Raw genomic sequence first — 115,343 nt, 5'->3', positions numbered from 1 at the left:
TGCATTTGTTTTATTCTTTAACATATTGAACTTGAATACAATGGCCACTCCGTTTGTTTCTATGTATTCAAGTTTAACTGGTGCTTTCTTAAATATTTTGAAAGCTGCTTTGATTTTATTATTTGCTTGGATTTTAGCAACTGTCATAAAAAAAGTAATTCAAATGGCTGGCTCGAAGCTTCAACTGAATAAATATGTTGGAAAAACGGGCGTTGATCCGGAAAAAGTAGATCAAGCTAAGTGGACGGATACAGCAGCGAATGTAGCGTACTATTTAATCTTTTTATTATTTATTCCCGCAGTATTAAATGCATTAGGAATTGATGGATTAAGTGGACCATTCGAAGGGATGCTTGCTAGTTTCTTTAACTTTATTCCTAAATTAGTATCAGCAGCTATTGTTTTTGTTATTGGTTGGTTTATTGCAAAACTAGTTCGTAATTTAATAGAGAAGTTTTTGCAGTCAGCTGGGGCAGACCGATTAGCAGATAAATTGAAGATTTCTTCCTTTATAGAAGGGACGAGTGTGTCGAAAGTTGTTGGGATTGTAGCTTTTGTTTTAATTATGATTCCAGTATCTATTACTTCCCTAGAGATTTTAGATTTAGAAGGGATTTCTGCACCTGCCATTGCTATGTTGAATAATGTGCTGGCAATGTTACCGAAGATTTTTGTAGCAATCGTGTTGGTATTAGTAGGGATAGTCGTTGCAAAATGGGTGAAAGATGTTGTTGTTTCATTGCTTGAAAAAATCGGAGTGAATTCAGTATTTGGTAAGATGGGATTCAAATCGGGTAATGGTACGGCACCAACTTTTTCTACTTTGTTAGGAACAATTGTGCAAGTTGTGATTATTTTATTGTTTGTAGTGGAAGCACTACAGTTGTTGGAGCTACACTTTATGGTGACACTCGCAACTGGGATTTTTGCTTATCTACCGTCTGTGTTTGCGGCAATGGTAATTTTAGCCGTAGGATTTTGGTTAGCAAATATGGTAGAAAAATTGGTCGGTAGTTTGATGACCCATTCTTCAGGAACACCACATTTCTTGCGTTACGTGGCTAAATATGCAATTTTGGCATTCGCATTCTTTATGGCATTAGACCAGTTAGGAATAGCAGCTTCTATCATTAATTCAGCGTTTATCCTCATTCTAGGCGGATTAGCATTAGCGTTTGGCTTGGCATTTGGATTGGGAGGACGAGAGCACGCAGCTCGCTATTTGAGTAAGATGGAAAAAAGTTTAGAAGAAGCAGAAGTATCGAAGGAAAAGTATAAAGCGGAAAAAGAATCCATAAAAGATTCCGTTAAGAAGAATGTTCAAGGATCGCAAGCGGAGCAAACCGTAAGTGAGGCAAGTGGCTATTTAGATGAATCTCCAGATACAGGATATAATATACCATCTACCGATGATCTACATCCTTATGAAGATTTACCGCCGAGTGACGAACGGATAGATAAATAAAAACTAATCGAAATGCCCTGGTGTAGCTATGCCGGGGCGTTTTTTTGATACTTTTGGAAACTATAAAACTAATTACTAGTGGCTAGTTTTCTACGAGCGTCTCTACATTCAGACTCCATCGCCTTGCTCCTGCGCAAAGCTCGTAGCAGAAAATTGTGCTTGATTAGGGAAGACATAGGCGTTTGTACTTTTCTTAACATTATTTTGGCTAAAAGCTAGTAGTAACACAGATATAAAAAATAACCGCAATCAAAGGGAAATTTTTTCTCTTCATCTGTTTTCCACTCTAGTATTAAATGAAAATACTATTAGTGATAGCCAAAAAGGATAGAAATAAGGAAAAGTCACTCGTACATTTCATTAGTAACAATCTATTATTACAAATACCTATATTTTTTTCGAAGCAGTATAAAAATTAAACGAAATTCGGATAGATATTTTTAAAATTACAAGCGTATAGTACAAAGTAAGTAATTTCATTCAAAATTTAAACTTTGTTTAAAAAAGTATTTACATTTAGAAATAGAGTAGTATGATGTATTTAAATATTGAATTTTCTGAAAAGAAAATTAATGGAGGGCGGAAAATGAAAGCATCTTTTATTACGGTTGAGCATGAGCTATTTCGGAAGTCTTTACGGAAGATGTTAGATAAAGAAGCGTATCCTTTTTTTGATGAATGGGAAGCAAAACGGGAAATTCCAAAGGATTTTTGGTTGAAGATGGGTGCGAACGGATTTTTATGTCCTTGGGTTGATGAAGTGTATGGAGGGCTTGGGCTAGATTTTTCGTATTCGATGATCTTGATTGAGGAGTTAGAAAGAGTTGGACAGGGCTTAGCAAGTGGGGCGAGCTTGCACTCTGATATTGTGAGCCCTTACATATCAAACCTTGGTACGGAAGTGCAGAAGCAAAAGTGGCTTCCAGGCTGTGTAAGTGGGGACTTGATAACTGCGATTGGCATGACCGAACCCGGTGCTGGATCGGATCTAGCTGGTGTGAAAACGACTGCCCGTAAAGATGGGGACTTTTATATTTTGAATGGTGAGAAGACATTCATCACAAATGGTCTGTTGGCAGATATTGTCATTGTCGTTTGTAAAACGGATTCAAATGTGCAGCCGGCGCATCGAGGGATTAGTTTGCTCGTTGTGGAGAAAGGAATGGAAGGCTTTTCTTATGGGAAGAAACTTAACAAAATTGGCATGCATAGTGGCGATACGGGGGAATTAATATTCGAAGATGTGAAAGTACCTGTAGCAAACTTACTTGGGGAAGAAGGAAAAGGGTTTTACTATCTTATGCAAAATTTACAGCAGGAGCGTTTAATCGTCGCGATTCAGTGTCAAATTGAAGCAGAAGAAATGCTTCGAATAACAATCGACTATGTAAAAAATAGGAAAGCATTCGGTCAATCCATTAGCAAATTTCAAAATACGCAATTCAAAATAGCGGAAATGGCAACCGAAATAGATATCGGTCGAACATATGTAAATCAGTTGACTGCTCGCCATATTGCGAATGAAGACATTGTAAAAGAAGTATCCATGGCAAAATGGTGGATTAGTGAAATGGCTAAACGAGTGGCGGCGGAGTGTTTGCAGCTGCACGGTGGCTATGGGTATATGGAAGAATACGAGATAGCAAGAAGATATCGTGATATTCCAGTTGCGAGCATTTACGCTGGTTCAACCGAAATTATGAAAACAATTATTGCGAAAAAGCTGGATTTATAAATGAAAGGAGGAATCTTATGAAGCTCTCAGAGAGAAAACTGCAAAAGAAAAAGCATGAAATTATTTTATCTGCAGTTAAAATCGTGAACCAAAAAGGGTATCAAGGTGCAACGATGGAGGAAATTGCTGCAGAGCTTCTAATGACGAAAGGTTCTCTCTATTATTATTTTAAAAATAAAGAAGATCTCATTTTTCAATGTCACGAAATGGTGTTGGGGCAAGCAATTAATAAATTACAAGATTATATTAATGAAGATATATCTAATGAACAGAAACTACGCAAGATGATTGCTAGTCATATCCGATATGCTATTGAAGAAAAAGAAACATTCAATATGATAATAAAGCCTGACGAAACATTTTCAAAGGACCAACTCAGTCCAATTTTAAATAAGCGAAATGAATATGCATCCTGGTTTGACCAAGTAATCCAAAAAGGGATTGCGGAAGGAGACTTTAGAATAAAAGAACCAAAAATTGCAAGAATGATTTTACTAGGTTCCATGAATTGGATACAGCAATGGTACAAAGTAAATGGGGACAAGACAATAGAGGACATACAAGCGATTTATGCAGATTATTTGATAAAAGTTGTGAAGTAAATGACATCATCTAAAACATTGCTTTGTTATATTTTACTGTTGATTTTTACTAATTTAATTGATTGATTGAAGTGGAAAACGTCCGCCTGTAACCGAAATCAGCGGTATATATGAATAGAATCAAAACAAAGGGGATTTGATATATGTTCGTTACGGAAAAATTGGCACTCCATGCAAAAGAGCAACCTAATCATTTTATTACCCAGTTTAATGGAAGAAAAACATCGTATTCCGCATTTTACGAGCAAGCCAAAAGATTAGCGGGTTATTTTCAAGCAAAGGGTTACGGGCAAGAAGATATTATTGCAGTTTACTTGAATAACTCAGATTATTTCCTAGTTTGTTATTATGCGTGTCAGCTCGGTGGATTTAGTGTAATGCCTGTAAATACGAAGCTCGCTGCTCCTGAAGTGGAGTATATATTTACCCATTCAGAAGCGAAGGCAATCATTTATGGAGCAGACATGGAGCCAATTTTGAACGAAATCCCGGACACATTTGCAAAATTTCAAGATACGCTTGTAGTTGGAGAAAACCGAGGCTTAATAGAGGTGCTAGAGGATGCATCTATTACTTACGCTGAAGTAAGCGAGCGTGAAGAGCGGACGAGTGTTGTTTTTTATACTTCCGGTACGACAGGTAAACCAAAAGGCGTTATGTTAACAGCAAATAATGTGAGAGCAGCTGCACAAATTTGGGGAGAAGCAATGGAACTAAACTCCAATGATCGCATGCAAATTGTAGCTCCATTATTTCACTGTGCGGCAAGTCATGTTTTTAGTATTCCTGTCATTTATGCTGGTGGGACGATTATTATCGAGGAAGGATTTTCTCCTGAGCGAGCTTTAAATACGATGGAACAAGAAGATATTACGATATTCTTTGGTGTGCCTGCGATGTACAGTATTTTATTGAACACACCAAAAATGCAAAATTTACAGTTACCTAATCTTCGACTGTTTACTTATGGAGCGGCTCCAATGCCATATGAATTAGTTCGCAAAGTGAAAGCATTATATCCAGATGTGAAAGTTCAAAATTTATATGGACAAACAGAAAATTCCCCAGCCGCTACGACGCTCAAAGATCATCATGCATTAGAAAAGATTGGCTCAGTAGGAGAACCACTTCCACAAACAAAAGTACAAGTAGTAGATGAATTTGGAGAGCCACTTCCAGTTGGGCAAGTAGGGGAAATAGTTACGAAAGGTCCACAAGTAATGAAAGGTTATTTGAAAAATGAGGAGGCGACAAGAAGTACGATTCAAAACGGCTGGCTATATACAGGCGACTTAGGCAGATTTGATGAGGCTGGTCTACTTTATATCGTGGACCGCAAAAAAGATATGATCAATCGAGCAGGAGAAAATGTGTACCCAGTAGAAGTAGAAGAAGTGTTGTACCAGATTCCAGAACTTTTAGAAGCAGCAGTAGTTGGAATTCCACATACCGTTTACGGAGAAGTTCCAAAAGCTTTTGTAGTTTTAAAAGAAGGACAAATGTTAACAGAAGAGGCTGTTATATCTTTCTGTTCAAAACGATTAGCAAACTATAAATTACCGGAAGAAGTCGTATTTATCGATGCCCTTCCAAGAAATGCAAGCGGAAAAGTACTAAAAATAGCTCTTCGAAAAGAGTAAGGGGGAAAAGAAATGTGTTCAGTTTATATTGTAGATGGTGCTAGAACGGCTTTTACTAGTTTTGGAGGTTCTTTTGCACAAGTAAAAGCAGATGATCTAGGTGCTGCAACAGCAGTGGAAGCATTGAAACGCGCAAAAGTGGATGCTACTCAAGTGGATCATGTCATTTATGGAAATGTGATCCATTCTAGTACAAATGCTTCGTTTTTATCTAGGCATATTGGTTTGAAAGCAGGTGTACCGATGGAGGTCCCTGCGTATAATGTGAACCGCTTATGTGGTTCTGGATCACAGTCAATCGTTTCTGCTGCGCAATTGATTTTATTGAACGAAGCAGAAATTGTGTTAGCTGGTGGAGCAGAAAATATGTCGATGGCTCCATACTCCAATTTCAACGCGCGGTTCAGTGCTTCCAAACTGGGCTCCGTTGCGTATGAAGATATGGTGCTTTCAACGCTTACAGATGAATATGTAGGTAGTGGCATGGGGATGACCGCAGAAAAACTAGCGGAACAATATGAAATATCTCGCGAGGAGCAAGATGAATTTGCACTGCTTAGTCAGAAACGGGCAGGTGCGGCACGTGAAAATGGTGTTTTTGCGAAAGAAATTGTCGCTGTAGAAGTTCCAACTCGAAAAGGAACGGTACTTGTATCACAGGATGAACATATAAAGGCAGATGTAACAGCTGAAAAATTGGCCACATTAAGACCTTCCTTTAAAAAAGATGGAACAGTGACACCTGGTAATGCAAGCGGGATAAATGACGGTGCCGCTTCTGTCATTGTTGCTAGTGAAAAAGCAGTAATAGAAAATGGTTTAAAGCCGATTGCTAAAATCGTTTCTTGGGGTGTAGCTGGAGTTGACCCATCTATTATGGGGATTGGGCCAGTGCCAGCCATTCGACAAGCGTTGGAAAAAGCGGACCTTCGATTAGAGGATATAGATTTGATTGAAGTGAATGAAGCATTTGCTTCTCAATATTTATCCGTTGAAAAAGAATTAGGACTAGATCGTGACAAGACAAATGTCAATGGCGGTGCAATTGCTCTAGGTCATCCAGTTGGGGCAAGTGGAACGCGGATTCTTCTTTCATTAGCATATGAATTGAAAAATAGAGGATTGAAATACGGAGTTGCAAGTTTATGTATCGGCGGCGGGCAAGGGATTGCAGTTGTAATTGAGCGAGTATAAGGGAATACATCTCACTTTAATAGTCTTAACTTTCCGTCACTTTCGGAAGGTGGGCTTAAATGGATATTCAGCAAGTAAAACTTTTTGGCAGAGATGGGATAAAAGTATTTGTAAACCGACCAAAAACAATTATACAAATTCTTTCTAATAGATTAAAAGAATTTGGTCAGAAGGATGCAATCATAACATACCAACTCTTAAAAGAATCTTTTCCAAATGCTAGTTTGCATAAGGCATATGGAGCTACCGAAACAACGTCCCTTGCATATCAAGATTATCAATGGTGAGGCTATAGAGTGTGAACTTGGAGAGCCAGGAGAAATTTATATAAAAGGTCCAATGGTAATCAAGGAATATTGGGATAATTCAGAGGTAAACCAAGCAAGTTTTACAGATGGATATTGGCATTCAGGGGACATAGGAATGATGGATACAGAAGGATTTGTTTACATCCGAGACAGAAAAAAAGACATGATCATTAGAGTGGGAGAGAAAATATTTTCAATTGAAGTGGAAGATGTGTTAAAAAATCATCCAGATTTCTAGAAGCAGCAGTGGTTGGTGAAACAGATCCAACAATATATGGCGAAAGGGTAAAAGCTTTTATAGTCGGTCCTAATTTCAATGTAGATGATTTTACTGAACTTAAGCAGCACTACTTAAACTTTCTAGCAAAATTCAAAGTACCTGAAAAGATTGAAGTTCTAGAAAACTTGCCAAGGAATACTTCAGGAAAAATTTTGAAATACATTAAAAACAATAAGGGGAAGATGAAATGCTTAAAGAGTTATCACCTAATGCAGAACAATTGAAAGTAAAGTTACTAAACTTCATGGAGGAATATGTGTATCCAAATGAAAAGGTGTATGAGGATCAATTGAATGAAGCAGAAAGTCGATGGCTCATTCCTCCTATTATTGAAGAATTAAAAGCAAGAGCAAAAGATGAAAACTTATGGAATTTGTTTTTAGATGATACGAAATATGGGCAAGGGCTTTCCAATTATGAGTACGCACAATTATGCGAAATAATGGGTAGGTCTTTAATTGCACCAGAAGTATTCAATTGTAATCCACCTGACACGGGAAATATGGAAGTTTTCATTAAATATGGAACGGAAGAGCAAAAGAAACAGTGGCTAGAACCTCTTCTTAGTGGAGAAATAAGATCTTGCTTTTCTATGACTGAAATAGGTGTAGCTTCATCGGATGCTACGAATATTGAAGGGAGCATTGTCCGCGATGGTGATGAGTATGTAATAAACGCCAAAAAATGGTGGACCTCTGGTGCACTAGATCCCCGCTGTAAAGTAGCAATTGTGATGGGGAAAACCGATCCAAATGCAGAAAAACATAAACAGCAATCGATGATTCTTGTTCCATTTGATACTCCGGGAGTGGAAGTAAAAAGACATTTACCTGTTTTTGGCTATGATCATGCCCCACATGGTCATGCGGAAGTGCATTATAACAATGTTCGAGTACCCGTTTCCAATATACTCCTAGGAGAAGGTAGAGGATTTGAAATTGCGCAAGGTAGACTTGGACCGGGACGAATTCACCATTGTATGCGTGCGATTGGCGCAGCTGAAAGGGCAATAGACCTTTTGTGTAAGCGCGCTAATGAAAGAGTGGCATTCGGTTCTAAGTTAGCTGACAAAGATGTGATTAGAGAAATTATTGCGGAAAGTAGAATTGAAATAGAGCAAGCAAGATTACTTACATTGCATGCTGCCCATAAGATTGATATAGAGGGCGCCAAGGCGGCAAGGAAAGAAATTGCTATGATAAAAATTGTTGCTCCTAGAGTATCTCTAAATGTAATTGATCGTGCGATTCAATTATTTGGTGGAGCAGGGGTTACGGAAGATTTCCCGCTTGCAGCACATTGGGCAAATGCAAGAACACTCCGTATAGTTGACGGTCCTGATCAAGTTCATCTTCGAGATATCGGAAAATTTGAGTTGCGAGAGCAATCGAAGAAAGAATTGGTGGTAGTAACTGAATGAGAGCCTGGACTATTACACAAATTGGTGAACAACAAGATGCGTTGAAGTTAGCAGATATTCAAAAACCACATCCTAAAGCGGATGAAGCACTAATTCATGTGAAAGGCAGCCGCACTAAATTTTTTTGATATTTTGCAATGCCAAGGAAAGTATCAGGAAAAACCTGAATTACCTTTTGTACCTGGAGGGGGCAGCCGTAATATTAATATAAATCCCCGTTATTCTAGCAATCATTCAAACACTCAACGTCGACATTCTCTGGTTAGGTGTCTTTGTTGCAGTTATTTGTACTATTGCCTTACTCACTCCGCCAGTTGGTTTAAGCGTATATGCAGTAGCTAGTGTTAGTGGTATTAGTTCAGGGGCTAGTCCCGAAGAATTATTGTAGAGGGATAGCAAACTATAATGAAATCGAAGGAACTGATTGAGTTGAGGAAAGTACATGTTATTACCCAGAAAGAAGCAGTTAACGAGCTAAAACTAGAAGGTTGCACTACTGTTGTTATCGACGTATTTTTAGCAACTTCCACAATAGCATTTTTATTGGAAAACCAATACGAAGCTGTTTATGCCGTAAAGGATAGTGAAAGTGCATTAGCAGTTGCCGCGAATCTACCTGGTCCATATGTATTAATGGGGGAAACGAAAGGGCATTCGATTAATGGATTTATTTATCCAGATCCTTGTTTAATAGAAGTAGCTAACAAAAATGAGGTAGCTATTATTTGTTCAACAAATGGAACAAGAGCTATTGAAAAAGCGGTAAATGCTAAAAAGTTATATATTTCTTCTATAATAAATGGTCATGTAATTGCTGAGCGCATACATGACCAGGAAGATGATTCATCTATCGTGTTAATTTGTTCTGGAAATGATGATCGTTTTTCGATGGAGGATTTTGTAGGCGCGGGTCATATTATTGACCATCTCATGCAAACAGGAAAGTATATACTCTCTGATTCTTCTAAAATTGCGAGAGAAACATATAAAAGTTCAATGGCTAACGGCTTTCAAAATTTACTAGAAAGTGAAACGGCAGAATTGCTTCGTTCGTTTCATTTTCCTGAATCGATGGAATATGTTATTAAGCATTTTGAAAAAGTAAATGTGCTTCCGGTTTTGGAAGGGAATAAAATTGTAAATGAGAGAAGGAAGGTTAGAGGATAATGAGCATATTAAACGAAGGAATAGAAAAAATGCAAGAATACATTAATTGGGAAAAATTAGAGCGATATTTGCGCAGTAGTATAAGCAATCTTCCTAACGGCAAGATGGAAGTTCAAAAGTTTTCCGAAGGCTATTCCAATTTAACTTACTTGCTTCGTATAGACGAATGGGAAGGGGTACTAAGACGACCTCCTTTTGGTAAAGTACCTCCAAAAGCCCATGATATGGAAAGAGAGTATAGGATGCTTGAAAAAGTAAACCCTGTATTTTCATTTGCTCCTAAGCCTTATGTATTTCATGAGGATCAAGATATTATGAATAAGCATTTTTATGTAATGGAGAAAAAACAAGGTGTTGTAATTGATGATAAACTGCCGGAAGACTATGGAAGTTCTGAAAGTGCAGGGCCATTAATTTCTAAAAACATAATTGAAACACTCGTTCAACTTCAATCGATTGACTATAAAAAAGCAGGCTTAGAGAATATGGGGAAACCAGAAGGTTTTATGGAACGGCAAGTAACTGGATGGATCAAGCGTTACGAGCTTTCCAAAACAGAGGATATCAGGTATTTACAAGAATTACAAGATTGGTTAGTTACAAAACTTCCGAAAAAGTCAGAAACAACTATCGTTCATAATGATTTTAAATTAAATAATATGGTACTGGACGCAAAACATCCTGGAAAAATGGTTGGGGTGTTAGATTGGGAACTTTCTACTATCGGAGATCCATTAAGTGACTTAGGATCGACAGTTGCTTACTGGGGACAGGCAGAGGACTTGGATATGGGGATTAATATTATTACGAATCAGAGTGGATTTTACAGCAGACGTGAATTTATTGAAACGTATGCAAAACTTAGCGGTAGAGATGTTTCAGAAATTTCATACTATGTAACATTTGGATTTTACAAGTTAGCGGTAATCCTACAACAAATACATTATCGGTGGAAGAACGGTAGTATAAAGGATGAACGTTTCGGTACGTTAAACGATGCAGTAAAAAACTTAGTTGAGATGGCTAATCTTACACGTTCCAATCAACTTCTATAAGTAGGTGAAAGTATTGTCTTGCACTGCTACGGATGGGGCTTTTCCAAGTCCGCTTTCATGCAATCTTTTATCCAGTTATGGAACTAATAATAATCGGTAGATGGACAGAAGAAAATAACTCAGATAATGCTAAAAGTGAGATGGAAATGAAGGATGTAAACGGTGAATCAAAACTTAAAGAATACTACGAATTAAAATAAGTATAACCATATTTACTCAATATACCAGTTGCTAAGTATACGAGGAGGAAAAACAAGTATGTTAACTAAGTTAAAACTACCAGTTATTGTAGCACCAATGTTTTTAGTATCTAGTACAGAATCAGTTATTGCCTCATGTCGTAATGGAGTTGTTGGTTCGATTCCACTACTCAATGCACGGACCGAAGAAAAATGCGAGGAAATGTTAGCGGATTTAAAGGCAGCTCTTCCAACTGAACCGTGGGCAGTAAATTTCATTGCGCATAAAACGAATAAGCGCCATGAATCCGATTTGGATTTAATACGCAAATATGAACCTCCTGTAGTAATTGTTTCTTTAGGGCATCCTGGAACGGTAACAGAGGTTGTACATGGCTATGGTGGGTTAGTATTTTCGGATGTGATCACGGTAAAACATGCGAAAAAAGCTGCAGAAGCTGGTGTAGATGGGCTTATATTAGTATGTGCAGGTGCAGGTGGGCATGCTGGAACGTTGAATCCATTTGCATTTATAGATGCTGTTCGGGAATTTTGGGATGGTTATATCATTTTAGCAGGTGGTATTTCAAGCGGGAAAGATATATTAGCAGCTCAAATTATGGGAGCAGATTTTGCTTATATGGGAACTAAATTTATACCAGCAGAAGAAAGTGTAGCATTTCCAGAATATAAGGAAATGCTTGTCGATTCATCAATTGCCGATATTATTTATACGGACTCTTTTAGCGGGGTAAATGCGAATTATTTAGTTCCAAGTTTGCTTAAAAATAATATCGATCCAACAAGCCTAAAGCCACGCGATATGGTGGACCTGTCTCATATGGTAGATGCAAAAGCTTGGCGAGATATATGGTCAGCAGGTCACGGCGTAACAACGGTTAAATCAATTGATAGTACAGCAGTAATCATTGATCGTCTTGTAAAAGAGTATGAAGAAGCGAAGAAGACGAAGAAGATTGTAACGGTTCATGCCTGAAACGTTACTTACGTCAATTGACCAGGGAGTAATATCTATTACTTTACATTGTCCATGTTTGAGAAAATTGTCGAAATTTCCCGGGAAATAGCGAAGCGGAACGGATGTAAAGGAATGCTTTCATTTAGTAACGAAAAAAGACCATCTAAGCTCTAAATGATAGTTCACGATTCAATTGTGCAAGCGCATTGGAAAATTGGGTTCAAGGGAGTAGAGAAGATGAAAATAGGGGTTCTAGGTTCTGGTACGATGGGAAATGGGATTGCGCAAGTGATGGCAGATGCCGGTCACGAGGTCGTGTTATGCGATGTGAATGCGGAAGCGCTAGTACGAGCAGAACAATCCATTACTACAAATTTAGAAAGAGTGTACAAAAAGCAAGGCAAGGATTTACACGAAATTGAAAAGGTGTTTAGGAGAATTACGTTTACGACTGAGCTACCAGTATTAAGGGATTCCGATGTTGTGGTTGAGGCAATCATTGAAAATATGGAAGTAAAGAAAAAAGTGTTTGCAGAGCTAGGCGCGTTGTTGAATGAAAAAGCAATTATTGCATCTAATACATCTGGACTGAGCATAACAGAACTTGCTTCTGCAGCTGGACGACCAGCAAAAGTAATCGGTATGCATTTCTTTAACCCGGTTCCTGTTATGAAACTAGTGGAAATTGTCCGAGGATCCGATACTTCGGATGAAACCTATGAGGTTGTATCTAGTTTAGTAGAGTCAATTGGGAAAGAAAGTATTTCTATTGTGGACGCACCGTTATTCGTGGTGAACCGGATTTTAGTTCCATTAATTAATGAAGCAATTTTCGTCCTTGGTGAAGGGATTGCATCAGTAGAAGATATCGATAAAGGGATGATGCTCGGCGCAAATCATCCAATCGGTCCACTGGCACTCGCTGATTTAATAGGACTCGACACTATGTTGTTCGTAGCCGAAACATTATTTGAGGAAACTGGCGATTCTAAATATAGAGTACCACCCCTATTACGAAAAAAAGTACGAGCTGGGCATTTAGGTAGAAAAAGTGGACGAGGATTTTATGATTATGAATAAGAAGCAAGGAGAAAAGGATTTCACTTTTCTCCTTGCTTTTTAAATATTTTCTGAATTCATAAAACATATGGTATGCGGATATCTTTTTTCCAAGATGATTAGGGTACCACTTTTTAGCTATACTTTGAGAATTGATTGCTCTCGACTCGACAATTGATTGGTTACTTTCAGTTGATTTGGTCGCTCTATAGATTGAATTGATTGCTTTCGCAATAGTATTGGTTGCATTCAATGACCAGTCTGTTGCTCTAAGCCATTTACTGGATACATATAATATTGGGATTTATCGCGGTGGTCTTGTTAATTCCCAAGCTCTGCTAAGCTTAGATACTGATTAGTCAACAAGTCCCTTTGATTGCAGCGAAAGGCGGCGACTCCGGCGGGATGAGTGAGACAGATGAGACATCACAACGTACGCGTAGCGTCGGTGATGGCTCATCGCTCACCCCGCGGAAAGCGTCCGCCTGAAGCGGAAATCATAGAGTACACTTAATCGAGCTTTTAATACGCATGTTACTTCATATGAGATTAACTCTTTTACTACGGGCTTGCGCAGGAGCGAGGGAAGCGGCTGAAGCCATGCCGGCGGAAAGCGTCCACATGCAGCGAAAATCCTAGCGGACACTTCTTGTTGCTCTCTTTTTTTCTAAAATGCAAACCATCTTTAGTTGGCAGCATCGAAAAACTAGTGCCACTTTAATACCATAGAATTAAGTATTGTTACATCGAGATAATTATTGATAATTCTGATAAAAATGATCTAAAAGTACTAGGTTTAATTTATGATTATGAATTTTTGCTATTTAGAAGAATATTTCAGAAAACGATATAAAAAAAGTGTCAAATAGTATTCATTATTAAAATGATGTGACATAAGTCCTTGTGTGCATGGAACTAAGGAATTTTTATTGTAAATTTTGTAACTTTGACGTCCGCAACATGTAGTGTTATTTATTATATTAAGGAAAACTTAGGAATTTATTTTTCATATATATCCAATTATTTTGCTTCTGAAATAAACCTTTTTAATTATTTTTAAATATTGAATATTTCGGGTTTATAACTCTATTAAGTTGGGAATAGAATCCTTGGACTATAGAAGCATTATTTCCTAATTTACTGAAAAAAGTGGAAGTATCTGTGTTGGTGAGTTGCTAAACGATGAAGCATTACACAAATCTTTAATTGCTTCCCAGTACAGTTATTTTATAAATGACAAAATTAAAAGATAAGGGAGATGTATGGAATGTCAGGAATTATTCGCGTAACACCAGCAGAACTAGATGCAATGGCTTCTCGCTACAACCATGAGTCAGGGGAGGTTGGATCCCAAATCGGTCGTTTAGACGGAATGATTGGTGAATTGCAATCAATGTGGGAAGGGTCTTCAAGTGCAGCATTCGCTGAACAATACGAGAGACTTAAACCTCATTTTAACGAAATGCGTGAACTATTAAGTGAAGTGGGAATTCAATTAAGCCGTGCAGGTCAAGCATTACAAGATGCGGATCAACAAATCGCGAGTCAAATCCGCGGATAACGCTTCCAACTTGGAAGAAGAAAAGAGTAGAGCGTCGTTCCACAAAGGAAGGCGCTTTTTCCTTCATAGGGGTGAAATTATGTATATAGAAATTACGGTAGACTTGTCCAATTACGAGGGTGATGTAATGGATCTTAGACTATCCGATTATTATACGATGAAAAAAATGATCGATATAGCGTTGCAAGCAAATGCAATTTCCACAACTCCACGGGAAGGTCATTGGGTGCGCGTAGTAAACAAAGATAAATTATTTCCAGGTCATTTAACACTTGCGCATTGCGGAATTACGACTGGTGATCGAATCGAAATTATTTGAAGGAGTTAAGAAGATGGCCACTAATTCACATACATATTTAAAAAATCGGATAGGTGCAGAAATAAATGAAGAAGAAAGTAAAACAACATTTGTCTTCCAAAAAGAACGGGTCGGCTTTAAACGAACGGAAGAAATAATTTTTCTAAAAGAAGTGAGCCCGAAAATTTCGAAGGACATTACGATAACGGATGATGAACTAATCATTCAAGCAATGATTCCGACCTCCTTAAAGCGATTTAGCGACATGCATTTAGAAGATGAAAAATCGAGATGGATGTTTGCTTATCAACTCGTGGAAAAGGTTTATGCTCATCCTTATCCTCGCTTAAATTTAATCGTTTGTCCGGAAAACATTGTATATAGCAGAGGGATGGATCCCTCCTTTTTGTATTACGGTGTGATGGGAAGCTTGCCGCCATATGAGACGAATGAGGAGCAAGTTTGGTTAGAAACAAAAGCTGTCGTTGCTGCTGCAATAGACGCCTCGTTTACGTTCGAGGAGTATTTGAAATACTCGGAGATTCTTGAGTTAAAAGAAATTGGTGCAAAACTAATGTCGATGACGGATAGTGAGTCCTTACTCGATTTTATCGGTCAGCAATTGGAGCAATTGGAAATAAAGGAACAGGCAAATGTAAAACTCCCACGAAAAAAATGGAAGATAACGAAATGGCTTTCTATAGGGCTTGGAGTGCTAATTATTCCTGCAATCATATTTACTATTATTTATTTCATACACGAAAAGCCAAAGCACGAAGCATATACGCTCAGCCATGAATACTTTTTGGGACAGAATTACAGCCAAGTTGTTACACAATTAAGTCCATATAGTGTGAAAGCTATGCCGTACGTTGTGTTGTACGAACTAGCTTACGCTTCCGTTACGAATGAACGATTAGATGAAGAACAGAAGGAAAATGTATTGTCTAATATCACATTACAGACGGATGCGAATTATTTAATGTATTGGATTTATATTAATCGCGGTGAAGCAGAAAATGCTGTGGACCTAGCTAGATCAATGGAAGACGGCGAGCTTATTACGTACGGTCTATTGAAACGACGCGAGGAAGTTAAAGCAGATCAGAAACTATCAGGTGAAGAGATGCAAACACTTTTAGATGAGATTGATAGAGAAGTAGAAGAATATGAAAAACTGATGGAGCAAGAAGAAGAAACAGAAAAAAAGAAAAGACAAGCGAAAATGAACAGATAGAAAGTAGGTGTTTGCATTGCTGCAATTATGGCTGTTTTACCGCGAATATTATCAGCGAATAAGTTTGGAGGAAAATGGATTTATTCCCCTTACAATCGGTCCAAAAGTAGAAAATGACGTCACGATTCAAACGTATCCATTTATAAATGGACATATAACAGTAAAAAAAGAAGACAATAGTCTCTCCGTATACAGTGGAAACGAGTATGTAGGTAAATTAACAGATGAAGAAGGTTTAAGAATTGATCAAGAAGATAAGATTCTCCATTTATATGCTTCTTCGACACCTATCACATCCAAGACTTACTTTATAGACTATGAACAAGAAGTTTCTTTTGACTGTCAACTAGAGACTGCCACATTCAGACGGAAAAATGTTCAATTCCAACATGTAGAGTCTGGTCATTTTTCACTAAACAAAATAGCAAGCGGATGGATTATTAAAAAAGAATTCGGCTGTCCTTTGTTTGTGAATGGAAAACGATGTGAAACGAACGAAATTCTTCATACTGGTGATATTATCCAGTGGGCATTCATGGAAATGACACTAATCGAGCGAGATCAGTTGAAAGTGACAACATCTAATGTATATGAAACGAGCCTTTCTGAAATCGAAGTGCAAAAATCGGAAATATTCCATATGTATCCGGATTATAGACGTACGCCACGTATGATTTATGACTTGCCTGAAGACAAGGTGTCGATATCGTTCCCTTCACAAGAAAGTGATGATAATGGACGTGGATTATTGTTAACTATCGCACTTCCACTTGTCATGCTTGTTGTCCTAGGACTCGTTGCTTACTTCATACCAAGAGGAAGCTTCATCATCATTTCTATTGCGATGTTCTTAGCTGTTTTAGTAATGTCGACCGTTCAATTTTTCAAAGATCGAAAGAAACGAAAGTTAAATGCAGAAAAAAGACTTCGCGTATATACGGCTTACTTAGAAAATATGCGGCAGGAACTATATGAACTATCGGAAAAACAGAAACGTGTTTTAGCCTATCATTTCCCTCCTTTTGAAGAAATGAAACAAATGACGAAAGTACTTTCTGGGAGGATTTGGGAACGTACATTGGAAAGTCATGACTTTTTAGAATTTCGACTCGGTACAGGTACTATTCCCTCTAGCTATGAGGTTAAACTATCATCTGGAGATATGGCGAATAGAGAAATAGATGATTTGCTAGAACAAGCACAGCGAATGGAAGCTGTCTATAAAGAAATTCCGAATGCACCAATCACAACTAATCTCTCGGAAGGGATATTAGGTCTAATCGGAAAAGAATCGGTTATTAAACGAGAATTGCATCAGCTAATCGGTCAACTAGCGTTTTCGCATAGTTATCATGACACGAGATTTATTTATATTTTTAACCACAAGGAATACGAAAGATTTGAATGGATGAAGTGGTTGCCGCATTTCAAGCTTCCGCATATGCATGCAAGAGGGCTAATCCATAACGAAGAAACGCGGGACCAGTTACTTTCTTCTTTATATGAACTCATTCGTGAGCGGGATGCAGATGAAATGAAAGGAAAAGTGAAGTTCGCGCCTCATCTTATTTTTATCATTTCTGATTATTCATTACTTGCTGAGCACGTTATTTTAGAGTACTTAGAAAGCAAAAACACGAAAGAGCTTGGAATTTCTGTTATTTTTGCGGAATCGGCACAAGAGCGTATGACGGAAAATGTCCATACACTTGTTCGCTATGTAAATGAACAAGAGGGAGACATTCTAATCGATGCTGGAAAAGCAGTAGATATTCCATTTCGCTTAGATGCATACGATCAATCGACAAATGAACGCTTTGCTCGCATGTTAAGAACGTTGAATCATCAAATCGGTATAAAAAATTCCATTCCTGATTCCGTTAGTTTTTTAGAAATGTTCGGAGTCAGAGATGTAGCAGATGTTCCGATTAGTAACAATTGGACAATGAACGAATCAGCCAAATCATTAGCTGTACCAATCGGTTTTAAAGGAAAAGATGAGCTCGTTCGGTTGAATTTACATGAAAAAGCGCATGGTCCTCACGGGTTACTGGCTGGTACTACCGGATCTGGTAAAAGTGAGTTTTTACAGACGTATATTTTATCGCTGGCCGTACATTTCCATCCGCATGAAGTGGCTTTTCTTTTAATCGATTATAAAGGTGGGGGGATGGCACAGCCTTTTAAACAAATCCCGCATCTTCTTGGCACAATCACGAATATTGAAGGAAGTAAAAACTTTAGTATGCGTGCTCTCGCTTCTATTAATAGTGAATTGAAAAGAAGGCAGCGTCTATTTGATCAGTATACGGTCACACATATTGATGACTATACCACCTTATATAAAGCAGGTAAGGCAGTGGAGCCACTACCACATTTATTTCTTATTTCCGATGAATTTGCGGAGTTGAAAAGCGAGGAACCGGAATTTATTCGTGAACTGGTAAGTACTGCACGAATTGGTCGAAGCCTGGGTGTGCATCTGATTTTAGCAACACAAAAACCCGGAGGCATTATCGATGACCAAATCTGGAGTAATGCTCGTTTCCGTGTGGCGTTGAAAGTACAGGATGCATCGGATAGTAAAGAAATATTAAAAAACAGTGATGCCGCATCCATTACGGTAACTGGTCGAGGGTACTTACAAGTTGGGAACAACGAAGTGTATGAATTATTCCAGTCTGCATGGAGTGGAGCAGCCTATATGGAGGAAGTATTGGAAGGCGAAGATGATGTGGCAATTGTTACAGATCTCGGTCTCTATCCGCTTTCTGGTATCGCAACAAATGGGAAGAAAAAATCAAGCGGTTTAACAGAAATAGAAGCTGTCACAGCTAAGATTGCAGAAACGACAGCAAAGCTAAACATCCGAAAACTAGCTAGTCCATGGTTGCCACCACTCGCACTTCGAATGGAAAAACATTTAGCGAATGTTTCCTTACAAAAAGGGGTTCCAATTGGCATGATGGATGAACCAGAGAAACAAAGTCAAACGCAAGTGAACTACGACTGGACGAAAGATGGAAATCTAGGGGTATTCGGTTCTTCCGGATATGGTAAATCGTATACATTACTTACGGCCATCCTTGGAATAGCGGAGCAATTAGCACCGAGTGAAGCAAACTTCTATATTTTAGATTATGGCAATGGGTCGTTACTTCCGTTAAAGCAACTTCCACAAACAGCTGATTATTTCACAATAGATGAAGAACTAAAGCGTGAAAAACTCATCAAACGAATAAAAGAAGAAATTGCAAAAAGAAAGATCGCTTTCCAACAAACAGAAGTTAGCAATATCCATATGTATAACAAATTGTCCGAACAGAAACTACCATTTATCTATTTAGTAGTTGATAACTATGATATTGTCCGTGAAGAAATGGAAGAATTGGAATCGCAACTTATTCAATTCGGAAGAGATGGTCAATCACTTGGTATTTATTTGTTCATAGCAGCAACAAGGGTTCAATCTGTTAGACAATCGCTCATGAATAACTTAAAAACGAAGGTTGTCCACTACTTATTGGATGCAACTGAAGCCTTTACAGTTATTGGGCGTGTTCCTTTTAACTTAGAACCTTTTCCAGGTCGAGCGATATTGAAAAAAGAAGACGCCTATTTCACGCAAATTTACCTTCCGGGTAAAGGAGCAGACGATTTTGAAGTATTGGAATTGATGAAAAGGAATATTCAAGCACTACAGGATAAATATCGTGATGAAGTACTTCCAAGTCCGATTGCGATGTTGCCACTAGAGTTAACTGATATTCATTTTGCAAATTATTTGGAACCTGTAACAAGAGATGGAGTCGTTCCAATAGGATTAGATGAAGAAACTGTACGTCCAATGTCCATCGATTTTAAGAAAAATCGTCATTGCCTACTAGTCGGGCAAGTACAAAGAGGAAAAACGAATACATTAAGGTGGATGCTCACTACATTAATGGAACAGCAAACAGGATTTATAACCATCTTTGACTCCTTTGATCGAGGTTTATCCATGTTCTCGGATGTTTCGGCAATTGAATATTTAGAAACAAAAGAAAGCTTGGTTGAATGGATTTCGCGTGCAGAGCAGTATTATGCAGATGTGGAAAAAACGTATGTAGAAAAATTGCAACAAGGAAATGCCAAGGTGGAAGTAGTTCTTTCTTATTTTGTGATCGATGGATATACAAGATTTTTGCAAGTCGCTGATATCGGTATTCAAGATCGTCTTTCAAAAATGATGAAAAACTATGCTCACTTAGGATTTAATGTCATTGTTTCTGGAAACAATGCAGAAATTACAAAGGGCTATGACGCATTCACGAATGAACTAAAACTCATTCGTCAAGCAATCCTTTATACGAAAAAATCAGAACAAACATTATACACATTAGCTTATGAGCGAAAAGAAGCGGAATTACCACTTGGATTTGCACACTATATGTTAAATGGGAATACGACGAAAGTACAACTCCCATTATGCAAGATGGAGAGGAAGATTTTGCAATGAAATCAGATAAGCATATGAAATGGTTGAAATTAACCGCTGGAATTTTAGTTATATTAGCAGTCCCTATTTTGTTTTTTCAACTGATGGGTGTTAACTTACTAGATTTGAATAATACGAACAAACGAGTGATTGCCATCGTTAACGAAGATAGAGGGCTATCGAAGGATGAAGAAAATGTTGAGATGGGAAAAGAGGTAGTTTCCATTTTGGCAGAGAAATCGCCGTATGAATGGAAAGTGATGGGGCGTGGAGCTGCAGAGAATGGATTAAAATCCCATCAATATGAGGCAATCGTATATATTCCTTCCAACTTCTCAGAAAATATAATGTCTTACGATGAACAAAATCCGAAAAAAGCGACCTTTTCTTATCAAGTGCAGCGTCAAAAAACGGGCATAAAAAAGGAGCGTGTGCTAAACGAGATTGAACTAGCTACAAATCGAGTAAACGATAAAGTTTCCACGCTTTACTGGAGTTATATTGCCCAGGAAATGAATCATATTAAAAAAGAATTTGCGAATATTTTAGGGAAAGAAACGGAATTTTTAAGTACGATGTCGGCTTATTATAAGCCTGAATCGGAGACGCTTGCGGATCAAATGAATAGACAGAAAGAACAAATGGATTCTCTACTTTCTACCATAGGTACAGCAAGCGATGGACATAGTTCACGCATTGAAAATGCAGAATCATTTGGTCAGCAAATGAACGGATTCGTCACATATGTTCAGCAATACAGAGAATTTCAAGATACTCAAAAACAGATTTTACAACAAGTACAAGATAGTAGTTTAGCTAAAATTCAAGCTGCTGCTGCGATGCAAGCCGAACAGTATAACAAATCCGTTCAAATGCTCGAAGACAACCAAGAAACACTAAACGAAGAAATTGAAAAAGTAAACGAAATAATAGATACAAACAAAGAGAAACTGAACTCCTTATCTGAATTACGTCAAAATGAAGTGGACCGCCAATTGTCCGACTTACTAATCGTACAAGGAACTGCGATCGATCGATACAATAACACCATTTTAGCTAATTTGGAAAAAGGGATTGAAACAGGAAAGAACGGTCCCGCTGTATTAGGTGTAACGAATATTGGAACAGATCAGCAACAGCTCATGTCAACGAAGGAAGAAATGAATCGTAAAGTAGTTAGTAAAGAAGCTCTTATACTTCCTGCATTAGAAGAAGAACGAGCAAAAGTGGCGGATATGTTAACTGCGCTTTCTGCTATGAAAGAAAGAGTAGCCGCAGCAGATCCGGAATCTGGATTTATCGGTGAACTTGAACAACTCGAAGAAGAATTAGCTACGATCAATACCGGTATTTCTGCAAAAGAATCCATTTGGAATCAGACAAAAGAAGAAGGAAAAAATGACTACTCACAAGCAGCGGCCGAATATACAAATCTACTAGAAAACTACAATTCTATAGCTAGAGAATATGAATCGGTGCAACAAATATTAAACTCCTATCCAGTTGATACAGCAAGGATTGGTGCGGAGATCAAGCAAAAAGAAGAGACCTTATTAAGGCATCCTCATTTATCAACGGATCAGCAGTCAAGATTAGAAGCATTATTTGCAAAAGGTGCTACTAGTACAGATACTAGTGCTCTTCTTTCCTATTATGCAACGCTGAAACAATTTGAATTTACGCTTAGTGAGGGAGGGCAAACTGCAAATAAGGACGCCATGTTAGAAGATGAAATTTTAACAGCTTTATTGAAAAACGTGGTGGATTTGAATGAGGAAGAGCTTGCAGGCTGGACTTCTGTAAGTGAAAGCATTCCAGAAACAGAACTTGGCCTAACGGATTTGAATACAACGTTTGCAGCAATTATGTCCGGTTACCAAGAAACGGTGGAGGAACAGCATACATCGTTACTGTCGGATTTAAATGCCATTGATGAACAAGCAAATATGCTACTTCAACAAATTCAAACACCGTCAATGATGATCGGATCGAGTGAACCTATGTCAACAGCTTCCGAAGGGGAAGTTATGTCAGGTCAACAAAATGTAAGTAACCAGCTAGTTTCATTAAGCGGAATGATGCAATCTTTATCTCAAAAACAGAGTAGTTTGGTCAATTATGCAAATGATTTATCCGCAAAAGCTGGCGACATCAAGAATACTTCCAATGAATTTAGTAATAAATGGGAAACTAATGTCGATGCTATGGCAGCATTTGACGAGGATATTAAAGGATTCCTTGCAAACACGTATGTTGATGGTCAAGAAAATGGATATGCCTTCAATCACTTTGTCAATCCATTAGATGTAAAAGGGGAAGCGGAACTTTCAGAAGAAGCGCAGAAAGTGCCTCCGGTCATTCTATTTATTATTTTACTTATTAGTAGTCTCTTGATCGGCTATTTCACGTATCAAATGAAAGAAGGTCCAATCGGATTACGTTTAGGTCTTACTGCAATTTTGTCTTTACTCGCTGGGCTCATCATTAGTTTATACAGTATTAATATGTATATATTGAATGACGACCGGGCAGTAGAATGGACTATTTTCACGATTCTCTTATTGCTTGCAAGTGCAGGGATTATTCGTACTGCGCTTGAGTTTGGTCAATCAGCGGGATGGATAGCAAGTGTTGTACTAATGTGTGTATATATTATTCCACTATTAATACTTGCGGTGCCAGATATTCCACTTCCAGATATGTTATCAACGGTTTATATGTCTATTAAATATGAACCAGAGACGAGCTTCTTATGGGGAGCAATCATAACAGGCGCAATCGCAATTATTATGCTAACCGTTTCGTACTTTAAACAGACGAATAGACCGGTAGTGCAGGCAGAGGAAGCATATGAAAACTAATAGGATGATGTTACTTGTTTTACTAGCAATCATCTTTTTATTTGTAGACACACAAGTTGTCCTGGCAGCGGAAGATAAAACGATTGATGAGCTTGAACCAGTGATATATGAAAAGCTAAAATTCAAAAAGAACACAGATTATCTGCATGATGAAAAGAAAACAGAGATAAAGAACACGATCCCGGAAAAGCAGTTTAATATTTACTTTGATGGGAGAAAAAAGCTTCCAAATAGAAGCGACACTTCTTTTCTATTTCAAACGTCCATTAGAGGGGAAAAGAGTACGGTCGCTGCAAAATCTTCCGAACTCAATCTCTTTATGGACAAAAGTAAGGGAGAGAAGCAGTTGCCTGATAGCCAGTTTAATAGTTACGAAACAGCTTCTAATAATACGCGCACGATGATTTTCCTAGCAATTATTGTCATCGGCCTTATTGCTTTATTTATCGTCGTTTTACCGAAATTAGTTCAACCATCTGAAACTTCTATTAACAAAGGATAAGAGAGGAGAATACATTTGCTTGGATATTATTACGCACTGTTGCACAAGAAGCAAGAAGAACTAAGACGACTAATCGAATGCCAAGGGTCACTCTCAGAAAAACAGGGACAATTCAATGAAAACGAACATAAGTGTTTAGAGCCGGAACTAACTACAACGACATGGCTTGGTACTCTAGCAACCAGTTTTGATGACATACGGGAAGCAGGAATTCATGCTTCCTATTTAGAAATAACTGGTGCTCAGTTTTCTGCTGTATTTAGTGCCATTTCAAATAAAATCACGTCACTGTTAGCAGAAATTGAATCAATCAAACAAACGATTGCCAATTTATTGGCTGAAGAAGCTAGACAAAGGGCAGAGGCTTCTAAATAATGTGGGGGGAGAATCTTTATGTCAACTGAAGTGAAAATCGTATATGCTGATGTGGAAATGCAACTTGGGGAAATGACAAGTGCAACAGAATCGCTTAATCCAAAAGCAGAGCCGCCAATTACAGGAAATACAATGGATGTTGTAACTAAATTGACGGAGCTTACAACGAAACTGGAGCAACTACTGACGAAATATCAAACCGTTTTAAACACAAATATACAGACCACAACAAGTTCTGTTGAATTTATGAATGAAACTGATCAAAAAATTTCAACCGCTATGGATAGTACAATTGCCGGACCGCAGAAGGTGGCTCCATGAAAATATTAGATGTCAGCCCGTTTCACGATGGCTTACAGCGAAATGTAAACATGCTCACCCGTATTGAAGGAAAAATGAAGGCTATACAAACTGCAACCCTTGGACTTGCATCGATGGAAGATTCTTTAAAAGGAACAGGTGGAAATGCTATCCGAGCATTTTATAATGATTGTCATTTGCCTTTCTTACAGTTTTTCTTCACGTTCAAAACCGCATTCGATAGCACCCTTACCCAAATGGGTGCTGAACTCGATGCTTTAGAGCCAGATCGGAATGGTTTTATTCGCCAAAGTTTTTTAGAAGGCGAGGTAGAAGAAGGACTTACGGAAATCTCTCAAGTAACTAGTAATCTAACAGATGAAACAAATGGCATTATGGATCAAGTTTCAGATATCGTTGCACTTCCTCATTTGGATGATAGTGGTGTGCAAGACGGAGTCAGTAATGCTAGGAAAAAGCGAGATAATACGGTTACCGATTTAAATGAGTTTGACTCAACTCAAACTAATGCATTAATGCAAATTGAATCAGATCTACTTACGTTGGAACTGTGGTTACTGGAAGTTGAAGGCATGATGAATGACGGCTTAACAGATATTGACTTCCCGGCAGACCGGTGGGGAGAGTATTCGGAAAGCCATCCGCTACAAACACAGTTAGATACCCGTTTAGGGGATACGGAAACGGTGGATGCAGAAGGGGAAAAAGAGGTGACAGGAGAAGTTTCATCCGCTAATCCTACCGTCATGATGTTGAAGGACGCAGTAGGAAATGCGAAAAGAGTGACTACAGGACTTACCGGTGGAATATCCGCATTTGGTATGTATGTAGCGGGGAAAGACGGAGGTATTACTACTTCTAGAGTATTTGATCCAAAAACCGGTAAGTATTCGTATCGAATCAATGCAACTGGTAATGCTTTAAAGAATTTGAGAGTAGATCTAGGCTCGAAAGCATTTAAAGAATTAATGAAAAATGTGCCAAAAGGAAATAGAAAATGGTCTCCAAAGCATTATGAGATTGCAGCAAACAACAAAGTTACGCTTAAATATGGAACGAAGAAACCAGGGCTGAGCGGTTGGTCCGGAACTGGGGATGAAGCATTAAAAAAACATCCTTCACTTGCTTACTATAATGATCAAGCTACCAATATGCAAAAAGCAAAAACAGTCGGAAGTGCCACACTGAAAGGTACAGGAAAGTCATTTACAGATCTTGTGGACGTAAAAGGGATGGTAACAAAAGGTCCTCTTAACGGGATCAGTAAAGGGTTAGGACCTATAGGGGCAGGACTAAGCTATTACGGTAATTATACGACTGCTAAAGATGCAGGGCTAAGCGATGGGGAGGCTGCAGGAAGAGCTACCGTAGATACAGCGATTGATGTTGCGGTTGGAGGAGCAGTTCAAGCAGGATTTACCGCTACCTTTACAGTTGCTATCCCAATACCAGGTGTCGGAACAGCAGTAGGGGTTGGACTTGGTATACTTGCCAATGTTGCGTTAAACACCAAATTTGGAGAAGAAGATAAATCGGTAATGGATCATGTAAAAGGATGGTTCCATTAACAAAGAAAGAAGAGTGGTTTTTAGTGAAGCTTAAGGAAGAAGATTTTGAAGTGCTAAGAGGTCCAATAGATTCCGGTAGACAAAGTCCAGCGAATCTGGCCTTTGTTCTAATTCTGGGTATATTTTTACAAGCATTGCTCTTTGCACTTGAGTATTATATGGCCGCTGATTCTACTATTTATCCATATAAGGATGAAATAGTTACAATACATTTTTGGATAACTGTTGTACTAATTGCGTTGTCTTTGATCTATGCCATTCCAGCGGTTTATAAAAGAAGTGAGAAAGTGCAGTATTTAATCTCCATCATAGTTACTCAAAATATGTCTTCAATTCCATTTCTAATAATGGCATTATTTTTAATTGGAAAAGATGGGGAAGGAATGATTGCTAGTCCTGATTCCCTACTTAGTTTCACCTATATTGTTTTATTGATTGGGTTCTTAGTTTTTTTAGCAACTTTTATCCGTTTTTATATATTGTTGAAGAATGGTCATTATCGTAAAGGCTCGAAAAAAGGAGAAATGAGAGGTAGATTTGAAACAACTTCTTATATACCATCTTCAATTATTGCGGGGGTAGGGATTGTGTTCATTATTCAATACATTGTTCGAAACTCCGCAATTAATGATCTGAACGTGATTATTCTTATTGTTGGCGGTATTCTCGCATTTTTTGTTATGCTTTTTATCCTTCCAGAACAACTTGTTATTTTGTATTGTAAATATCGATATAAAAGCTTTAATTTTAATGAGCGCAGTTATATTAACAAGCGGCAGTACAATTAAAGTGGAGGGTACCTTTCTATGTTTGGAAAACTAAACGAAGAAGATTTTGAAGTATTGAGAGGACCCTTTGAATCTGGTAGACAAAGCCCGGGAGCTTTGTCGGGCATTCTAATACTATCTATATTTTTGCAGGCATTCCTATTTGCATTAGAATATTTTGCGGTAGGTCGTCACACAGTTTATCCATACAAGGATCAAATTCTTTTATTCCACTTTATATTTACAGGATTACTTAGCATATTGTCACTTATCTATGCAATTCCTATAGTATATAAAAATAGTGAAAAGATGCAGTATTTGTTATCTATTTTAGTATCACAAAATTTATTTTCTATTCCTTTATTTATCTGTGCAATGTTTTTAGTTGGCAATGATGGGTATGGAGAAAAGCCGAGCCCAGAATCTCTATTAAATTTCACATATATAACTCTTGGGATAGGTTTATCAATCTTTATTGTTACTTCCATACGTTTTTATATTCTTTTGCGAAAGGGACATTACCGTAAAGGGTCTAAAAAAGATGTATTGAGAAGCAAATTTGAGACAACTTCCTACATTCCAGCGGCAACTTTGGGTGGTATAGGTATCGTTTTTATAATCCAATATATTGCTAGGAACTCAGCAATAGCTGATTTAAATGGGATGGTTTTTATTGTAATTGCGATTTTTATATTTTTTGTTATGCTATTTATTTTGCCAGAGCAACTTGTCATTTTATATTGTAAGTTTCGATTTAAGAGCTTTAACTTTAATGAGCGTGGTTATTTGAATAAGTAGGAAACAATTTGAGAAAGGGTGAATGAAGATGGGAATTGAAATGGCCTCGTTAGTTTTTGAGAATGTGTTGACGTATGAAGTGGAGCAGAAAAAAGCAGATTGGCAAGATAGTATTTATATGTTGGAAGACTTTACGTTAAATAAGGATGTCTATCGAAATGGACCGATAAGTTTTTCGTTTGTGGAAAGTTCGACAGATGAAAAATCAGGTCGTTTTACATATTATTTGCCTATAAGTAGTCCGGTTGTACTCTCGGACGAGGGGGATTTTTCATTTAAAGAAGTCTTTGTGTTGGAAAGGGCTTTATTAATGCGACAAGCGGATCAAGAATTGGATTTTTATGCCGCTTATGAAAAAGTAAAATCGTATGCGAATGCTAGAGGGATAAAACTGGATGATACGTATTATTGTGTGTTATTGGAAGTGTATGGAGATTATATAATTGATTTGTATGTGCCAGTAATAGGGCAGGGTGATGAGGAATGATTGTTGAAAACCATCAAATTGCATATCGGAATGTGGCATCGAAATTATATAACTTTTTGCCAGAGGAGATTGATATCGCGTTAAATGACTTTGATGAAATATTAACCGGACATGGGTATCATCCAACTGGAGCGATATTTTTTTCGATAATTAGTGATCCAACTGCAGAAGTGATGACAGCCCAACTATTCCTTCCAATTGCGGAAAGCCATTTTTCATTTCCAAAGGAAGAAGAAGTAAATTTTAGTAGCTATTTTATTGTCGATAAATTAGTCATGACGAGAATTACAGAAGAATATGAAGTGCAATCGCAAGTTAAGTATTGGGAGCTGTTTGCTTATTTAAAAGAGCATAATATGACTCAAAAAACTCCTGTATTCGTTCAGTTCAAGAAAACACGATCCAAACGAACCTATGCCGAAATGAGTCTAGGAGTATTGTAATTAACTAAAAGATTATTAAGGATATATGGAAAGCAATATTTACAGAAGTGTTACTAGTGCTAAGAGCGAGTATCACTTCTGTCATATTTGGTTAATATAGTTAGGAGAGAGAAACCCAATAGAAAAGAAAAACGTAGACAGGATTGCAATGTCTTATTTAAGATTACAAACTCCTAAAGAAAATAGATCAAATATAATTTGTTTCTTCCTAATATTATTATATCTGATTGGCTTAATTCCCATCATAGGGGTTCCCTTTTCGTTATCTTATTTTATAGCTGCTATTATACCGGTCGGAATTATTCAACTTTGGGCACTCATCTATTTAATCGCCCCTTATAAGTATGAGAAATCTTATTATTTATTTTTTGGAATCTATGGTGTAGTGAATACGTATATTTATTTTTTGGCGATTCAAAAAATGATGTATATAAATATGGGAGCACAAGGTAGTGGATCTTTCATTATCGGTGTCTTCTTTTTTATTGCTTTATTGGTAGGGATGAACTTACTAAATTGGAAAGCACTATATTCGGGAACGTATTATAAATTACAGCAAAAAAGCACGATTCCTGTGAGTTGGATGGCTATTGGAGGAGCAGGTTATATATTGGGACAGCTGATTTTATCTTTTATATATACTGATTCTGCTGTTTTTATAGTGCTTATTGTTTGTATTTCTTTATTATCCCTCCTGACAGCTTATTTTTCTATTTATATTCATCGCTACTATTATATGAGTAAGAATATGAACCTTGTGAGGCAAGTGTATCCCGAGTTTGGGATGCCAATGAGTGAACGGTACAGAAAGAAGAAAAAAAATAAAAAAACTACATAAATCAACCGAATAATATACGACATATCCGATAAAAATAGGAGAACAATCAAACGTAGTATATAATGAAGAGATGTGACAGTAATGAAGAGTTGTACAAAAAAAGGAGTTTGGATTAGTTGAGTAAAAAGATAGTGAATAATGAGTTGCCGGAGAATTATGAGGAATTAAAAAAAGCAGCAAACCGTACGTCTAATTGGAGAGCACGTTATGATGCTGTCGAGGAATTAGGAAAGTACAATACTAGTCAAGTGATCGACATTATGAAATCTAGATTAGCAAATGACCCAGTATATAAAATTCAGGAAGCTGCATATCGTATTCTTCTTGAGTTTGGAGAAGAAGCAGCGATGCCTGCGCGTAAAAAGTTTGAAGTGATTAAAGGCGCTAATAAAGTCTTTGTTCGCGTGAAAAAGAGTTTACCGGCTGATCATACATTTGAAGAGTTTGCAACCAAGTTGAAGAGAATGCGTATTGATGTGTATGATGCATATGAAGGTGAAAAAGGATCCGAATTTAAAACATGGCTTGAAAACGAATGGGCTAATTTAAAGTAGTATTAAGGATAGGATTCACTAAATATATGTAAAAAGAGGGCAACTGTCGAATAGACGGTTGCTCTCTTTTTTGTATTGTTCTAGGAATTTATCGAATTGGTGTTGTTTTTAAAACAATCTCCTAATAATAGGATACTACTTTTTTATTCAGCGCATAATAGAAATAATATGCCCCAGTAGTTATCGTCACAACGAAATACTTCACCATATAGGGATACTGCGTCGTAAGGAAGTTACCGTAAGGATTTCCGCTGCAGGGCGGACGCTTTCCGCCGGGTGAGCGATGAACCATCGCCGACGCTAGCGCGTTCGCCTGCGATGTTTCATCTGTCTCACTCATCCGGCAGGAGTCGCCGCCCTTTCGCTCCAATCCATAAAAATTGCTTGCTAATCAGCGTCACTGCTCTCAATTCAATCTAATTTACAGAAAGTGAAAATTCAATATCAAAATAGTTGAATAAGCTGTAAACATGACAAAGCCTATCTCAAAAGCGACAAATTGACTGCTGAACACGACTAAACCAATCTAACTAATTGTTTTGATGTGCTTTCTCTCTATATGGTCTTATATTTCTATTTATAGGTATCCCAGTAAATAACTAAGAGCAATCAATCAATTATAGAAAACAACCAGTTCTATTCGGAAAGCAACCAACTCTTAAAATAGACAATTCCACTTGGAGTGAGACGACGTTGAATATGAGGGGTTGTTCTAATAAATGGTTGCATGAAATTTACTTTATCCGTTACCGTTACTAGATCTTAGTCTTATGGAAATATTATTACCGGTCTCGATTACTTTACTTATTAGAAATGTAAGACGTTCTTCTGTTAGGTTGAAGCTGACAACGCCTATGCTTATGGCACCGATGATTTGTCCAATGCTGTCTTTTATAGAAACAGCGACAGAAGATGTGCCTTCTGTTCTTTCAGAGTGACTAATTGCGTAGCCTTGCTTTGTAATTTGGTTGAGTGATTGTAGAAAACCAGGAATTTTGTCCTCAGGTAAAAGCTGCGACAGAATACTTTCAGATTGAGATTTAGGCATAGCTGCAAGCATTGATTTATTGGCAGCACCGATATGCATTGGAATACGCATTCCAAGTTGGTCGTAAATTCGAATTGGATTATTTTCGCTATCAATTCTTTCGACAATCATCGCTTCTGTTCCAACAGGTTTACTTAAATAGACACTCTCTCCTACTTCTCTAGACAAGCTTTCCAGTTCGGGTCTGATTTTACTGACGTAGTCTATTGTATCGTACACTTGTAAACCATACTCTAACCAAACCACGCCAAGGCGGTACAATTTAGAGTGTTCATCTTGCTCGACCATGCTTTGTTTAATCATTGCTTGTAATAATCTGTGCATGGTACTGAGTGGAAGCTCGCATTGTTTGGAAAGCACAGAAATACTTACTCCTTTTTCATTTGCATGCGATGCTAAAACTTTTGCAACGGTCATAGCACGTGTAATGGATTGCATGTAAATCACCCACCAATTTTTATATTATTCTAAAATAATAAGTTTCAAATATTCAAAATACATTGACATCATATCATGAAACACATATATTTTAAATATAATATTTCCGTTTATCAGAAACGTTTTCCGATATGCGGAAAAGGGGGAAAAGAAATGACTTATAACTCATCTATGTATAAAAAATTAGAGCGAGTAATTGTAAAACATCCGAACGAAGCTTTTGTTAGTCAAAAACACTTATCCGATCAATGGAAAACTTACAATTATCTACAAGAACCTAATTTTGAAGAAGCAGTCCGTGAATATAAAATATTCATCGAAATTTTGGACAAGCATGTACCTCAAATCGATTATCTTCCAGCAACAGACAAAGTAGGTTTAGATTCTATTTACGCGCATGACCCAGTGAAATTTACACCAGCTGGTGCCATCATTTTAAAATCAGGTAAAAAATTAAGACAGCCAGAAGCAGCTGTTTATAAAGAGTTTCTACAAGAAAAAGAGATACCTATTATCGGGGAGTTAACTGGTGAGGCAGTATCGGACGGTGGAGATATCGTTTGGTTAGATGATAAAACGCTAGTAGTTGGTCGTGGGTATCGTACAAACGACGAAGCAATTCGCCAATTGAAAGAAATAACGGCACCATACGTAGAGGAGTTCATCGTTGTGCAACTTCCGCATGATCAAGGAGAAGCGGAATGCTTACATTTGATGTCTTTCATTAGCATGGTTGATAAAGACTTGGCGGTGGTGCATTCACCATTAATGCCAGTATTTTTCCGTCAGTTATTGATAGAGCGCGGTATTCAATTAGTGGAAGTACCAAAAGCAGAATACGATAATCTTGGATGTAATGTTCTAGCACTTGCACCGCGTGTTTGTGTCATAGTCGAGGGCAATGAATCGACGAAACAACAATTGCTTGATGCAGGAGCTACAGTTTATGAATACAAAGGACGCGAAATCAGTGTTCTAGGTACTGGTGGTCCAACATGTCTGACAAGTCCAGTTATTAGAAATTAAGGAGGAAAAAAAATGAGTAAATTTCAAAAGGTAATCGCAAAAACACCCGGTAAAAGCTATGTAGAAGGATTAACTACATCGGATCTTGGAAAACCGGATTATGATAAATTACTAGTTCAGCATAAAGCTTATGTGGAAGCTTTGAAAAAATGTGGAGTAGAAGTAACACTTCTTTCTGCGAGTGAAGAATTTCCAGATTCAACGTTTGTGGAAGATGCTGCAGTACTAACATCTGAATTTGCAGTTGTAACGAATCCTGGTGCGGAATCTCGTAATGGCGAAATCGTTGAAATTGAAAGTGTTCTAAAAGATTTTTATAAGAAGTTCCATTATATTAAATCACCTGGCACCCTAGATGGTGGGGATATTTTACAAGCCGACAATAAATTTTATATCGGAATTTCTGAACGTACGAATGAAGAAGGGGCACGGCAGTTAAAAGAAATTCTAGAAAGCGAAGGATTTGAAGCAACAATCATCCCTCTACAAAAGTTCTTTCATTTGAAAACTGGTATTGCTTATTTAGGTAATAATAAAATGGTTGTTGCAGGTGAATTTATTGATCATCCAGCGTTTGATTCCTATGACAAAATCGTTATTACCGATGAAGATGAATACTCAGCAAACTGTATTCGTGTGAATGATTATGTAATTATTCCAGAAGGGTTCAGCGAAACGAAACGCAAAATCAACGAAGCAGGCTACGAAACAATCGAACTTGATATGTCTGAAGTTCAAAAGCAAGACGGCGGTCTAAGTTGCCTATCATTGAGATTCTAAAAATTATTACGGGTGCCAGGCACCCGTAATAACAAAATAAGAACAGGGGATCTGGTTTAGTTAAATAATTGCAATAGAGGGGAATATTATGTCTAATATTGGAGATTCATCTCAACAAAATTTATTAAATCGCTCGATGAAAAGCCGCCATTTATTTATGCTATCTCTTGGTGGAGTAATTGGGACGGGTTTGTTTTTAAATGCTGGTTATACGATTAATCAAGCAGGTCCCGGGGGAGCAATGCTTGGGTACTTGATTGGCGGTTTGATTTTGTATATGGTTATGGTTTGCCTAGGGGAGCTTGCTGTTTATATGCCGGTAACGGGTTCTTTCCAAACGTATGCTACGCGCTTTATTAGTCCATCTGCGGGATTTTCACTTGGATGGATGTATTTTGTAGGCTCGGCTGCTACAGCTGGAGTCGAGTTTACTGCAGCTGGAATACTTATGCAGCATTGGTTCCCAGATGTACCAATCTGGATATGGTGTGCAATATTCATGGTATTATTATTTGCTTTGAATGCGCTTACAACGAGAGCGTTTGCTGAGGCAGAATTTTGGTTTGCAGGTATTAAGGTTGTTGCGGTAGTCCTGTTTATCATCATTGGTGCTGCAGCAATTTTTGGGATTATCCCATTGGAAGAAAGAGCAACGCCTTTAGCAACGAATTTAGCACCGTCTGGGTTGTTCCCAGCTGGGATTGCAATTGTTTTTGTGACGATGATGAACGTTATATTCTCATACCAAGGATCTGAACTAGTTGGTATTGCAGCCGGTGAAACAGAAAACCCACAAAAGAATATTCCGAAAGCTATTCGAACAATTATTATTAGAATCGTCGTGTTTTATATTGCTTCCATTATCGTATTATCTGCTATTTTCCCAGCATCTGAACTAGGACTACTTGAAAGTCCGTTTGTTACTTTAATGAATTTAGCTGGAATTCCGTACGCAGGTAGTATTATGAACTTTGTTATTTTAACTGCAATTTTGTCCGTAGGGAATTCATGTTTGTATGCATCCACTCGTTTATTGTGGTCTATGGCAAGAGAAGGGATGGCACCGAGAGTATTCGGCCGTCTTTCGAAACGAAAAATACCACTGACAGCATTACTATTCACGATGGCTTTCTCCTTATTGTCTTTATTGACAAGCGTAATGGAAGCGGACACGGTATTCGTATTATTAATGTCCATTGCAGGGATTTCTGTTACTATCTCTTGGATGGGAATTGCGGCATCTCAATTAATGTTCCGCCGACGTTATTTAAAAAATGGTGGAAAATTGGAGGATTTAGGATATAAAGTACGATTTTATCCATTTGTTCCAATATTCTGTATCGCGTTTTGTTTATTAATATTAGTATTTTTAGCGTTTGACCCTACGCAGCGAGTAGGTCTTTATTATGGTGTAGGTTTTTTCATCGCTTGTATGCTATTCTATAAATTGAGATTAGAGAAAAAGCATCAAAAAGAAGCTTTAGTAAATACTAAAGTCGTTCAAGAAAATTGAAAACACTAGTTTCTGAATATTAGCAATCAATTTTCGCAGGCATTAGTAATAAAGGAGAAATATAGAATGAGTCAGTTATTATGGAGTACACCAGAAACGCTTCGGGCATTGTTATGTGAACTGGTTAGTTGGGATAGTATTACGCTAACAGAAGGGGAAACTACTTTTGCTCCGAAAGTGTTGGATAAGCTAAGAGAATTGGAGTATTTTCAAGATCACCCGAGTTATCTGCAGTTGCATGATGCAGGACTTGGAAGACATGTAGTTACAGCATTATACAAACATCCAGAAGCGGTTGAAACAGTTGTTTTAATCAGCCACTTTGATACGGTTCAAACGGAAGAGTACGGATCTTTACAACCACTTGCGTATTTTCCAGAGGAGCTTACGAAAAAGCTAATGGAAAATCCAGATGATTTGCCAGAATCGGCACGTATTGATCTGGAAACGGGTAAGTATTTGTTTGGTCGAGGTACGATGGACATGAAAATGGGACTTGCACTTCATATGCAATTGCTTGAAAAAGCGAGTCGTGAAGAGTGGCCGATCAATCTTGTTTTGACTACTGTTCCCGATGAGGAAGTGAATTCTGCTGGAATGCGAGCGGCTGTTCCACAATTAGTTCGTATTCGGGAGGAGTTTGGATTGACGTATAAGCTATTTTTAAATAGTGAACCGTCATTCTCTCAAAAACCGTTGGATATTGCAGAGTATATTTATTCTGGAACAATCGGTAAAATAATGCCTGCAGCTTTGTTTTACGGAAAAGAGACGCATGTTGGAGAGCCAATGAAAGGGATGACGGCGAACTATATCGCGTCCTATTTAACGCAGCGAATGGAGTGGAATCCATTATTCCGTGAGACGGATCTTGGGGAAAGTACACCGCTTCCTGTTTCGTTACAGCAAAAAGATTTGAAGATGTCTTATTCTACCCAAACACCATATCGTGCCGTGGCACTTTACAATGTCTTTATGTTGAAACGAACAGCTTCAGAAGTAATGGATTTGTTCGAACAAGTGGCAAATGAAGCGATGGGTGCTTTAAACGAAAGCTACCAAATGATTTGTGCGCGTGAGCAAGTGAGTGGTGTTGGAGAAGTGAAAGTGCTTCGCTATGAACAGCTTTTAGCACACGCTTCGAAAAAATTAGGTACGGATGAAGTAGAACGCTTGAAGAATGAAGCGCTCCAAAATGATGAATGGGATGACCGTGAAAAGTCACTTCGCATTGTGGATAATCTAATGATTCAATGCCAGGAGTTGGCACCTGCGACGGTACTATTATTTGCACCACCGTACTATCCAGCTGTTAATACTTCCGATCATCCGATAGTGAAGGAAGCAGTAGAGCTAATGAAAAAATCTGCGCAATCATTTGACAATAAAATCGATCAAATCCACTACTTTAATGGTATTTGTGATTTAAGCTATGTGAACTATGATGATTCTGGCAATGGTTGGACAGCGTTTGAAAGTAATACACCGGTATGGGGAGACACATATAGTATTCCCTTTGAAGATATGGCGCAGCTTAAAGGGCCAGTGTTGAATGTAGGTCCATTTGGTAAAGATGCACACCAAAGAACAGAGCGTCTGCATGTAGATAGCGCATTCGTCGAAATGCCAGTCATGTTGGAAACGTTAGTGAAAAGTTTGTATTAAGAAAAAAAGTGACTCCGGAATTGAATCGGAGTCATTTTTTTTGTATTTTGCTTTGTCGTTTTCGTAACCGAGTATGTCGCGTTCGGAGTTGGTTTTGTTGTTTTCGTAATGTTGTTTGTCGTGTTCACAGCATGTTTTGTCTCAGTAAGGAATATATTGGAGAATTAAATATTTAGAGTTTGTACTTTGCCTGACAAAGTGCTTCTTATTTGATTTGGTCTCGGTGCTCGTAGAGTGCTTCTTGCTTTCAATCGCAGTTTTGACTGCTTAGGGTTATTTTTCCAATAATAGGGTACATATACTATTAAGAGTCGTATAATTGTAACATTTTATGTATATTTATTACTAACGCATTATGTTTATGTTGAATGTTTTTAGAAGATTCGAGATAATAGATAAAAGAATGAATATGTTAGGGGCAAAATATATGGATTTATTAAGGGAACAGGAACAAAAAAGTAGAGCAAATGATTATGTGCATGAAGTATATGAGTTAGTAAAGAAGCGTAATCCTGGAGAGAAAGAGTTTTTACAGGCAACACGTGAAATTTTTGATTCACTTCGTCCTGTTTTTTTAAAGCATCCAGAGTTTATGCAAAATGGTATTTTGGAGCGTATTACAGAGCCGGACCGAGTGATTTCGTTTCGCGTTGCTTGGGAAGATGATACGGGGAAGGTGCATGTAAACCGTGGTTTCCGTGTGCAGTTTAATAATAGTATAGGACCGTATAAAGGCGGGATTCGATTCCATCCGACTGTAAATAGCAGTATTATGAAGTTTTTGGCATTTGAACAGACATTCAAAAATGCATTGACCGGTATGCCAATAGGTGGTGGTAAAGGTGGCTCTGATTTTGATCCGAAAGGTAAGTCATCACGTGAAATTATGCGTTTTACCCAAAGCTTTATAACAGAGCTAAGCAAATATATTGGAGCAGATATGGACGTACCAGCGGGAGATATTGGCGTTGGAAAACGAGAAATTGGCTATATGTTTGGGCAATATAATCGCATTAAAGGTGGTTTTGAAGCAGGTGTTTTCACAGGTAAAGACCCAAATCATGGCGGGAGCTTAGGGCGAAAAGAAGCGACTGGATATGGTTGTGTTTATTTTGTGGAAGAAATGCTGAAAGGTAAAGGCGATAGTTTCGCTGGAAAAAAAGTGATTGTTTCCGGTTCGGGAAATGTCGCAACTTATGCGATGGAGAAAGCAATTGAGCTAGGTGCAACTGTACTAGCATGCAGTGATTCTAGTGGCTACATTTATGATCCGAAAGGAATAAATGTAGAAACGGTTAAGCAATTGAAAGAATTTGACAATAAAAGAATTCAAGAATATACAAAGTTTCATAATCACGCGGTATATTATGAAGGATGTACAAATATATGGTCGGTTGCTTGCGATATCGCTTTACCTTGCGCAACGCAAAATGAATTAGAAGAAGCAGATGCAGCATTGCTTGTTGCAAATGGTGTAAAAGCAGTGGGAGAAGGCGCTAATATGCCTTGTACAGAAGATGCGGTGCATGCTTTCCAAGCGAATGGTGTTTTGTTTGCACCAGGGAAAGCAGCTAATGCTGGGGGTGTGGCGGTTTCTGCAATGGAAATGTCGCAAAATAGCATGCGTTTGTCTTGGACTGTGGAAGAAGTGGATGAAAAGCTACAAGTAGTAATGAAGAATATTTATAAAAGCTGTTTTGATGCGGCTGCAGATTACGGATCACCTGGTAATTTCGTAGTTGGTGCAAATATTGCAGGATTTTTAAAAGTAGCAGATGCGATGGTAGCTCATGGTATTCATTGATAGATGGAGTAATAGAAGAAAGCTCGCTTCCTAAATGGAAGCGAGCTTTTTTATGTTATCCAGACCCCCGCGGATATCATCATAGTAGTGTCTATTCCACTAGGGCTAATCCCGGACGGTTTTGTAGTATAAATTTATACATAAAAACAATGACTAAGGGTATTACGCAAACTAGAAATAATGCGTCATAAGGGATTTACTGCTATGATTTCCGCTGCAGGGCGGACGCTTTCTCATCAATGGAACTTACTTACTTACTTACTTACTAATCAGCATCAGTGCGCGAAATCCAGTAAATGGTTGAACGAGACAAAATACACTGTGAACGCGACAAACTAAACTTCGAACACGACAAAGCCTATCTCGAAAGCGACAAACTGACCACTGAACACGACAAACTTTCTCCTAGTAAAAACTACACTTATCATGAGAGAGCATTTCCTAATTTTTTTTTTAATCAATGCGAAATCGGCTCCTTGCCCTATTTGCCTGCCGGAGCAGAGATAGGCGCTTCCGCTTTTAATCTTATAATTTAAACTTGCCTACAATTTGTTGAAGCTCTTGTGCCATATGGCTTGTTTCGTTTGAGCGGCTAGCTACCTCGTCGATAGAAGCTGTCGTTTGTTCGGTCGCTGCTGAAATAGATGTTGTTACTTCTTCTATTTCGCGAATAGATTCTGTTAGTTGATGAATAAGTTTTACCACTTGTATAGAGTCTTCCGCCTCGCTTGTTGCTTTACTTGAAATCGTAGAAATTTCCTCTACCGTTTTAGCCACTTCAGTTGAAATATCACTTAATGATTGAGACGTTTGTAACACTGTGGTAGAACCTGTTTCAATCAGTTTTGTACTTTCTTCTGTAGAAGTTACAACCGATAAAATGCTTGCCGTAATATCTTGAACAATGATTTCGACTTGGTTTACTTCGCTATTTGATTGTTCGGCAAGTTTTCGAACTTCTTCTGCAACAACAGCAAAGCCTTTTCCATGTTCCCCTGCACGAGCTGCTTCAATTGATGCGTTTAGTGCTAGTAAATTAGTTTGAGCGGCAATTGCAGCAATGGAGCCGGTAATATGTTGAATTTTCTTCGTTGCTTCATTTAATCGTTGAATCGTTTCACCTGTTTCAATAGAAGCTTTTCTTATTTTGTCCATATCGCGACTAATTTCAGTTGCGCGAGTTAAGCCTTCTTCTGCTGTCGCCATCGTAGTTTTCGAATTCTGAACGCTCGTATCAGCCGTTATTTTAGAGTCTTGAAGATTTTCCGCAAGCGTTTGTAATATAGTGGATGATTTTTCGGCTGTTAATGTGCCATCCGATACGGATGCAGCAGTTTCGCTCATATTCGTTGCGACTTGATGTACAGCATCTTTCATTTCATGTAAAGAAGCCGCTGTTTCTTCTGCATTTTGTGTTAGTTGGGTAGAAGTCGTTTGCACGGTGCCAATAATCTCACGAAAGTTACCTGCGAGTCTATTAAGTGTTTTACTTAAATCTCCAATTTCATCTTTGCTCGTAAAGTTCGTATCTTTAACAGATAGATTGCCTTCTGCGATTTGACCCGCATGAGCAATAAGTACCGAAAGCGGTTTTGTTTTTCTTCTAATCAAAAATAGCGTAACGATCGAAGCAAGAATCATTGGGATTAAACTAATAAGTATTCCTTTACTCACCACATCCCATGTTCGATCTCCTACAATAGAAGCATCGAAATCTATTACGCTAATCGCGATAATTTTACCAGATGGGTCATGGTTTTCATAAATCGGTGCATACCCAGAAAGACGCTTCATCCCCCCGAATTCATAGGGTTTTGAGTAAGTTGGGTGCCCCATTTCAAGTAACATATCCGTTGCTTCTTTATCTATATGAAACTGATCCCCAGCCTTGTAACCATCTGCTTTCAAATGATCGTCCATTGCTAATAGTTTTCCATCTAGATCAATAATATATTGCGTTTCAAAAATATCCTTGTGAGCAGTAGTCCAGTTAAGTTGCTTACCAACCGCATTTACAGCGGCGGTATCTCCATCTAATATTTTGATCATATCTCCGGGATTGATCAAACCAGTTGTAATATTTGCGCATCCATAAGCCTCGATACCGGCTGCTTTATATAATTCGTCATAAGCGGTCTTATATGTAGCGACTGAAGTGATTAACAGCATTGCGACGATTATTCCAATAATAATCGAGCCTAAATGTACTGTTAGTGTATTTTTCATAATACTATTCTCCTCTGTTCTTAGGTAATTCCTAATCGTTTGTTTATACTATTTATACCATAGGAACAGGTAGAAAAGATATATACCATTTGAATGTTTTGCAACGAATAATTGACTATTACAAATAACAAATCGAGAATCTATTAGAAGATTACTGTAATACTTTTGTAATACAACTGTAAACTCACTTTAGTTTATATCATGTTAGTATGGGTATAGAGAAATTTGCAAATACTAGTTTAGTAGAATTTTTAGTAGAATTTTTCAATAACATCTTTTGGAGGAACATAAGTTTTGACTTCTTTGTTTAAAAAAATCATCGCAATCTTTAGTTTGACTGTAGTTTTAGCCGCGGGAACATTTGCAGGAAATACAGAAGCAGCAAGCGCTGTAGCATCCAATGAAATAGTATCAAGCGCGAAGAATTTAATAGGAATTAAATATCGTTATGGTGGAACAACGAAAGCAGGATTTGATTGTTCAGGATTTATCGGATATATTTACAAAAACAATGGTGTAAACCTACCGAGAACAGCAGCAGGAATGTACAGCACAGGGGAATCGGTGAAAAAAGCAAATTTAGCTGTGGGAGACTTAGTTTTCTTCAATACATCAGGTAAAGGCGTTTCTCACGTTGGTATGTACATAGGTAGTGGAAAATTCATTCATGCTTCGACATCTAAAGGTGTAAAAATTGATAAATTAAATGACCCATATTACTGGGGTAATAAATACGTAGGCGCTAAAAAAGTTGCTGACGTAACAGTAGCTAAAAAATAACTATATTAATAAAACCGTTTCAGCAAAAAGCTGAAACGGTTTTTAACTGTTATGAAAGTTTCGATCCGTCATCCACAATGCGATTTGTAAAACAATGGCGTCTTGAAATAAACTTGGATTATATCCAGTTAAGTTATGAATCTTTTTAAGACGGTAAGTAAGTGTATGACGATGAATTTCTAACGTCTCCGCACAAATTGCTAGTTGTTGATTGCAGTTAAAATAAGATTGTAAGGTGAGGAGTAGCTTTACATCTAATGCACCTAATACCCGATTGGTAAAATGCTGGGCTTCTTGTGAGTCTCGCTTTTTTAATAGTGAATACAGTTCCGCTTCTTCAAAAAAAATAATTGAATGTTTGCGCGGTCCATATTCAAGCGCGATTCTTGCCGTTTGATAAGAATAATGGACTTGATCAAGTGAATGGACGACTTGTCCTACCGAGATTGGGAAGGCATTGTATTTCTTAAGTATGTTAGCGAGCTGTTTTACTTTTTGCTGAAATGCTTTTTCGTCTAATCCGGAAGTAAGGATGAAGTGTTCGTTTAATTGATAATGTCCGACTAAAATAGAATCTTGATGGAAATAATGTTCGATTCCTTGAAGTATTGTTTGATATGATTTAGATTCTGGATTGAGTTCTATCATCATCGTATGAAAAGGGGCTTTGTTTTGGAACCCTATTTTGTTTATTCGTTCGAAAATGACTTTTTGTAAAGGCTGCCCACTCATCAATTCTTCAAAAACCATCTCTTGCATTTTTCTTTCCCACTCGCGTTCCGAGGCGATCAACGCTTGGTAAACCATCATTTCTGTTGTCAGCTGAACAAGTGTCGCTATTTCTTCAATCTCTTTTGGATCACCCGTAATTCCAATGACTCCAACTAATTCTTGTTGAAAAAATATCGGCAAATTAATACCCGGTTTCGTTCTTGGAAATAAGTGATTATTTTCCTCTGTAATTAGCAACGGCTTTCTCGTTTCTGCTACGATAACAGCCCCTTCATGAATACTATCTACACGTAAGCGGTCCCCAGAAGCTAAAATCATTCCATTCGTTTGAATGACGTTAATATTTCGATGTAGCCTAAGCATCGTTTGTTCAACGATCTGATTGGCAAGCTGTTTTGATATCATAGTACCTCCGTCAAGTATAAAAAACATCCTGTTATAATACAGGCACTTTATACTTTAAGTATAATGTAAAAATTATAATTATCAATATAATTATGTGTAAGCACTTAACTAAAATGAGGTGATTGAATGAAAATCGTTGTTAGTCCTGATTCTTTTAAAGGTTCATTAACTGCAATGGAAGCGGCACGTGAAATAGCTGCAGGTATAAAGGAAGTAAACCCAATGATTGAAACTGTATTACTCCCTGTAGCAGATGGTGGAGAAGGTACCTTGGAACCGCTAATATTGGCGACAAATGGACATACGGTTCAAGTAGATGTGCATGATCCTATTGGAAGACCTATCCAAGTAGAATACGGAGTACTAGGAGATGGGGAAACATGTGTGATCGAGATGGCGAAAGCATCTGGTTTAACTTTACTGAAGGATGATGAAAGGAATCCACTCATTGCGTCGACATTTGGTACCGGAGAGTTAATATTGCACGCACTCGATAATGGGTTCAAAAAGTTCGTCGTTGGTATCGGAGGGAGTGCGACGAATGATGGTGGAACAGGAATGTTACGGGCGCTAGGTATGAAATTTCTAGATCAATTTGGTGATGAATTACCAGAAGGTGCAGATGCATTAGCTAAGTTACATAAAGTGGATGTTACAAACTTTGATAAAAGAGTTCGAGAATCGCAATTTATCATTGCTTGCGATGTAGACAATCCATTCATTGGTCCGAATGGGGCAACGGCTATTTTTGGCCCACAAAAAGGGGTTACTCCTGAATTAGTAGACGTACTTGATCAAAATTTGCTTCATTTAGCAAATAAAATCGAGGAAGTGACTGGCATTGCACTCCACCAAAAGCCGAGTGCTGGCGCAGCAGGAGGATTAGGTGGAGCATTTCTTGCTTTTTTCCCAGTGTCATTAAAACCAGGAATCGAAGTAGTCATAGAAGCAATCAATTTTAAAGCGCAAATCGTGGATGCTGATTTCATCATTACTGGGGAAGGGAAATCAGATATTCAAACACTTTCTGGTAAAGCCCCTATTGGTATCGCGAATGTCGGAAAAGAAATGGGAGTTCCAGTCATTTTACTTTCAGGATTTATAGAAGAGGAAAGTAGACCACAACTAGCTTCTTACTTTTATAAGTTATCAAGTGTTGTGGGCGATACAGTATCTAAAAAAGAATCTATCGAACAAGCAGACTATTATTTGCGTTTAAGAACGAAAGAAGTTATGCAATCCATTTTATAAGAGGGGTGTAGTAAATGTTGTTTTTTGTGATTTTAGTAGGTGTCCTTTTAGTAGTATTATTGACTGCGGTGTTCAAATTACATCCGTTTTTAGCACTTTTAATTAGTGCGTTTTTTGTAGGTATTGCATCTGGTATGCCTTTACTTACAGTAGTTGAAAATGTGAATACTGGGTTTGGAGCCCTGATGACAAGTATCGGTATTGTCATCGTTGCTGGTACAATTATCGGAGTTATTTTAGAGAAATCCGGTGCGGCTTATCGTATGGCGGAAGTGGTGCTTCGTGTTTTAGGAGACAAGCGACCACAGCTAGCGATGTCGATTATTGGTTATATCGTATCCATTCCAGTATTTTGTGATTCAGGATTTATCATATTATCGAGTTTAAAAAAATCATTGGCAAAACGAGCAAAAGTGAAAGTTGCTTCTATGGCGATTGCATTATCGACTGGTTTATATGCGACACATACATTAGTTCCGCCTACACCAGGTCCTATTGCAGCGGCGGGGAACATCGGAGCTACGGACTATTTGGGTACAATTATTTTAGTTGGTTTGTTCGTAGCCATACCAGCAGTGATTGTTGGGTATATTTGGGCTGTTAAAGTAGGTACAAAAATTGACGTGGAAGCGGATCACGAAGAAGCACTTGATTATGATGAAGTAATCAAATCCTTCGGTAAAATGCCATCAACATTTAAAGCGTTCCTACCAATCGTATTACCGATTGTACTAATCGCGATTGGATCAGTAGCGGCACTTACGGGAAGTGACTCGGGATTCACCCATTTCCTACAATTTTTAGGAGCACCGACAGTAGCGCTATTATTTGGGGTCTTTGCAGCATTCTTATTATTACCAGAGATAAATGAAACGACTTTGTCCGGATGGATTGGTGAGGCGTTGAAAGAAGCAGCACCGATTTTATTAATAACTGGTGCAGGTGGTGCATTTGGTACAGTTATTAAAAATTCAGGGGTTGCAGATCAATTGCAACAAATGGACTTAGGAGCTTTAGCAAACGGTGCTTGGTTCTTACTAGTGCCTTTCTTAATTGCAGCAGCACTTAAAACAGCGCAAGGTTCGTCTACAGCGGCTCTTGTTATTACATCGTCGCTAATTGCACCGATGCTCCCAACATTAGGTATTGAAGGTGCTTTACCACTTGCGTTAGTTGTTATGGCGGTCGGAGCAGGGGCGATGGCAGTGAGCCATGTAAATGACAGCTATTTCTGGGTAGTTACACAGTTCAGCGGCATGAAAGTAACAGACGCGTACAAAGCACAAACAATGGCTACCTTACTACAAGGTGTCACAACAATCATCGTAACGATGATTATCTGGCTAATCTTAGTTTGACATGATTACATAAAAACGATAAAACCCCCACCAAAAGCAGTTATGCTTTTGATGGGGGTTTGCTTTTAGTTGAAATACAACATATCGTCTCGGTAGTTTTGTTTTAAGTCTGATTCTAAGAAATTTAAGTAGCGAACTAGTAGTTGAGAAGCTTTTCCTCTTGTCAGTACTTCATTAGGATTGATACGATTTTTTTTATCTGGATCGATTAATCCTAATTCACTTGCTACGTAAATGCTGTCTTTTGCTTCTTTTGGTATTTTGTTATCGTCAATGAATTTTGTTGTATATCCTGGAGTAGGAGCACGTCCTTCTAAACCAAGGGAACGAACGATGATCGTAACAGCTTGTGCGCGTGTGATGGAATCTTTTGCGCCAAACTTTTCTTTATTTACTGGGCTTACAATCCCTTTATTTAACGCGCTTTCAATATATACATAGTTAGGATCTTTTACATCTAAGTCTTCAAATAATGCTTTTTTCGTTGATTTTTTCTTCGTTGGTTTTTCTTCCAGTACACGTAAATCTACTGCTTTTGCAACCCCAACTGTGAATAAATCTTTTTTCATTGCTGCATCAGGTGAAAAGAAGTTACTAGATTCATCGAAGATACCTAAAGAATATAGTTTTTCGATATTTGGTTTGGACCAATGCTTTGCAATGTCACGGAATTTCGGTACGATCAGTCGCTCAACTTTCGGTGTTTTTTCTTTGTTTAAATAAATCGTTCCTGATCCAGCATAATAAGGGATATTATACTCGTATTCAGAAACTATATTAGAAGAACTAATAACTGCATGGCCTCCTACAAAGCTTGAAAGAGAAGGAGTATGTTGTTCATATTCCAATACTCTCGATTTACTATCAGAAACTTTACTAGTTACAAATGCAGTTCCTTCCGGAGCTTCAATTTCATAATCGATAAACTGAGTGTCCGTAGAGCCCCAGAAGTTTTTGTATCCTACATTGCGTCCGTCCATATAGACAGTAATTTTCTTTGTTTCGGTTTTTTTATCTATTTTTTCGCTTTTAATATAAATTTTTCGAGCGATCACATTTCCAGAGTAATAGTCAGTAGCTGGTCGGTTATCAATAACAGATCCTTGTGAAAACTGATAATCGTCTAATGTATACGTTGTTTTATCTGCCATAGTTACCTTTTCTGTATAGCTTTTTACTTTTGTATTGGACGTTGTTTGACCTTTTGTTTCATAGTTTTTTAAGTCAGATACATATACAACATTACGTGTTAATTTATCTCCATAGTCACTTGTTAACGTAAATTTATAAGTAGTTGTTAGCTGATTCTTGTTCTCTTTTTCGGTAACAGTTGCTTTTCCAGTAAATTTAATGGGATAGCCGGTTAAGAAAAAAACTTCTTCGTACTCATATTCATCGAGTACACCACCGTTGAAATCTGGAACCTTCGCACTTGCCGTTGGGATTAATAATGTGAACCCTAATACAACAGTTAACATTAAAACTACTAATCTTTTCATGTTTTTACTAGACATTTGAATTTTCTTTACCTCATTTCCATAGATTAATCGACTAAAATCATACGAGCTTGAGTGTACGAATCATGGATAATAAATAGTCGATCATTTTCTTCTAAATCACTTTTTGTAATAACTTTTCCTTCTTTAATGAATGTTGTCCACCTTGTATCCATGTAATAAATTGGTGTAGTCTCGACCCAGTTACCTGTTTGCCATTGGCTGACATCTTTTACCTCAATCGAATTCCAATACCAATAACCATTATATCGTCCTACTGAAATGGACGATGCTGGACTACTCGATCCTACAATTCTTGCAGCAACAATATGATTATTCTTTACATAGAAATAAGCATATTTACTTGTACTATTAGTGAAATCTGTTGTCCCATAATTAGCATCTTCTACAACAACGGTATCGTTGCTAAAACTTAAATTACTGTAGCCTAACCCGTACCAATAATTATTAGAAAGTCGATTTGCATTCGTCAAAGTAAGTTGGTATGATCCTACACTATTAATTTGACCAAAATACACTTCATGATTCGATAAATTAGCACTTTGGAAGCCATCATTTGTCACGTGAATGACATTTGCATATTGATGGGTTGTAGCGCCGTTTGTAATAACATAAGCATTACCGCTTTGTGAAAGTGCACTAGCATCCACTAAACGACCATTGCGAATAATGATTGTTCCGTTGTGATAGGCAATATTACCAGTACTTGATAATCTAATTTTTTGATTAGATGTGTCTACTGAATTTAGACCCTCATGTAGATTTCTTTCATTTGTATGTTTAATAATCATTTTTTGTACAACTTCTTGGCCCATTTGCTCAATAGTTACATAATACACTTCATTATTTATATACTTTCGGATTTGACTTTCATCTATTTTTTTATTGCCAACATAGATTGGTGTCTTTGCAGTAAAGGGTTTTGAACTAATGGATCCGGAGCCATTTCGCCAATCCCAGTTGCGAAACACTTTTTCGTTTTTTACGACGAGTTTTTTCTTTTTCGTATCTATTTGTTGGATAGTTCCTTTATATAGGTGCTCCACCTTGATACCTTCTGCGATTATTTCAATAGTAGAAAGTGTAGTGGAATTGTGTTCAGCAAGGGTTAATTTTACCCGATCCCCTTCATATAAAACGCTTAAATCGACTAATTTATTGTCTTTAAAAACTTGTGTTTGCGCATCCAAATAGTAGTTGACTGAATTTCTGTCTTTCGAATTAATGGCAATAAATTTACCATTTTTATCAATCGTATTAACTGTCCCAGTTAGACTATTAGAAATAGCATTTGAGTCACTACCTTGTGCTATATCGAAAAATCCATTTAGTTCTTTCACATTGCGTAGCTCAACTGTTGCTTCGACCCACATCCCTTCTTTAAATCCTCCAATTGAGGTCGGTGTGGAATTGATGAAAAGAGAAGCGTATGAATCAATGTTCAATGTAATTGTTTTCCCTTTATCATTAATAAGGGTGATTTTGGAAAGTTGCTTTTCGGTTGTTTTTTTATCCAAAACGACTTCTTCATACGTGACATCGACAAACATTCCACTTACCAATGTGGATGCTTGTACTTGAAGGGAAGGGGAGAAGCAGCTAACAAATAAGATCGAAAGTGTAAGTATGTATGTAGCAAATTTAAACAATTATGACGCCTCCTATCTAAATAGTATTTTGTCCTATACATTGTTTATCGGTTAAACGTCATGATTTGTTACACATCTGTTAATTTCATTAAGAAAAAATGACCATAGCATTCTTCTTAAATTCTTTCGTCGAAATGATAGATGAAGTTAAAGTTAAGAGGAATGATATAATAAAATAACTAATACTGTATAAACAGTTTACGATTATGGTTAGGGAAAATCATTCATATGGTTGGAGTATATACTCTGACTATTATTCAAAAAATCCGGGGGTCACTGGTACTATGGAAGGGGGGGATAGACAAGATGATTTCTTTAAGAAATGTTCAAACTACAGATTTAGAACAGTTATTGTTTATTGAGAATGAAGGCTTTTCAATAGAAGAAGCTGCCACAAAAAGAGCATTTGTGGAGAGGATTCAGTTGATAGCTGATACTTTTATTGTGGCAGAAAAAGAAGGGGTAATCATGGGTTACATTAATGGCCCTATTATTAATCAACCATACATAACCGATAATCTTTTTAAGGAAATCAAAGAGAACCCGAAAAGTGGAGGATATCAAAGTGTTTTAGGATTAGCAGTGTCTAAAAGGGCTAGAAATCAAGGAATTGCCAAGATGTTAATGGAGAAAATGGAAGAGCTTGTAGAAGAGAATGAAAGAGAAGGAATTACTTTAACATGTAAACAGGAATTAGTTTCTTTTTATGAAAAATTAGGATTTGTTAACCATGGCGTGTCTGAATCAAAACATGGTGGCGTAAGCTGGTATAACTTGGTCAAATTAAAAGAGGGGATAAATTGACTTTTTTACCCGATAATGAATAATTTAAGGGCTACATAGTAATAAATGATAATCAACACATATGGAATTGTTACTTAATAAGTAGAGGTTTCACTGTATTTTTTGTGGGTTGGAGCGGAAAGCGTCCGCCCAGCAGCGGAAATCCTAGCGGAAACTAATATTGCACATCATCTAATAATGGTCAAATAAGAACTATTAAAAATATTTTGCGAAAAGGTATTTATAATTTTCTTAAAAGTAGTATAATTGCATATAATATATCGTAAGCATAAGAAACTACAGTTTACTAATAATTATATTGATAGGGGAAATACATAGTGAATAGTCTTAAGATTCAAATTACACAAAATGAAAATAAAAATGAAAAAACACCATCAGATCAACTAGTTTTCGGTACGAAATTTACTGACCATATGTTTATTGCTGATTATACAGAAGGCCAAGGTTGGCATGATCATCGAATCGTCCCTTATCAACCTATTACTCTAGATCCATCTGCTAGTATTTTGCATTATGGTCAAACTGTTTTTGAAGGGATGAAAGCGTACTTATCGGAAGATGGAATTGTTCGCTTATTCCGTCCTGAAGAAAATATGAAACGTATGAATAATTCGTGCGATCGTCTTAGCATGCCAAAAATTGATGAGGAATTTGCGCTAGAAGCATTGAAGCAACTAATTGAGTTAGATAAAGAATGGATTCCGGCTGAGCCAGGTACATCCCTTTATATTCGCCCGTTTATGATTGCAACAGAGGCGCATTTAGGTGTTTCTGCATCTAAAACATATAGTTTCATCATTATTATGTCACCAGTTGGTTCTTATTATAAAGAAGGAATTCACCCTGTGAAAATTCTTGTAGAGAACGAATATGTTCGTGCTGTTGCGGGTGGAACAGGAACTGCGAAAACTGCAGGAAACTATGCGTCCAGCTTAAAAGCACAAGAAGTTGCAGATCGTGAAGGATATTCTCAAGTGCTTTGGTTAGACGGTATTGAACGAAAATATATTGAAGAAGTCGGCAGCATGAATGTATTTTTCAAAATTGATGGAGAAGTCGTAACACCGGCTTTAAATGGAAGCATTTTAGATGGCATTACACGCAAATCCATCGTTGCATTGTTAAAACATTGGGGCGTGCCGGTAACTGAGCGTAAAGTTTCTATGGAAGAAATTCGCGAGGCTTATTTAAATGGTAAGTTAGACGAAGCTTTTGGAACTGGAACGGCAGCGGTTATTTCTCCAATCGGTGAAATGCGCTGGAAGGGCGAACTGTTTTATGTGAACAACGGTGAAACTGGAGAACTTTCGAAAAAATTGTATAATGCCTTAACTGGAATCCAAAAAGGTACAGTTGAAGATCCATTTGGCTGGGTTGTCGAAGTTAAATAATGGCTTTGTTCTGTTGATTTCCATTGCTGGTTGACGCTTCCGCAATATCAGGGGAAAGTTTCATAACCAACAGTTATAGCCAAAATATTATATAGTAAATTGTCGCTCTTCCATATGGGGGAGCGGCGATTTTTTGCTAAGGATATATGGAACGGGGGATATTAGGTGAAACCACTTATTGGGATTTGTGCAAATTACTTATCCAACGATGCTGCTGGTATGGCAGCAGGTATTGGGGCAAAAAATCAAGAATGGCAAATGCTTGCAGATGATTATATTGTTGCGATTGAGCGAGCAGGCGGTGTACCAGTAATTTTACCAATAACAGAGGATATCGATACGTTAACGCCTCTTTTACAAAAATTAGATGGTATTTTGTTTTCAGGTGGATCGGATATAGATCCCAATTACTACGGGGAATATCCCAAATTCGGTGTAGGCTTAATCGAACCAAAGCGTGATTTCCATGAAGTGAAGCTTGCTCAAAAAGTTTTATTCGAAATGAATGTACCGGTGCTTGGTATATGTCGGGGTATGCAGTTGCTTACTGTTGCAACGGGGGGGACATTATATCAAGATCTTCAATCTCAAAAACCAGATGGTATTAATCACTCTGTACCGAAAGCAATTCGACATCACGCATTCCATCCAGTAAAGATAGAGAAAGATTCGCTGCTTTATGAAATCTACCAAACTGCTGAACTTGGCGTGAATAGTTTCCATCATCAAGCAGTGAAAAAAATGGGACAAGGCTTTAAAGCAACGATGTTGGCCCCAGACGGTATTATTGAAGGGATGGAATTGGAAACGAGTGACCGTTTTGTAGTAGCAGTTCAATGGCATCCAGAAATGATGGAAAATCAAGTATCCGCAATTCGTCCAATTTTTAATGCTTTTGTAGAACAATGCAAAGTAGCAAGCCATAGCCTTACGCTTATTAGTAGTGATGAAACAATTGCTTAAAAGGTTTACTTGACTCAGCAAATAAAAACTCCTGATAAGAGGAACTCTGGCTAAGATCGCCGCGTCCTGCTCCTGCGCGAAGCTCGTCGCAAAAGTTCTATGCTCCTCCGCAATGCTCGTCGCAAAAGTTCTATGCTCCTCCGTAATGCTCGTCGCAAAAGAATGCAGTTCAAAATCTGGACGCGATTACGTCGAGGCGTAATTGATTGAATCCTTTCTTATGTCAAAATAAGAGGGGATTTTTCTTCTTCCATACGAAAGTTTTCACAATAAGCACTATAACTCTCTGCTACTATTTCAGGATATTGTTCGATGATAGAAGGCAATAACTGCGTATTTATAAAACTAGGTTGGGACTTGGATTGATTGACATAATATTGGTATGAACTATGTGGATAGACTTCCATCTTATTTACAAGGGCGTTAGTCGTTCGTAAAGGATTTTGGTGAATATAACTACTCACATTCAATAAGCTAATAGGGTCGGTCACCATATTTGCATAAAAACGTGTTTCATAAAGCTGATCAAAAAAATTATACTTTCGCTTGAAATAGTCAGAATAGCGTTTGTTAATAATGGTCATTACATTAGAAAGCGGAACTTCCGGTGAACGTATGAGTAAGTGATAGTGATTATTCATCATACAATAAGCAATAATTGTAAATGGATACTTTTCGTGCGTATATTGCATTGCCTGAAAAAATAAGGCAAAGTCTGCTTTATTTATAAAAATATTTTGTCGGTTATTTCCGCGCATCGTCACATGGTAAAAAATCTCCGGCTGCCAAACTCTTCTCATGCTACCCATTAAACTACCCCCCACCTTTGTTGAGTACACCATACAACAAAATAAATAAAACAACAATTTTCACAATTCACCTTTTTCCGCGATAATTTCATTCTTGAACTCAAAAAAGCTCCTAAACTCTATTTCCCTCCCCAAAAACCCATCAAAATTATATTTTGTAACAGGGGGAGATGTAGTTGTGTGATAAAATAATGGGAAAGAAAGTGAGGGGTTTTCGATGAAAGAGCATGTACTGATTATTGAAGATGAGGAAAATATCGCGCGTGTTCTACAGCTAGAGCTAGAATTCGAAGGGTATGCTGTCGAAATCGCTCATACAGGTACAGATGGATTGATCAAATATCGCGAGAAGGTTTGGGATCTTGTATTACTCGATTTGATGCTACCGGGGTTGAATGGATTAGATGTGCTCCGACGAATCCGAGCAACAAAAACCGATACTCCCGTCATATTATTAACTGCTAAAAGTGATCTAGAGGATAAAGTAACTGGTTTAGATTTAGGTGCAAATGATTATGTGACGAAGCCATTTGAAATTGAGGAGCTTCTTGCACGTGTACGCTCGGCTATTCGTGTATCTAAGTCTTCAGCAGTTCATTCGCAACATAATGAGAATGTGCATATATTCCATTCACTTCTATTAAACGAGCAAACTCGTGAAATAACTAATGATGGGGAGTCTATTAATTTGACGCCGCGTGAATATGATCTTTTACTTTATTTGATGAAACATCCAAACCAGGTGCTGACAAGAGAACAATTATTAGATGCAGTGTGGGGGTTTGATTATTATGGAGATACAAATGTGGTCGACGTGTACATACGGTATGTACGTAAAAAATTAGAAGAAAAAGGGAAGTCCTCTCTTATTCAAACAGTACGAGGTGTCGGGTACGTACTTAAGGAAGAAAAGCGATGAAGCTTAAAACAAAGATACATCTTTTTTCCACCGTTCTTACACTTGTTATTTTAAGTATGATGAATGTTGGCATTTACATATTATTTGAAAAAATGGCTTTTGATACAGAATACAAGCAGCTTAACATTGAAGTGGATGAGCTGATTGCTGCGCTAAGTAAAGTAAATAAAGAAGCAGACGCCGCAACTATTTTACGGACATATATTCCTACAAATGGTGGTATTCGTGTTATCGGTGGCGACGAGCAATTGAAGCTGTTCGTGCAAACGATTGATGGAGTCAATGACTATTATCCGAACTTTAAAGAAGGAGAAAGGTATTCGATCGGGGCTTTTCAAGGAACCCCAATATTAACTGTTAGTAAACCAGTCATTTGGGTAGATGGGGAAGTCGCGGAAGTTCAGACGATGAAAATTTTAGTAGATGTAGAAAAGAATTTAGACTTTCTTCGTCTCATTCTACTAAGCGTTATGTTAGTCGGCATGCTACTCATGACTGCTTCTAGTGTTACATTAGGTAAAATAATTACGAATCCTATAAAAAAGCTAATAAACACTATGTCGCAAAGTAGATTATCAGGAACATATGAAAAAATCGTCGTTTCTCCAAATGGTAAAGATGAAATGGCACAAATGGGCATTGCGTTTAACGAAATGATGGGGCAATTAGAGCAAAACTATAAAAAACAGGAACAATTTGTCTCTGACGCTTCTCATGAATTAAAAACACCACTCACTGTCATTGAAAGCTATGCAAAATTATTAACAAGACATGGCTTTAACAATACCGCAATCGCCGAAGAGTCCGTACAAGCTATTGTGAACGAAACGGCCAGAATGAAAGAAATGATTGAGCAAATGTTATTGCTTGCTAAAAGTAATGAACAAAATAAACGGCATCTTGAAAAAATAGATGTATTTAACTTAGTAGAAACTACATTGCAATCAATGCGTACAGCATATGATCGGAAGTTTCTATTAAACGGGCAAGGACCTATTTATGCTAATACAGATGTAGAACAATTAAGACAATTGCTTTTCATCATTTTAGATAACGCAAGGAAATATAGTGAAAAAGAAATTAAAACGACCGTTTTGGAAGATGAAAAGGGTATAACTATTTCTATTTTAGATTATGGAAACGGCATACCGAAAAAAGATTTAGAGCATATTTTTGACCGTTTTTATCGAGTGGATGAAGCTCGAAACCGAAAAACAGGCGGAACAGGGCTTGGAATGGCTATAGCTAAAGATATTGCAATGCGACTTACGGCAGAGTTAAAGATTGAAAGCGCAGTTGGGTTTGGTACCACGATTCATATTTTTATCCCTAATACTTAAATTCTCACCGATTTCTAATGTTTGTATTTTATGATAGGTTTGAGGGGGGAAAGCGTGAATGAAATTTTTCAAACTAAAAAGATTTCTATCGATTATTACAGTGATTGTAGCCGGTTGTGTGATTGTTTTTATATTAACAATTACCCGGATTAATGATCAGTCGATATCGGAAAATGAAGTCCGCACCCAACTTGAGCAGACATATGATGCAGAAGTAGCTATTGTGAATAAAAATGAATCTGTTTATGACGCACTCATTACTAAAAATGGAATTGTATATACAGTAGAAATGGATGCACTCACAGGTGAAGTTAATTCGCTTAAACAATCGGATGAATACATCATTCAAACAGAAAGTGAAGTTGCAGAAGGACCAATTGAATTGATCCCAGAGAAGTCTTCTCAAATGGATGGACAAGCGAACCTAGAAAAAAAGACGGAAGAGCAAGAAGAAACGAAATTAGAAACAGGACAGGCAAAAGCTCCAACCCAAATTATTATTACTGAAAAAAAGACAGTTGGTAATAAGATTGTGGATATAGCAGGAACGCCAAAACCAAGTGAAAGTACTACGGCTAAACCCATCATATCTGCAACTTCTAAAATCGAAGAAAAGGTAGAAGAAGATAAGCCTAATAAAGAAATTAGCAAGGATTCGTTGAAAGTGGAGACGAGCAAACAAGAAGAGCCAAAAGTAGAAACACCAAAAGAAGAGACTGCGAAAACAGAAGAAAAAATAGAAGCGGTAAAACTAGTGCCGGCAAAGACGACGGAATCTGCTAAGACAGAAGAACAAACGTCGGAGGAAAAGCAAGTACAAGCACAAGTACAAGTTTCCCAAACAAATACAGTACAGTCAGAAGCTAAAAAGCCAGAAGCAGAAACAAAAACGGAAACTGTTACAACTGTATTGATCTCGGAAGAACAGGCGATTAAAATAGCCCAGCAGCAACAGAAAGGTACAGTTGAAAGTAGCTCGTTTGTGAAGACCAATGAGGGTGGCTACTATTTAATTGTGATGAAAGCAACAATTTCTGAGAATGACAGCAAAGAAAGTGCAAAAGAAAAGAAAACAAAAGCAACGATTCAAGTACATGCGATTTCTGGAAAAGTACTTTCTATCACATGGCAATAAAATCTCTCATCAAATTCTAATAAAACTCTACGAGTATTCTCATTTAGTTCGTTTAATATGAAGGTAACAAATAAATAGTCTTTAAAGTTGATGAACGAGTTTGAAGGAAGCGAGTTCACCCAACTAAGCATAACAGGGGAAATTTCTAGTCAGCAACAAAGCGATAAAACGAAGCGAAAATGAAGTATCAAGTTTACGGCGATTTCAATATAGTCCTTGAGCGATAACAAGGACCTAAACACCTCATTCTACCATTCCCCGTAGAATGAGGTGTTTTTTATATGACAGAAATGAAGCTACAAAAAACTGTGTTGCTGATAGGTGTCGGCAACACAGTTTTTGTTTAAGAAAGAATATAATTTTCCGTTCCTCGTGCTTGGCTCCGAAGATCAATTTCGGGTGCTCAAGTGCCCGTCAATCCAATAATAGATGCTAACTATTTTTGGTGATATACCCTTTTACAAGAGGAAACTTGCAGAAATGCTCCTCTTAAAGATTTTTGCTAACTGGTTCTGTCTACTTTACGTATACAAACCATTGTTTTTTCCTATCGTTCAAAGTGCCATATTTAAATAATCAATTGTATACCAGTGACTTTAACACTCAAAAGTATATACTTTATTATTTTTTAGTAGTCCCCTCTTTGATTGTAGTGGAAAGCGTCCTCCTGTAACGGAAATCAACAGTATTATGGAATAGATCTTTCTCTCCTAAATAGCTGAAATAAAGTATTTATTACCGAGAAAAGAGAGGTTGGTCGTGACTTCACAGTCACAACTAACCTCTCTAAAAATCAAATGGTAATAATAATTTAAGTGCGCTTGCGCTTTTGATATTATCTCTTGCTTTTATTGCTCTTTGTTAATCTTCCAAGCGCGAATGCAGCCGCACCGATTCCGATCAATGTGTTTGTTTTTTTATTGAATACTTGTTTTACGACAAGATTCATATTTTGTGGTCGTTCTGCTAGGCGACGCATGAAGTAGCCGTACCAGTCGCTACCAAACGGAACATATGTACAGAAGTTATAGCCTTCATTGGCAAGTTGTTGTTGCATATCTGTACGGAATCCGTATAGCATTTGGAATTCGAATTTGTCATTTGGAATATTATTATCGTGTATAAATTGTTTAATATGGTTAATCACATTATGATCATGTGTGGCAATTGATGTGAACTTACCATTCAATAAATGCCATTCGATTAATTCTACGTAGTTTTCATCTATTTCTTCTTTCGTTTGGTACGCATATTCCACTGGTTCTTTATAAGCACCTTTTACTATACGTAGGCGGAAGTTTTTATACTTTTGAATATCTTCCACTGCGCGGTAGAAGTAAGCTTGAATTACCGTTCCAATATTATCGTACTCTTTAGATAATTCGTCCAAAATATCGAAGGATGGTTGTAAGTGTTTATGTGATTCCATATCGATATTAATGAATGTACCGTATTTATTAGCCGTAGCTGTAATTTCTTTTAAGTTCTCTAATGCAAAATTATAATCTATATCTAATCCAAGTTGTGATGGTTTCAATGAAATATGAGCATCTACTTGATGTTCTTCAATTGCTTCAATTACAGCAATAATTTGTGCTTTTGCCTCTAAAGCTTCTTCTTTTTCAAAAACAAATTCACCTAAATTATCTACTGTACAAGAGATTCCAAGTGCATTAAGTTTTTTAATGCTTTCTATCGTTTCTTCAATATTTGTTCCAGCAACAACATGCTGTGCACCCATTTTTAAACCATATTTTTTTGCTGCCCCGTTTAAAGTTTGATTTTCTGACAATGCGATAAAAATATCTTTTAACATAGTGATGCTCCCATCTTTCGTATAATAGTTAATTATATCACAAAGGGAACAATGTAAGCATATACAAGGGAAAAAATTGTCATAATGACGTTTGCTTTTTGGGGGATAAATATCGGTAATTTTCAACTAGATTTACATATTCTTCACTAAATTTATCAGAATTTTAACTTGCAGTATATTGGTAACTGAGGTACTTTAGGAGTAGTGGGTAATTATGAATCTATTGATCTAATTAATTATTCAACCATCACTCAGGAGGTAAGTTATGAAAAATAGTAAGTTCAAGAAGTCAGCTGTTGCTGCGATCATTGCGACATCATTATTTTCCGCGACAAATGTCTCATTTGCAAATAGTTCTCTACAGGAAGTAGTAGACAACGCAAGAAAAGACATTAAAAAAGCTTCATATTCTTATGTAGTTCCTGCACAATCTGGAAAATTAGCTACTAGTGCTGAATTATATTCTGTACTAAATACTGCTAAAGCAAATTATCAAAAAGCGAAAGATGCAATTAACAAATCTGATGCAAAAAATAAAAACACTTTACTTAAAAATTTAGATGAGTTGTATCATGAACGAGTAACAAAAGGGTTAATTCCTTATATAGATGCATACAACTATGCTGATAAATATTTAGATCCGATCATGAAAGAACTAGAAAAGGCAGAAGCAAATAAAGATTGGGCAGCGATTGAAAAAGCATATCACAAACTGTCAACCCAACTAAAATCAAGAACTGCTATTTTATATCGCTTTACAGGGAAGGCATCTCGTGACCTATTATTAGAACAATATAAAAATCCTGCAAATCAAAAAAGAGATGCCCTAGCAGTTCCAGTAACTATTTACATGAATGCGAATAAAGCGGCTGCACTTTATGCGGAAGGTAAAAAAGAAGAAGCAATGGCGATTGTAACTGCTACATTACCTCTTGTAGAGAAACTTCCAAGTGAGTCAGAATTGCCTGCTCTTAAAGAACTTAAAACTTATTTAGAGAACTTATATGCTAATTCGACAGATGTGGATTTCTCACTATCTTTAATGCATATAAATGATACACATGCAAAAGTGGATATGGCTCCTAAAAGAGTAACTGCAGTTAAAGAAGTGCGTGCAAAAAATCCATCAGCACTATTAATAGATGCAGGTGATGTCTTCACTGGTACTTTATTCTTTAATGAATATAAAGGACAAGCAGACTTAGAGTTTATGAACTTAATGAAATATGATGCGATGACATTCGGTAACCATGAATTCGATCTAGGTTCATCTCCAGAAGGTCACCAAGCACTAAAAGAATTTATCCAAAAGTCGAACTTCCCATTTGTCAGTGCAAACGTAGATTTTTCTCAAGATACAAATTTACAAGGTTTGTTTAATGTGAAAGTATCTTCAGATCCAAAAAACGGGCAAATTTATAGTGGAATAATTAAAGAAGTTAATGGCCAAAAAGTGGGTCTTTTCGGATTAACTACAGCTGAAACTGCTGGTCTTTCAAGTCCTGGAAAAGTTACTTTTACAGACTATATTAAAGCAGCGCAAACGATGGTAGATGAGTTTGAAAAACAAGGCGTTAACAAAGTGGTTGCAGTAACTCATATTGGTTATGACGATAATCCAGCCGTTGATAACGATTTAACTTTAGCAGCAGCAGTTAACGGAATTGACGTAATCGTAGGTGGTCACAGCCATACGAAATTAGAAAAGCCAACAGTTGTCAATAAAGATAAAAATGGCAAAGAAAAAGACGCTACTATAATCGTTCAAGCGGAAACGAACAGTAGTTTTTTAGGAACATTAAATGTAGATTTTGATAAAGAAGGAAAAGTAGTAGGGCATGAGGGTGAATTAATCGCACTGGCAGATAAAAAAGAAGACGCTGAAGCAGCGGAAATTTTGAAAAAGTACTCTGCTAAAGTAGAAGAGGTTTCTGCGAAAGAAATAGGAGTAGTAGCTACTGCTGAACTAGAAAACCCACGTACAAGTGGGGATGATACAAAACCAAGCGTTCGTAAAAACGAAACGGTATTAGGTAACATCATTACAGATGGCATGTTAGCAAAAGCTAAAAAGGTTAATAGTAAAGTAATAATGGCACTTCAAAATGGTGGAGGAATCCGTTCTAATATTGATGCTGGTCCAATCACGGTAGGAGAAGTTCTCACTGTTCTTCCATACAATAACACACTAGCAACAATGGAAGTCACAGGAGCAGAATTGAAAGCTGCTTTTGAAATCAGCTTCAAATCGTATCCGGGTGAAAATGGCGGATTCTTACATGTATCTGGAGCGAAAGTAGAGTTCGATTCTTCTAAGCCATCAGGACAACGAGTAGTATCTATTAAATATAAAGCAGCAGACGGTTCATATGTTGATATTAAAGATGATGAAAAATATGTAGTAGCAACAAACGCATTTACTGCTAAAGGTGGAGACAGCTATGATGTCTTTGCAAAAGCTTATGCAGAAGGTCGCGTAACAGATCTTGGTCTTTCCGATTGGGAAAACTTCCAAGAACAACTGCAATCATTGAACACAATAAACAATGAAACTGAAGGCAGAATTGTAGATGTGAAAAAGAAATAAATATTAAAAGGTCCTTTCTCTATTTTCATAGTGAAAGGGCCTTTTTAAAAGAATATATAATATAATTGATTTACGTTACAGGCGGACGCTTTCCGCGGGGGGAACGATGAGCTATCACTGTGGCTCCGCTTTTCGTTTTGATGGGTTTCAATAAACCTCTCTACTATTTTTAAACCAAGATACAATAATCGCCGCTATTAGCAAGATCCCTAAATAGCCGGTTACAGGATATATCGTTCCGATTAGATAGACAAACCCTAAAGAGCTAGCGAAAAACGCCAAAGCACCAGAAAAAATAGTAAATGCATAAAACGAAGTCTTACCTGGTTTTACAATACGAGCAGAAAATGCATACAGCATCGCAACTGCTGTGTTATAAATCATTCCAATAAGAATAACAGCCATAAAAAAACCGATAATAGGGTGCATATTATTTGCTAATGTTACCATTGGCATCGATGTATTTTTAATCGCGTCCAATTGCGTTAGCATCGAAATATTAATGAGTAAAATTAGTAGCCCCAGCCCGAGTCCCCCTATAATTCCGCCCCAACCAGCTACTTTTTGATTTTTTACGGTCCCTGCAATCACTGTTATCATCGCTACTCCTGCAGCAATATTGTAGGAAACGTACAATAATGCGCCAACGCCCCAATGAGAAACAGGGGGATTCGTTGCGGCACTCGCCGTTTTAAAATCTACACTTGGATCAAAATGAATCACTGAATAGGATGCAATGATGAGAACAATTACTAATAGAAATGGAGTGATTGCACCAATTAAACCAATTACTTTTTGGACATTTAACGTTACAGTGATAATCGTAATAATTGCCATTATTAAACTACCAATAAAAGCAGATAATCCAAACTGCTCCTCAAAAACAACTCCTGCTCCAGCAAACATAATTATCGTAATACCAAACAACAAACATGTAATGATGATATCGATAACAAACCCTAAATACGGACCACAAATATGATAAATGGCTTTTTCGTGGGAAGTCGTTTGTAAACGACTTCCAAGTTGTGTTAAATTCATCCCAAGAAACGCGAATAGAATAGCTGCAAGTATTGAACCTGCAATACCTAGATAGCCGTAACTCGTGAAAAATAACAATATTTCTTGACCTGATACAAAGCCTGCTCCAACGGTAATTCCGATAAAAGCGGATCCGATTTGAAGGCTTTTTTTCATAAACTGGGCTCCTTTTGTTTTTAATACATTTGCATACACTAAGCTTTAAAGTGAATTTTCTCTACTGTATAACGATCCATGACTTCAAAATTTGGTTCGTAGCCAATCCCATATCCTGTAGGGACAGTTATAAATCCATCTTCAGCTACAACTTCAGGTGTAATAACATCTTCTTCCCAGTAACGAGAGGAACTTGCTGTATCTCCTGGAAGTGTAAAATTCGGTAATGTTGTTAAAGCCACGTTATGTGCACGTCCAATCCCAGCCTCTAACATTCCACCACACCAAACAGGTATTCCTTTCTCCATACAGTAATCGTGAATTTTTTTCGATTCAGTTAAACCACCAACACGTCCAATTTTCACATTAATAATTTGTGTACTACCAAGTTCAATAGCCTTTCTTGCATCCTCAAACGAAGTGATGCTTTCATCTAAACAAACAGGTGTCTTTATAGCTTTTTGCAATTTCGCATGATCGACAATATCGTCTGAAGCAAGTGGTTGCTCGATCATCATTAAATTAAATTCATCTAATTGTTTCAATAAACCGATATCATTTAGAGTATACGCTGAATTTGCATCGGCCATGAGTGGAACAGTTGGAAAAGCTTCGCGAAGGGAGCGAATTACTTCTACATCATAGCCAGGTTTAATTTTTACTTTCATTCGCTTATATCCTTCTGCTATATAACCGCGTACTACTTCGATCAATTGTTCTTTGCTTTGTTGAATGCCGATACTAATGCCTACTTCAATTTTTTCAGCTGTACCACCTAAAGCTTCTGCAAGCGTTAATTTCTTGCGTTTTGCATATAAATCCCAAATAGCACCTTCTACTGCTGCTTTTGCCATATTATTTTTGCGAAGAGGAGAAAATATTTCGCTCACTTTATCTGGATGGTGAATTTCTTTATTTAACAGGAGCGGTATTAAAAAATCTCGGATGATATGTAAATTAGTTTCAAATGTTTCTTCCGTGTACCAAGGAGAGTGAAATGCAGTAGATTCGCCCCAACCTGTATTTCCGAGTTCATCTGTTACTTCTAATAAGAGAAACTCTTTATCCTGGAAAGTCCCAAAACTTGTTGCAAAAGGGGATTTCATGGTCATTTTCATTTTGCGGATATTTACTTCTTTAATTAGCATGTTAGTTCTCCTTTTTTTGGAAAGTATTCATAATTGTCCGGGCTAGAATTTCAATGCCAGTGAAAATACACTCCTGATTAAACGTCATATTTGGATGATGTAATCCAGGGGTTAGATCGCAACCTAGACCAAGCATCGTCGCCTTGATGGAAGGTCTTTTCAAAGTATAAAAATGAAAATCTTCCCCACCCGGTGTAACGATTGGAGGCACATAATAATTTTGGCCAATCGTATCGATGATTGACACTTTCATCAATTCTACCGCTGAATCATCCACTTCCGCAGCAACAATTTCCGTCTCAATATGAAAATCAATCGTGATATTATTTAGTATAGCAACAGATTGGATAGCATGTTCCACTTTGGCAATCAACTCATTCATCACTGTATTGGATTGTGCCCGAATATCGATACTAAATTCAGCGTTTCCGGGAATGATATTGGCAGATTCTCCGCCGGCTTTGAATTTTGTCAGCTTTGCAGAATACGACATCAATGGATCTAGATAAATAGCTTGTATTGCTTGCACAATTTGCGCACCGACCTCAATTGCATTTACCCCGAGATGTGGCCTTGCACCATGTGCTTCCACTCCATGTATTTTTCCGCTTATTAGTTTTGCAGCACCATGCAAAATCCCAGGAGCAGCAAAACCATTTCGAATCTCTTGAATTGGACGGAGATGAACACCATATAAATAGTCAATATCATCGACTAGTCCTTTATCAATATAAGAAAGAGCGCCTGTACCTTTTTCTTCTGCTGGTTGGAATAATACTTTTAATGTCCCTTGTTTTGGAACACCTAATTTTTTCAATAAAAGAAGTGTACCGACAGCTATCGTCATATGTGCATCATGTCCACAAGAATGGCTGGCCTTAAACTCTCCGTCCACTTCTTGCCAAAGTGCATCCATATCCGTTCGCAGACCTACACAAGGTTTCCCACTACCGATAGTTACTACTAACCCAGTGGAATCATCAAACGTAGTCACTTGAAATCCTTCTTGAATAAGAAAATCTTTTAAGTAAGAAGTCGTTTGGAATTCCTTCCAACTAATTTCGGGATTGGCATGTAAATGTTGAAATACTGCTTCTACAGCAGGTTTTATATTTAATAATGCTTGTTTCATAATGGATTCTTTCCTTCCTCAAATAGAAAATGACTCGGAATAATACATTACAATACGCATGAGTAGATGCAAGCACCCGTGTCACTTATTCCTATAATATATGACTGTTGATTTTTTATAAGCCCGGCTATTTCAATAGCTCCTGCAAAGTGCCATTACTTGGATTCACTAATTCTAATTTTTGCACCAAGTTCTGCTAAATGCAATCTATTATAGTGGAACATAAAAAAAGCGCTGGACGGAGACACACTTGTAAAAAGTTATCCATATGCAGTAAGTTTATAATTATAAGCAATAAAAAATCCCCACATTTAGTGGGGCAAGGTATTAGTGGTTATTGTTTTCTAGTGTATTTTGTTTATCTTCCTTGTCTTCCTCTAAGTTGTAGACTGGACCTCCTTCACCAATCATATTTAGGGAAGCAATGACATCCCAATTTTTTCGCATAGCCATTTCTTCTGGATCGATCGGATTTGAATACATGACACTCTCCTCCTTAAATATTTTACTACTAGTATATTAATGGTCCGAGGTAATGTATGATGGAATGCTACTATTATGAAACAAATCTGAACGTACCGAGCAACGGATACGATTATTCGAGCATAAATGGCGGGTATTAGCACATACTCGTAGTACTAAGTAAAAAAATGGCGAACTTAACAAATCAAGTCTCTATCGCACATAAATGCCAGGTAAAACCATAAATGTATGTGTAGTCGGAATACGATAAAATCAAAATTTAATTTTGACCATATAAAAACGTTCTAAATACAATTATGAACAAGTATTTCATTTGAAAAATATATTGTCTTATTTTATGTTGAATTCCGTCAATTGAAATAATTAAAAAGTATATTACAATAAAAATAAATGAAAGGAGATGAAAAAACTGTCAGCAGAACATTTCGTAAATGTTATGAATCACAGTATACAAAGAGTAGAGAAATCAGTAGAACAGATGGAGCGGCATACAACGATTACAAAAACAGAACAGCTTCAATTGATGCAAGCAGTAATGGAATTGGCAGATAGAATTAAATTAATCGAAACACATGTCAACACGATTAACAAATAGAGAAGGAGTAGAAGGCGTGCATTTCTACTGAATAAAATAACTAATCGAAAGAGGTCTTTATAGACTTCTTTTAGGTTGACGACAAAAGTATTATTAAAAACGGTTATGAATAATAATAATAATAAATCTTCCTAGAGAGGTTGCTTTATACAATCCAATTAAAAGTAAAGATAGCGAATATCTATAAGGAAGTATTTATAAGGCAAGGACCACTACGAAGACTCCTGTGGGAACAGCTTGAGCTGAAGACCCCGCAGGAACGCTTGAGGAAGGAAGGCTAAGAACGCCGCATCCTGCGGCAAAGCCTTCATGACCAACATCGTGTTGGCCCGAGGCTGAAGCCAAGCCCACGGAAAGCGAAGTGGTGGTCCTTGCCGAATTTGATATACAACTCTATGCACTCAAAATGGTTTGTCTACAGTCTGAAAGAGGTCTTTATAGACTTCTTTTATTTTTGAAGGCATTAATTAATTGACATACGCACGAAAATACTGTAAATTACCAAATGGACGAACAATTTTGTTTTTCCTGAAACTATTATTCGTGTTTTGGAGTGAGAATATGGAAAACGTATTTGATTATGAGGATATTCAACTAATTCCGGCAAAATGTATTGTAAATAGCCGATCAGAATGTGATACAACTGTAACTCTAGGGGGGCATACTTTTAAATTGCCTGTAGTACCTGCTAATATGCAAACAATTATTGATGAAAAAATTGCAAATTACTTAGCTGAAAATGGTTACTTCTATATTATGCATCGTTTTGAACCAGAAAAGCGTATTGCATTTACAAGAGATATGCAATCGCGCGGATTGATCGCATCAATTAGTGTTGGTGTGAAAGAGGAAGAATACGGGTTTATTGAACAATTAGCAGCCGAGCAACTAATTCCAGAGTTCATTACCATCGATATTGCACATGGTCATTCAAATGCAGTAATCGCAATGGTTCAACATATTAAAAAGCATTTGCCACAAAGTTTTGTTATTGCGGGAAATGTGGGAACTCCTGAAGCGGTAAGAGAACTAGAAAACGCCGGCGCTGACGCTACAAAAGTAGGGATTGGACCAGGTAAAGTATGTATTACGAAGATTAAAACTGGATTTGGAACAGGTGGATGGCAGTTAGCTGCACTACGTTGGTGTGCAAAAGCTGCTAGTAAGCCAATTATTGCAGATGGAGGAATCCGTACACATGGGGATATCGCTAAATCTGTGCGTTTTGGGGCATCGATGGTCATGATCGGTTCCTTGTTTGCAGGGCATGAGGAATCTCCAGGACATACAATTGAAAAAGATGGAAAATGTTATAAAGAATACTTCGGTTCCGCTTCTGAATTTCAAAAAGGGGAAAAGAAAAACGTAGAAGGGAAGAAAATGTTCGTCGAGCACAAAGGAGCGTTACAAGACACGCTTACTGAAATGGAACAAGATCTTCAATCTTCTATTTCCTACGCAGGTGGAAATAAACTAGAAGCAATTCGAAATGTAGACTATGTTATCGTGAAAAATTCCATTTTTAACGGAGATAAAGTATATTAAGAAAAGGCACAAGATGGAGGGTGGGATCATTTTTCTCACTCTTCTTTTAGTTTCGACAGCTATAGTTACTATTTTTTATTAGTGAATGATACAATAATATTGTCATTCATGCTTGAATGAATATTTTTATAATAAAGAGGAGTGTGTCAAATGGCTATAGATGTGTATCTAAATTTTAATGGAAATTGTCGCGAGGCTGCAGAGTTTTATGCAGAAGTTTTTAAAACAGAAAAACCAGAGATTATGACTTTCGGTGAGGCACCTCAACATCCAGATTACACTTTACCAGAGGAAGCAAAAGATTTAGTTATGCACACCCGACTAAACATTAACGGGAGTAATGTTATGTTTTCTGATACATTCCCTGGTTATCCTTTTACCCTTGGAAATAATATTAGTTTAGCGTTTGTTAGTAAAAATGAAGAGGAAATTCGTTCTACTTTTGATGCGCTGAAAGAAGGCGGGACAGTAGCAATGGAGTTGCAAGAAACTTTTTGGAGCAAATGCTACGGATCACTAAAGGACAAGTTCGGTATCGAATGGCAATTTAGCCACGAAGACAAAGAATTAAAACAATAAAGAAGTAAAAAAAGGCTGTTCAACAAAATATGTTGGACAGCCTTTAATGTTGCGAGTAACAGATCAAACGTTGCGAGTATATCCCAAAACATTGCGAGTAGCGGAAAAGTTGCGCGTACGAGTAATAATGTTGCTCAACCGCTCACTAATGTTGCGAATAATAGGTCAAACGTTGCGAGTATATCCTAAAACATTGCGAGTAGCGGAAAAGTTGCGCATACGAGCTATGATGTTGCGCAACCGCTCACTAATGTTGCGAATAACAGGTCAAACGTTGCGAGTATATCCCAAAACATTGCGAGTAGCTGAAAAGTTGCGCATACGAGCTATGATGTTGCGCAACCGTCCACTATGGTTGTGAATAATTAATCCAATGTTGCGAGTATGTACTTCAAACATTACCTACGTCAGTTTCACCAGATTAATAAAACATTTTCCCAGGATTTAATATTCCCTTTGGATCCATTAAGGTTTTCATGGATTTCATTAATTCAACCGCTTCTCCGTGCTCGGTAACTTGATATTTCATTTTTCCTAATCCAACTCCGTGCTCACCTGTACATGTGCCGCCTAGTTTAATCGCCTTTAGCGCAATTTGTTCATTTGTATATTCTGCTTTATTTACTTCCACTGGATCATTCGGATCATACATAACAAGTGTATGGAAATTACCATCGCCTACATGACCAAATACACCGCCTATAAGCCCGCTTTCTTCTAATAGTTCACGCCCGAAAACAACCATTTCTGCTAATTTCGAAATAGGGACACATGAATCCGAACCCGTCGATACTTTTCCTTTTATATGCTTAAATGCATAAGCCATTTCGTGCCGTGCTTTCCATAAATCTGCACGTTCTTTCGATGAATTCGCGCGCTCCCAGTTATTGCAACCTAACTCTTTCATTAGTTCTTCTACTACAGTAGCTTCCTCTTCCACAATGTTTGGAGCACCTGCAAATTCAAAAAACAGAGAGTGTTCTTCTGGGAATGAATAATTTCCATATTCATTTACTTGTTTAATACTTTCCGCATCCACAAGTTCCATGCGTATTACTTGAATACCGCTTGATAAAACAACTTGCGCCGCTTCTGCGCATTCTCCAGGAGTTTGAAACGTACATCTCGCTGCTAGTACTTTCTCAGGAATGCCATGTAATTTTACTGTAATTTTCGTAATGACGCCAAGTGTTCCTTCTGATCCTGTGAAGAGCCCGTTCAAATGGTAGCCAGAAGAAGATTTTTTCGCTTTAGAACCAGTATGTATAACATTCCCATTTGCTAGTACAACTTCCAAATCTAGTACTTGATCACGCATCGATCCATAGCGTACTGCTGTTGTCCCGCTCGCATTTGTTGCAACCATTCCACCAATAGATGCATCGGCACCAGGGTCGATAGGGAAGTACAGCCCATGTCTATTAACATATTCATTTAATTGAAGACGAGTTATTCCAGGTTCCACAGTAATCATTAAATCTTCTGGTGAAAATTCAATTACTTTATTCATGCGGTCGAAGTTTAAAGAAATTCCTTTATTAATAGGGATCGATTGACCTTCTAGACCAGACCCTGCTCCAAATGGAGTAACGGCGACTTCCTTTTCATTTGCTAATTGAAGCACCTTCACTACATCTTCTACATTTTCAGGGAAAACTACGAAATCTGGTTCCACAAAAAGATGTGATGATTCATCACGGCTATGACGGTATAGCTCCGATTCACTTTTACTTATTTTATTTTCTCCAAGTTGTTCTAAGAACGTTATCCATAGACTATTATTCACTACTATTCTCCTAACTAATTCATTATTAAAAATATTAGCATTATAAATGCTTTAACTATACAGTATACTAAGCTAAAAGCAAAGGTGAAAGGAAGATAAACAATGGGGTTACGTTTAAATCCGTATGCAGAAAGTTTGAAAACACCAGGAACTAGACAGTTTTCTAATCAACTCGTTCATTACCCAAATGCGATCAATTTAACAATCGGTCAGCCGGACTTTCCTACGCCTAATTCAGTGAAGGAAGCTGGAATACGAGCAATCGAGCAGAACTTAACTGGCTACTCTCATAATGCAGGATTACTCGAACTTCGAGAAGCAGTCAATGGCTTTTTCTCCAATAAATATGGATTTACTTATGATCCACAAAGTGAAATCGTCATTACAAATGGTGCGAGTGAAGCGATTGATGCAGTTTTTCGAACCATTTTAGAAGCGGGAGACGAAGTCATTTTGCCTGCGCCCAATTATTCCGGTTATGTGCCCGTTATTGAATTATGTGGTGCAAAGGTTGTCTATTTAGATACGACAGAAACAAATTTTCAGCCATCCACGGAAAAACTAAGAGAACTCATTACGGAAAAAACGAAAGCTGTATTTTTTAATAATCCTTCCAATCCAACAGGCGTCGTTCTAAATAAAGATACGATGGATTATTTAGTCAAGGTAATTGCTGATCTAGATATTTATGTACTAACAGATGAAATATATAGTGAGAATTCTTTTGCCGGAAAGCATTTATCCTTCGCGTCGTATAAAGAAATAAGAGATAAATTATTTTATATTCATGGTTTGTCTAAGTCTCATTCTATGACAGGATGGCGTATTGGATTTTTAATGGGGCCAGCAAAAGTCATGCAACATGTCGTAAAAGTTCATGCGTTTAATACAATATGTGCTTCTCTCCCAGCGCAATATGCTGCTATTGAAGCATTAACGAATGCAAAAGATACTCCTGAAGAAATGAATGTGGAATATATGAAGAGAAGGGACTTCGTTTATAGTCGACTAACTGAAATAGGATTATCTGTTGAAAAACCAAATGGTGCATTTTATATTTTTCCTTCTATAGAAGCATTTGGTATGAGCTCATTTGATTTTGCTACAAAACTATTACAAGAAGGTGGGCTTGCAGTAGTTCCAGGAAGCGCGTTTACACCTTATGGGGAAGGATATATTCGGATTTCCTATGCATATGGAATGCCAGTGCTCGTGGAAGGTTTAAATAGATTAGAAAAGTTTATACAGTCACTTTAAATAGAAACAGGCACTAGACAGCTTAGTTTAGTGCCTGTTTTTGATTTGATTTAGTCGTGTTGGAGGTACGGTTTTATTATCCTTAATTATCCATATTACATATTATTCGATTTCCGGATATTCTTTATAGTTCTTTGTCATGCTGTAAATCAAATTTCGTTGGTACAAAAGAATGATTATATATATGAATGAATATAATAGTAATGCTAAGCTGTGTAAAATTACTTATATTAAATCCTCAAAAGTGCCTAACCCACCCTTTGTAGAGGAAAAGACTACTCAAATATGCTAATATAGGAGGATAAATGAATAAGAAGCTCGCAGGAGGAAATCCAATTGACTGTTACAAAAAAGGCCTTCTCACTAAACTTTTCCTTATTATCAAAGTTTATAAATGAAGAAGATAAAAATAAATATACAAATATAATTAGTCTGATACATGAAGGAATGCATTCACAAACAAGTAAAGACCGCGATGCATTAGGGTGGTTAGAACTAGCTATTAAACAAGATAAAAATGAGATTGACCAAATACTTACGGTTGCCAATGAAATACGAACCAAATCTGCCGTCTTGATAGTAATAGGAATTGGTGGTTCCTATTTAGGTGCTAAAGCAGTTCAAGATGCCTTATCACCTTATTTCTCTAAAAAATCGGGTGAAACAGAAGTAATTTATGCAGGGCAGAATATGAGTGGAGCTTACATAAATCAATTGCTTCAATATGTAAACGACCGTGAAGTGTATGTAAATGTCATTTCTAAATCCGGAACTACGCTGGAACCAGCAATTTCGTTCCGTGTAATTAAGTCATATATGGAAGAACGCTATGGCAATGAAATGAAAAATCGGATTATATTAACAACTGATCTTGAGAACGGCTTATTAAGAAAGCTTGCCCAGGAAGAGGGATATAGAAGTTTTGAAGTTCCAGCCGATGTAGGTGGACGCTTTTCAGTATTAACTCCAGTTGGACTATTTCCATTGGCTGTAGGTGGAATTGATATTCAAGCGTTATTAGATGGTGCCAAGCAAGCAACGAATGATTTAATGTTTTCAAATTACAAAGAAAACGAAGCTTACGAATATGCATTATCAAGATATTTACTAGAGAAACAAGGTTACATTATCGAAATAATGGCTTCTTTTGAACCTTCTTTACGTAATGTATTTGAATGGTGGAAGCAATTATTTGGAGAAAGTGAAGGGAAAGATGAAAAAGGAATTTTCCCTGTTTCTGTTACGTATACAACGGATTTACACTCTATAGGACAATATATTCAAGCGGGGAAACGTCAAATTTTCGAAACGATCCTTCATGTTCGCAATCAACAAGAGGATTGCACGATTCAGGTTGTGGACAATAATTTTGATCAGTTAAATTTCCTAGAGGATAAAACTTTCCATGATATTAACACAATCGCGAAAAATAGTTCAATATTGGCGCATTATGATGGCGGGGTCCCTGTTATCCAAGTGGAGATTGATAAACTAGATGAATATCACCTAGGTTATTTACTCTACTTCTTCGAAAAAGCATGCGCAATGAGTGCCTATTTATCAGAAGTGAATCCATTCGACCAACCAGGAGTAGAGTCTTATAAAAATAATATTTTTGCACTACTTAACAAGCCTGGGTATGAGTCATTGAAGGATGAATTGGAAGAAAGACTTACCGAGATTTTTGATTGATTGTGATATAAACTAAAAAAAGGTCAGTACGATGGAGATTCTCCTTTGTACTGACCTTTTCTAAAGAAAAATAATGACGTGCTTTTTAGGGGTAATGCATCTTAATGGAATTACCGCAAGGGCAGTTGATTTCCGCTCCAGGCGGACGCTTTCCGCGGGCATGGCTTCAATCTCCTCAGGCCAACACGACGTTGGTCACAAAGGCGTTGCCACACGAGGTGGCGTTCTTAGCCTTTGTTCCTTTGCCTGCTCCTGCGGGGCTTTCAGCTCATGCACCTGCCGCTTCGCTTTCGGTGCAGAAAACATCTGCTATTCCCGCTGGAGTCGCCGCCTTCCGCTTCAATCAATGGAACTAGCTGATTAATCAGCATTTAAGATTAACAGAGTCCTACTATTATGTAGCTCACAAATCATATGTTGCGCTCTATTTCAATTATGCATAATGCAATATCAGTAATGGGTGTCTTAGATCAATTTAGCCTTTTCTATAAGAAGTGGGTTGCTACCAAGAGTAATTTGGTTGTTCGAGTAACATTTTTATACCTGCAACATTATGATACAATTTCGCAATTTATAAAATAGCTAATTAGTAAATACTATTTCATGGCAAGTGAAGGCATTTCTTTGAAAAAGTCTGTTGCACTCAGCGGTTGTGTTGTCGCATTGGCGATACTATATAAGATTGAATTTAGAGCAGTGACGATGATTCGCTTGCAAATTCTGTGAGATTGGAGTGGAAGGGCGGCGACTCCTGCGGGATCAAGTGAGACAGATGAGACTTCATAACGTACGCGAAGCGGCGATGAAGGCTCATCGCTCACCCCGCGGAAAGCGTCCGCCCTGCAGCGGAAATCCTAGCGGAAACTAATTATTCCACATTATTACTAACCTATCCATTTATCTTGACCATTTATTACACAAATACCGGATTTATAAACGGGAAACCTACAATTATTGAATAACAAAAAAGAGCAGGAAGTGAAAAATCACTTCCCGCCCTAATTATGCTAGAAACTACTGTTCCTCTTTAACACCGTTCACTTGCAAATTATACCGAATCACATCTCTAAAGAATGTATGAAGCATTTCTTGGAATAAATGAAGCGCATCGAAGGAGTATAAGCGATATGGATCTTCTTGACCATATCCACGAATGCTAATACCTTCTCTTAAATGATGCAGATTATCTAAATGACCAATCCACAATCGATCTAGCGTCTCTGTATAATACGATTGAATATTTCTCCAATCTTCGCTATCACTACTTGTCATATTGACCAGCTCAAAAGCTTTCTCATAAACAGCCTCTAACGCTTCCTTCAACTGCCCTTTATTTTCAGCATCTAAAGAAGTAAACAAATCATCCTCATAAGAAGTTAGCATCGAGATAATTTTAATCTCATCCATTATTTCATTCAAAATACTAGATTCATGCACATCATTTACATTTGACTCTGCAAGCTCATCGATTAAATGATTTAGACGTTCATGCATTGCATCAATGATAAGCATTTGCATATTTTCTACTTTTAACGCTTTTTCACGGTAGTTATACATAACGCGTTGTTGATCATTATTAATATCATCTAATTTCAACATATGAGAGCGGCTAGAGAAGTGCATGCCCTCGATAACACTTTGCACATTATATACAAACTTGGTTGGATTAGATGAAATAATTAAACCAGAATCATCCGTTTTCAACTTATTTTTGTATTTAGCGAATTGCTCTTCATCGTAATAGTGGAATAGCTCGTCCTCTAATGAAATGATAAATTGCGAACTACCTGGATCACCTTGACGACCACCGCGACCACGAAGCTGCATGTCAATTCGAGCACTACTATGAAGTTCCGTACCAATTATATGAAGACCGCCAAGTTCAGCAACGCCTTCACCTAAATTGATATCTGTTCCTCGCCCAGCCATATTCGTTGCAAGCATGATTTTATTCATCTGACCGGCTTGAGAGATTAGATCTGCTTCATCTTCAACTGTTTTAGCATTAAGTACGGAATGTTCAATTTCAAGGTCATTTAAATAGGAAGAAAGTTTTTCGGATTGTTCGATCGAAGTTGTTCCGATTAAAACAGGACGGCCGATCTCATGAAACTTTTGCGTTTCTTCCACAATTTTTTTTATTTTGTCTTCATACGTTAAATAGACAAGCGTTTCCATATCAACACGTTTGTTTGGTTTGTTCGTTGGTATTTCCGTTACTCGTAAGTTGTACGTTTCCCAAAACTCATCACGAGAAGGAACGGCACTACCTGTCATTCCAGATACATGTTTGTACAGTCTGAAATAATGTTGAATCATAATAGAAGCTTGTGTATTATTTTCTTCTTTAATAGAAACTTTTTCTTTAGCTTCGATTGCTTGATGAAGTCCATCGCTAAATGTACGACCTTCCATAATACGTCCTGTATATGGATCTACAATCATAATCTTGTCGTCTTTTACAATATAGTCCACGTCTTTACGCATCACTACTTTTGCTCGAAGTGTTTGCATTGCAATATGCATAAATTCACGATGCTCTCGGTCATATACATTATCAATGCCAAATGCTTCTTCTAGGCGATCTGCACCATTATCCAACAAGACTATTTGTTTCGTCTCCGGATAATAATTGTAATCTTCTTCATCTTTGAACGAGCTAATAACAAGTTGCATAATCGGGAACAAATTCAAACTTGCATTGGATTTTCCTGCAATGATTAAAGGTGTTCTCGCTTCGTCAATCAGTATGCTATCTACTTCATCGATTAACGCATAAAACAGTGGTCGTTGCACAAGCTGGTCTTCGCTTTGCACCATATGGTCTCTTAAATAATCGAAGCCAAACTCCGTTCCAGTACCATATGTAATGTCACAGTTATAGGCAGCTTGTTTTTCATCATTTTCTAATCCGGAAATATTTAAACCGACTGTTAAGCCTAAAAACTCAAATAGTGGCTTCATTTGCTCAAAATCTCGACTTGCCAAATATTCATTCGCTGTAATAATATGCGTTCCTTTACCGTGTAGAGCCATCACATACGCAGGTAGTGTTGCAACTAATGTTTTACCTTCTCCTGTTTGCATTTGGGCAATTTGAGATTGTGTTAATACTGCGCCACCCATTAACTGTGCGTCATAGTGTCGCATCCCTAACACACGTTTGGAAGCTTCTCGAACGACAGCAAATGCTTCTAACATAATTTCTTCTGGTGTTGCTCCGTTATTTAGTTGTTCACGAAAATTAGTTGTATATGTTTGAAGCTCTATATCTGTTTTATTTGTAAATGAATCTTCCAAGGCATTAATCTTAGATACTATTTTTTTAAGTTGCTTTAACTCAATGACTTCACCAGAAATCATTTTCTTAATAGAATGTAACATATTCATTCTCCCTACTTTTAAATTCCACGCCCTATTATACCACGAAACAAACAGGCTAGCATTTTCAAGCTAGACTAAAATCGACAGGAATTTTATTCCTGCCAATTTTAGTCTAGCTCCCGCAGATGTCATAGATTTTTATCAAGCAGAATCGATAAAAATCTGGTCACCAAACAAGCTAGCGCAAGTTTGATATACGAATATTTCAATTATATTACAACTATAAGTTTTAAATGTTACCAAATGATGTTAATGTTAAAATATAGAATGAAAGGGGTTTTATTATGAGAAAAATTTATATTCCAGTGATGGCTGCCATGTTAGCTACACCTTTAAATAGTGTGGCAAGTGCAGAAGAATTACCAAAAACAAACACAGCTGTAGAAGAGTTAGTCGTAGAGCCGGTAGGAACTGGGGAAGAAGTAATTGAAGTAGAAGGTAGCGTTGAAGAATGGTTGGAAGACGCAATCGAGGAAAAGCCAGAGGAAGAAGTTATCCAGGAAGGGTATGAAAACTTAGGTCCGATGATTTTCAAATCATCTGCTATTGAATCGAAAATTGCCGCAAATGACAATGGAGAATATTTCATTTATTACATCATGCATGGAGCTCCAGCGGCATTAGTTGTAGTAGATTATCAAACAAAGGAAATCGTACATACATTTACGTTAGAAGATTCGAAAAGTGCATGGGGTCTTGATGTGGATGAAAATGGGAAACTTTGGATAGGTGGATCTGTGTCAAGTGTTTTATACAGCTATGACCCAAACACAGAAGTTTTTGAAAATCATGGTCCTATTTTTTCGAACAAAAGCGATACTTCTATTCAAGATTTAATCGTCTCTGGAAATAAAGTATATGCTGGATCAGCATACGGTGGTTCACTTGTAGCATTTGACACGGAAACGAAAGGAATAGAAGAGTTCGGTCAAATCCGTAAAAGAAAAGATTTTGTTAAAGCAATCGTTGCCGATGAGGAAAAAGATGAAATTTACGTATCGGTTGGTTCCTCTATGGATTTATTAGTGAAAAAGCCTGGTACGAAAAATTTCACATCCTTTTTACCGGCAAAATATATGTCTGAAAAATATGCACAAGATTTAGTGTTGACGGATGATTATGTCGTTGCAAGATTGTACCCTTCTACTGTAGCAGTAGTATTTGATCGAAAGACGTTGGAAATTGTGGATGAGTTTAAATTGAACTCCAAAACTGTCTCTGCGTTATCACCAGATGGACAATCGTTATACTATACAAAAGCACAACAACTGATTCGCTATGACTTCGAAACAAAAGCGCATACAGAGCTTGGTTTATATTTACCAAAAGGGACAGAAGCGATTAATCTGGACTTTATCGTAAAAGGAGGACCGAAAAAAACTGAAGTTGAGCAGGTTGACTTTGAAGCCCTATTCGAAAAAGCATTCCGTGAAAAGGCAATGAAAGAAAGTCAATCACAAGAAGCTCCAACAGTGGAAGCACCGATTATCGGGGAGCAACCAACTACTGAGGAGCCAATTATCGAAGAACCAATCGTAGAAGAACCAACAGAATTTCTTTTATCTGGAATGGTAGATAATTTAGGTCAAATATTCGAATACAATCCACAAACGGGCGAAATGCAGTATCATAACTTTGAATTACCAGAACAACCGGTAGAACTATATACGCTAACTTCGAGCGAAGATGGGAAGAAAATATTTGCTAATGGATATATGTCCGGTGGTCTTGGTGTGTATGACGTTGCAACTGGGAACAAAGAATTATACCGAAATATTAGTCAAATAGAGGACATGTTCCATATAAACAATACACTGTATATCGGTGCGTACCCACTTGCTAGATTACTAGTTTATGATCGCTCTCTTCCATGGGATACTGGAAACCCAAAAGAAGTTATTCGTATGAATGAATACGGACAAGAAAGAACAACTGCAGTAACACCTTATAATAAAGGAAAAGAAATTGTATTTGGAACATTACCAGATGCGAGTGTCGGCGGCGGTGCGCTAGCGTTCTATAATACAGAAAACGAAAAAATGGAAATATACGAAAACTATATTTATAACCAAAGTATCGTGTCATTAGTTAGTAGAGGGACGCAAATTTTTGGGGGAACATCGATTCATGCGAACCAGCAAGCAAACCCAAGGGGAGCAAGATTATTCTATTTTAATAGAAATAACCCAGAAGATAAAAAATATATTCACCTACCATTTGATTCAAGTATGATTACTAGTTTAATAGTAGATAAAGATAATAATGTTTGGGGAATGGCCGATGGAACGCTATTTGTCTATAAAGATGAGTGGACAGATGTTCGTTCAGTTGAATTATTGGAGTTAATCTCCGGAAGATTCCGTAACGCACAAATTGTAGAAGGGCCAGATGGCTATATTTACGGAAGTGTGGAAGGAAAACTATTTAGAGTAACAAAAGATACACTAAAAGTAGAGTGGTTGAAAGATAAAGGGGTTTATGGACTCGTAAATGATGTCAATGGAAACCTTTATTATTACGATGGAAGTAATTTATGGAAATACACAATTGAAAAAAATAGAAAGCAACAACAAAAAGAGCAAAAGTAATTGCTCAAGGAAATGAAGGAGAATGTAACTAAATGAAACAAAAATTGCTATACCTTTTTATCGTTATTGCAATTGTCACTGGCGCTCTATTTCAACCAAATCAGGCGGAAGCTGCAGCTACTAAAGTTTATTGGGATGGTATATTAATGGTTCCCGGTCAAGTTGGGAAAATTAAAGTAGTCAAACCAATCAACTTATGGAAACGTACGGATGCAGGATTAGTATTCGAAAGAATATTAAAACCAGGTGAGCAATACCGTGTCTATCGATATGATAATTTATACGGTGGTCAATATGGTCTTGGTGGAGGCATGTACATTACGAAAATGGCAGGCTATGTCGAGTATAAGACACCTTCCAAAGCAAAACTAAAAGAATTAGCAAATGCCCAAGGTACAACTGTACCAAGTGGAAATAATTCTTCTCAGTTATTTCCAACTGAAGCTACACCAGCTTTAACTGGTGGTAAAGTATTGAGTCAGGCGGTTACACAACTTGCTCCTGGTATTCGTAAAAAATATTTCGATATAGACGGTGCAATCGGTTCTCAAAATGTGTTTGTAATTGAGTATGATGGGAAAACTTCTAATATCGGACTAAAAACAGAGCTTGCAAAAGATCAATTAGTAGGATTAGAAACAACATCCTCTCAAGCAAATAGTGTGGAACAAAGTGATTCATATCATGTAGTTGCTGGAGTGAACGCGGATTACTTCGACAAACAAGGACAACCAATCGATTTAATGATGATGGACGGATCAATTGTTTCTACATCACAAACGCCGCTAAGTGAATTAGCTGTGTTAGGCGTTAAAGCAGATGGCAAATCCATTATTGGTGCACCTCAGGTAGCGATGAATGTTTCAGTAAATGGGCAGCAATCCTACGCTATTAACTCTGTCAATCGCAAACGGTTAGCGAACCATCTTGTCATATATACAAGAGATTTCAATGCAACAACGGGTACAAATGAACTCGGTACAGAAGTACGTGTGAAAATAGATTCAGGAAAACTAAACGGCTCCGAAACACTAGTCGGCACAGTTTTAGAAAATGTTACAGGTGCTGGAAACGCGAAGTTAAACAAAGGAGAAATTATTTTATCCGGACATAACTTTGCAAGTGAGTTTCTACAAACGGTTCAAGTAGGAGACCAAATTGCAATTTCTACAGCATTTACTCCTGCTGAGTGGAATGATGTACGTGAATCTGTCAGTGGTCGTTATCATTTAGTGAAAAATGGTACGTTACAAACGATTAAAGTTGCTGGGGTAGCACCTCGAACTGCAGTAGGTATTAAAAAAGATGGCAGTATCTTCACAACAGTTATTGATGGGAGATCTACTGAAAGTAAAGGATTAACATTGCAAAATACGGCGAAACTAATGAAAGATTTAGGGGCAGTCTACGCAATGACATTCGATGGTGGAGGATCTTCTACAGTAGTTACGAGAGAATTAGGGGATAATAAAGTAACGGTACAAAACAAGCCTTCTGATGGAAATGAGCGTTCGGTATCCAATTCTTTATTATTTATTAGTCAATATAAAACAGGTGCACTTGCAACAATAGCACCCGCTTCAAATGTATTAGAAGTATTCGAAGGGGAAACGTACACGGATTTATCCGTTCCAGTTAAAGGGATTGATCAGTATATGAATCCGGTAACTGTATCAGGAAATGGAAAAGTAACTTCTTCTATTTTAACGAATAAAGACGGTAAGCAAGTAGTTAATGCGAAACCAGGTACGTATGCAGGTGTAGTAACTTATGATGGAAAAACAGCAAATATCCAACTAAAAGTAACTAATGGTGCACCTACTATATTAGAATCGTTTAATAAGGGTATCCTTAACTATGAAGCTACTAGTGATCGAGTAAAATCTGTTTCTGTTCAATCAGTTACAAATGATCGTGATGGATCAAAAGCTATTAAACTAGTGTATGACTTCACGGGTACAACAGGTACTTCAGGTGCATATGTAAATGCTAAAACGAAGTTAACAATTAGTACTCCAGCTAAAAAAATCGGTATGTGGGTAAAAGGTGATGGAAAAGGAAACTGGCTCAGAACACAACTAATAGACGCATCCGGTAAATCAGTTCAACTAGATTTAGATAAAAATGTGAACTGGACAGATTGGAGATTCGTTACAGCGGAAGTTCCAGCAGGACTAGCTTATCCACTTAAAATGGATTTACCAATACGCTATATGCAAACAGAAGATACAAACAAATCGAATGGTGAAATAATCATCGATGATATTCAAGCGATTTATAAAGATTAAAAAAGATAAGCTAAGGCATTACTTTTTTTGGGCAGTAATATTACGCCTTTACGCTAAATTGATATTTTGCGTAAAGGCTATTTATATCTTGGCAATAATGGATTATAGCAATCTATATTAAGCTTATGTCTAATATTGTAGCGAGTAATAACAGAAATGTTGTGCATAATTCTTACAGTAGAATTCCGCAACGGGATAGCGAGCGGTAAGCATCGGAAAACAATTTTCACTAAGTTTGTTCTTCTGCTCCCAAACTCCTACTATGTGAGGGTTAAAAAGTATTAGAAGTTGCGAACCTTTTTGATGTGTGATAACGTAATCAGTATTGATTTTGCTAACTGTGGAGGGAAGTACATGAATTCGGAAGAAAAAAATAATGAGAATGCTTCACCTAGTTCATCGATGGAAGAAAATGCTCCAAAAGTAATAGGGTATTATAAACGCCAAGCGTGGGCTGTAAAAGTATTCGATAAAATTGACCAAGCTCCTATCGTTGAAGATGGTGAAAATGTAGTGCTAGCTTCTTCTGTTATCCAATCAAGTAATGATCTATTTTTCCCGGCTTTTATTCGCATTAATACGAAAGAAAACGGAAAAGTTGCAGGAGCATACTTGATTATTGAAGAAGACGATAGTTTTCAGCTATTACCATTAGAAAGAGCATTAGAAGAATTACAAATGGAAGAACTGGTTCCTTTTAAATACCGTACTCTCGAAAAAATCGAGGGCGATGAGTATCAAACTAATTGGCCAGAGTTTTCATAAGTAGTTAACAAGCTGCGCATCAAAAGACTGACTTTTGCCTATAATAAGGCGAAAAGTCAGTCTTTTTTTTCTTTATAATATATTTGTTTACAAGTCTATTTTTATAGTATAATGAGTAATCGATGAAACTTTCATGTTGCTAATACGTCTACTGATTAGAGAAAATTAATAGTCAATGAAAATATAAAAAACAAGGGTGATATTTTTGGACATAAAATTACTTCTTGCTTTTATCATATCTATGGTAACGGCAATTGCTGTTACTCCACTTGTAATAAAATTTGCACATAAGATCGGAGCAGTAGATAAACCAAATAAACGAAAAGTGCATCAGAAAGTGATGCCTCGACTTGGTGGTCTAGCAATTTTTATAGCAGTAGCAGTTGGTTACTTTGTTGCAGGTCTATATGAAGCAAAAATTACCGGAATAATGGTTGGTGCATTGATCATCATTGTTTTGGGAATCATAGATGATAAATATGAAATATCCGCGAAATTTAAGCTTTTAGGTCAGATTTTAGCTGCATGTGCAGTAATGGGAAGCGGCCTAACAGTGGATGTATTAAATATTCCTTTCATCGGAGTATTTGATCTTGGGATATTCTCTTACGTTGTCACGTTATTTTGGATTTTAGCCATTACGAATGCGATTAACTTAATTGATGGGCTGGACGGTTTATCCGCTGGTATTTCATCTATCGTATTTGCAAGTATTGCTTTTTTAGCGTTTTCAGCTGACAAAATGTTAATACTAACTCTGTCGTTAATATTACTTGGTAGTACACTTGGATTTCTTTTTCATAATTTTTACCCTGCGAAAATTTTCATGGGGGACACAGGATCCATGTTCTTAGGTTATTCGATTGCCATTTTATCATTATTAGGTTTGTACAAAAGTGTTACGTTATTTAGCTTTGTCGTACCAATTATGATATTAGGTGTTCCAATATTTGATACATCGTTTGCGATTATACGCAGACTTGTAAATAGAAAACCAATATCTGCTGCTGATAAATCCCATTTACATCATCGATTGTTAGCGCTTGGATTATCGCATCGAGATACTGTGTTGGTTATATATGGATTTGGTTTAATATTTAGTATTGCAGCAATCACTTTCGAAACACTTACGTTAAGATGGGCTATTTTCATCTTAGTCTTCATATTAATCGCATTTGAAATTGTTGCAGAAAAAATAGGTCTCGTAAATGACGAGTATCGACCAATTTTATCCGTATTCCGTAAAGTTGTAGGGTATAAGCGCAATTAGCGCTTTACATATTAAAATTCATTGATAGGTCGGTGTAAACGAATGAAAGTACCAATGTTAGATTTATCTGAGCAATACGCATCATTAAAAAGTGAAGTATTAGAAGCCTTAGATGGCGTTATGAGTAGCTCACAATTTATCCTAGGGGATAATGTGAAAAAATTAGAAGCAGATCTTGCTAAGTATAGTCATGTTGCCCATGGTATTGGTTGTGGAAATGGGAGTGACGCGATTCATATAGCTCTACAAGCAGCGGGAATCAGTGCTGGAGATGAAGTAATTACTACACCATTTACGTTTTTTGCTACAGGTGGAGCAATTGTAAGAGCTGGAGCAAAACCAGTATATGCAGACATAGATCCAATTTCATTCAATTTAGATCCAGAGGAAATTGAAAAGCATATAACGGAAAGAACAAAGGCAATTATTCCTGTACATCTTTATGGACAAATGGCTGATATGGTTCGCATTCGCGAAATCGCGGATAAGCATAACTTAGTTGTAGTAGAAGATGCTGCCCAAGCAATTGGTGCAAAACAAGGAGAATATACAGTTGGTGAATTAGGAGATGCAGCAACATATAGTTTCTTCCCAACGAAAAACCTTGGCGCATATGGTGACGGTGGAATGGTCGTAACAAACAATGACGATCTTGCAGAAAAAAGTCGTGTAATTCGTGTTCACGGAAGTAAGCCAAAGTATTACCATAGCGTACTTGGTTATAACAGCCGTTTAGATGAAATACAAGCTGCAGTATTAAATGTAAAATTCCCTCATTTAGATAAATGGAGTGAACAACGTAAGCAACATGCAGATTACTATACGGCTTTATTAAACGAAAAAGTAGCAGACCATGTTAAAACACCAGTTATTGTAGAAGGTTTCCATCATGTGTTCCATCAATATACAATTTTGACTGAACGTCGTGATGAATTACAAGCGTTTCTTAAAGAAAACGGTGTATCTACAATGATTTATTACCCACTACCATTGCATCTTCAACCTATTTTTGAAAACTTAGGGTATAAAGAAGGCGATTTCCCTAAAGCGGAAAAAGCTGCAAAAGAAGCACTTTCTTTACCAATGTTCCCAGAGCTAAAAGAAGAACAACAACAATATGTTGTAGAGAAAATTGCGGAATTTTTTGCAGGAAAATAATGTGATGATCAATTAGTAGAGGGAGACGTATTTTTACGTTTCCCTCTACTGGCTGTTAAAGCTATTTAACTTCATTCAGCACCTGTTTACTAGGGAGCTGAACAAAAAGAAACGAAAAGTAGCCATTCGATTAAGTAAGAGCAAACCCCGGCTGAATAAAGTTAAAGCCTCCGGCGGATGCCACAGATTTTTAAAGGAATTTATCGAGCATGCTCGATAAAAATCTGGGCACAAATACGCCAAGGCGAATTTGATAGGAGAAGTGAAATGACGGAAAATAAGACGTATCGATTATATGATTCATTAGAATTTTTTTGGAAAAAGAAGATTTGGTTTATTATTATCCCAGTAATTGTTGCATTACTTGGATATGTAGGTTCGATGTTCATTCCTAAGGATGGAGAGTATGTAGGGAAAAGTACAGTATTTACTGGATCTGTGAAATTGGAAGCATTGACGAACCCTGAACATATTATGGCGCAATACGGTGAACATTTTACCGGCAAAGCAGAAGTATTTGTTCCAACAAGAAGTTATATTAAAGCAGAAGTTTATGGAGATACTGAAGAACAAGTAACAAAAGAACTGACATTATTCGACGAGAATTTGATGGAAGGTTTAATGGCGCAAAACGATAAAGTAATTGATGGAACTCAAAGATATGCTTTAGCGCAATCAGCGAGAATTAAAACATTACAACAAGGTATTGAACAGTATAAACAAGCATTAGACGACACAGATAACGTAACAGTAATAAACAACTATACTGTGTTACTTAGCGATGCAGAGCTGAACCTAACTAATGCATTGGCAACGGAACAACGTGTGCGCAATGATATTATCTCATACGAAAAACCTGCACTTGCGAATGCATATGTAGTGAAAACAAAATCCTATGGGCTTGAAGGAGCAATAGCTGGATTTATTCTTGGAATTTTATTTACGATCTTTATTTTATCTTTATGGAAATACATTTTAGAAGCAAGAGGGAGTAAACGAGCATGATTCAATTTGCAATTGTAGGTATGGGTTTCATCGCAGATAAGCATATAGCTGCTATTCGCAATACAGAAGGCGCAAATTTATTTGCTATTTGTGATACAAACCCAGAACGACTAGTAATAGATGATGAAAATGTGTTAAAGTATACAGATTTAGAAAAAATGCTAACAGAAAATCCACAAATTGATGTAGTAAATATTTGTGTTCCTTCTGGTTTGCATGCAAACTTAACGAAAATTGTAGCGAAGTATAAAAGACATATTATTACAGAAAAACCGATGGCACTAAATTCCGCTGATGCGAAAGAAATGATGGAAGTAGCAGAAGAACAAGGGATTAAACTTGCGATCGTTCATCCAAACCGCTATCGTCCAGCAATTATGGAAGTACGCGAACTGATGGATGCAGGGAAGTTCGGTAAGCTAAGCCACGCGAATGCAACTGTTCGTTGGAATAGAGGACAAGAATACTACGACCAAGCACCATGGAGAGGCACGAAAAAGTTTGATGGCGGCGTATTGATGAATCAAGCAATACATAATTTAGACTTGCTTCTTTGGTTTATGGGACCAGTAAAATCGGTACAAGGAATGGTAGCAACAAGATTCCGTGATATTGAAACGGAAGATGTTGCAACTGCATTAATCGAATTTGAAAGTGGAGCACTTGGTGTAGTAGAAGCTGCAACTACCATTTATCCACAAAACTTAGAAGAATCCCTGTCTATTTTCGGGGAAACAGCTAGTGTAAAAGTTAGCGGAAAAAATGCATTATTCATCGAAACATGGGATGTAGAAGGCTATGCGGAAGATGAAGTACAAGCATTAAAAGCAAAAATACAAAATGAGCCTTGGGGTAAAAAAGGGCATGACTGTATTATTGAAGATATGGTGGCAGCGATTAACGAAAACCGCGAACCAGCTGTTAGCGGGTTAGACGGCTACAACCCAGTTCGTCTAATCGAAGCAATTATCGAATCATCGGAAACAGGAAAACGTATTATATTTTCGTAATTAAAGGCTATTTTGATGTAATTGTTGATTTAGATACATTTCTTACTTGATTGTAGTGGAAGGCGGCGACTCCAGCGGAGGCCAACAGGATGTTGGTCACGAAGGCGTTGCCACACGATGTGGCGCACTTAGCCTTCGTTCCTCTAGTGAGACAGATGAGACATCACAACGGACGCGAAGCTACGGTGATGGCTCATCGCTCACCCCGCGGAAAGCGTCCGCCTGTAACGGAAATCAACCATTAAAATTTTACAGAGCTTAATTAAAAAGGAGAGACAATAATGTCTACACACTATGAAGAATTATTAGCAAAAATTGAAAACCACACAGCCGTAATTGGGGTAGTTGGATTAGGTTATGTAGGTTTGCCACTAGCCGTTGAAAAAGCAAAAGCTGGATATAAAGTAATCGGTTTTGACGTACAAGAATCGAAAGTTGAACAAGTAAACAAAGGAATTAACTATATCGGTGACGTTGTAGATAATGATTTAAAAGATATGGTAGACGCTGGACTATTAAGAGCCTCTTCAGATTACGGTTCAATCAGTTCAGTGGATGCGGTTGCTATTTGTGTTCCAACACCACTTGATGTTTATCAACAACCAGATACTTCATACGTTGAAAGCTCTGTAAATGAAATTGCAAACTACGCAAAACCAGGAACATTAGTCGTGCTTGAATCAACAACTTATCCTGGTACAACAGAAGAAATTATTCGTAAAGCATTAGAAGATAAAGGATTTACAGTTGGAGAAGATATTTTCATCGCATACTCTCCAGAACGTATCGATCCAGGTAATAAAAGCTTCAATACAAAAAACACACCTAAAGTAGTTGGTGGTATTACAGAAAAATGTACAAATGTAGCAGCAGCACTTTACAGCAGTGTGCTTGATGGCGATGTGCATAAAGTTTCTAGTCCTGCAATTGCAGAAATGGAAAAAATCTTCGAAAACACATTCCGTCATATTAATATTGCACTTGCAAATGAAATGGCTGTCCTTTGTGAAAAAATGGGCATCGACGTTTGGGAAGTAATTGACGCAGCGAAAACAAAACCATACGGATTTATGGCATTCTATCCAGGACCTGGACTCGGCGGACACTGTATTCCGATCGATCCATTCTACTTAACATGGAAAGCTAGAGAATATAACTACCATACAAGACTAATCGAGCTTGCTGGAGAAATTAACAACTCAATGCCTGATTATGTTATTAATCGTGCAATGCAAATTTTAAATGATGATGGTAAAGCACTTCGTAACGCAAAAGTACTTTTACTAGGCGTAGCGTATAAAAAAGACATCGATGATATGCGTGAATCTCCATCATTGAAGTTAATCGAACTATTAATGCAACAAGGTGCAGATTTCAAAGCAATCGATCCACATGCGGATAAATTCAAAGTTAATGGTCAAACACTAGAAACAACTGAATTAACGGATGAACTATTGGATGAAGCAGATATTGTTATCTTGGCTACAGACCATACTGCATTTGACTATGTAAATATCGCTCAACGATCAAAAGTAATCTTTGATACGCGTAATGCATTCAAAGGCATTGAAACTCCAAATCGTTACATCAAACTGTAAGGAGGCAATGAACATGAACTTTATACATGAAACTGCTGAACTAGGTGAAAATACAACAGTCGGTCATTTTTCTGTTATAGAAGAAGGAGCGAAAATTGGTGCCAATGTTCGCATTGGTAATCGAGTAACGATTCATGCTGATTCTATTATTGGTGATGGTACATCCATTGATGATGGAGCGGTAGTTGGGAAACAACCAAAACCAGCAAAAACTAGTACGATGCAAATTACAAAAGAAATTCCACCGCTTCAACTTGGAAAAGAATGTACAATTGGAGCAAATACAATTGTGTATAGAGGAGCTATTGTCGGCGAAAGTACGCTAATTGCCGACTTAGCAACTGTGCGTGAAGATGTGGAAGTCGGTTCTTTCGTTATAATCGGACGTAATGTTACAGTAGAGAACTTCGTAACAATTGGTGACCGTACGAAAATTCAATCGAACTCTTATATTACAGCACATTCTACTTTAGAAGATCATGTATTTATCGCACCATGTGTGACTACAACGAATGATAACTTCATGGGTAGAACAGAAGCACGCTTTGATAAGATTAAAGGTGCAACTGTAAAACGTGGGGCTCGTGTTGGTGGGGCTTCTATCATCTTGCCAGGTATTACAATTGCTGAAGAAACATTTGTAGCAGCCGGCGCGTTAGTAACTAAAGATACAGAAGAAAAAACATTGATTAAAGGATTCCCTGCAAAAATTATGAAAAATGTACCTGAGGAGGAACTACTCTAAGTGTTTTCTCAGCTAAAACGTTTAGGAGCGGATTCGCTCCTTTACGCATTTATGAATGTAGGAACTAAACTAATAGCTTTCATCCTCTTTCCGTTGTACGCTCATTATTTAGTTGATACATCGCTAGTTGGTTTGCTTCAAATGGTAGATACCACTGTATCTATGCTCACCTTCCTAGTGATATTCGGAACTGACTCGGCTCTAGCATATTATTATTTTGAGTATAAAGATAAAGAGACACGTGAAAAGTATGTTCGTTCGGTTATGACATTCCGTTTATCCATGGTTGTCTTACTTATAATTGTGTTTTTAATCGGTGGCGATTGGCTATCTGCATTAATTTTAGAAACTGCGGGCTACTCTCAACTATTTTATATTGCTTTAGGTACACTATGTTTAGATACAGTTGTTACACTAGTTTTAACTATTCTAAGATATGAGTTCCATACAAAAAGAGTGGTCTTTACAACGATAGGTAAAATGCTATTAATAGCGGTTGTTTCCATCCTTTTCTTAATGTTTGTTTGGACTTCTTTAGAAGGTATACTTGTAGCTCGTTTAATCAGTGTAGCTATTATTGTCCTAGTCTTAATAAAACCTGTCAGAGTATATTTAAAGCCATTGTTTGATAAGGTTATCCTAAAGAAAATATTAGTTTACGCAGCTCCATTAGTGCCAGCATCTTTAGCCTTTTGGATTATTGCCAATGCCAATAACTTTTTTATTCGAGCATATGGCACGTTAGATGATGTGGGTATTTATGGGACAGCTATTAAGTTTGCAACCTTTATAACTTTATTGACTAGTGGAATACAGCTAGCTTGGAGACCCTTCTCTATGTCTTTGAAGGATAAAAAAGATAGCCCTCAATTATTTGCAACATTATATGCTGCTTTTTTAATAATTGGTAGTTTCGGAGTTTTAGGTTTAGCAACCTTCATGCCATGGATTATTTTAGTTATGCCAGAGAATTTTAGAATTGCATTTCAATATGTGGCACCAATCTCAATTGCAACATTTTTAAGTTTTTACTATATGATTGTTTCCACAGGGATATTTTACTCTAAACAGACGAAGCATATTTCTATAGCATTTGGAATAGCAGCAATTGTATCGATTGTATTGAATTTTATATTCGTTCCACACCTGATTATTTGGGGAACTGTCATTTCATATATAGCAGCGTACTGTCTAGCATTATTTATGGTATTCCGTAAAAGTCAAAAGCTATATTATGTGCCTTTCTCCGGATTTAAAATGGCTTGGACAATCTTTTGGTTAATAGCAGCAACACTCGGAATTGTATATATTCAATTACATGATTTAAATAGTTGGCTAATCTTAGGAGTATGGATCGTATTCGTCATCCTAGTTTTGCTCGTTCGAATGGATAAATATTTAGTGAAAAGAAAGTAATGGGGGATAAGACATGGCGAACAAATGTATAACTAACCTTAGGCATAAAGATTTTTATCCTATACGAGGCGCTGGGTATGAAGGTTTTTTTAGAGGTTATTTCTACTATGAAAATCAATATGTCACCCATGAAAATTTTGTGGATATATTTAAAGAGTCATCACTTAATGAAGTAGCAGCTTGGAATGGAGAATTTGCGTTAATCCTTCAAGCTGAAGATGAAGTTATTTTGGTAACAGATAAAAAAAGAACTATTCCTTTATTTTATACGAAAAGCGAAACAAATGATTGGATTGTTCAGGATTATATAGAACCAAAAGCTTCCATGTCTATTCGCAAAGAAGCGGAGGAAGAGCTTCTGTTAGCTGGTTTTGTGACTGGTGATAAAACATTGTTTGACGGATGGTACCAACTTGAGGTCGCAACAATTGTTCGTTTAAAAGAAAATGCTTCAAAGGAATCCTATTATTCGTATGTAGCGGAAAAGGAACAAGATTCTATAGAGACTTTTGCCGAAGAGCTAGCTCATATTCTACATAATATATTCGACGATTTAGTAGTAAGACTAGCCGGACGTAAAATTATCCTCCCATTAAGTGGAGGATATGACTCTCGGATCATCGCTTTACTATTAAAGGATAAAGGTCTTTCAGATTCTATTATTACGTTTACATATGGTAGACCTGGTAATGGAGAAGCAACAGTTAGTAAAGAAATTGCCGACCGATTAGGCCTGAAATGGAAGTACTTTGCTTATGATAAAGCAATGTGGGAAAACTTATATAGATCTAAACTTTGGAAAGACTATGTAGTATATGCTTGTAACGGAACATCTGTAGCGCACTTACAAGACTTCCCAAGTACAAAATTATTAGTAGAAGAAGAAGGATTAGAAGACGCTGTATTCATACCAGGTCATTCTCTCGACTTTTTAGGGGGCAGTCATTTACCTTATGAAGCAATTCTAGATAAAGAATTTACTTCAAGTGAGGTAGTGGACTTCATTATACCCAAGCATTTTCGATTATGGCAACTGGCAAATGGACTAAGCCATACAACTAGCGACATCGGCAAAGCGGTAACAAAAGACGTCTCGGCATACAAAACATTAACGAATGAAAGAGTAACTTCTATCATCGACGAATGGAACTGGAAAGAGAGACAAGCTAAATTCATCATAAATTCAGTTCGAGTGTATGAATATTTCGATCAAGATTGGTCGATGCCTTTATGGGATGATCGGTTAATTTATTTCTTTAGTAAAATACCTGCTGATTTGAAATATAAAAAGTATTTGTACGACTATGCATTGCATAAAATGTATCCCGATTTTTATCCGTCACCACAAAAACCAGGTGCTGAAAATTCATTGAAAAATAAATATGGCGTACTTTACCCCCTTTTACGGAAAGTATATCGTAAGCGAAAATTGTATAGACAATATTTCGAAGAACCTATGGAATGGTATGGAATCTATCCAACTTATAAACAATATAAACAATCCCTTTCTTTTAAAAGGAATGGTACAAAGTATACGCACCCATATAATATAAATGCATTTATAGCAAAAGATATGATTCAAATGATGAAGGAGCTGACGAAATGAAAGTCTTAACAATTTTAGGAGCAAGACCTCAATTTATAAAAGCAGCAGCAGTATCACGCGTAATACGCGAAGAAGTAACAGAGCTTATCGTACACACGGGGCAACATTATGATGCGAATATGTCGGATATCTTTTTTGAAGAGTTGAATATTCCAAAACCAGATTATCATTTAGGTATTGGTTCCGGTAATCACGGAAAACAAACTGGTGAAATGTTGGCTAAAATTGAAGAAATTATTTTAACAGAACAACCGGATTATGTACTAGTTTATGGAGATACTAACTCCACACTTGCTGGTGCACTAGCTGCAGCTAAACTACATGTTCCAATTGTGCATATCGAAGCTGGTCTTAGAAGCTTTAATAAGAAAATGCCAGAAGAAGTAAACCGTATACTAACGGACCATGTGTCTACTTTACTTCTATGCCCAACAGAAACAGCTATTCAAAACTTAACAAACGAGCATATTACAGAAGGCGTTTATAATGTTGGAGACGTTATGTATGACGCAGTTTTATACAATAAAACATTAGCGGAGTCCACTTCTACTATTTTAGATCGTGAAAATTTAAAGGCAAAAGAGTATTTATTAATTACGATTCACCGTGCTGAAAACACAGATGATGTAGAACGTATGAAATCGATTTTAGATGCATTTAGTCAAATCCCAGAAACAAAAGTATGGCCTATACATCCACGTACGAAGAAAAAATTAGAGGATTACGGCTTCCAACTAGATCAAATTCCTAATTTGCAAGTAATCGAACCAGTCGGATATTTAGATATGCTTTCACTAGAAACGAGTGCAAAGAAAATCGTAACCGATTCTGGTGGCGTTCAAAAAGAAGCATATTTTGCAGAAGTTCCTTGTGTTACTGTTCGTGACCAAACGGAATGGGTGGAAACATTGATCGAGGATGCAAATATTTTAACAGGTACTGATACAGAAAAAATCGTAGAAGCTGTACAAAAACAAGTTTCCCCTTCTTATACACCTGTATTCGGAGATGGAAAAACAGCTGAGAAAGTTTTAGCTTTACTAAAAAGTAGTAAATAAAGTAGGTGTGAGCATTGTTAATTTTTAGCATATGGCTCTTTACTGTGGTGGCTTCCACATACCTTTTTAAAAAGGTCTCTGGAAGCCTTTCTCTTGTAAAGCCAAATATGATTTCCATTGTATATTATTATTCTTTCCTTATCTCCAGTTATATTGGCGGATTATTAATAGCTTTAGGAATAGATGATTACTATATGATCAAAAGAATGGACCATGAGGAATATCGAATCATTGGATTTGTTTTATTGACGATATTGATGATTTTGTTCCCACTTACGCAGTTAGTTGTAGGAAGAATTTTAGGTTTTAATGCAACATTAGAATTTGATCGTTACCTACATGAACCCGTTCGTACAAGTGTAGATAAGAACAGACTTATATTTAGACTTGCATTTGGAGGACTTGCTGCTATTTCTGTTATGGCAGTTGCTTATACGCTTTTGAAAACGAATACGGTACCAATATTCGAGCTGTTAAAAGGAAATACAGAAGACCTTGCGCAGATGAGAATTGGTGCTGCAAGAGGATTTAGCGGAATTTCTGTTTATATTAGAAATATATTTGGAATTGCTCTAACTCCTGTATTATCAATCATTGCGTTTGTATATGCTACGCAATCAAAAGGATTGTATTGGAAATTAGTATTTTTCATGTTGTTTGTTTCTTCTGTGTTAATCTCGATTTATGATTTAGCTAAGTCTCCTATTTTCTTTTACATCATCATGCTGTTATTGGCAGCTGTATATACGGGACGTTTAAAGTTGAACTGGAGAAGAATAAGTGGATATATAATAGCTGGTAGTGTGTTATTAGTAATCATGTATGTTTCCATTCAAGGTGTGACAGAAGTAGGAAGCTTCTTATCGTATAATTCCGGACCAATCGGCCGAATTATTTTAGCACAAATTTCCCCATTCTTTTTGCATTTGGATACTTTTTCGCATTCCATAGCTATGTTAGAAGCAAAAGGTTTACCTTCTTTTATCGCTAATATCTTTGATATAGAACAAGTTCGTTCAGCACGAATGGTAATGGAAAATGTCTTCCCAGAAAATATAGACAAAGGAACTGGTGGAGTACTTAATACTATTTTCTTAGGAGAAGCATTTGCCTCTTTTGGCTATTTGGGTGTCATTATAGCAATCATTTACATTGCCATAGTTATCCAATTACTTTATATTGTATTTTTACGTTTACCGAAAACACCAGTTGTCCTTGCATTATTCATTTATTTCACGATTAATATTCCAAGAACGCTTGTTGGAGGAGTTTCTGACTTCTTCTTTAATCCGATTTGGATTATACTAACCGTTGTTTTAGGTGGATTGTTCATATTGGAAGGTTATTTTCATATCATTTGGCGATTTGTCATGAATAAAGGAAAGAAAAGAGTGAAGGCATGAAAAATATCATTATTTATTATCCTTTTACGGTTGCAGCGAATCCGAAAAGTGGTTCTGCGATCCGTCCAGTAGAGATGATCAAAGCATTTGAAGTATATGCGAAAAAAAATGACCTAGAGCTCATCGTTATTTCTGGCACGAGTACGGAACGTCGTCAGCGGTGGAACAAGTTAGTAGAAGAGAAAAAATACGAGCAGACATTATTTTGTTACTCAGAAAACCAAACGATTCCATTATGGCTGACTGATCCTGGACATATACCGAAAGACTGGAAAATTGATAAAGCCGTTTTTCAAACGTTAAAGAAACATCATGTGCCAATTGGCGTCTTTTATCGTGATGTCTATTGGAAGTTTGATGAGTTGTATTCGTTAAAAGGCTTGAAAAAATTCATCATGCAAACTATTTATAAAAAGGAAGAAAAATTTTACGGCAAATATATGCATACCGTCTTTTTACCGAGCGACGCAATGGGTAAGTATGTGAACATTCAGACTGCTAAAATGGCGTTACCACCCGGTGGACGATTTACGGAAATAAAGACGAATAGTAATGCAATCCAAAAGCCGTTTAAAGGTATATACGTTGGTGGTATTAATAATGATGACTACGGGCTACCTACTTTAGTAGAATCGTTTGATTTATTGAATAAAGACAGCGTAAAAGGTGAGCTAGTTATCGTTTGTAGAGAAGATGAATATACAGGGCTAAGCGATTCAGATAAAGAAAAACTAACGAAACCATATATCGATTTGAAACATGTAAGTGGTGCGGAGCTTCAACAAGTCTATACAGAAGTAGATTTTGCGTTTATTCCGCGAAAAAGATCGATTTATAACGATTTTGCTGTTCCTATAAAGTTAGTAGAATACTTAACAGCAGGACTACCAATTATAGCGACTAATTGTTCTGCACAAGAAGACTTTATAAAGTCAGGTCCTTATGGAGTAATCACAGAAGACGATGCAGCAAGTCTTGTCCAAGGGATGCAGGACATTCAACCCCAATTTGAAGTTTACAAAAGAAATATTCAACAATCTTTTTTACAGCAGCATGCATGGAACGAACGTGCTGAACAAGCTGCGCAAGCGCTCATAGGAGGTCAACAATGAAAATTGCATTATTAGCCCCAAGCAGGTCGATCCATACGCAAAAATGGGCATTGTTTTATCAAGCACAAGGCATTGAAGTAAAGGTATATACTTTCAAGGATCATTATTCGGAGGACAACGCTAGACTCGTACCGACGGAGATCCTACCTAAATTACTTCCAAGCAAAGCTTCCTATTTAGCAGCGGCACCGACGCTTAAAAAACTGCTAAAGGAATGGAATCCAGATATATTACATGCACATTATGTATCCAGTTATGGGTTATTAGGTGCTATGGTTAATTATAAAAAGTATTTCGTATCCGTATGGGGTAAAGACATTTTTGTCGTTCCTAAAAAAAGCAAGCTCAATCAAAAACTGATTGAATATACATTAGAAAAAGCAACGGCTATTTTTTCAACAAGTCATGTAATGGCGAAAGAAACGAATCTTTATACAAAGAAAAAAGTAGAAGTAACGCCATTTGGAGTAGATATTGAGCAATTTTACCCTGCGCCAGATGGGCAAGAAGCAGATGAAAAGATTATTATCGGAACCGTAAAAGCATTAGAAGACAAATATGGAATTGCAGACTTGGTCAAAGGGTTTGCTTTATTTCATAAAGAATTTCCGAACTCGGAACTTCTAATAACTGGTGATGGTCCACAAAGAGCCGAGTATGAACAACTAGCAAAAGATTTACGAATAGCAGATGTTACGACATTTACTGGAAAAGTTCCAAATACAGAAGTACCAGCTATTATTCGTAAAATGTCGATTTTTGCTGTACCATCTACAGAAGACAGTGAAAGCTTTGGCGTTGCCGCTGTAGAAGGAATGGCTTGTGGTGTTCCTGTTGTCGTATCGAACGTCGGCGGCTTACCAGAAGTAGTCGTTCAAGATGTCACTGGCATCGTTGTCGATAAAAATAGTCCGGACCAGTTAGCAACTGCATTTAAAAAGCTGGCAAGAAATAGTGATTTAAGAGCTGTCATGGGAAGAGCTGGAGTAGCTCACGTGAAAGAGCATTATAGCTGGGTAGATAATGCACATTATATGCTTTCATTGTATGAAAAATACTAATTCAGACTGTTGACAAACGCTTTCATTCTTCGTTACTTGCACTTCGTTGTAAGCTCATGAACTTAAGTTCTATTCGCTTCCGCTTCAGTGCTTGAGTGCCTCGACTGAAAAGCGTTTTCAAGACAGTCTGATAATTCGAAAGGTGATGGAATATGATAAAAAAAGCGGTCATTCCTGCAGCAGGATTTGGAACTCGTTTCTTACCTGCAACGAAAGCTTTACCAAAAGAAATGCTACCAATCGTAGATAAACCAAATTTACAATATATTATTGAAGAAGCAATCGCTTCAGGCATTGAAGATATTATTATCGTAACAGGACGCAACAAAAAGTCGATGGAAGACCATTTTGATAAATCGATTGAATTAGAGCTTCTGTTGAAAAAAACAGGGAAACTAGAATTACTAGAGACAGTTGAAAATATTTCTAACTTAGTGGACATTCATTATATGCGTCAAAAAGAGCCACTAGGACTAGGACATGCTATTTTATGCACGAAAAAATTTATCGGTAACGAACCATTTGCTGTTCTACTGCCAGATGACATTATCGATGCAGAAGTGCCTGCTTTAAAACAAATGATTGATAAGTACGAAGAAGTCGAGAGCAGTATTTTAGGTGTCAATGAAGTTCCAGACGAAGACGTTCATAAATACGGTATCGTCGAATATAGTGAATCAGATAATAACTTGTTTACGGTGAAGCGTTTAGTAGAAAAACCTTCTATTGAAAATGCTCCATCAAACCAAGCGATTGTAGGACGTTACATATTATCACCAGCTATTTTTGAGGAATTAGAAAAAGTACAACCAGATGCAAAAGGTGAGATTCAGTTAACGGATGCAATTGATTCATTATTAGCAAAAGAATCTATTTACTCGTACATATTCGAAGGAAAACGATATGACGTAGGAGACAAATTTGGATTTTTACAAGCAACTTTTGACTTCGCACTGAAACGGGATAATTTAAGAGAACCGTTACTTGCGTACTTGAAGAATAAATTGAAAGATTAAAACGGTGAATGCTATGCGTATCGTATATTTATGTCAACATTTCCCACCTGAAACAGGTGCCCCACAAATCCGTGTGTATGAGGTTAGTAAAGAACTACTTGCCCAAGGGCATGATATTCAAGTAGTTACTGCCTTTCCTCATCATCCACATGGGATTATTCCGGATGAGTATAAAGGGAAAAAATATGAATTTGAAAAATGGGACGGGATTCCTGTCCATCGTACATGGATCTACCCTTCGAAAAAGGGAACTTTTTATAAACGATTAGTCTCTTATTTTTCCTTCACATTTAGTTCCTTTTACGGGCTAATGAAAACAGGAAAAGTAGACGTCATCATTGTAAACTCACCACCAATCTTTTTAGGGTTAACTGGTCTACTTAGTGCCAAACTAAAAGGAGCGAAGTTTGTTTTTAATGTGGCAGATGTTTGGCCGGAGTCTGCAGTAAAATTAGGACTCGTAAAAAATAAATTTTTTATTAAGCTTGCAGAAATATTAGAGTCCTTTTTATACAAACATTCTTGGAAAATTGCTACTGCTACAGACGGCATTAAATCTTATATTATTAATCATTCGCAGCCGGAGGAAAAAGTGTTTGTTTTACCAAATGGCGTAAACACGAACTTTTTCCAACCAACAGAAAAAAATGCGGAGTATGTAGAGAAGTTAGGATTACAGGACAAATTTGTCTTTGCCTATGGTGGTAATCTTGGCTACGCACAAGGATTAGAGTTTATTTTATATGCAGCAAAAAAAATGCAAGAAACAGTTCCACATGCACATTTCTTAATAGCGGGAGCAGGGCCTGAAGAAGAGAAACTTCATCAGTTAGCGAAAGAATTAGGACTTCAAAATATTAATTTTTTAGGACATCTACCGTTAAAAGAAATGCCGAAGCTATTTTCGGTGACAGATGTAAGCATCGTGCCGTTACGCGATATTGCTTTATTTGAAGGAGCGCGTCCATCGAAAATTTTCCCAGCAGCATCTTCTGGTGTCCCAGTTCTTTACTGTGGAAAAGGAGAAAGCGCCGAAATCGTGACGAAGAACAACATTGGACTGGTTGCGAAGCCGGAAAATGTCGATTCCATTGCAGAAACAATGTTCCAATTTGTCGAAATGGATGAAGAAAATAGGAAAGAAATGAAAGAAAGTGGAAGACATTTAGCGATAAATGAGTATAGCTGGGTGTCAATCGTAAAAGATCTTTTGCAAAACCTTACGAAGAAGTAATGGTCTTTACCATATACATAGAGCTTAAATTTATGTATAATTGGTGAGATTATATTTTAACAGTAAAGTAGGGAAGTATTATGACTACTTCACGTCAAACAAAACGTAAAACTAAGACGAGAAGAAAACTATTATATACAATACTTATCATTTCGATGGTGCTTTTGTCTGGCGTGATCGTATTTGCGACCAATCTATCTTTTCAGACAAAAAATGCAATGAATAAAATATACGAACCATTGGATAGAGAAAAGAATGCAACAGAAGAAGCAGAAAATAAGATCGAAAACGCGAAAGCAGAAGACTCTGCATTTACCATATTATTAGCAGGTATTGAAAATGAAGAAAAAGCAAAATATGGTCGAGCAGATGTTTTAATCTTAGCAACGATTAATCCTAAAACAGAAAAAATCTCCATGGTCAGTATTCCACGAGATTCCAGAGTTTATGTACCAGACTTAGGATACCAGACTAAAATTAATCACTCCTACGCTTTCGGAGGGATTAACTACACAATTAATACATTGGAAGAAATATTAGATGTTCCAATCGATTATTACGTTTCAACAGACTTTCAAGGATTTGAAGATATCGTAGATACAGTAGGCGGTGTCGATGTAGAAGTTCCATTTACGTTCAGCGCACAGCTAACAGGTAGCTTAAAATGGAAGAAGTATACAGAAGGTCCAATGTACTTAAATGGGAACGAAGCACTTGCTTACGTTCGAATGCGTAAAAAAGATCCACAAGGCGATGCCGGACGCAATATCCGACAAAAGCAAGTAATACAAGAGATTATTAACAAAGCCACAAGTGTAAGTAATATTGGCAACATTGATGATATGATCAAAGACGTTGGTAATAACGTAAAAACGAATATTCCTTCTTCAGAGTATTTTGGATTGATCAAGACGTATCAAAACATAAAAACATCGCCAATCGAGCAACTTAAATTAGAAGGCGAAGATACCACAATACGAGGAACATCTTATTTTATAATAGATGAAGAGTCTCTAGAAGAAGTAAAAAGACAATTGCAACTAAATTTAGATGATTTTGGTCAAAATGCGCAAAGCGAAATAAAATCTAAAACTGTGCATGATTTAACTATAGGAGAATAAAACGAACAGCCCGAAACGGGCTGTTCGTTTTTTTTTGTATGGAAAAAAAGCCTAGCACTTGATAAGCTTATTTTAAAGAGAAAAGGTATCTTGCGATTTAAAGCGTATATCTAGCGATTTTCAAGGGTGAACTTGCGATTTGTAGAATATATCTTGCGATTCTCAGAGAAGACCTTGCGATTTGCGAAATCTATTTTGCGGTTTGCTCATATATTACGTAAAAGCCAGTAGATATTGGTAACTTAATAGAAAGTTATTTGTTAATATTTACAAGTGCTATTGGAGATATATTACAGTAATTTTGAATCTATTATCCTCGGGAATCTAGTGTTCAGTTATCACGACAGAATTCTATTTTATATATTACAATTCTATGACATTGGATTTAATTACATTAGTTGGATTGTTTTATAGGGATATGTGCATTAAAATGGAGAAAACACAGGTTTCAAGGAGGAACAAATGAAAAAAGTAATCGCATCATCTGTCTTAGCAACTTCTGTTCTTTTGCCACTTAATCTTCTTACGAGTGATTCACCAACTGCATATGCCGCTTCGAATTCATCTCTAATTTTAGACGAAATTCAACAAATAGCAGGTACAACACAAAAAATAGGGAAATATGCTGCAAACATGCGAAGTGGCGCAACTACTTCCTATAAAAAAGTTGTTACAATCCCAGCGGGTACTTCATTGGAAGTACTAGATGCATTTACAAATGCTCAAAAAGAAGTATGGTTTAACGTTGAATATAATGGTGAAAAAGGCTGGGTAACATCGGAACTATTTGAAATAAACGTTATAGCTAGCGAAGGTGGAGTGGTTATTAGTGACCCTGTAAAACCAACCGCTAAAACTGCTGTGAAAGCAGCGTCCACATCTTCTGGCATTTCTTACGCGGGAACGACACAAAAAATAGGAAACAACGCGGCGAATATGCGAAGCGGTGCAACAACTTCCTATAAAATAGTAGCTACAATCCCAGCGGGCACTTCATTGAAAGTACTAAGTGCATTTACAAATGCCCAAAAAGAAGTATGGTTTAACGTTGAATATAACGGTAAAAAAGGCTGGGTAACATCGGATTTATTTGTATTAAACGCTACGGCTGGTGAAACAGCAACTTCGATGAAAGTTGTCAATCAATCAACCGTTCATAAAGGAGCAACTAAAAATTACACGGTCGTTTCCACGGTAAAACCTGGGACAACTTTAGTAATCCATCAAGAGTTTACAAATGCACTTAAAGAAAAATGGTTGCAGGTCACTTATGCAAGTGGCAAAAAAGGCTGGATCCTTGCTTCTGCATTCGAAGATTCATCGATTGCAAACAAGGTAGTGAGTCAAACATCAACCGTTCACTCTGGTGCAACGAAAAGTTATAAAACGGTTGCGACAATTCAAGTTGGAACAAAATTATCGATTCATCAAGAGTTTACAAATGCTGCCAAAGAAAAATGGTACCAAGTGAGTTATGCAGTAGGGAAAAAAGGGTGGGTTCCAGCAGGTGCATTTGAAACTGTTTCTACTGTACCCGAAACCCCAACACCTGAAACACCATCTACTGATGCAGATGTAGTTAAAGAGGATAATAGCTTGAAAGTTTCTGTATCTGTAGCAAATATGCGTTCAGGCCCAGGGACTAATTTCGATGTAGTGACACAAAGCAGACTAAATGATTTATTTGATTCAAATGAATATGCAACGGATGATAAATCGGAAAAATGGTATAAAGTGAACACGACAAGTGGGGATGCTTGGTTGCATCAATCAGTAGTGTCCATCGTAGATTCTGTTGAAGAAACACCGATTGTTACACCTGGTGCAGGGGAAAAAGGGACGATTAAACGAGCTAATGCTTTACTGTACGCAAATAGCAATTATAATTCCGCAGTTCTGCAAGGTCTTGCTAAAAACACAAGCTTTACCGTATTAAACAAATTAGTCGCTACAGATGGGACTACTTGGATACAAATTAATGCAGGTGGTAAAGAGGGCTGGGTTCCAGACTTTGAAGTAAATGAAAATATCCCGACTAAATATGGGACAAAAACAGCTACTGTATACAATGGAGCAAGTGCTACTGCGAAAAAAGTGGATACGATTTATGTAAGCACACCAGTACGAGTACTTCGTTCATTGAATGGCTGGTTAAATATTGAAACACAAAGTGAAAAACGTGGTTGGATTCAAGCTTCTATGCTTTCGGATATTTCACCAATCCAATTATCGAATGGTAGAACAGAAGTAAGAAATGGTCAAAACTATTTAGTATGGTCCAAGCCATCTAAATTCGATATTACTTATTCCACACCATCTGCAAACGTTTTACGCATATTTGGTAATTTATCAGATATTAACGAGATAAAATCATCTGTTAAAGGCGTTAAGAGTATGAAAGTGGAAAAAGTATCTGGTGGAACTTCTGTTTTACTGATCACGTTTGACCCTAACTACACATATACAATTCGAGATTACGATAAAGAATTGACTATTAAAGTTGTTCAAAAAGGCTTAGCAGGTAAGAAAATTATCTTGGATGCTGGACACGGTGCAAAAGATCCTGGAGCGGTAGGACCAAAAGGAACGAGAGAAAAAGACGTTGTACTTGCAACTGCAAAAGCTTTAAAAGCTGAACTAGAGGCTGCCGGAGCAGAAGTGGTCTTAACGAGAAGCACGGATGTATTCTTAGAGCTAAAACAACGCACAGACATTTCCAATAAATCGGACTACGATGCATTCATCAGTATTCATGCAGATGCATTTAATGCCTCTTCTAAAGGAACGACAACGTATTATAATGCGACGGTTAACTTTAATGGTCCAAGAAGCTTGACGCTAGCGAAAAGCATTCAATCGGATTTAGTAAAAGCAATAGGCACGTATAATCGTGGAGTAAAAGAACAAGTATTTTACGTAAATCGTATGAACGAACTTCCTTCTGTTCTTGTAGAGCTTGCATTTATATCGAACCCAACAGAAGAAGCGCAACTAGCTTCAGCCGCTTTCCAGAAAAAAGCTGCAGCGGGAATTAGAAAAGGCTTAGAAAACTATTTCAAACAATAAGAGGGAGAAATGTATACGATGAAAAAGAAATTTTTAGCAACGGCTGGTGCAGTACTAGGTTTAAGTTTACTACTTACAATTACGGTGCCTAGCGCTACAAAAGCAAATTCAAACCTTTTACTTGCTTCCGTTGAATGGGTACAAGCGCAACTAAATCCAATAAACACAAAAGTAGCAGCATTAGAAAAACAAGTCGCAGAACAAGATGCAGTTATTAAGCAATTACAAAAAGCTGTTGCAGAAGGTGGAACGGTTGTAACGCCGCCGCCAACTACTTCACCAGATCCTTCTACTGGTCTACCGACAACGGTATATACAACTAGCAGTAGTGTAAAAGTGCATAGTGGCGCAACTCGTGACTATAAAGTATTAGCAACTTACGGAGCAAATAAAGGACTAAAAGTAATCGACCAACATAAAGCGTCTAATGGCATTTGGTACCGCGTAGAAGTATCTGCTACTGTAAAAGGCTGGGTATTCTCTGGTGATGTAACAACAACAAAACCGAGCAATGTCGTACCTTCTGAAGTGGTAGCTAAACAAGCAGTGAACGTAAGAAAAGGTGCTACAACGAACTACAAATCACTTGAATTAGTGGCGAAGGGAACTTCTTTAAAATATTTGGATTCCTTCAAAAATGCTAATGGTGAAATATGGTACAATGTGCAAACCGCTAAAGGAACTAAAGGTTGGGTGCTAAGTACACTAACTGAGGTGAAATAATTGTTTAAGCAAATAATGACTGGTCTATCAGTAGTGGCACTTAGTTTAGCAGTTTCAAATACTGCATTTGCATACAAGCAAGAAAGCTATTCCAAGCAAGTCCGAGTGGAAGTTCACAACGCTTCCACCACTTCGCTTAACTTAACAGGTATTTATAAACTAGAAAACTTAACGACGAATGAAATGTTCTTCGCATTACCAAATACACCGGTTACGTTTTCGCAAGTAAACGGCGAAGTATCGGTTTATCAATCAGGTGCATCTATGTTCTCGGCGAATGGTTTCGCACTACATGCGTTAACAGGCAATGAAAAAATGGTTGTCTTTACATCGGATGTCGATGGAAAAAAAGGCGCGACTGCTGACTATGAAACAGAAAAATCCTATAAAGCTTTCCAAGGTGCGAACTTCGTAAGTGAATTTACGAATGCAAACGGCGAGGTGTGGTACTCGATTACAGACGAACAAGGCGTATCCTCTTGGGTGCCAGGAAAGTCTGCAAAAGTAGCGGAAGTTTCATCCCAACCACTTGGAAAAATACCAACTGGCACACAATTTCGAGGAAGCTTTAGCGTTGTAAAATCTGGTTCTAGCGTACAAATCGTTAACCGCTTAGATTTGGAAAACTACCTAAAAGGTGTTATTCCAAACGAAGCGTATGCTTCTTGGCATCAAGAAGCACTTAAAGCTCAAACGATTGCAGCAAGAAGCTATACATTAAGTAAAGCTGGCATTTTAAGTAGTACAACAAAAGACCAAATGTACAAAGGCTATACATCCGAACAAAAAAGCACGAATTCGGCTGTTGATGCAACAAAAGATTTAGTTATCAAATCAAACGGCAAACTAGTACAAGCATATTACTATGCCGCAAGCGGTGGTAAAACAGCAAATATCGGGGAAGTTTGGAACAGTACGCAAGTACCACAATTCGTATCTGTAGATGATTCCATTGAAAAATCACCATACGATAACTGGTCGGTTACAATCTCAAAAGCAAATATTCTGAAGAAATTCGGATTCAGTGCAACCGATGCTTTGTTAGATGTGAAGTTAACAAAAGGCGGCTCTAATGGGGAAGTTACAGCTGTAACAGCTGTAACGTCTGCCGGAGAAAAAACGATTACGGGTAATGAAACTGTTATGAGAAACGTATTTTTAGATGCGAATAATGCATCCCTAAAATCTAGCTGGTATGATGTTAGTTTCACGAAACCATCTGGCATGACAGAACTTTCCGTACAGCAATCAAATGGAACAACGGATATCTCTTCCTTAGCAGGTGCATCTATTCAAACTGCTACCGGTGTAGAAACTATTCCAAGTGGAGATGTCAACATTCAAACAAATGAAGGAATCGTATCTTCAACCGGAACAACCGGCGGTGTAGAGTCTGTTACAGTAAAAGGTAAAGGATATGGTCACCGCATCGGAATGAGCCAATGGGGAGCAAAAGCCCGCGCTGACGCAGGCTGGACATACGACCGCATTCTAAAACATTACTACCAAGGTACGACGATAGAGAAGTACTAATAAATATATTGCGAATAAGATAAAAGTAGAGTAAGAGAATCTCCATGACTCTTTTACTCTACTTTTTTTAATGGTATGTAAGACTGGTGTGCATGAACCCAGTATTCCTGGTATTTAAAGAGTAGATTCTAATAAATAATTCCACTGATTTGCGCTCCAGGCGGACGCTTTCCGCGGGGTGAGCGATGAGCCTTCACCGCCGCTTCGCGTACGTTGTGAAGTCTCATCTGTCTCACTTGATCCCGCAGGAGTCGCCGCCTTCCGCTTCAATCAATTAAATGTGTTCAAATAATCATCAAAGAAAGACAACTAAAAGAGAAGGAAGTAAATGCTTTTTAAGGGCATCAAGTCATTGGTACTTTGAAAGAAAATAAGAAAATGAATTTGATTGTACACCAGGTAAGGTAGAGGGAAGGATTGTTAGCTAGTAAGAATCTTTAAGAAGAGCAGTTCTGCTAATTATCTTCTACTTGTAAAAGAGTATATGTCCAAAAAATAGATAGCATATATTGTATAGAGAAGCACTAGAGCACCCGAAATTGCATATTCGGGTGCTTCCTTTATGAGTTGGAAAGCATTTTTTCACTCATTATCCAAAAAGGTCTTAACCTTATTAGTACTGTTGAAGGAGGGCGACGGACAGACAAATGCAATAAGATTACCAAGAAGAGAGAGGCTGGTTCGTGACGTCAGTCACGAACCAGCCTCTCTTAAAAGTCAATCGGTAATGATATAGCGATAAGGCTGTCCAAAGACCTCCGAAAACGATACAAAACAGGTTTTGTACTTTAGAAGATGTTTCACTTTTCTAATACTAATCTAGTTAAGGCTTAATAAAGTTCTCTGTATAATACGGAATCGATCCATACGTCCACTTAGCAAAGAAAACACCAACGCCAACATGTGTATACGCAGTACTTACAATATTCTTACGGTGTCCGAGCGAATTCATCAAAGCCTCATGAGCAAAATAAGCATTTGTATACCCAGTCGCTATATTTTCCCCTGCATTTCGAAAAGGTACACCACCAATTGCAAGCCGATCAAACGGCGACTGCCCCTGTAAATTATCATGACTGAAATACTCATTCGTCCCCATATCCACACTATGTTTTCTAGCAACTGTCGCCACTTTAGTAGCATTTTGTAAAACAGGAACTCCTTGAACCTTTCTTTCAGCATTAATCAATTCGAATAACAAAGTTTCATAACTTGCTTCTAGGGAAGTTGACTTCTTTGGATATAAATTCGGATTTTTGTTCATTAATTGATAATCTACTAAGAGAATGGCAGAAATCTTATTGTCGTTATGTACATCGATAAAGAAGTTAGCTTCATATTTCGGTAATTGATAAGTGATGATTTCGACTGGATAAGTATTGCCTGTCGTTTCATAATTCGTACCTAGTCTATTTTCTAGTTGGCTAACTGTATTCGAGATTGCCACACCATTCACCTGGTACTGCTTATCTTTTGTATAAAGAGAAGCAATTTTATTGTTTAATAAACTGATGGCATAAAAGTTTTGATAATTTTGGTGATAAATAGAAGTGGAAGTTCCAAATTCATTGTTCACCTTTTTTGGCACTGTCCCAAGCTTTGATGTAACAGATATGACGGAATCCCCAATCGTCAACGATGTAGAGGCATTCTTTGCACAGGTCAATTTGTTTTTGGAAGGTGTTTGATACAAAATCGATGCATCATCCTTAATAACTAGGCCACCACCAAGATGGTAATAAGTAGACTTATTTGCATAGACTCGAAAATTTTCACCCGGTTGAACCGTTCGAGATAACTCGAAAGTGCCTTGTACATTTTTGTAAATAGTCGTCGGCTTTTGAATGAGCACTCGGCCGATTTGCCCCGATTTTAGTTCCACACCGTCCCAGAGCACAGGAGTTGGACAAGTTGCCGATGAAATCATAGGAGCTACACTTAAACTAAAAAGTAACAGGATTAATATGGATAACTTTTTCATTTCATCACCTCTTATGTAAAAGTATAATTCAATTCACATCAAATTCCAAAAATTCTTTTTCGACAACCTCGATTTTTGCTTGCCCATTCGTCATTTCAATTATCCAGTTTGTAAATGTGATTTCCTCATTCGCAATCGTGTAAACGAAAAATTCGACGGAATCTGCATAATTTATTTCTTTTAACGGGTAGGCAGAATTTCTTACTTCATTTTCCACCTTTCCTAGCCATGTGTAATCGACCTGAACTTTCATCAAATGATGCAACTTTCGCTCTACTACTTTTGCTGCGTCAATCCCTTCTGTCGTCGCTTTTCCATACGCTCGAATAAGACCTCCACCACCAAGTTTGATGCCTCCAAAATAACGTGTGACAACAACTACTGTATCTTTTAACCCTTGTTTTTTTAGCACTTCTAACATAGGTACACCTGCAGTACCACTAGGCTCACCGTCATCGTTCGCTTTTTGGACATTATCATGCTCCCCAATTATGTATGCTGAACAGTTATGAGTAGCATCTCTATGCTGTTGTTTGATATTATTAATGAAATCCTGTGCTTCTTGCTCGGTTTCGACACGGTCGACAAATGTGAGGAAGCGTGACTTTTGAATGACAATCTCGCTCACCCCAAAACCTTTGACTGTCTGGTAATCATTTCTCATAAAAAATTCCTCCCTGTATCATTTGAAATATACTTGTAAAGTAATTTTAATTTATTTTTAGTTATTAAGTGCTATAATAGGTTTTGTAGCATTTATGAATGGAGACTCATTTGCATGCTTAAAGGAGAAAAAAACAGATGACGAAAAAGAATTTGAATACTCAATCGTTAGATGTTATTTTCGATCGAATGGTTGAAGTAATGGATCATTCGAAAAGAGATATATTCATTATAAGCGAACAAAGTCGACAAAGCTTCGAAGAAATGAAAGTTGAGTTAGAAATAATTCGAAGCAACATCGAAGTGGTCATTTTAGAAGGCGATACGCTTGAGACGAACTCAAGGTTAGCGCGTAACCGATTAGCCGAAGTCTCAAAAAACTTCGACTCTTACGATGAGCCACAAGTACGTAGTGCATACGAAACTGCAAACGAAATTCAAATAAAACTCCTCATTAAACGTAATGAGGAAAAGCAGTTGAGGCTACGAAGAGATGAATTAGAACGCAGATTACAAGGACTTTTAGAAATGATTGAGCGAGCCGATCAACTAGTCAACCAAGTAAATATAGTGATGAATTATTTAACTTCTGACTTGAAAAATGTAGGAGAAGCACTAGAAAACGCAAAGATTAAACAAGATTTCACATTAAAAATCATCGAAGCCCAAGAGGAAGAACGTAAAAGACTTTCTCGTGAAATACATGATGGTCCTGCACAAATGCTTGCAAATGTACTACTTAGAACAGATTTGATAAATCTTACATACGAGCAGCGTGGTGGAGACGAAGCAATGAAAGAAATTATCGATCTAAAATCGATGGTTCGAAATGCACTTTCTGAAGTTCGTCGAATCATTTATGATCTTCGCCCAATGGCACTCGATGATTTAGGACTAATTCCGACACTTCGAAAATACATATCAACGATTGAGGAATACAATCCAACGAAAAAAATTAATTTCCAAGCATTTGGAGTAGAAGAACGAATGCAACCCAATTTCGAGGTAGCCATTTTCCGGTTAGTACAAGAATGTTTAACGAACAGTATTAAACACGGAAAATTTAAGGAAGCATGGGTAAAAATAGAATGGTTGCAACAAAAGATGAACATTATCGTCAAAGATAATGGGGTCGGCTTTGATCCACAAGTTGCAAAAGAAAAATCATTTGGTTTAATCGGTATGCAAGAACGAGTGGACTTGCTGGAAGGAACCATGAAAATCATTTCTTCCCCAGGCAAAGGCACCACTATTTTGTTCAGCATTCCAATAAAAGACGAATAATAACTATTGGGTTTTTATTAGGAGGAAATATACATGACAACAAAAATTATAATAATAGATGATCACCAACTATTCCGTGAAGGAGTAAAACGCATCCTAGATTTCGAAGACACATTCGAAGTAGTGGCAGAAGGCGACGACGGCAATGACGTAACTCGTTTATATGAACAATACGTCCCGGACGTAGTACTTATGGATATTAATATGCCAACAAAAAATGGTGTAGAAGCAACAGCTGAACTATTAGAAAAATTTCCAGATGCAAAAGTAATCATCCTATCCATTCACGATGACGAATCATACGTATCCCACGCTCTAAAAACAGGCGCACTTGGATACATGCTAAAAGAAATGGATGCAAACGCAATCGTCTCTGCTATTAAAGTAGTAGCAAAAGGCGGATCATACCTACATCCAAAAGTAACACGCAACCTAGTAGCAGAATTCCGTCGCCTAAGCGAACGTGAAAACAAAGGTAACTTCCATCAAACAGAAATTCGCCGTCCATTCCACTTACTAACAAAGCGCGAATGCGAAGTGCTACAATTACTAACAGATGGCCAAAGTAACCGCACAATCGGAGAAACACTATTCATCTCCGAAAAAACAGTAAAAAACCACGTATCCAGCATCTTACAAAAAATGAACGTTAATGACCGTACTCAAGCTGTAGTAACCGGCATTAAAAATGGCTGGGTTGAAGTTAGATAATAATTGTGAATCCTCTTGCTCACGAGCAAGAGGATTTTTTATTTTGGGTGGAGAGATGGATCTTGCGATTAAAAGAGGCTATCTTGCGGTTTGTAGCCTCTATTTTGCGATTCCGGCATTGTATCTTGCGATTCGAAGGTGGTACCTTGCGATTCGCAAAAAATGTCACCGGATCTTGCGGTTTAGAGAGGCTATCTAGCGATTTGCAGCCATTATTTTGCGATTCTGGCAGTGTATTTTGCGATTCGGAGATGCTACCTTGCAATTCACTACTCAACCAACAAAAAAGGATCGAAGAAAGTCATCGATCCTTTTTCTGTGTATAAAATGTCTTAGGTCCAGCTCTATGAATCTGTAAATCCATACTATTCAGCATGCGGGAAGCTGCATAAACGGAATCTACTTGACAAAAAACACGAAAATCTTTATTTCTTATTTCTTTATTCACTAACCAGAAGTACTCTTGCACAGCATCTTTATGTGCATCACGAGACCTATGATTGCATTTAGTACATGTCCATGTTTTCCCTGTTCGTTTCATGCCTAGAGTGCCACAATTTGGGCATTCCACTCCTCGAATCAATTCATTGGGAGAAATATGATAACTTTCACAAAGGGGGCGATGGATAAAGGTAGATTGCTTTTTCCATATCATTTGCTCAACGGAGTCTAGCTGTTCATTGCTCAATCGAAAAGAAGATGGAAGTTCATACATGTGTAAGATTCTCTCAATAATACTTTCTAATTTGAAAATGGGATAATGGGTAGGTTTCTGACGGATCCTACAGGACTTGGCTGTAAATACTACGGCACCTGTAACGTTCATTTCGGGGAAATTTAATAAGAAGAACTCTTTCATAAATCGGATATGTTTCAATAGTTGAAAATAAGGGTTTCGATAAGCTATTTCTCTGCCATTCTTATCTACTTTATAAAATTCATCAGAGTCCTCATTAAAATACAAATCGTCGCTAATATTTTTAGACTCTAACACAATGCAACAGCGGTCAGTTACTACTAAACAATCTATCTGCACTTTCCACTCACCAGATTGCAAACCAACATCTGAGAAAATTCGAAATGGTCCCGGTAAACGTAATTCGTTTAATTTCTGTAATAGTCGATTTTCTCCGCGAACACCAGACTCAATTTGGTGAATGTCTCTCCGGATATCTTCTTCTTTTATATGTGGTGTGCGTAATCTTTTTAATAAAGCATATTGTTTTTTTACCATTCGTCAAGTCCACCTCCATTCCCAAAAAATCATACAACAAAAACACCGAATATTCCACCTAATCTAACATGAAACTAAATAATTGAGTTTTCGTCATAAGTATGACAAAATATCCACTAGCAGGAGGGAAATACACATATGAAAATCAAACAAACACTAGCTATCGCAACTATCGCACTATTTCTAGCAGCATGTGGTAGTAATGAAGATACAAATCAGAATACTGGGTCCGTAAACGATATCGCCCCAACAAACACTCAAAAAACGACTGACCACGGAGCAAACGACAAATCTACCGAAGTCGGTTTCGAAATGGCTGGCGGTAACATCGAAGAAGCAACAAACGTACCAGCTAAGGAAAAAGAAGCAATACTGAAAGCCTTTGACGAATACATGGAAGCGTTCAACGAAGAAGACATCGATCGCTACATGAACACTATTTCCAAAAATCCAGAAGGCTTCAACTATGACGATGAAAAAGTAGTAGTTGAGCAAACATTCAACGACTACGACACAATCCGAACAGCAGACAACACAACCATCATCAAATACGATAAAACACAAGCACAAGTTTTCGCCAACATCCATATCGCACTAGAACAACCAGATTCCGGTGCCAAACTCGATCGTACTGGTCGCCAAGTAACCGTATTCGTGAAAGAAGACGGCAAATGGCTTGTCACAAGCGTCTACTTTATCGGAGACTCAGCAGCTGAATAAACAACACCCCGGGCATATATGACAAATATCATGTTCGGGGCATTTTTGTGCTTCCATTTCCTACCCCAATTCAGTAAAATTAACAATAGGAGTGTGATTCACAAAATGAAGACAGCAATCGTAACCGATAGCACCGCATATATCCCAAAAGAAATTCGCGAAAAATTCGACATTCACATGGTGCCACTTAGTGTTGTCATCGGAAACGACACTTACAAAGAAGAAATTGACATTAACGCAACCGAATTTTACGACAAAGTTCGAAATGATCGCACGCTACCGAAAACGTCGCAACCCGCTCTCGGAGATTTTGTCAGCACTTTCGAAGAACTATCCACAAATTACGACGCAGTCATTTCCATCCACCTATCGAGCGGCATTAGCGGAACTCTCGCAGGTGCCCAACAAGCAGGCCAAATAGTGGACAACCTTAACGTATATACATTCGACTCAGAAATTTCCTGCATGGTACAAGGTTTCTACGTGCTCAAAGCTGCACAGATGGCAAAAGAGGGTGCGCATCCAGATGAAATCATGCAAGAACTAAACAACATGAAACAAACAACGCGCGCATACTTCATGGTGGACAACCTTGACCATCTACACCGTGGCGGTCGTCTAAACGGCATCGAACGAATCATTGGTAACGTACTGCAAGTGAAACCAATCCTTCACTTCGAAAGCAAAGTCATCGTGCCTTTCGAAAAAGTGCGCACACGTAAAAAAGCGATGAAACGTATTGCAGATCTACTTCAAGAAGACGCAACCAAACACGCAAAACTGCAAGCGACTATCATACACGCAAACAATGAACAAGAAGCAATCGCATGGAAAACTGAGTTAGAAGCAAATCTAGCAAACGTAGAGTTTACAATCAGCTATTTCGGTCCCGTAATCGGCACGCATTTAGGCGAAGGCTCGATGGGTCTTGGATGGGCAAAAACCAACTAAGGAGAATGCCCATGAAAGAACAATTGCAACAATTTCTCACTGGCCGCATCTGGCTTCGCGAGCACACCCCATTCCCGTGCGAAGCCATCGACGCCCACATCGAAAGCGGTCATATCCACCTCAAACCCGGCATCCAAACAGACGAAGACCAAGCCTTTTTTGGTCAATTAAAGAAGTACGTCTGCAACCGATGCCACAACACAACCCAGCACTTATTTCACACATTTCATTGCGCACGCTGTAACAAAAACTGCACGTATTGCCGCCACTGCATTCGGATGGGTCGGGTGAGTAGTTGCTCCGAGTTACTTCTTTGGAACAAAGAACATGTGAGCTACGCGAACGATCATGAATTTGCATGGAACGGACAATTAACCCCTCTTCAACAAAAAGCAAGCGAAGAACTACTCACAAGTGTCGAACAAAATAAATCACATCTCCTTCAAGCAGTTTGCGGAGCAGGCAAAACAGAATTACTCTTTCCATCCATCTTCCAATGCCTAAAGCAAGGGAAACGAGTATGCGTAGCAGCTCCAAGAACCGATGTCATCCTAGAACTATTCCCACGATTTCAAAAAGTATTTCCAAAAACCACTATACATGCTCTATATGGCGGAGCACCAGACCAAGAAGGATTCGCTGAACTCATACTTGCAACGACACATCAACTTTACCGTTTTGAACAAGCATTCGACGTCGTATTTGTCGACGAGGCTGACGCCTTTCCATATTACGCAGATGAAACGCTACAGCGAGCAGTGAAAAAAGCGGCAAAACAAGACGCAGCCATTCACTACGTCACCGCAACACCAACGAAAACACTTCAAACGACCAATCAATCTATACTTTCACGAAGATATCACGGACATGACCTACCCGTTCCTAGATTCGACAGTCTATGGGGCTACGCAAGGCAACTAAACAAAGGAAAAGTCCCAATCAAACTGCAACAATGGATTGAAGAAAAAACAAATACGAGCACCCCATTCCTCGTATTCTTACCAACGATTGAAATGCTCGAAAACTTTCCTGGAGATCTACCAAGGGTACACGCAGAACATCCAGATAGAAAAGAACTCGTTATGAAGCTCCGAGAAAAGAAAATCCCTGGCTTACTCACAACAACCATTCTAGAACGTGGCATAACAATCGAAAACGTACACGTAGCGGTCGTTGGAGCGGAACAAAAGATCTTCACATCAAGCGCGCTTATCCAAATAAGCGGTCGAGTCGGACGTTCCTTTCAATACCCGACTGGTGACATCGTCTTTTTCCATCACGGCATCTCACGTGAAATGGACAAAGCACAAGCTGCAATCGAAGGGTGGAACCGTTCATGAATTGCTTGATTTGTGGAACTGCATTCCAACCAACCCCGACATGGAGATTGCTATTTGTATATGAAAAAGAGTCCTCTACATGTAGCAGATGTTATAGTAAATTTACGAAATCAGATGCAACGATAGAGTTCAATGACTTTCAGGGCACAGTCTACGAGGGAGCAGTTGATGCGATCACAGCACTTTATTCGTATAACGAAGCGATGAAAAGCTATTTGCATCAATACAAGTTTTTACAAGACGTAGCACTTGCCCAAGTATTTGCTAAAACATTGCACGAAGCATTTGAAGGAAAAGAAGGCAGCGTCGTCCCAATCCCGATGCACCCAGAAAAACTAGTCAAACGAACATTTGCCCAAGTCGATGAGCTGCTAAATAGTGCAGGCATTCCTTTTCAACATATGCTTGCCAAAACAGCTACAAGTGAACAAGGAAAAAAGACACGAAAGGAACGTTTAGAAGCGAGTCCGCTTTTTGAAGTCACGGCTAGAATAGAAGCACGTAACTATATTTTATTCGATGATATTTACACAACGGGCGCAACCATCCACCACGCCGCAAAACTATTAAAAGACGCAGGAGCAACAAGAGTAGATGCGATTACTTTAATAAAAGGATAAACCGCCGATATAAAAGAGGAATAACTGAACTTGGAGGGATCCTCATGGGAGAACTAAAAAATTGCCCATCTTGCGGCGACTTTTTTAACTATACAGGCATTAGAGACGTTTGCAATAACTGTGCCATGAACGAAGAAAAACTATACGAAACGGTCTACCGCTTCCTGCGTAAACGAGAAAATCGTGCCGCAACCGTCGAACGGATCGTCGAAGCAACAGGCGTAGAAGAATCACTACTACACAAATGGGTACGAAAAGGACGTTTGCAACCAGCTATGTTCCCAAACCTTGGCTACCCATGCGATAACTGTGGTAAACTAACAACACAAGGAAAACTATGCACAAGCTGTACAGAAGAACTAAAAACAAGCCTTCGCCAATTCGAAGCAGCACAAGAATTCCGTGAAAAAGTAAACAACCAAGAAAGTACATACCATAAGGACTATAAATAACTCTCACTATATGTGGGAGTTTTTTCGTGAATATAAAAAAACTCTAAACACTTTGCAGATCAAACCGAAATAAAAGGTAGACACTTTTATCGAAGAAGGGAGGACATAACATTATGAAGATCACAAACATCGGTGTTAACCAAGTAAATCCATACAAACGCAACCAACAACAAGTTGAAAAAGCACAACAGGTGGCGAAACCAACTACCGATCAACTAGAAATCTCATCCGCAGCAAAAAGCATGCAAACAAAATCTCCAATCGAGGTAAATCAAGCAGAACGAGTTGCGGCGATCAAAGCGGAAATCGATGCGGGCACATACAAAGTAGATGCAAAAAAACTAGCATCGAACATCCTCAATTATTACCGCATGTAAAAAGGAGATTAAAAACATGTCCATCGAAAAGATTTTGCAATCTCTAGCGAAACTTGACATGCTACACAAAAGTTTACTAGAAATTGCATACAAAAAAACAGAAGCAATCAAAACAGGGGACATGGACAGTCTTAACCAACTGCTCAAGGACGAGCAGGCGCACGTAGCAGGCATTTCTCAGCTGGAACAACAGCGTCAAACAGAGGTAACGGATTACCTTCGAGCAAAAGGAATTGCTCCTACTGACAACCCAACTGTTGCACTTGTCTTAGAAAATACCAACACAAACGAAGAAAAAGAGCAGCTAGGAGCAGCACGCAACAAGCTACTCTTAACACTAGAAACACTCAAACACCAAAACGACCTAAACCAAAAGTTGACTCTACAATCTCTTCAGTTCGTCAACTTAACATTAGATACATTACGACCAAAATCAGATCAAATAAACTATTCAAAATCCGAAGTACAAGTACCTTCCAAAGGCAAATCCTACTTCGATTCACAAGCATAAGGAGGCGAACCCATGGGCTCCACATTTATGGGACTAGAAGCAAGTAAACGCGGATTGACGACACAACAGTCCGCCCTATACACAACTGGACATAATATTTCCAACGCCAACACACTAGGTTACTCACGTCAACGTGTCAATATGGAAGCGACATTAGGTTATCCTGGGACAGGTTTAAATGCACCGAAAATTCCAGGTCACATAGGAACTGGTGTGCAAGCGCACTCGGTACAACGAATCCGCGATTCTTTCGTTGACAATCAATTCCGTCAAGAATCCAACAAACTAGGCTACTGGGAATCAAGATCCCAAGCAATCACGCAAATGGAAGACGTGCTAAATGAACCTTCCGATTACGGTTTAGCTAAATCGATGGATGAATTTTGGAAATCACTACAAGATTTAAGTGTAAACCCTGAAAACGGTGGCGCACGAGCAGTAGTTGTACAACGTGGGATTGCAGTAGCGGATTCCTTTAACTACTTGTCCAAATCAATTTCTCAAATTCAAGATAACGCTGGGAAAGAAATCGGTATTTCTTTGAAAGATGTGAACTCCATCTTAGAACAAATCGCAAATATCAACGAACAAATTCAAGCAATCGAACCAAACGGCTATATGCCAAACGATTTGTACGATGCTCGCGACACGTTACTAGATGAATTGTCCACGTACTTCCCAATAGAAACGAATAATGTTCCTTCTGGCGGTAATGCACTAAAAATTGCAGATGGATCTGTAACAGTTACTTTGAAATTAAAAAACGGCGATTCTTTGAAGTTAGTGGATGGAAAAGACT

100 protein-coding genes (1 of these 100 cut by a window edge) are annotated in these 115,343 nt (G+C 37.6%); 83 read left to right on the top strand and 17 right to left on the bottom strand.

From position 1 onward, the window contains the following. Positions 1-25: 25 nt before the first annotated feature. The 31 genes from BMZ04_RS02930 (at position 26) to BMZ04_RS02805 (ending at position 30,170) form a co-directional block, all read left to right on the top strand. Positions 26-1,465: a mechanosensitive ion channel gene (locus tag BMZ04_RS02930; RefSeq protein ID WP_255367765.1), complete on the top strand. Its 1,440-nt coding sequence runs from the start codon at positions 26-28 to the stop codon at positions 1,463-1,465. A gap of 586 nt (positions 1,466-2,051) precedes the next feature. Then, positions 2,052-3,200, top strand: coding sequence for an acyl-CoA dehydrogenase family protein (locus BMZ04_RS02925; RefSeq protein ID WP_093265060.1), 1,149 nt, complete (start codon positions 2,052-2,054; stop codon positions 3,198-3,200). A gap of 17 nt (positions 3,201-3,217) precedes the next feature. Next, the gene (locus BMZ04_RS02920) at positions 3,218-3,802 is read left to right on the top strand and encodes a TetR/AcrR family transcriptional regulator (RefSeq protein ID WP_093265057.1); all 585 of its coding nucleotides are present in this window, start codon (positions 3,218-3,220) and stop codon (positions 3,800-3,802) included. A gap of 143 nt (positions 3,803-3,945) precedes the next feature. Beyond that, positions 3,946-5,442, top strand: a complete 1,497-nt coding sequence (locus BMZ04_RS02915) for a class I adenylate-forming enzyme family protein (protein WP_093265055.1) — start codon at positions 3,946-3,948, stop codon at positions 5,440-5,442. A 12-nt stretch (positions 5,443-5,454) separates the two neighbouring features. Next, entirely contained in the window at positions 5,455-6,636 is a 1,182-nt protein-coding gene (locus BMZ04_RS02910) for an acetyl-CoA C-acetyltransferase (RefSeq protein ID WP_093265052.1), read from the top strand. A gap of 59 nt (positions 6,637-6,695) precedes the next feature. Then, complete coding sequence (locus BMZ04_RS22670) at positions 6,696-6,923, top strand: hypothetical protein (protein WP_255367764.1); 228 nt, start codon at positions 6,696-6,698, stop codon at positions 6,921-6,923. Further along, the gene (locus BMZ04_RS22665) at positions 6,874-7,182 is read left to right on the top strand and encodes an acyl-CoA synthetase family protein (RefSeq protein ID WP_255367763.1); all 309 of its coding nucleotides are present in this window, start codon (positions 6,874-6,876) and stop codon (positions 7,180-7,182) included. The genes BMZ04_RS22670 and BMZ04_RS22665 overlap by 50 nt, the downstream gene beginning before the upstream one ends. Before the next feature lie 8 nt (positions 7,183-7,190). Continuing rightward, positions 7,191-7,448, top strand: a complete 258-nt coding sequence (locus BMZ04_RS22660; RefSeq protein ID WP_255367762.1) for an AMP-binding enzyme — start codon at positions 7,191-7,193, stop codon at positions 7,446-7,448. Beyond that, the gene (locus tag BMZ04_RS02900) at positions 7,412-8,644 is read left to right on the top strand and encodes an acyl-CoA dehydrogenase family protein (protein WP_093265050.1); all 1,233 of its coding nucleotides are present in this window, start codon (positions 7,412-7,414) and stop codon (positions 8,642-8,644) included. The genes BMZ04_RS22660 and BMZ04_RS02900 overlap by 37 nt, the downstream gene beginning before the upstream one ends. Continuing rightward, a complete protein-coding gene (locus BMZ04_RS22655) occupies positions 8,641-8,772 on the top strand; it encodes a hypothetical protein (RefSeq protein ID WP_255367761.1) in 132 nt (43 codons plus the stop codon). The genes BMZ04_RS02900 and BMZ04_RS22655 overlap by 4 nt, the downstream gene beginning before the upstream one ends. Before the next feature lie 83 nt (positions 8,773-8,855). Beyond that, positions 8,856-9,032, top strand: a complete 177-nt coding sequence (locus BMZ04_RS22650) for a TRAP transporter large permease subunit (RefSeq protein WP_369802619.1) — start codon at positions 8,856-8,858, stop codon at positions 9,030-9,032. A 17-nt stretch (positions 9,033-9,049) separates the two neighbouring features. Further along, positions 9,050-9,811, top strand: coding sequence for a 2-phosphosulfolactate phosphatase (locus tag BMZ04_RS02895; RefSeq protein ID WP_093265048.1), 762 nt, complete (start codon positions 9,050-9,052; stop codon positions 9,809-9,811). Beyond that, positions 9,811-10,866, top strand: a complete 1,056-nt coding sequence (locus tag BMZ04_RS02890; RefSeq protein ID WP_255367760.1) for a phosphotransferase family protein — start codon at positions 9,811-9,813, stop codon at positions 10,864-10,866. Before BMZ04_RS02895 ends, BMZ04_RS02890 begins: the two co-directional genes overlap by 1 nt. A 32-nt stretch (positions 10,867-10,898) precedes the next feature. Then, positions 10,899-11,066 carry a hypothetical protein gene (locus BMZ04_RS22185; protein WP_177184293.1) on the top strand — a complete coding sequence of 56 codons (168 nt, stop codon included), beginning with the start codon at positions 10,899-10,901 and terminating at the stop codon, positions 11,064-11,066. 58 nt (positions 11,067-11,124) lie between these two features. Then, a complete protein-coding gene (locus BMZ04_RS02885) occupies positions 11,125-12,042 on the top strand; it encodes an NAD(P)H-dependent flavin oxidoreductase (RefSeq protein WP_093265046.1) in 918 nt (305 codons plus the stop codon). Positions 12,043-12,261: 219 nt separating this feature from the next. Further along, complete coding sequence (locus BMZ04_RS02880) at positions 12,262-13,104, top strand: 3-hydroxyacyl-CoA dehydrogenase NAD-binding domain-containing protein (protein WP_093265044.1); 843 nt, start codon at positions 12,262-12,264, stop codon at positions 13,102-13,104. A gap of 1,246 nt (positions 13,105-14,350) precedes the next feature. Then, positions 14,351-14,644 (top strand): WXG100 family type VII secretion target, encoded by a 294-nt coding sequence (locus BMZ04_RS02875; RefSeq protein WP_093265042.1) that lies wholly within the window; start codon positions 14,351-14,353, stop codon positions 14,642-14,644. A 79-nt stretch (positions 14,645-14,723) separates the two neighbouring features. Next, a complete protein-coding gene (locus tag BMZ04_RS02870; RefSeq protein WP_093265040.1) occupies positions 14,724-14,963 on the top strand; it encodes an ESX secretion system protein YukD in 240 nt (79 codons plus the stop codon). A gap of 13 nt (positions 14,964-14,976) precedes the next feature. Next, positions 14,977-16,179 carry a type VII secretion protein EssB gene (essB, locus tag BMZ04_RS02865; protein ID WP_093265038.1) on the top strand — a complete coding sequence of 401 codons (1,203 nt, stop codon included), beginning with the start codon at positions 14,977-14,979 and terminating at the stop codon, positions 16,177-16,179. Positions 16,180-16,195: 16 nt separating this feature from the next. Then, entirely contained in the window at positions 16,196-20,677 is a 4,482-nt protein-coding gene (gene essC / locus BMZ04_RS02860; RefSeq protein ID WP_093265035.1) for a type VII secretion protein EssC, read from the top strand. Continuing rightward, complete coding sequence (gene esaA, locus BMZ04_RS02855) at positions 20,647-23,517, top strand: type VII secretion protein EsaA (protein WP_093265033.1); 2,871 nt, start codon at positions 20,647-20,649, stop codon at positions 23,515-23,517. The genes essC and esaA overlap by 31 nt, the downstream gene beginning before the upstream one ends. Beyond that, entirely contained in the window at positions 23,507-24,019 is a 513-nt protein-coding gene (essA, locus tag BMZ04_RS02850) for a type VII secretion protein EssA (protein WP_093265031.1), read from the top strand. Before esaA ends, essA begins: the two co-directional genes overlap by 11 nt. A 15-nt stretch (positions 24,020-24,034) precedes the next feature. Further along, positions 24,035-24,394, top strand: coding sequence for a DUF5082 family protein (locus BMZ04_RS02845; RefSeq protein WP_093265029.1), 360 nt, complete (start codon positions 24,035-24,037; stop codon positions 24,392-24,394). An 18-nt stretch (positions 24,395-24,412) separates the two neighbouring features. Next, positions 24,413-24,715, top strand: coding sequence for a YwqI/YxiC family protein (locus BMZ04_RS02840; RefSeq protein ID WP_093265026.1), 303 nt, complete (start codon positions 24,413-24,415; stop codon positions 24,713-24,715). Further along, positions 24,712-26,283 carry a ribonuclease YeeF family protein gene (locus tag BMZ04_RS02835; protein WP_093265023.1) on the top strand — a complete coding sequence of 524 codons (1,572 nt, stop codon included), beginning with the start codon at positions 24,712-24,714 and terminating at the stop codon, positions 26,281-26,283. The genes BMZ04_RS02840 and BMZ04_RS02835 overlap by 4 nt, the downstream gene beginning before the upstream one ends. Further along, entirely contained in the window at positions 26,271-27,071 is an 801-nt protein-coding gene (locus BMZ04_RS02830; protein ID WP_093265018.1) for a hypothetical protein, read from the top strand. The genes BMZ04_RS02835 and BMZ04_RS02830 overlap by 13 nt, the downstream gene beginning before the upstream one ends. A gap of 18 nt (positions 27,072-27,089) precedes the next feature. Further along, the gene (locus tag BMZ04_RS02825) at positions 27,090-27,848 is read left to right on the top strand and encodes a hypothetical protein (protein ID WP_093265016.1); all 759 of its coding nucleotides are present in this window, start codon (positions 27,090-27,092) and stop codon (positions 27,846-27,848) included. Positions 27,849-27,876: 28 nt separating this feature from the next. After that, positions 27,877-28,335: a DUF5085 family protein gene (locus BMZ04_RS02820; RefSeq protein WP_093265013.1), complete on the top strand. Its 459-nt coding sequence runs from the start codon at positions 27,877-27,879 to the stop codon at positions 28,333-28,335. Then, positions 28,332-28,778, top strand: coding sequence for a DUF5085 family protein (locus BMZ04_RS02815; protein WP_093265011.1), 447 nt, complete (start codon positions 28,332-28,334; stop codon positions 28,776-28,778). The genes BMZ04_RS02820 and BMZ04_RS02815 overlap by 4 nt, the downstream gene beginning before the upstream one ends. A 148-nt stretch (positions 28,779-28,926) precedes the next feature. Next, positions 28,927-29,616, top strand: a complete 690-nt coding sequence (locus tag BMZ04_RS02810) for a hypothetical protein (RefSeq protein ID WP_093265008.1) — start codon at positions 28,927-28,929, stop codon at positions 29,614-29,616. 116 nt (positions 29,617-29,732) lie between these two features. Further along, positions 29,733-30,170 carry a HEAT repeat domain-containing protein gene (locus BMZ04_RS02805; protein ID WP_093265006.1) on the top strand — a complete coding sequence of 146 codons (438 nt, stop codon included), beginning with the start codon at positions 29,733-29,735 and terminating at the stop codon, positions 30,168-30,170. 739 nt (positions 30,171-30,909) lie between these two features. Here the strand turns inward: BMZ04_RS02805 and BMZ04_RS02800 are convergent. Further along, on the bottom strand, positions 30,910-31,656 hold the full coding sequence (locus BMZ04_RS02800; RefSeq protein ID WP_093265003.1) for an IclR family transcriptional regulator: 747 nt from the start codon (positions 31,654-31,656) through the stop codon (positions 30,910-30,912). A 153-nt stretch (positions 31,657-31,809) separates the two neighbouring features. Here BMZ04_RS02800 and BMZ04_RS02795 point away from each other — a divergent pair, with 153 nt between their 5' ends. The 5 genes from BMZ04_RS02795 (at position 31,810) to gdhA (ending at position 38,444) form a co-directional block, all read left to right on the top strand. Then, on the top strand, positions 31,810-32,682 hold the full coding sequence (locus BMZ04_RS02795) for a dimethylarginine dimethylaminohydrolase family protein (RefSeq protein ID WP_093265001.1): 873 nt from the start codon (positions 31,810-31,812) through the stop codon (positions 32,680-32,682). 12 nt (positions 32,683-32,694) lie between these two features. Next, positions 32,695-33,462 (top strand): dimethylarginine dimethylaminohydrolase family protein, encoded by a 768-nt coding sequence (locus BMZ04_RS02790; protein WP_093264998.1) that lies wholly within the window; start codon positions 32,695-32,697, stop codon positions 33,460-33,462. An 88-nt stretch (positions 33,463-33,550) separates the two neighbouring features. Beyond that, positions 33,551-34,975, top strand: coding sequence for an amino acid permease (locus tag BMZ04_RS02785; protein WP_093264996.1), 1,425 nt, complete (start codon positions 33,551-33,553; stop codon positions 34,973-34,975). 66 nt (positions 34,976-35,041) lie between these two features. Beyond that, a complete protein-coding gene (locus tag BMZ04_RS02780) occupies positions 35,042-36,640 on the top strand; it encodes a M20/M25/M40 family metallo-hydrolase (protein WP_093264993.1) in 1,599 nt (532 codons plus the stop codon). A 427-nt stretch (positions 36,641-37,067) separates the two neighbouring features. Next, on the top strand, positions 37,068-38,444 hold the full coding sequence (gene gdhA, locus BMZ04_RS02775) for an NADP-specific glutamate dehydrogenase (protein ID WP_093264991.1): 1,377 nt from the start codon (positions 37,068-37,070) through the stop codon (positions 38,442-38,444). A gap of 525 nt (positions 38,445-38,969) precedes the next feature. On the opposite strand, the gene BMZ04_RS02765 is transcribed toward gdhA, so the two are convergent. Next, positions 38,970-40,670, bottom strand: coding sequence for a methyl-accepting chemotaxis protein (locus BMZ04_RS02765; protein WP_093264985.1), 1,701 nt, complete (start codon positions 40,668-40,670; stop codon positions 38,970-38,972). 294 nt (positions 40,671-40,964) lie between these two features. Between BMZ04_RS02765 and BMZ04_RS02760 the strand changes: the two genes are divergently transcribed. Next, positions 40,965-41,450, top strand: coding sequence for a C40 family peptidase (locus BMZ04_RS02760; protein ID WP_093264983.1), 486 nt, complete (start codon positions 40,965-40,967; stop codon positions 41,448-41,450). Positions 41,451-41,492: 42 nt separating this feature from the next. Here BMZ04_RS02760 and BMZ04_RS02755 read toward each other — a convergent pair whose 3' ends face one another. Then, positions 41,493-42,587, bottom strand: a complete 1,095-nt coding sequence (locus tag BMZ04_RS02755) for a CdaR family transcriptional regulator (protein ID WP_093264980.1) — start codon at positions 42,585-42,587, stop codon at positions 41,493-41,495. A gap of 126 nt (positions 42,588-42,713) precedes the next feature. Between BMZ04_RS02755 and BMZ04_RS02750 the strand changes: the two genes are divergently transcribed. Together BMZ04_RS02750 and BMZ04_RS02745 are read left to right on the top strand one after the other, a co-directional pair. Further along, the gene (locus BMZ04_RS02750) at positions 42,714-43,838 is read left to right on the top strand and encodes a glycerate kinase (protein WP_093264978.1); all 1,125 of its coding nucleotides are present in this window, start codon (positions 42,714-42,716) and stop codon (positions 43,836-43,838) included. A gap of 14 nt (positions 43,839-43,852) precedes the next feature. Continuing rightward, a complete protein-coding gene (locus BMZ04_RS02745) occupies positions 43,853-45,196 on the top strand; it encodes a GntP family permease (protein WP_093264975.1) in 1,344 nt (447 codons plus the stop codon). 65 nt (positions 45,197-45,261) lie between these two features. Here the strand turns inward: BMZ04_RS02745 and BMZ04_RS02740 are convergent, their stop codons facing one another. Then, positions 45,262-46,710 carry an S-layer homology domain-containing protein gene (locus BMZ04_RS02740; protein ID WP_093264972.1) on the bottom strand — a complete coding sequence of 483 codons (1,449 nt, stop codon included), beginning with the start codon at positions 46,708-46,710 and terminating at the stop codon, positions 45,262-45,264. 29 nt (positions 46,711-46,739) lie between these two features. Next, the gene (locus BMZ04_RS02735) at positions 46,740-48,362 is read right to left on the bottom strand and encodes a hypothetical protein (protein WP_093264970.1); all 1,623 of its coding nucleotides are present in this window, start codon (positions 48,360-48,362) and stop codon (positions 46,740-46,742) included. Positions 48,363-48,668: 306 nt separating this feature from the next. Between BMZ04_RS02735 and BMZ04_RS02730 the strand changes: the two genes are divergently transcribed. The 3 genes from BMZ04_RS02730 (at position 48,669) to BMZ04_RS02720 (ending at position 51,520) form a co-directional block, all read left to right on the top strand. Next, the gene (locus BMZ04_RS02730) at positions 48,669-49,166 is read left to right on the top strand and encodes a GNAT family N-acetyltransferase (protein WP_093264967.1); all 498 of its coding nucleotides are present in this window, start codon (positions 48,669-48,671) and stop codon (positions 49,164-49,166) included. A 317-nt stretch (positions 49,167-49,483) separates the two neighbouring features. Beyond that, positions 49,484-50,557: a branched-chain amino acid aminotransferase gene (locus tag BMZ04_RS02725; RefSeq protein WP_093264965.1), complete on the top strand. Its 1,074-nt coding sequence runs from the start codon at positions 49,484-49,486 to the stop codon at positions 50,555-50,557. Between the two features lie 165 nt (positions 50,558-50,722). Continuing rightward, positions 50,723-51,520, top strand: a complete 798-nt coding sequence (locus BMZ04_RS02720; RefSeq protein WP_093264962.1) for a gamma-glutamyl-gamma-aminobutyrate hydrolase family protein — start codon at positions 50,723-50,725, stop codon at positions 51,518-51,520. A gap of 218 nt (positions 51,521-51,738) precedes the next feature. On the opposite strand, the gene BMZ04_RS02715 is transcribed toward BMZ04_RS02720, so the two are convergent. After that, positions 51,739-52,329, bottom strand: a complete 591-nt coding sequence (locus BMZ04_RS02715; protein ID WP_177184291.1) for a transposase — start codon at positions 52,327-52,329, stop codon at positions 51,739-51,741. 217 nt (positions 52,330-52,546) lie between these two features. Between BMZ04_RS02715 and BMZ04_RS02710 the strand changes: the two genes are divergently transcribed. The 3 genes from BMZ04_RS02710 to BMZ04_RS02700 are packed head-to-tail and all read left to right on the top strand — an operon-like array spanning position 52,547 to position 55,723. Then, positions 52,547-53,248, top strand: a complete 702-nt coding sequence (locus BMZ04_RS02710) for a response regulator transcription factor (protein ID WP_093264957.1) — start codon at positions 52,547-52,549, stop codon at positions 53,246-53,248. Then, complete coding sequence (locus tag BMZ04_RS02705; RefSeq protein ID WP_093264955.1) at positions 53,245-54,588, top strand: sensor histidine kinase; 1,344 nt, start codon at positions 53,245-53,247, stop codon at positions 54,586-54,588. The genes BMZ04_RS02710 and BMZ04_RS02705 overlap by 4 nt, the downstream gene beginning before the upstream one ends. A 58-nt stretch (positions 54,589-54,646) precedes the next feature. After that, positions 54,647-55,723, top strand: a complete 1,077-nt coding sequence (locus BMZ04_RS02700) for a PepSY domain-containing protein (RefSeq protein ID WP_093264952.1) — start codon at positions 54,647-54,649, stop codon at positions 55,721-55,723. 835 nt (positions 55,724-56,558) lie between these two features. Here the strand turns inward: BMZ04_RS02700 and BMZ04_RS02695 are convergent. Beyond that, entirely contained in the window at positions 56,559-57,539 is a 981-nt protein-coding gene (locus BMZ04_RS02695; RefSeq protein WP_093264950.1) for a proline dehydrogenase family protein, read from the bottom strand. A 265-nt stretch (positions 57,540-57,804) separates the two neighbouring features. On the opposite strand from BMZ04_RS02695, the gene BMZ04_RS02690 reads away from it, so the two are divergent. After that, positions 57,805-60,126, top strand: coding sequence for a 5'-nucleotidase C-terminal domain-containing protein (locus BMZ04_RS02690; RefSeq protein WP_177184290.1), 2,322 nt, complete (start codon positions 57,805-57,807; stop codon positions 60,124-60,126). Between the two features lie 147 nt (positions 60,127-60,273). On the opposite strand, the gene BMZ04_RS02685 is transcribed toward BMZ04_RS02690, so the two are convergent. The 4 genes from BMZ04_RS02685 to BMZ04_RS22180 form a co-directional block, all read right to left on the bottom strand. Beyond that, positions 60,274-61,323 (bottom strand): YkvI family membrane protein, encoded by a 1,050-nt coding sequence (locus BMZ04_RS02685; protein ID WP_093264948.1) that lies wholly within the window; start codon positions 61,321-61,323, stop codon positions 60,274-60,276. 38 nt (positions 61,324-61,361) lie between these two features. After that, positions 61,362-62,471, bottom strand: a complete 1,110-nt coding sequence (gene menC, locus BMZ04_RS02680; RefSeq protein ID WP_093264946.1) for an o-succinylbenzoate synthase — start codon at positions 62,469-62,471, stop codon at positions 61,362-61,364. A gap of 1 nt (position 62,472) precedes the next feature. Further along, positions 62,473-63,603, bottom strand: a complete 1,131-nt coding sequence (locus tag BMZ04_RS02675; protein WP_093264944.1) for a M20 peptidase aminoacylase family protein — start codon at positions 63,601-63,603, stop codon at positions 62,473-62,475. Positions 63,604-63,930: 327 nt separating this feature from the next. Then, a complete protein-coding gene (locus tag BMZ04_RS22180) occupies positions 63,931-64,086 on the bottom strand; it encodes a hypothetical protein (RefSeq protein ID WP_177184289.1) in 156 nt (51 codons plus the stop codon). A gap of 400 nt (positions 64,087-64,486) precedes the next feature. On the opposite strand from BMZ04_RS22180, the gene BMZ04_RS02670 reads away from it, so the two are divergent. The 3 genes from BMZ04_RS02670 (at position 64,487) to BMZ04_RS02660 (ending at position 66,805) form a co-directional block, all read left to right on the top strand. Next, positions 64,487-64,681, top strand: coding sequence for a hypothetical protein (locus BMZ04_RS02670; RefSeq protein WP_093264942.1), 195 nt, complete (start codon positions 64,487-64,489; stop codon positions 64,679-64,681). Positions 64,682-65,242: 561 nt separating this feature from the next. Next, positions 65,243-66,226 carry a GMP reductase gene (gene guaC, locus BMZ04_RS02665; protein WP_093264940.1) on the top strand — a complete coding sequence of 328 codons (984 nt, stop codon included), beginning with the start codon at positions 65,243-65,245 and terminating at the stop codon, positions 66,224-66,226. Positions 66,227-66,376: 150 nt separating this feature from the next. Further along, positions 66,377-66,805, top strand: a complete 429-nt coding sequence (locus tag BMZ04_RS02660) for a VOC family protein (protein WP_093264938.1) — start codon at positions 66,377-66,379, stop codon at positions 66,803-66,805. Between the two features lie 421 nt (positions 66,806-67,226). Here the strand turns inward: BMZ04_RS02660 and BMZ04_RS02655 are convergent, their stop codons facing one another. After that, positions 67,227-68,591: an FAD-binding oxidoreductase gene (locus BMZ04_RS02655; protein WP_093264936.1), complete on the bottom strand. Its 1,365-nt coding sequence runs from the start codon at positions 68,589-68,591 to the stop codon at positions 67,227-67,229. A gap of 102 nt (positions 68,592-68,693) precedes the next feature. Here BMZ04_RS02655 and BMZ04_RS02650 point away from each other — a divergent pair, with 102 nt between their 5' ends. The 3 genes from BMZ04_RS02650 (at position 68,694) to BMZ04_RS02640 (ending at position 71,896) form a co-directional block, all read left to right on the top strand. After that, positions 68,694-69,848 (top strand): aminotransferase class I/II-fold pyridoxal phosphate-dependent enzyme, encoded by a 1,155-nt coding sequence (locus BMZ04_RS02650; protein WP_093264934.1) that lies wholly within the window; start codon positions 68,694-68,696, stop codon positions 69,846-69,848. Between the two features lie 336 nt (positions 69,849-70,184). After that, the gene (locus BMZ04_RS02645; protein ID WP_093264932.1) at positions 70,185-71,540 is read left to right on the top strand and encodes a glucose-6-phosphate isomerase; all 1,356 of its coding nucleotides are present in this window, start codon (positions 70,185-70,187) and stop codon (positions 71,538-71,540) included. Between the two features lie 104 nt (positions 71,541-71,644). Then, positions 71,645-71,896, top strand: coding sequence for a hypothetical protein (locus tag BMZ04_RS02640; protein WP_093264930.1), 252 nt, complete (start codon positions 71,645-71,647; stop codon positions 71,894-71,896). A 658-nt stretch (positions 71,897-72,554) separates the two neighbouring features. Here BMZ04_RS02640 and secA read toward each other — a convergent pair. After that, positions 72,555-74,924: a preprotein translocase subunit SecA gene (secA, locus tag BMZ04_RS02635; RefSeq protein WP_177184288.1), complete on the bottom strand. Its 2,370-nt coding sequence runs from the start codon at positions 74,922-74,924 to the stop codon at positions 72,555-72,557. A gap of 284 nt (positions 74,925-75,208) precedes the next feature. Here secA and BMZ04_RS02630 point away from each other — a divergent pair, with 284 nt between their 5' ends. From BMZ04_RS02630 to BMZ04_RS02530, 21 genes are all read left to right on the top strand, one after another. Then, the gene (locus BMZ04_RS02630; RefSeq protein WP_093264926.1) at positions 75,209-77,512 is read left to right on the top strand and encodes a WD40 repeat domain-containing protein; all 2,304 of its coding nucleotides are present in this window, start codon (positions 75,209-75,211) and stop codon (positions 77,510-77,512) included. Positions 77,513-77,544: 32 nt separating this feature from the next. Further along, complete coding sequence (locus BMZ04_RS02625; protein WP_093264924.1) at positions 77,545-79,800, top strand: phosphodiester glycosidase family protein; 2,256 nt, start codon at positions 77,545-77,547, stop codon at positions 79,798-79,800. A 354-nt stretch (positions 79,801-80,154) separates the two neighbouring features. After that, positions 80,155-80,565, top strand: a complete 411-nt coding sequence (locus tag BMZ04_RS02620; protein WP_093264922.1) for a hypothetical protein — start codon at positions 80,155-80,157, stop codon at positions 80,563-80,565. 205 nt (positions 80,566-80,770) lie between these two features. Continuing rightward, positions 80,771-81,835, top strand: a complete 1,065-nt coding sequence (locus BMZ04_RS02615) for a glycosyltransferase family 4 protein (RefSeq protein ID WP_093264920.1) — start codon at positions 80,771-80,773, stop codon at positions 81,833-81,835. A gap of 42 nt (positions 81,836-81,877) precedes the next feature. Beyond that, positions 81,878-82,993: a DegT/DnrJ/EryC1/StrS family aminotransferase gene (locus BMZ04_RS02610; RefSeq protein ID WP_093264918.1), complete on the top strand. Its 1,116-nt coding sequence runs from the start codon at positions 81,878-81,880 to the stop codon at positions 82,991-82,993. Between the two features lie 267 nt (positions 82,994-83,260). After that, a complete protein-coding gene (locus BMZ04_RS02605; protein WP_093264916.1) occupies positions 83,261-83,998 on the top strand; it encodes a hypothetical protein in 738 nt (245 codons plus the stop codon). Beyond that, positions 83,995-85,008, top strand: coding sequence for a Gfo/Idh/MocA family protein (locus BMZ04_RS02600; RefSeq protein ID WP_093264914.1), 1,014 nt, complete (start codon positions 83,995-83,997; stop codon positions 85,006-85,008). Before BMZ04_RS02605 ends, BMZ04_RS02600 begins: the two co-directional genes overlap by 4 nt. A gap of 281 nt (positions 85,009-85,289) precedes the next feature. After that, entirely contained in the window at positions 85,290-86,606 is a 1,317-nt protein-coding gene (locus tag BMZ04_RS02595) for a nucleotide sugar dehydrogenase (protein WP_093264911.1), read from the top strand. Between the two features lie 13 nt (positions 86,607-86,619). Then, entirely contained in the window at positions 86,620-87,351 is a 732-nt protein-coding gene (locus BMZ04_RS02590; RefSeq protein ID WP_093264908.1) for an acyltransferase, read from the top strand. Beyond that, complete coding sequence (locus tag BMZ04_RS02585; RefSeq protein ID WP_093264905.1) at positions 87,352-88,767, top strand: lipopolysaccharide biosynthesis protein; 1,416 nt, start codon at positions 87,352-87,354, stop codon at positions 88,765-88,767. A gap of 13 nt (positions 88,768-88,780) precedes the next feature. Further along, positions 88,781-90,373 (top strand): 7-cyano-7-deazaguanine synthase, encoded by a 1,593-nt coding sequence (locus BMZ04_RS02580; protein ID WP_093264900.1) that lies wholly within the window; start codon positions 88,781-88,783, stop codon positions 90,371-90,373. Continuing rightward, positions 90,370-91,431, top strand: coding sequence for a non-hydrolyzing UDP-N-acetylglucosamine 2-epimerase (gene wecB / locus BMZ04_RS02575; protein ID WP_093264895.1), 1,062 nt, complete (start codon positions 90,370-90,372; stop codon positions 91,429-91,431). Before BMZ04_RS02580 ends, wecB begins: the two co-directional genes overlap by 4 nt. A 107-nt stretch (positions 91,432-91,538) precedes the next feature. Continuing rightward, on the top strand, positions 91,539-92,834 hold the full coding sequence (locus BMZ04_RS02570; RefSeq protein WP_255367758.1) for an oligosaccharide repeat unit polymerase: 1,296 nt from the start codon (positions 91,539-91,541) through the stop codon (positions 92,832-92,834). Further along, on the top strand, positions 92,831-93,946 hold the full coding sequence (locus BMZ04_RS02565) for a glycosyltransferase (RefSeq protein WP_093264890.1): 1,116 nt from the start codon (positions 92,831-92,833) through the stop codon (positions 93,944-93,946). Before BMZ04_RS02570 ends, BMZ04_RS02565 begins: the two co-directional genes overlap by 4 nt. Then, positions 93,943-95,007: a glycosyltransferase gene (locus tag BMZ04_RS02560; protein ID WP_093264888.1), complete on the top strand. Its 1,065-nt coding sequence runs from the start codon at positions 93,943-93,945 to the stop codon at positions 95,005-95,007. The genes BMZ04_RS02565 and BMZ04_RS02560 overlap by 4 nt, the downstream gene beginning before the upstream one ends. 152 nt (positions 95,008-95,159) lie before the next feature. Then, a complete protein-coding gene (galU, locus tag BMZ04_RS02555; protein WP_093264885.1) occupies positions 95,160-96,023 on the top strand; it encodes a UTP--glucose-1-phosphate uridylyltransferase GalU in 864 nt (287 codons plus the stop codon). A 13-nt stretch (positions 96,024-96,036) separates the two neighbouring features. Beyond that, positions 96,037-97,257: a glycosyltransferase family 4 protein gene (locus tag BMZ04_RS02550; RefSeq protein WP_093264883.1), complete on the top strand. Its 1,221-nt coding sequence runs from the start codon at positions 96,037-96,039 to the stop codon at positions 97,255-97,257. An 80-nt stretch (positions 97,258-97,337) separates the two neighbouring features. Next, on the top strand, positions 97,338-98,378 hold the full coding sequence (locus BMZ04_RS02545; RefSeq protein WP_093264880.1) for an LCP family protein: 1,041 nt from the start codon (positions 97,338-97,340) through the stop codon (positions 98,376-98,378). A gap of 462 nt (positions 98,379-98,840) precedes the next feature. Further along, on the top strand, positions 98,841-101,444 hold the full coding sequence (locus BMZ04_RS02540) for an SH3 domain-containing protein (RefSeq protein WP_093264878.1): 2,604 nt from the start codon (positions 98,841-98,843) through the stop codon (positions 101,442-101,444). A gap of 18 nt (positions 101,445-101,462) precedes the next feature. Beyond that, positions 101,463-102,167, top strand: coding sequence for an SH3 domain-containing protein (locus tag BMZ04_RS02535; RefSeq protein ID WP_177184287.1), 705 nt, complete (start codon positions 101,463-101,465; stop codon positions 102,165-102,167). After that, positions 102,168-103,700 carry a SpoIID/LytB domain-containing protein gene (locus BMZ04_RS02530; protein WP_093264872.1) on the top strand — a complete coding sequence of 511 codons (1,533 nt, stop codon included), beginning with the start codon at positions 102,168-102,170 and terminating at the stop codon, positions 103,698-103,700. Positions 103,701-104,523: 823 nt separating this feature from the next. On the opposite strand, the gene BMZ04_RS02525 is transcribed toward BMZ04_RS02530, so the two are convergent. Both BMZ04_RS02525 and BMZ04_RS02520 read right to left on the bottom strand, forming a co-directional pair. After that, entirely contained in the window at positions 104,524-105,681 is a 1,158-nt protein-coding gene (locus BMZ04_RS02525; protein ID WP_093264869.1) for a CAP domain-containing protein, read from the bottom strand. Between the two features lie 28 nt (positions 105,682-105,709). Beyond that, positions 105,710-106,345, bottom strand: a complete 636-nt coding sequence (locus tag BMZ04_RS02520) for a YigZ family protein (RefSeq protein ID WP_093264866.1) — start codon at positions 106,343-106,345, stop codon at positions 105,710-105,712. A 137-nt stretch (positions 106,346-106,482) separates the two neighbouring features. Here BMZ04_RS02520 and BMZ04_RS02515 point away from each other — a divergent pair, with 137 nt between their 5' ends. Then, positions 106,483-107,628, top strand: a complete 1,146-nt coding sequence (locus tag BMZ04_RS02515) for a sensor histidine kinase (protein ID WP_093264864.1) — start codon at positions 106,483-106,485, stop codon at positions 107,626-107,628. A gap of 33 nt (positions 107,629-107,661) precedes the next feature. Continuing rightward, the gene (locus BMZ04_RS02510; RefSeq protein WP_093264861.1) at positions 107,662-108,339 is read left to right on the top strand and encodes a response regulator; all 678 of its coding nucleotides are present in this window, start codon (positions 107,662-107,664) and stop codon (positions 108,337-108,339) included. A gap of 301 nt (positions 108,340-108,640) precedes the next feature. Here BMZ04_RS02510 and BMZ04_RS02505 read toward each other — a convergent pair whose 3' ends face one another. Next, a complete protein-coding gene (locus BMZ04_RS02505) occupies positions 108,641-109,573 on the bottom strand; it encodes a nuclease-related domain-containing protein (protein ID WP_093264858.1) in 933 nt (310 codons plus the stop codon). A 138-nt stretch (positions 109,574-109,711) separates the two neighbouring features. On the opposite strand from BMZ04_RS02505, the gene BMZ04_RS02500 reads away from it, so the two are divergent. Together BMZ04_RS02500 and BMZ04_RS02495 are read left to right on the top strand one after the other, a co-directional pair. After that, on the top strand, positions 109,712-110,293 hold the full coding sequence (locus BMZ04_RS02500; RefSeq protein WP_093264856.1) for a YybH family protein: 582 nt from the start codon (positions 109,712-109,714) through the stop codon (positions 110,291-110,293). Between the two features lie 105 nt (positions 110,294-110,398). Continuing rightward, positions 110,399-111,244, top strand: coding sequence for a DegV family protein (locus tag BMZ04_RS02495; RefSeq protein ID WP_093264853.1), 846 nt, complete (start codon positions 110,399-110,401; stop codon positions 111,242-111,244). Here BMZ04_RS02495 and BMZ04_RS23095 read toward each other — a convergent pair. After that, entirely contained in the window at positions 111,241-111,411 is a 171-nt protein-coding gene (locus BMZ04_RS23095) for a hypothetical protein (RefSeq protein ID WP_369802615.1), read from the bottom strand. The two genes, BMZ04_RS02495 and BMZ04_RS23095, sit on opposite strands and share 4 nt — an antisense overlap. A 111-nt stretch (positions 111,412-111,522) precedes the next feature. On the opposite strand from BMZ04_RS23095, the gene BMZ04_RS02490 reads away from it, so the two are divergent. From BMZ04_RS02490 to flgK, 6 genes are all read left to right on the top strand, one after another. Next, complete coding sequence (locus BMZ04_RS02490) at positions 111,523-112,584, top strand: ATP-dependent helicase ComFA (RefSeq protein WP_369802614.1); 1,062 nt, start codon at positions 111,523-111,525, stop codon at positions 112,582-112,584. Then, positions 112,581-113,204 carry a ComF family protein gene (locus BMZ04_RS02485; protein WP_093264847.1) on the top strand — a complete coding sequence of 208 codons (624 nt, stop codon included), beginning with the start codon at positions 112,581-112,583 and terminating at the stop codon, positions 113,202-113,204. Before BMZ04_RS02490 ends, BMZ04_RS02485 begins: the two co-directional genes overlap by 4 nt. Before the next feature lie 44 nt (positions 113,205-113,248). Beyond that, positions 113,249-113,656 (top strand): TIGR03826 family flagellar region protein, encoded by a 408-nt coding sequence (locus BMZ04_RS02480; RefSeq protein WP_093264844.1) that lies wholly within the window; start codon positions 113,249-113,251, stop codon positions 113,654-113,656. 113 nt (positions 113,657-113,769) lie between these two features. Beyond that, positions 113,770-114,033, top strand: a complete 264-nt coding sequence (flgM, locus tag BMZ04_RS02475) for a flagellar biosynthesis anti-sigma factor FlgM (protein WP_093264841.1) — start codon at positions 113,770-113,772, stop codon at positions 114,031-114,033. A gap of 16 nt (positions 114,034-114,049) precedes the next feature. Next, positions 114,050-114,544: a flagellar protein FlgN gene (locus tag BMZ04_RS02470; RefSeq protein ID WP_093264838.1), complete on the top strand. Its 495-nt coding sequence runs from the start codon at positions 114,050-114,052 to the stop codon at positions 114,542-114,544. Positions 114,545-114,556: 12 nt separating this feature from the next. After that, positions 114,557-115,343, top strand: the start of a protein-coding gene (gene flgK, locus BMZ04_RS02465; protein WP_093264835.1) for a flagellar hook-associated protein FlgK. Its footprint extends 836 nt past the window's final position; the window shows 787 of its 1,623 coding nt (coding positions 1-787); it begins with the start codon at positions 114,557-114,559; its stop codon lies off the right edge, out of view.

The organism is Psychrobacillus sp. OK032 (genome assembly GCF_900111345.1).
GTDB lineage: Bacteria > Bacillota > Bacilli > Bacillales_A > Planococcaceae > Psychrobacillus.
This window is presented reverse-complemented; position numbering and strand designations above follow the sequence as displayed.

Coding starts and splice junctions, on each gene's coding strand:
- BMZ04_RS02685 (WP_093264948.1), bottom strand. CDS start 61,323: ATGAAAAAAAGCCTTCAAATCGGATCCGCTTTTATCGGAATTACCGTT.
- BMZ04_RS22665 (WP_255367763.1), top strand. CDS start 6,874: ATGGAGCTACCGAAACAACGTCCCTTGCATATCAAGATTATCAATGGT.
- BMZ04_RS02485 (WP_093264847.1), top strand. CDS start 112,581: ATGAATTGCTTGATTTGTGGAACTGCATTCCAACCAACCCCGACATGG.
- gdhA (WP_093264991.1), top strand. CDS start 37,068: ATGGATTTATTAAGGGAACAGGAACAAAAAAGTAGAGCAAATGATTAT.
- BMZ04_RS02580 (WP_093264900.1), top strand. CDS start 88,781: ATGGCGAACAAATGTATAACTAACCTTAGGCATAAAGATTTTTATCCT.
- BMZ04_RS02910 (WP_093265052.1), top strand. CDS start 5,455: ATGTGTTCAGTTTATATTGTAGATGGTGCTAGAACGGCTTTTACTAGT.
- BMZ04_RS02755 (WP_093264980.1), bottom strand. CDS start 42,587: ATGATATCAAAACAGCTTGCCAATCAGATCGTTGAACAAACGATGCTT.
- BMZ04_RS02590 (WP_093264908.1), top strand. CDS start 86,620: ATGAACTTTATACATGAAACTGCTGAACTAGGTGAAAATACAACAGTC.
- BMZ04_RS02690 (WP_177184290.1), top strand. CDS start 57,805: ATGAAAAATAGTAAGTTCAAGAAGTCAGCTGTTGCTGCGATCATTGCG.
- BMZ04_RS02525 (WP_093264869.1), bottom strand. CDS start 105,681: ATGAAAAAGTTATCCATATTAATCCTGTTACTTTTTAGTTTAAGTGTA.
- BMZ04_RS02835 (WP_093265023.1), top strand. CDS start 24,712: ATGAAAATATTAGATGTCAGCCCGTTTCACGATGGCTTACAGCGAAAT.
- BMZ04_RS02630 (WP_093264926.1), top strand. CDS start 75,209: ATGAGAAAAATTTATATTCCAGTGATGGCTGCCATGTTAGCTACACCT.
- BMZ04_RS02660 (WP_093264938.1), top strand. CDS start 66,377: ATGGCTATAGATGTGTATCTAAATTTTAATGGAAATTGTCGCGAGGCT.
- BMZ04_RS02600 (WP_093264914.1), top strand. CDS start 83,995: ATGATTCAATTTGCAATTGTAGGTATGGGTTTCATCGCAGATAAGCAT.
- BMZ04_RS02560 (WP_093264888.1), top strand. CDS start 93,943: ATGAAAATTGCATTATTAGCCCCAAGCAGGTCGATCCATACGCAAAAA.
- secA (WP_177184288.1), bottom strand. CDS start 74,924: ATGTTACATTCTATTAAGAAAATGATTTCTGGTGAAGTCATTGAGTTA.
- BMZ04_RS22180 (WP_177184289.1), bottom strand. CDS start 64,086: ATGTATTCAAATCCGATCGATCCAGAAGAAATGGCTATGCGAAAAAAT.
- BMZ04_RS02900 (WP_093265050.1), top strand. CDS start 7,412: ATGCTTAAAGAGTTATCACCTAATGCAGAACAATTGAAAGTAAAGTTA.
- guaC (WP_093264940.1), top strand. CDS start 65,243: ATGGAAAACGTATTTGATTATGAGGATATTCAACTAATTCCGGCAAAA.
- menC (WP_093264946.1), bottom strand. CDS start 62,471: ATGCTAATTAAAGAAGTAAATATCCGCAAAATGAAAATGACCATGAAA.
- BMZ04_RS02840 (WP_093265026.1), top strand. CDS start 24,413: ATGTCAACTGAAGTGAAAATCGTATATGCTGATGTGGAAATGCAACTT.
- essB (WP_093265038.1), top strand. CDS start 14,977: ATGGCCACTAATTCACATACATATTTAAAAAATCGGATAGGTGCAGAA.
- BMZ04_RS02670 (WP_093264942.1), top strand. CDS start 64,487: ATGAAAAAACTGTCAGCAGAACATTTCGTAAATGTTATGAATCACAGT.
- BMZ04_RS02470 (WP_093264838.1), top strand. CDS start 114,050: ATGTCCATCGAAAAGATTTTGCAATCTCTAGCGAAACTTGACATGCTA.
- BMZ04_RS22670 (WP_255367764.1), top strand. CDS start 6,696: ATGGATATTCAGCAAGTAAAACTTTTTGGCAGAGATGGGATAAAAGTA.
- BMZ04_RS02650 (WP_093264934.1), top strand. CDS start 68,694: ATGGGGTTACGTTTAAATCCGTATGCAGAAAGTTTGAAAACACCAGGA.
- BMZ04_RS02875 (WP_093265042.1), top strand. CDS start 14,351: ATGTCAGGAATTATTCGCGTAACACCAGCAGAACTAGATGCAATGGCT.
- BMZ04_RS02920 (WP_093265057.1), top strand. CDS start 3,218: ATGAAGCTCTCAGAGAGAAAACTGCAAAAGAAAAAGCATGAAATTATT.
- BMZ04_RS02535 (WP_177184287.1), top strand. CDS start 101,463: ATGAAAAAGAAATTTTTAGCAACGGCTGGTGCAGTACTAGGTTTAAGT.
- BMZ04_RS02510 (WP_093264861.1), top strand. CDS start 107,662: ATGACAACAAAAATTATAATAATAGATGATCACCAACTATTCCGTGAA.
- BMZ04_RS02790 (WP_093264998.1), top strand. CDS start 32,695: ATGAGTAAATTTCAAAAGGTAATCGCAAAAACACCCGGTAAAAGCTAT.
- BMZ04_RS02620 (WP_093264922.1), top strand. CDS start 80,155: ATGAATTCGGAAGAAAAAAATAATGAGAATGCTTCACCTAGTTCATCG.
- galU (WP_093264885.1), top strand. CDS start 95,160: ATGATAAAAAAAGCGGTCATTCCTGCAGCAGGATTTGGAACTCGTTTC.
- BMZ04_RS02545 (WP_093264880.1), top strand. CDS start 97,338: ATGACTACTTCACGTCAAACAAAACGTAAAACTAAGACGAGAAGAAAA.
- BMZ04_RS02550 (WP_093264883.1), top strand. CDS start 96,037: ATGCGTATCGTATATTTATGTCAACATTTCCCACCTGAAACAGGTGCC.
- wecB (WP_093264895.1), top strand. CDS start 90,370: ATGAAAGTCTTAACAATTTTAGGAGCAAGACCTCAATTTATAAAAGCA.
- BMZ04_RS02625 (WP_093264924.1), top strand. CDS start 77,545: ATGAAACAAAAATTGCTATACCTTTTTATCGTTATTGCAATTGTCACT.
- BMZ04_RS02895 (WP_093265048.1), top strand. CDS start 9,050: ATGAAATCGAAGGAACTGATTGAGTTGAGGAAAGTACATGTTATTACC.
- BMZ04_RS22655 (WP_255367761.1), top strand. CDS start 8,641: ATGAGAGCCTGGACTATTACACAAATTGGTGAACAACAAGATGCGTTG.
- essA (WP_093265031.1), top strand. CDS start 23,507: ATGAAAACTAATAGGATGATGTTACTTGTTTTACTAGCAATCATCTTT.
- BMZ04_RS02890 (WP_255367760.1), top strand. CDS start 9,811: ATGAGCATATTAAACGAAGGAATAGAAAAAATGCAAGAATACATTAAT.
- BMZ04_RS02610 (WP_093264918.1), top strand. CDS start 81,878: ATGAAAGTACCAATGTTAGATTTATCTGAGCAATACGCATCATTAAAA.
- BMZ04_RS02705 (WP_093264955.1), top strand. CDS start 53,245: ATGAAGCTTAAAACAAAGATACATCTTTTTTCCACCGTTCTTACACTT.
- BMZ04_RS02795 (WP_093265001.1), top strand. CDS start 31,810: ATGACTTATAACTCATCTATGTATAAAAAATTAGAGCGAGTAATTGTA.
- BMZ04_RS02700 (WP_093264952.1), top strand. CDS start 54,647: ATGAAATTTTTCAAACTAAAAAGATTTCTATCGATTATTACAGTGATT.
- BMZ04_RS02640 (WP_093264930.1), top strand. CDS start 71,645: ATGGAATTACCGCAAGGGCAGTTGATTTCCGCTCCAGGCGGACGCTTT.
- BMZ04_RS02675 (WP_093264944.1), bottom strand. CDS start 63,603: ATGAAACAAGCATTATTAAATATAAAACCTGCTGTAGAAGCAGTATTT.
- BMZ04_RS02830 (WP_093265018.1), top strand. CDS start 26,271: ATGGTTCCATTAACAAAGAAAGAAGAGTGGTTTTTAGTGAAGCTTAAG.
- esaA (WP_093265033.1), top strand. CDS start 20,647: ATGCAAGATGGAGAGGAAGATTTTGCAATGAAATCAGATAAGCATATG.
- BMZ04_RS02715 (WP_177184291.1), bottom strand. CDS start 52,329: ATGGGTAGCATGAGAAGAGTTTGGCAGCCGGAGATTTTTTACCATGTG.
- flgM (WP_093264841.1), top strand. CDS start 113,770: ATGAAGATCACAAACATCGGTGTTAACCAAGTAAATCCATACAAACGC.
- BMZ04_RS02825 (WP_093265016.1), top strand. CDS start 27,090: ATGTTTGGAAAACTAAACGAAGAAGATTTTGAAGTATTGAGAGGACCC.
- BMZ04_RS02740 (WP_093264972.1), bottom strand. CDS start 46,710: ATGTCTAGTAAAAACATGAAAAGATTAGTAGTTTTAATGTTAACTGTT.
- BMZ04_RS02730 (WP_093264967.1), top strand. CDS start 48,669: ATGATTTCTTTAAGAAATGTTCAAACTACAGATTTAGAACAGTTATTG.
- BMZ04_RS02810 (WP_093265008.1), top strand. CDS start 28,927: ATGTCTTATTTAAGATTACAAACTCCTAAAGAAAATAGATCAAATATA.
- BMZ04_RS02880 (WP_093265044.1), top strand. CDS start 12,262: ATGAAAATAGGGGTTCTAGGTTCTGGTACGATGGGAAATGGGATTGCG.
- BMZ04_RS02815 (WP_093265011.1), top strand. CDS start 28,332: ATGATTGTTGAAAACCATCAAATTGCATATCGGAATGTGGCATCGAAA.
- BMZ04_RS02520 (WP_093264866.1), bottom strand. CDS start 106,345: ATGAGAAATGATTACCAGACAGTCAAAGGTTTTGGGGTGAGCGAGATT.
- BMZ04_RS02605 (WP_093264916.1), top strand. CDS start 83,261: ATGACGGAAAATAAGACGTATCGATTATATGATTCATTAGAATTTTTT.
- BMZ04_RS02565 (WP_093264890.1), top strand. CDS start 92,831: ATGAAAAATATCATTATTTATTATCCTTTTACGGTTGCAGCGAATCCG.
- BMZ04_RS02750 (WP_093264978.1), top strand. CDS start 42,714: ATGAAAATCGTTGTTAGTCCTGATTCTTTTAAAGGTTCATTAACTGCA.
- BMZ04_RS02915 (WP_093265055.1), top strand. CDS start 3,946: ATGTTCGTTACGGAAAAATTGGCACTCCATGCAAAAGAGCAACCTAAT.
- BMZ04_RS02820 (WP_093265013.1), top strand. CDS start 27,877: ATGGGAATTGAAATGGCCTCGTTAGTTTTTGAGAATGTGTTGACGTAT.
- BMZ04_RS02495 (WP_093264853.1), top strand. CDS start 110,399: ATGAAGACAGCAATCGTAACCGATAGCACCGCATATATCCCAAAAGAA.
- BMZ04_RS02515 (WP_093264864.1), top strand. CDS start 106,483: ATGACGAAAAAGAATTTGAATACTCAATCGTTAGATGTTATTTTCGAT.
- BMZ04_RS02745 (WP_093264975.1), top strand. CDS start 43,853: ATGTTGTTTTTTGTGATTTTAGTAGGTGTCCTTTTAGTAGTATTATTG.
- BMZ04_RS02785 (WP_093264996.1), top strand. CDS start 33,551: ATGTCTAATATTGGAGATTCATCTCAACAAAATTTATTAAATCGCTCG.
- BMZ04_RS02710 (WP_093264957.1), top strand. CDS start 52,547: ATGAAAGAGCATGTACTGATTATTGAAGATGAGGAAAATATCGCGCGT.
- BMZ04_RS02870 (WP_093265040.1), top strand. CDS start 14,724: ATGTATATAGAAATTACGGTAGACTTGTCCAATTACGAGGGTGATGTA.
- BMZ04_RS02500 (WP_093264856.1), top strand. CDS start 109,712: ATGAAAATCAAACAAACACTAGCTATCGCAACTATCGCACTATTTCTA.
- BMZ04_RS02540 (WP_093264878.1), top strand. CDS start 98,841: ATGAAAAAAGTAATCGCATCATCTGTCTTAGCAACTTCTGTTCTTTTG.
- BMZ04_RS02765 (WP_093264985.1), bottom strand. CDS start 40,670: ATGAAAAATACACTAACAGTACATTTAGGCTCGATTATTATTGGAATA.
- BMZ04_RS02570 (WP_255367758.1), top strand. CDS start 91,539: ATGATTTCCATTGTATATTATTATTCTTTCCTTATCTCCAGTTATATT.
- BMZ04_RS02695 (WP_093264950.1), bottom strand. CDS start 57,539: ATGTTAAAAGATATTTTTATCGCATTGTCAGAAAATCAAACTTTAAAC.
- BMZ04_RS02595 (WP_093264911.1), top strand. CDS start 85,290: ATGTCTACACACTATGAAGAATTATTAGCAAAAATTGAAAACCACACA.
- BMZ04_RS02490 (WP_369802614.1), top strand. CDS start 111,523: ATGGGTCGGGTGAGTAGTTGCTCCGAGTTACTTCTTTGGAACAAAGAA.
- BMZ04_RS02800 (WP_093265003.1), bottom strand. CDS start 31,656: ATGCAATCCATTACACGTGCTATGACCGTTGCAAAAGTTTTAGCATCG.
- BMZ04_RS02925 (WP_093265060.1), top strand. CDS start 2,052: ATGAAAGCATCTTTTATTACGGTTGAGCATGAGCTATTTCGGAAGTCT.
- BMZ04_RS22185 (WP_177184293.1), top strand. CDS start 10,899: ATGGGGCTTTTCCAAGTCCGCTTTCATGCAATCTTTTATCCAGTTATG.
- BMZ04_RS02885 (WP_093265046.1), top strand. CDS start 11,125: ATGTTAACTAAGTTAAAACTACCAGTTATTGTAGCACCAATGTTTTTA.
- BMZ04_RS02505 (WP_093264858.1), bottom strand. CDS start 109,573: ATGGTAAAAAAACAATATGCTTTATTAAAAAGATTACGCACACCACAT.
- BMZ04_RS02780 (WP_093264993.1), top strand. CDS start 35,042: ATGAGTCAGTTATTATGGAGTACACCAGAAACGCTTCGGGCATTGTTA.
- BMZ04_RS02480 (WP_093264844.1), top strand. CDS start 113,249: ATGGGAGAACTAAAAAATTGCCCATCTTGCGGCGACTTTTTTAACTAT.